The sequence below is a fragment of the Bradyrhizobium sp. WSM4873 genome (genome assembly GCF_055811355.1).
Genome location: NZ_JBVVPS010000002.1, coordinates 304,411 through 394,380 on the forward strand (window position 1 = coordinate 304,411; position 89,970 = coordinate 394,380).

Sequence of the window (89,970 nt, forward strand, 5' to 3'; positions counted from 1 at the left end):
CTCGCCGGTCGTAGCCACGAAATGTGAGACATTGACGGTATATTCGCCGGGAACGATGCCGCGCACCGTGACGATCTCCTCGCGGATCGGCGAGGCAATCTTCTTACCGTTGACCACGATGAAATCGTTGGCTCCGCCGCGGTCGTCGCGGTCGAGCGTGAGGAAACCGGCCTCGCGGTGACGATACCAGGCGATGTTGCCCACGGGATCCTGGACGAACAGGTCGAGATCGTCGGGATGGCTATCGGGCCAGTCCAGCGTGATCATGAACTCGGCCTTGGAATCGATCTTGCCGTCCTTGGCGTCCGGCGAGACCGCGAGCAGCGCGAGGAAGAACAGGAAAGCGATCACCTGGAGCGCCTTGAACAGCATCACGCCCAGGGGATCGAACGGCTCCTCGCGCGGATAGAGACCGAAATCATCCATCATGGCGCGATTCCAGAACCCTTGCGCTCCAGCACCGGCGTCACATAGGTCTCGGTCAGCACCACCGCATCCGAGAACACCTTCTGGGTCGCGGCATCCAGCATGTAATACTGGATGCGGACCAGGATCGAACCGACCAGGCCCGCCAGAGTCGTGTACATCGCGACCGCCATGCCGTCGCTCATCAGCCCCATCGAGGATCGCATCGCGACCTTGTCGGCGGCATCCAGCCCCGCGATCGGCGCCAGCATGATGATGAAGCCGACGATGGTGCCGAGCAGGCCGAGCTTCATCAGCGTGTCCGAGACAAAGGCGCCGAAGCCGTTGGAGCCGCGCAGCCGGTCGGCGAGCGTGCGCAGCAATAGCGTCTGGTCCACCGGGCGATAGTCCTGCGCCGCGGCCTTGGTCACGAGGCTCTCGATGTGGTCTCGCACCAGCCCGCGTGGCAGCGCGGCTGCGCCGGCGTCGAGCGCCCTGCCGCCCTCGGGCGCAGCAAGCACCGCGCGGCAGCGCCGGGCTGCCGCGCCCTCACGGGCAATGGCCCGCGTACGCAGGAAGCAGTGACCGCAAGTTACGACATAGAGCAGCGCGATTACGCTGGAAATGTAGGTCCGGTCCGAGGTCAGCATCAGGCGGATCAGGCCGAACCGCCACAGCAGCACCACGGCGAAGACCGAAAGCCCGGTGAAGATCATCCAGAACAGGAGCGCGCTGCGCTCGGATGGGTCGGCAGCAGGCCCCGCGATCGGCCCAATCGTCATCGAACTCATGCTGCACCGCTCCTGGCCGTGAATTCCGCCCATTAGATCAAAGCCGCCGCGCCCGGTCCAAAGAGCCATGCCCAATCCGGCTTGGGAAATTTGCCCGAGCTGCCATCTTGCCGTGCCTCGCAATTGGCAAGGCGCGGCGGCGTTGTTAGGCTGACCTTACCAAACTTTGGGGTGATCGCATGCGCCTTGTGCTTCAGCTTGTCGCCCGTCTGTTTCTCATCGTCGTGCTCTGCCTTGGCGCGGCGACCATCTGGGCCACGTTCGACGCCTATCGCAGCGTCGACCGGGCGACTGCGGCCTCGGCGCAGCGGGTCGCCCAGGCGCTTCAGGCCCTGTACTGGCACGAATTCTTGTTGCGTAGCAGCAGAACACGCGAGCAGCTTCTGCCGGTTCCGGAGTGGCGCACGCTGGAGACGATGAAGCTGATCTCACCCGGCGTCTGCGTCGAATTCCAACCGGCCATCGCATTCGAAAAGCCGCTGTGCGGCCAGAGCGAGGGGCTAGGCAAGACGCCGCCGCGCTGGTTCGCGTCGATTGTGCCGACCTTCCTTGGCAGCCATGCCGAAGTGATACGGCCCGTCAGTCCCCGCGCGGCGACCGCCGGAACGGTGGTCGCGACGCCGGATGAAACGGCCGCCATCTCGCTCGCCTGGGAGTACATCCTCAACGTGATCGACGTCGCGCTTTTGATGGCGGCAGCGATCGCGCTCCTGGCTTCGCTCGCGATTGCGCATGCGCTGGCGCCGGCGCGCACCATCGTGACCGCCTTGCAACGCATGGCCCGCGGTCAGTATCGCACGAAATTGCCGCGCTTCCGCTCGATGGAACTGGCGATGATCGGCAGCGCCGTCGGCCAGCTCGGCGGCCGGTTGGAGGAAGCGACCGAGCAACGCGCGGCGCTGACGCGGCGCCTGATCGAGATCCGCGACGACGAACGCCGCGCGCTCGCCCGCGAGCTGCACGACGAGTTCGGGCAAAATCTCTCGGCCATCCTCGCCTTCGCGAACACCATCGAGACGGCGAGCACGAAGGCAGACAAGAACAACGATATCGCGCAGGACGCGCGGATGATCTCGCAGGCCACGCATCATCTGATGGCCTCGCTGCGCGACGCGCTGAAGCGCCTGCGCAATCCCCTGCCCGCCGAGCTCGGACTGGAGGCGAGCCTCGTGAATTTGGTGGATAGCTGGCGCTCGCAGAGCTCGGCGCGGCCGACGATTCAGCTCGATCTCAAGGGTGACCTCACCGACATCAGCGGCCCGGCCGCGACCACCGCCTATCGCGTCGCGCAGGAATGCCTGACCAACGCGTTGCGCCACGGCGCGGCACGCGAGATTTCGCTCAGCGTGGAACGGCGCGCGGGCGACGACGATGCATTGCTGATCCGTGTCGACGACGATGGCGGCGGCGACGCAGCACGAGTCAAGCAGTCGGCCGGTTTCGGCCTCACCGGCATCCGCGAGCGCGTCGCAGCGGCCGGCGGCTCATTCTCGATCCTGCCCGCCCGAGGCGGACTCAGCGTCGCCGCCACCATCCCGCTCGCCGCGTGAGGCCGGCATGAACGAGATTACGGCAACAGGCATCTCCGTGCTGCTGGTCGACGACCACCCGATCGTGCGGCAAGGCTATCGGCGCGTGCTGGAAAGCCAGGGTGATCTGCATGTCGTTGCGGAAGCCGACAACGCCGCGGACGCCTACAGCGCCTTCAAGGCGCGCGATCCCGATGTCGTGGTGCTTGATATCTCGATGCCCGGCGCGAGCGGACTGGAAGCCATCCGCAACATCCGCGCGCGCAGCCCGCGGGCGCGGATCCTCGTTTTCACCATGCACAACGAGGCCGTGCTGGTGAAGGCAGCCTTCAATGCGGGCGCCAGCGGCTTCGTCACCAAGAGCAGCGAGCCGTCCGCGGTCGTGTCGGCGATCCGCAGCGTTGCGCGCGGCGAACGCGCCATGAGCGACGACATCGCGCACATCCTGGCCGAGGACAGCCTGTCGGCGGGCTCGGCGCTGGATCAACTGGGCGAACGCGAGATCGAGATCCTGCGCCAGTTCGCCGGCGGCGCCACCACCGAACAGATCGCGGCGCACCTCAATCTCAGCGTCAAGACCGTGCAGAACTATCACTATTTGATCAAGACCAAGACCGGCGCGCGCACGGATGCGCAGCTTGTGCGGTTGGCGGCAACTTGCGGGCTGACCAAGATCTAGAGCCTGACGGCGAGCCGTTTGCTGCGACCAGAATAACTGGTTCCCGACTGGCCACCCCCAACGAAGGTCTCCAAGTCTCTCTCAGGTTGTGCTAGGATCCACCACAGGCACCGCATCCAGCACCAAGCGGCCAATGGATGTGTGTCCGGCCCCGATCTTTCGTCGAGAGCCAATTCGGACGGCTCTCGAGAGCCGCCCTCGTTCCCGTTGTATGTCTTGCACGACAACAGGAGACGCTTTCATGAACATCAGGGACAGTCTTCTTGCAGCACTGATCGCCTTCAGCGTTTTCGCGGCCGGGCTCACCGAAAGCGCGGCAGCTGAGGCGAAAAACCAGATCACGATTCTCTATGACGCCTTCGGCACAGATGAGGCGATGACAAAGGACTGGGGTTTCTCTGCCCTTGTCGAAATCGCGGGAAAACGCATCCTGTTCGATACGGGTAACGATCCCGAAATCTTCGCGGCGAACGTGAAGGCCAAGGGAGTTGATCTCTCGGACCTCGACTTTGTCGTTCTTTCGCACCGCCACTCCGATCACATGGCGGGCTTGTCCTACCTCCTGAGCATCAATCCAACCGTCAAGATCTACGCGCCAAAGGAAGGATTTGGCATCTACGGCTCGTCTCTGCCGTCCGGCTTCTACCGCAAGGACGAGGCCTTGCCGCCTGAGATGCGGTACTATGCAGGCAACCCGCCCGCGACGATGAAGTTCGGCAACGCGTGGGCCCACGCGAACTTCGAACTGATTGATCAGACCACCGAGATTGCTCCCGGTATCACACTCATCTCGCTGATTTCCGACGCACCCGGGACGAGAGAACTCAAAGAGCTGTCCTTGGCCGTCAACACGGCCGACGGCATGGTCCTTCTGGTCGGTTGCTCGCACCCCGGAATCGAGCGCATCGTCGAAGCGGCGACGGCTATCAATCCCAGGATTCATCTCGTCGCGGGAGGATTTCATCTGGTCGTCGCACCTGACGAAGCTATCGCGAAAGTCGTGACCGCCCTGAAGGACAGGTTCAAGGTCGACAGCGTAGCCCCGGGACATTGCACCGGTGAGCCGACTTTTGCCGCGCTCAGGAAGGCGTTCGGCGATAACTATCTCTACGCAGGCCTCGGCACGTCGATTCCGGTTGCGACGGTTGCGGGCGCGAATGTCAGACGCGGGGAAGGTCCGACGCTTGACGACCTTGCGACCTATCGCAAACTCGCGGGGCGCGAAGACCCGTTCGGCATATTGCGCTTGCGCAGCTCGCGGTTGACACCCGCGCTTTAGGGCGCTGGCGCGCGGCTCGCACTTTTAGATAGATCATACTGTGGCCGGGTAGGATTGGAACTGATGCCGTCGCGCCGTGGTTAGTAGCGGAGCGAGGGAGTTGCGCCATGAGTAAGGCTATCCGCGAAGCCATCCATCATCCCCCGATCATCACTGTCGGCGAGCTCATCGATGAACTCTGCCGTCTGCCAGACACAGCGACGATCCAATTCCACTGCCCCGTTCTCGAACAGGAACTTGCGTTCTACCGCCTTCGAAAGCGGTCAAAGGACGTCGTCGAAATTGAAGTCAATACCTATCCGGAAAGCCCGTCGGTCGTGCCATCGGCCAACGCCGCCTTACGTGCGCGAAAAAAGCCCCATCATCCGCGCTCGCTCGGCAATGGCAGCGTTGCCCATAAGGTCTGAGATAGAACCGCGACAGGTCACGTCAGGTGTGACGGCTTTGGAACGCGTGAAGGAAGTTGGCTTACGCCTTCAGCCCGCGTAGCGCAGGCGTCGCATTGAGACGCGCCGAGAGATCGGCGTCCTTCTCGTCAGCGTGGGCCGGATGGTGGTAGCGGACGGTCGCATCGAAGATGGCGCGCGCGGTAGACTTGACGTCGGTCGAGTTCCGTACCCGCGCCGAAGTTCCTCCGGCCGCAATGAAATCCAACCCGAAGCAAATCTCCGCCATCAACTCCGAGCAGATTCAACGTCAAGCGCGGCCACAGCGCGTCTCGCAAAGACCTCCGCTGCTTTCAGGCCCCGCGACTGAAATGAAATCGGAGTGAAGCGACATGCACCAACTGCCAAACGACACTATCGCAGTCACCCTGCCGGACTTCGGTCAATCCATGACCGTGCTCGGAGATCCCGGGTTGGCAACCGACGACTGGGGCGGCAACGATGCGCTGACGGCAGCCATATCGAGTCTCAACTCGAACGTGACGCTCGTTGGGGAAGACCTGGCGGCCATGCATGGCAATTCGCACGGAGGGAACGACAGTCTCGTGGTGAGCGTGGATGGCGGCTGGGATAATGCCGTTGCCGTTGGCGATGCCCAATCCATGGCGGACAACACCCAAGGCGGCAACGACACCCTCAATGTCGATGCCCACAGCTCGCTCTACACCAATGTTTATCTCTATGGCGATGTCCAAGGTGACATGTCGGGCAACGCGGGAGGCGGAAATGACACACTGACGGCGTCGACCGGATGGAGATCGTTCGGATCGCTCAGCGGGGACGCTGGTGGTGCCATGAGCGGCAATGCGCACGGTGGGAATGATACGCTGAGCGCGACGGACTATGGGATAAATGGCGGCGGCGACGCACTCAGCGGCGATGCCACTGGCGCCATGACCGACAACGCGGTCGGCGGAAACGACATCCTGACCTTTGCGGCGAGCAGCGACGCCCAGCTCGGAGGAGGAAGCCTGTCGGGGGATTCGGCAACGTCCATGTCCGACAATGCCCAGGGCGGGAACGATATCCTCACCGCCGTCGTCGATGGCGAGCGAGCTGCTTTCAGCACGACGTTGTACGGCGACGCTCCCACAATGTCGGGCAATGCTCACGGCGGGAACGACAGCCTCACCGGGGGATCGAGCCCCGATCGCCTGGCGGGCGATGCGATGAGCTACGCTCCTTCCTCACCCGGCTCGATCACCGGAGGCACGGATACCCTCAACGGTGGCGGCGGCAATGATCTCCTGTGGGGCGGCCCGAACAACGACACGTTCGTCTTCAACACGGGCTCCGGCCAGAACATCATCAACGACTTCAATCAAGGCAACCAGGCTGTCGGCAGCACCACCACCGAACACGACGTGATCAACCTGCATGACTACGGCTTCGCAGACTGGGCAGCCGTCTCCAGCCTCATCGGCGACAATAGCGCCGGCGATGCCGTGATCCACCTCACCGCCAACGATACGATCACGTTGGACGGCGTGCACACGGCGGCCCTTCACCCAACGGACTTCGTCATCTGACGGCTCACAGCCAAGCAGGATGATGGGATGGTGGTCACGAGAGAATCGTCGAGGCCAGGCCCGTCATCCTGCCAAAGGCATGAGCAGGAGCGGATCAAGGCCCAAGCTGCGATACGCAACCTCACGCCGCCTTCAGCCCGCGCAATACCAGCGCGAGCGTCGCATCGACGCGCGCCGAGAGATCGGGATCCTTCCATTCGTCGGCGTGGGCCGGATGGTGGAAGCGGACGGTGGCATCGAAGATCGCGCGCGCGGTGGCCTTGACGTCGCCCACCTCAAACACGCCCTGCTTCACGCCGTCGGTCAGGATCGCCGCGATCTGGTCGATCATGGTGTCCTTGTGACACTTGACGGCTGCACAGGCCTCGCGCGCCAGGGTCAGATAAGTCTCGAACATCTCGGGATCGTCGAGCACGCGCGAACGCTTGGCGGCGAACAGGGTGCGCAGCCAGCGATCGAGCCGCGCCGGAGCCGGGCCCTGCTCTTCGGCGAGCTGGCGTAAGGGCGCGTCGATGCGGTCCAGCCACCGTTTGGCGACGGCCTCGCGCAGCGAAGCCTTGCTCGGGAAATGGCGGTAGACGCTGCCGTGGCTCACATCGAGCGCACGGGCCACGTCGACCACGGTGGCTTTGGCGAGTCCGTAACGCCGCAGCACGTCCTCGGTGACTTCGAGGATCCGCTCCGGCGTCAAGATAACGGCTTCGTTCATGCCAGCACCATGTTCCCGTTGAGGGCTCAGTTACCCGGCGACGGAGCTGCTTCCGAAGCGCCCGTACCGGTCGTTTCGGAAAGCTCTCGCCTTAATGAGGCAGTTTTGCAGCCTGCGCCGCGATCTGGCGCGCCACCAGTAAATTGAGCCAGTGCCCAATCGTCCCGGTCAAATTGATGATTTCGGTCGTCATTGTCGTAAGTCTCCAATCAATTGGCGGTCCCGATTGTTCAATGCGACCCTCAATCCCCCATTTGTTTGGGACGTCGGGCTCCCGGGATGCCGCCAGACGCCCAACCGGAGCGTCTGAGAACGGATATACAGGTCCCGCTGACAGATTTCAATATCTGTCAGTCAATGATCCGTGATTGACAGTTAATATCTGCGAGCTTCCCCCCTGAGGCCGGCCGCCGATCGCCGCGGCCAGGCCGATGACCCCGCCAGCCCAATCATCCCCCGCTACCTTGCCGGCGCCGTTTGTTTCGCCCTCCCCGCTCTGCTAGATCACGGCGTAAAAAACATTTTGGCAGGTCGCCCCTCCTGGGTCGCCCGCCCACCTTCCTGGAGCAGTCCAATGATCCCCCGCTATACCCGCCCGGAAATGGCCTCGATCTGGGAGCCGCAGACCCGGTTCAAGATCTGGTTCGAGATCGAGGCGCATGCGGCGGACGCCCTTGCCGGGCTCGGCACGATTCCCAAGGAGGCCGCCAAAACGGTCTGGGCCAAGGCCAAGGACGCCACTTTCGACGTCGCCCGCATCGACGAGATCGAGCGCGAGACCAAGCACGACGTCATCGCCTTCCTCACCCACCTTGCCGAGATCGTTGGCCCCGAAGCGCGCTTCGTCCATCAGGGCATGACGTCCTCCGACGTGCTCGACACCTGCCTCAACGTCCAGCTCACCCGCGCCGCCGACCTGCTGCTCGCCGACCTCGACAAGGTGCTGGCGGCGCTGAAGAAGCGCGCCCTCGAGCACAAGATGACGCCGACCATCGGCCGCAGCCACGGCATCCACGCCGAACCTGTGACCTTCGGCCTCAAGCTCGCTTATGCCTATGCGGAGTTCTCGCGCGCTAGGGAGCGACTGATCGCGGCGCGGAAGGAAGTCGCGACCTGCGCCATCTCCGGCGCGGTCGGCACTTTTGCCCAGATCGATCCGCGTGTCGAACAGCATGTTGCCAAGGCCATGGGCCTCGTCCCCGAGCCGATCTCGACGCAGGTCATTCCCCGCGATCGCCACGCGATGTATTTCTCGACGCTCGGCGTGATCGCGTCCTCGGTCGAGCGTTTCGCGGTCGAAATCCGCCACATGCAGCGCACCGAAGTGCTGGAAGCCGAGGAGTTCTTCTCCGAAGGGCAGAAGGGTTCGTCCGCGATGCCGCACAAGCGTAATCCGGTGCTCTCGGAAAACCTCACCGGGCTGTCGCGCATGGTGCGCGCCTATGTGACGCCGGCGCTGGAGAACGTCGTACTCTGGCACGAGCGCGACATCTCGCACTCCTCCGCCGAGCGCATGATGGGCCCGGACGCGACGGTGACGCTCGACTTCGCGCTGGTGCGCCTCGCCGGCCTGATCGACAAGCTGCTGGTGTACCCCGCCAACATGCAGAAGAACCTCGACCGCCTCGGCGGCCTCGTGCATTCGCAGCGCGTGCTGCTGGCGCTGACGCAGAAGGGCGCAAGCCGCGAGGACGCCTACAAGCTCGTGCAGCGCAACGCCATGCCGGTCTGGCGCGGCGAAGGCGACTTCCTCCAGCTCCTGAAGAAGGACGCTGAAGTGAAGAAGTATCTGACCGACGCCGAGATCGAGGAGCAATTCGACCTCGGCTATCATTTCAAGCACGTCGATACGATCTTCAAGCGCGTGTTCGGCGAAAGCTGAACGTCATTCGTAGCCCGGGTGAGCGCAGCGACACCCGGGACTTCCCTCACAAAGATCCCCGATGTCGCTTCGCTCATCCGGGCTACAAATCAAGGCGGATCCTCCCCATGCCCATCGTCAACCGCGTCGCCGCCCTCTCCGACGAAATGGCCGCCTGGCGCCATGACTTCCATGAGAACCCGGAGCTGCAATACGACGTCCACCGCACCGCCGGCATCGTCGCCGATCGCTTGCGGGAGTTCGGCTGCGACGAGGTGGTGACGGGCATCGGCCGCACCGGCGTCGTCGGTGTGATCCGCGGCCGCAAATCCGCCTCGGGCAAAACCATTGGCCTGCGCGCCGACATGGACGCGCTGCCGATCATGGAGACGTCGGGCGTCGCCTACGCCTCCAAGGTCCCCGGCAAGATGCACGCCTGCGGTCATGACGGCCACACGGCCATGCTGCTCGGCGCCGCCAAATATCTCGCCGAGACGCGCAATTTCGACGGCACGGCCGTCGTGATCTTCCAGCCCGCGGAAGAAGGCGGCGGCGGCGGCAAGGCGATGGTCGAGGACGGGCTGATGACGCGCTGGAACATCCAGGAGGTCTATGGCATGCACAATATGCCGGGCCTGCCCGAAGGACATTTCGCGACCACGCCCGGCGCGATGCTCGCCTCCTCCGACAACATCCAGATCACGGTCCACGGCAAGGGCGGCCACGCCGGCGCGGGTCCGCACAAGTCCATCGACAGCGTGCTGATCGGCGCCCAGATCGTCAACGCGCTGCAATCGATCGTCGCGCGCAACGTCGATCCGCTGAAGTCCGCCGTCATCTCGATCACGCAATTCCATTCCGGCACGGCCTTCAACATCATCCCGGAGATCGCCGAGCTCGGCGGCACCGTGCGCACGCTCGACCCTGAAGTGCGCGATCTCGTCGAGCGCCGCATCGGCGAAGTCGCCGACAGCGTCGCCCGCGCCTATGGCGGCTCGGCGGAGACGAAGTACACGCGCATGTACCCGGTGACGATGAACCATGCGCGCGAGGCCGGCCTTGCCGCCGACGTCGCCCGCGACATCGTCGGTGCCGAGCGCGTCAACGACAAGTTCATTCCCATGATGGGCGCCGAGGACTTCTCCTTCATGCTGGAAGCCCGCCCCGGCGCGATGATCCTGGTCGGCATGGGCGACGGCAACGAGTGCCACCACCCGGCCTACGTCTTCAACGACAACATCCTAGGCCACGGCGCGTCTTATTGGGCGCGACTCGTCGAAACGCGGATGCCGGCGGGTTAGCGCAGGTCTCGTACGGTGGGCAAAGCGAAAGCGTGCCCACCACAGCCTTCTTCGCTGCGAATGGTGGGCACGGCGACACCGCTCATCCCTGATATTGCAGCACGTGCATGCCGGCGTTCCAGTCGGAGACGAACATCAGTCCGTCCGGCCGGACATAGGCGTCACAGGTCTTGGCCGCGAGCGCGACGTTCGGGCGGGGATCGATGAGCTTTTTCGGTGTCGGCGGCACCCAATACGCGATCTCCTTCGGTGCGAAGGCGTCCCTGACGTCGAACACCCTGACGCCGGCATTGTTGTAGGTCGCGAAGATCGTCTCCTCGCTCTGGAACGAGCCCGGGCGGTTCTCGTGCAGATTATGTGGCCCGAAGGTGCCGTTCGTGCAGAAATCGCGGTCGCGCGGGGTCGGCAGGGTTGCGATCGGCACCGGATTTCCAGGCGCGCGCACGTCGAGGACGAATGTATGGAACAGGCCCTTGGCGCATTGATCCGCATTGGCTTCGTCCGCGACGATCGCAAGCTGTCGCTTGGGCAGCGGCAGCGGCGTATGCGTGCCGCCAGCGAAGGGCGGCGACCAGTTGATTTGGGACAGCAGCTTTGGATTGGTGGGATCGCTGATGTCATGAATGGTGAAGCCGCCATCGCGCCACGCGGCATAACCGCGATCGCCCGCCGTGATCATGTGATGGAGCGCAAAGCGCTTGCCCTTCGGCGTCGCCGGCTCGCCGGCCGCGCGGTTCATGCCCGGCAGCCACCATTTCGCGACGATCTCCGGCTTGGTGATGGTCTTGAGATCGACCACGCAAAGGATGTGGTCGGTGAAGCCGTCGAGATGCGCCGACACATAGGCATAGCGGCCGCCTGGCCACCACAGCCGGTTGATGCCGAAGCCAGGCATTTCGAGGAACGCGATCTCGCGCATCTCATTCGGTTTCGATATGTCGTGGATCGAGAGGCCGCAGCGGAATTTCTTGGCCCTGGTGATGCTGTCGACCAGCGTGTTCTCGAAATAGCCGCGCATGTTGTCGTAGGACTGCATCGCGACGATGTTGGCGCCGTTCGCAAGCAGCAGAAAATCTTCCGCCACCTGTAAATGGTGGGTGCGGGTGTATTGCCCTGCGGTGAAGAAATTGACCGGCTTCAGCGCACGCGGATCGGATGCGTCTAGGATCGTCACGCCGTCGCTGAACATGTGTCCGACATAGACGTGCTGCCGGTTGAACATCACCTGCACACTGTCGGGCCGTCCGCCGATATCGCTATAGGAGACGTGCTTGATGCCCTTGCCGATGCCCTCGGGAGGAATGTCTACCTCCGAAGCCGATGCGGACCTCGACCACCCGAAAAGCGCTGCGGATCCGAACACGGCCGACAATTGCTGAAGGTGGCCGCGGCGAGAGAATTGTGGCATCGGTTTCCCCCATTTTCTAGGGATGATGCTCGCTCGCGGCAAGGCATGCAAGCTGAGAAGTTCGCGCCCCTGATGAGCGCCGAGGGCATCAGTGCATGCTCACCTTCCCGGCGCGCATTGAATGCGCCGGATGGTCCAAGCACTCGAGCAATCCGCAAGAGCTCGAGACGAGGATGCTGTGCTCAGCGATGCACGACTAATTGCACACTTCCGCTTGTGACATGCCCGCGCTACCCGGCCTCGGATCTCGCACAATGCGACACCCTTTCGCCACCGGCCTGCATCCAGCACTCGTGCAGATTATCTGTCCTGAGGCTTGCGATTTTGGGGCAGCAGATTCCGCTTCTCTCCTATCCGTGTCCCGCCGCTTCGAATCCTCGCGCGTCGCGACCGGCTTCTTCTCTGGCAGTTTCTCGCATTCGTTGTCGTCGCCGACATGATAGCCGGCCCGGCAGGTGATCTTCGCGCATTGATCGCCATCGGCTTTGAAGCCGAAATTGCACACCAGCGGACAGACCCGGCCCGGCTTTGCCTTCAGCGCATCGAGCGCGTCGACACTCGCAAGCTTCGCGTCGAACTGGGTGCCTGCATATTTGTTGAACAGCGTTAGCGAGCGCTGCGACGCGGCGTTCCAGTCGCCGTCGGCGGTAGACGAAAGGCAGCCGACGCGGCGCAGTTCGCTCTGCAAGGATTTCGCGAGATCGCCGGGCGGCGGAGCACTGGGCGGCGGCGCCAGCGCAGCGACCTTCCTGCTCTCGGCGTCAGCCGCCTGCTTGTCCGCTGCCTGCTTCGCTGCCGCCTCAGCTGCCGCCTTCTCCATCGCCCGCTTCTCCGCGAGCGACTTGGCCGCGGCAGCTTCGGCCGCCTTGCGATCTCGTTCGGCCGCCTCCGCCTTGGCTTGCTCGACCTGCTTGGCTTTCTCGGCCGCGATCCGCGCCTCTTCCGCGGCTTTCGCAGCAGCGGCCGCTTTCTCCTGCTCGGCCTTCTGGGCTCGTTCGGTCGCGAGCCTCGTCTTCTCCTGTTCGGCTAGACGCGCCTTCTCCGTCGCCGCCGTGCGATCCTCCTCGGCGGCAATCTTCTTCAACTGCACGCGGGCGAGGTTGGCGTAAAAGCCGTCCGGATAGGTCTGGAGGAATGCTTCCCAGGCCTCGCGCAGGCCGGCCTGAAGGGCAAGCTCGTAGTCTTTGCGCACACTGTCCTGCGGATTTGCCTGCGGACCGGCTGCGGCGGCCGGCCTTGCCGGCACCAGCGGCACATCGCTGCCACCCAGAGAGCCATAGACATACGGCTCCTGCTTGTTGCCGGTTTTCTTCAAGACGTCGTCACGGACAAACCCGAACGCCTTGCGCAAATCGAGCCCAGGCTTCGGCAGATGATCGGTCAACGCGACCGCGAACGGGCTATTGCGGGAGTCGCCATCGGACGCTGTCGATCCCGCCTTGGCCGCAAACGCGATCATCGTGTTCGGACTGGTTGGCTCAACCTTGGCAAGTCCGCCACCAATCGCGCGCGAGGCCAGGGTGCGCTTCATCGTCTTGGCAAAAGGATTGTCACGACAGGCATCGAGGATGACGAGACGGAGTTGTTTGGCCGGTTCGACCGCATACAGCGCGCGATCCAGCGCGACGGTCTCGTCGAGGACGTCGCCGTCGGTTTCCAGCATGGCATCGGTTGGAACGAGGTAGTTGTTGCCGTCCAGCTCGATGCCGTGGCCCGCATAGTAGATCACCGCCATGTCGGCATCGCGCGTCCTGGCCGCGAACTCGCGTAGCGATCGCCGCATTTCGCTGGCATTGAGGTCCAGCCTGATCTCGACCGAATCGAAACCCGCATTCCTGAACATGCCGCCGACCAGCCCGGCGTCGTTCACCGGGTTCGCGAGCCGCGGCGCGTTCTTGTAGGCAGAATTGCCGATCACGAGCGCAACGCGCTTGTCGGCGAGGGCCGGGCTGCAGCTCGCCAGAACAAGAAGAACAAGAACTTTGAGCCCGAGGGCGCAATCTCGGAAGGCAGGCATCGCCATCAGTTACACACCTCACCGGTGATCTTGACGCTGGCGTTGCTAGGATGGGGAACCAACGCGAGCCGACATCCCTTAGCAATCGGCCTGCATCCTGCGTTGTTGCAGATCATCTGCCCGGACGCTTGCGATTTCGGTGCCGCAGATTCTGCGTCCTTCCGGTCTTGGTCGCGCCTTCTCGGCTCGTCGCGGGCGGTAGGCGCTGGCTTCTTCTCCTGAATCTTCTCGCATTCGTTGTCGTCACCGACGCGATAGCCGGCGCGGCATGTAATTTTTACGCATTGATCCCCGTCGGCCTTGGAGCCGAAATTGCAAATGAGCGGGCAGACCCGTCCGGGCTTCGCTTTCAGTGCATCGAGCGCGTCGACGCTTGCCAGCTTGGCGTCGAATTGGGTGCCGGCATATTTGTTGAACAGGGCCAGAGAACGCTGCGATGCGGCGCTCCAGTCGCCGTCGGCGGTGGCGGACAGACAGCCGACGCGGCGCAATTCACTCTGCACGGATTTTGTCAGATCAGCCGCCGACAATGTGGATGCCGGCGCTGGCGCAAGGGCTGCAACTTTCTGCTCGGCCTCAGGCATCTGCCGATCGGCCACAGGCTTGGCGGCCCGCTCCGCCTTCTCGGCGGCCTGCCTGGCAACAAGCTCGGCCTTGGCCTGCTCCGCCGCCTGCTTTTCCGCCTGTGCTTTTGCCGCGGCAGCTTCGGCCAGCTTGCGCTGGTGCTCCGCTGCCTCCGTCCTCGCCTGCTCGATCTGCTTCTGTTTCTCCGCCGCGATCCGGGCCTCTTCGGCCGCCTTCGCCGCCGCGGCCGCCTTGTCCTGCTCGGCCTTCTGGGCGCGTTCGGCAATAAGCCTTGCCTTCTGCTGCTCGGCCGCATTCGCTTTTTGCTCGGCCAACGCGCGCGTCTCCTCGGCGCCAATCTTGTTCAATTGGCCCTTGGCGAGATTCGCATAGAACCCCTCGGGATATTGCGCCAGGAAGGCTTCCCAACCGTCGCGCGTGGCAAGCTGCAGCGCGAGCTCGTAATCCCTGCGAATAGAATCCTGCGGGTTGGCCTGCGGCCCGGTCGCTGCCGGCTTGGTCGCGACCAGCGGCACATCGTCGCCTCCCAGCGAGCCATAGACATAGGGCTCCTGCTTGTAGCCGGTGCTCTTGAGCACGTCATCGCGCACGAAGCCGAACGCCTTGCGCAAATCAAGGCCTGGCTTGGGCAGGTGCTCGACCAAAGCGACGGCAAACGGGCTGTTCCTGGAGTCGCCGTCGGACGCTGTCGAACCGGCCTTTGCCGCGAACGCAATCATGGTGTTGGGGCTGGTCGGCTCGACCTTGGCGAGGCCGCGTCCGATCGCGCGCGAGGCCAGCGTCCGCTTCATAGTCTTGGAAAACGGATTGTCACGGCACGCGTCCAGGATGATCAGGCGCAGCTGCTTGGCCGGCTCCACCGCAAACAGCGCACGCTCGACCGGGATGGTTTCGTCGAGCACGTCGCCATCGGTCTCCAGCGTCGCGTCAATCGGAATGAGATAGTTGGTGCCTTCCAGCTCGATGCCGTGGCCGGCGTAATAGATCACCGCCATATCGGCATCGCGGGTCCTGCCGGCGAACTCACGCAACATGCGCCGCATCTCGCTCGCACTGAGATCCAGCCTGACGTCGACGGAATCAAATCCCGCCTTCTTGAACATGCCGCCGACCAGAGTGGCATCGTTGACGGGGTTGCCGAGCTTGGGCGCGCTCTTGTAGGCGGAATTGCCGATGACAAGCGCAACCCGCCGGTCCGCATGGGCCGGTCCGCAGGCGAGGCCAATGGCCAAAATCAACAAAGCAAATATCCGAAACGGAATCACTTGCGTCCCCCCGGATGCAATTCCACGAGACTATTCGGACCATCGCTCAATTACCAATTCTTCCTATGTGATATTTGTCACATAAGAGGCTCTCTCAGGGGTATGGATAATGCGACGAAGCGTCGCCCTGCTTTCGAGCTGACGCCAAAGCCATCTGTTGAGTCCGTTACATTTGCACCACTTCGTGGCGCATCACGAACGGTGCAAGCAGTGCGTGCACCTCGCTTGCAACCGCCTCGCGCTGGGCCGCCGGCAGCCCGGCCAGCGTCACGGTGGCGATCGAACCGTGGCTGCCGTGAGCGCCGACCCTGACGTTGCAGTCGATGCCGCGCTCGGCAAGCGGTGTCAGCACCTTCGTGAAGACGCGCTCGGCTGCGTCCCAGCGCAGCTGCGGCTTGAACACTTTGCCGACGCCCGTCACCGGCATCGGATCTATCGGGATGACCTGCACCGGGACAGCCGCGCGCTCCGGCGTACGCTCGCGCACCCATGTCTCCAGCTCGCCGGGTTCGACGGTCGCGCCCGGCTTCAGTTGCACATACCCCACCGGCAGCTCGCCGGCATAGGCGTCGGGCTGGCCGACCACCGCGGCGAAGCCGACCGCGGGATGCCGGAACATGATCTCCTCGATCGGCGCCGGATCGATGTTGTGGCCGCCGCGGATCACGAGATCCTTGGCGCGGCCGGTGATCCAGAGATAACCGTCGGCATCGAGCCGGCCAAGATCGCCGGAATTGACCCAGACTTCGTCGACGAAGGCACCCTTGTTGTGCTCGTCGTTCAGATAGCCGCCGAACACGCCTGGGCCCGCCATGATGACGACGCCGATCTCGTCCGGCGCGCAGTCGCGGATCAGCTTGCCCTCGGCATCGAGCTGAACGATGCGGACCCGCGCGTAAGGCATGGGAAGGCCGACCGAACCGAGCCGGATCGGCCGCGACCGGTAGGCCAGCGTGTGCACGCTCGAGGTCTCGGTCATGCCGTAGACCTCGACGACCGGCAGCTTGAGCTTGTCCTGGATCGCAGACCCGACCGCGACCGGGATCGCGGAGCCGCCACCGGCTGCATATTTCAGGCTGGAGATGTCGGCACTGCCAGGCGGCACCGCGAGCGTCGCGGCGAGTACAGTCGGCACGCTCGACAGCGCCTCCGGCTTGAAGCGCTCGACCAGTTGCCAGATGTTCTTCACCGCATTCGGATTGCGCCATCCGCTCGGCGACAGCACGACCAGCGAACCGCCTGCCGACAGCGTCGTCAGCACCTGCGTCAACGAGCCCCCGACGTGAAACAGCGGCATGCCAAACAGCATGTTGGCGCCCGGCTTCGACTTCAGCAGCAGATTGAGTGCCCAGGCCTGATAGACTTGGTTGGCATGCGTGTGCCGCACCAGCTTTGGCGTGCCGGTGGTGCCGCCGGTGTGGAAATAGGCGGCGATGTCGCGGCCCAAAATCTTTCGCCCACTGATCAGGCGGTCCGAAGGCTGCTGCTTGATCAGGTCGCTGAAGGCATAGATGCCGTTCGCCGGATCGCCACCGCCGAACACCTGCACGATCGCCTTGAGGTGCTTGAGTTGCGGCCTGATCTGCTCGACTTTCTGCCAGATGTCGGTGCCCGGCATCGGCCCGAGCGCCACCAGGATTTTCGTATTCGCGGCCTCGAGGATCTCCGCGATCTGGTGCGGCTCCAGCAGCGGATTGACGGGATTGGCGATGCCGGCGGCCTCCGCGCCGAACAGCGTTACAAAGGCGTCCGGCACCAGCGGCAGCATGAAGCTGACGACGTCGCCCTTCTCGACGTCAAGCGCGTGAAACATGTTGGCGGCCTGCGTGACGCGCGCGATGAAGTCGCGGTACGTGACCACGACCGGCGTGTCGGCCGGATCGGCATTTTGCAGGAACTGGATCGCCGGGCCGTCGGGGTTGCGGACCGCACCCAGCCTGATGGCGTCGTAGGTGCTCTCGGCCGCGACGCGATCGGCGTAAGGGACCTGCTCGAAGGCTCGAACCTCGGCGTCCGTCGCCAAGTCCGGATAGTCGCTGCCGATGAGCCGATCGAGCGCATGGATGCCCGCCATGGAACTCCGTCCTCCCTCAGATGCATTTCCCCGCGCCCTGTCTTTTTGACTTTTGGGGTTGGCGAGGCCTCGACCGATTGGCCGGCCGAGCACGGGCAGAATGATGGATGATTTGGCGTTCGTCCATGACCTAACGTCGGCGACAATGGACTCTGGCACAGGCCTTTGAACCTGCGCGCCCGATCCGGGGACCAAGAACTGGCATCGGACTCACATTGCAGCGCCCTTGCCAGCGCCCTGCCGCAACACTCGAGGTGATCATGACTACGCCCCCGCGGGATTGCGCCACCCGGCTGTTCATCGCCTTCGCCGTGACAGCGGAAATCATGACATCGGTGATCGCCCTGCCCCGCGCGGCACTCGCCGAGGACGGCCAGCTCGACAAGATGCGCGCCAAGATCTCGGCCTTCATCAGCGACAAGATGGAGAAGCTCGGCGGGTCACGCATCGTCTACAGGGTAGACACCGATGGCCTGCGTGAGAGCGTCGTCACGGATTTGCGCGACGACGTCTACAAGAACCTGCGCGATGGCAAGATCGCCTTCTCCGGTCTTGCGATCCGCGACGGCGGCGTCGAGTTGAAGATTGCCGACGTCAAGGGCCGCGAGCAACTCGCACGCAAGCTCGCGTCGGCCGCAAAAGGATTGCCGTCGCATGCACTCGCCGTGACCGACGGCAGCGACGGACTGGTCAGGCTCGCGCCGACCAATGCGGCATCCGCCGCGCGGTTGCACGAACTCGTCGAAGATGCCATCGCCATGATCGAGCAGCGTCTGAAGGAGGCCGGCGTCCAGCTCGCCAGCGTCCAGCCCGATGGCACCGACCGCATCCGAATCTTCCTGCCCGGTGTGATGGAGCCCGAGCGCGTCACCGCGGTCTTCGCCCGAAGGGTCAAGGTCGGCTTCCGCCTGATCGACCTCTCCATGCCGCCTGAGCAGGCGCAATCCGGCACGCCCCCGGCAGGCACGGAAGTCCTGCCCGGCTTCAAGGACAAGAGCCTTTATCTGGTCGCCAAGGACAGCGTGCTCGACGGCGACGACATCAGCTATGCGGGCCCGGGGTTTGCGAGCGCCACGAAAGAGCCGATCGCCTCGTTCCGCTTCAACGGCCGCGGCACGCGGCGCTTTGCCCACCTCACCGAGGAGAATATCGCAAAGCCCTTCGCCATCGTGCTCGACGGCAAGGTGATCTCCGCCCCCATAATCCGCGAGCCCATCACCGGCGGCTCGGGCCAGATCTCCGGCAATTTCACTCTGGAGGAAGCAAACAGCGTCGCCATGCTGCTGCGCGCCGGTTCGCTGCCGGGGCATCTCGGCCTGGTCGAGCAGCAGGTCGTGCCGCCCGCCAAGCCCTGAGGCGGGGGATCGCCCCACGCCCTCGCCTGGTCCCGCCCCGTCGGCAGCCGAGATCCACCGCGCCGAGGCTCGGACCCGGTAGCCCCCGAATCGCGGGCGCGCCACGGCCATACGCACCGCCAAACAGGCAATTGCCGAAACGCCCGATCAGGCTAAAATTTGCCCCTTGCGGCACGGCGGCCGAAAGCTTCATTCAAGCGGTCGTCGTACGATTTCGGCTATGGTGTCGAGAATACGACCGTGACTGAAGGCCTTACGCGGGGATAGTACCATGCCGTCCGGCAGCGCAGACATTTCGTCGATCCTCGACCGCATTCTCGAGGCGGCGACGGATAACCTCAGGATCGCGAAGATCCTGGTCCAGATGGGCCTCGATCCGAACAACGTCACCTATGACTCGATCTTCAATCGGATGCTGGAGATCTTCGTCCAGAACATCACGGTGGCCAATATGTTCGCCGCGGTCGGGGCCGGTTTCTTCGTCGCGACTCTTCTGATGCGGACCATGGTGCCGTTGCGCGTCGCCAACATGGTCGGCTGCGCATTCTTCGCCGTCTTCGGCGCGCTCTCCGCCAACGTCTCGACCTTCCTGCTCTATCTCCTGCTGCTACCGATCAACGCCCTGCGCCTGCGGCAGATGCTCAAGCTGGTCAAGAAGGCGCGCCATGCGGCCGAAGGCGACATGTCGATCGAATGGCTCAAGCCGTTCATGACCGAACGCAAATATCGCCGCGGCGACACGCTGTTCAAGCTGCGCGATCCGGCCAACGAGATGTTCCTCACCGTCACCGGCAAGTTCCTGGTCAAAGAGATCAACATCGAGATCCTGCCCGGAACGCTCATGGGCGAGCTCGGCTTCCTCACGCCGGACAACCGGCGCACCGGAACGGTCGAGTGCATCGAGGACGGCCAGGTGCTGACGATCACCTACGACCGGCTGCTCGAGATCTACTTCCAGGATCCGCAGTTCGGCTATTACTTCCTGGTGCTGACCAGCCAGCGCCTGCTGCAAAACATCGAGCGCCTGCAGAAGCAGCTGGCAACAGAAAGGGCCGCCACCACGAACAGGATCGCGTGATCGATCGCCTCACCACTCAGTTCAAGAGCAGCGCCATGCCCGGGTCGCCCTTCTCCATCGCACGCCGATAGCCCGCCCGCGCGCCGATGCGGCCGAGATATTTGACCACGTTGGGACAGCGCGACACGTCATAGGGCTGGAAGTAGCGCATGGTGGTGAGCGAGAAAACTGTCATGATGTCGGCGGTCGTGAAGGCACTGCCCGCAAGGTATTCGGCCTCGCGAAGCCTTGCGTCGAGAAGATCGTAAGCCCGATCGAGACGCCCCTTCATCGCGAGCAGGGTCGGATTGTCCTTGGCGAGATCGAGCCGGCTCAGGATCATCATCCGCCCCATGCCGGGTTGCAGGGTGCCATTGGCGAAATGAAGCCAATACAGAAACTGCGCGAAGGCGGGATCAGTGGGACCGAGCACGAGTCGGCCGTTGCCATATTTCGCAAGGATGTAGTCGACGACGGCGGCGGATTCCGCGAGCACCAGCTCGCCGTCGGTGATCACAGGGGCCGTGCCAGCCGGATGCAGCGCCTTGTACTCGGACGGAGCCAGCATGGTGACAGGATCACGCGTATAGCGCTTCAGCTCGTAGGGAATCCCCAGCTCCTCGCACAGCCAGACGATTCGCTCGGACTGCGACTTGCCGAGATGATGGACGGTGAACATGAGGCCTCCTGAAGACATGAAGCAGAACGTGGGATGCGCCACGAGAACGCATGGGTGTGCTTGCGACTAGGCCTCGTCCGTCACCATCCGCGCCACGACGCGGTCGCGGCGGATGAAATGGTGCCACAGGGCGGCGATCACGTGAATCGCGATCAACGCGAGCAGCACATAGGCAAAGAGGATGTGGCGGTCTTCATAGGCGCCCGCCGCCGCGCGGTCGGGAGCGGTGAATTGCGGCACGTGAAACAGGCCGAAAAAGTCCGAATAATCAGGTGCGTGCGCACCGGAATGCGCCCAGCCGAGCATGGCGACGATGATGACGGCGAGATAGAGCGCGCCGTGACTGACATGGGCCGCGACCTTATGCCAGCGCGAGGTCTCGGCCGGCATGGTCGGCGTCGGGTTGGCGAGGCGCCAGACCAGGCGCAGCACCGTGAGCAGCAGGATCACATAGCCGATATCGGCGTGGATCGAGCGGTAGAAGAAGCGGTCGGGACGCGCCGGGATGTGGTTCATCCACCACCCGAAGCCGATCATGCCGATGATGGTCAGCGCCAGAATCCAGTGCAACCATCGGGAAATGCTGCCCCAGCCGTTGCTGGTATTTCTGATCATGTCGGCTCTCCGGAGTTTTGCGGGCCTGTCCCTCCCCGCACTGCAGTACGGCAGCTGATACCGGGACCATGCGGCAATCGCGAAATTGAATCCATCCAAATTGGCCCTCAACGCCCCTGCCGCAAAACCGCCTCAAAAACCGAATGGTAACCACGTCGGGATAGAGTGTTCACGTGACCAATTCTCCGACGATTCTGGTGTTCGATTCCGGCCTTGGCGGGCTCACGGTTCTGCGTGAGGTCGTGGCTGCGCGCTCCGACGCGCATTACGTCTACGTCGCGGACGACGCCTTCTTCCCCTACGGCCACCACAGCGAGGACGCGATCATCGCCCGCGTGGTGCCGCTGATGGGGGAATTGGTCGGCACGCACGATCCTGACCTCGTCGTCATCGCCTGCAACACGGCGTCCACTTTGGTCCTATCGCATCTGCGCGCCGCTTATTCCCTGCCCTTCGTCGGCACGGTGCCGGCGATCAAGCCGGCCTGCGCGCAGTCGAGGAGCCGGCGGGTGTCGGTGCTCGGCACCAAGGGCACGGTGAAGCGCGAATACACCAAGGCGCTGATCCGCGATTTCGCGCAAGGCTGCGAGGTGACACTGGTCGGCTCGCCCGAGCTGGCCGCGCTGGCTGAAGCCGAGCTCAGCGGCTCTCCCGTCAGCGACGACTCCATCCTCGCCGAGCTCGCCCCGTGTTTCGTCGGCGATGCCGGGGACGCAGGCGCACGCACCGACACGGTGGTGCTCGCCTGCACGCATTATCCGCTGCTGCTCGACCGGCTGAAAAAGCTCGCGCCCTGGCCGGTCGACTGGATCGATCCGGCGCCCGCGATCGCCCGCCGCGTCTCGGAGCTGCTCGGCCCGCACACCGGTGGCATCGCGCAATCCGGTGCCGAGATGATCTTCACTTCGAACCGCGTGCATGACCTTTCGGCCATGCTGACGCCGTTCTTCGGCGGCCGCATTCCGGCCTGACCTTGCGCCTCGATGGCGCGCTGCTAGGCTCCGCCGTCGTCGTTATCGCCAAGATGATCGCAAGGCTCTCCATGTCGCTCCCCGCAACGCCGCTCAATCGTCTCCGCCAGCTCTGGCGCGAGGGTCGTCCCGCCTTCGGCGCGATCGCGACGATCCCGAGCGTGCAGACCGTGCAGATCATGGCGCGCTCCCTCGACTGGATCATCGTCGATCTCGAGCACGGGCCGATTGGACTGACCGAAGCACATGCGATGATCGCGGCCACCACCGGCACACCATGTACACCGCTGGTGCGGATCGCAGCGAACGAGCCATGGCTTGCGAAGGCACCGATGGACATCGGCGCCTTCGGCATCAATTTCCCGATGATCACCAATTGCACTGAAGCCGAGAAAGCGGTGCGCAGCGTGCGCTATCCGCCGCGCGGCGATCGGCTCTGGGGTCCGTTCCATGCACCATTCCGCTGGGGCCAGTCGATGCCGGACTACATGGCCAGCGCCGACGACGAGATGATCTGCATGATCACCATCGAGCACGTCGACGCCGTCAATCGCATCGACGAGATCATGGCCACGCCCGGCATCGACGTCGCCGTAATCGGCCCCGGCGATCTCGCCACCTCCATCAACAAGCGCGGCCAGATGGACGATCCGGAATTGCTGGAGCTGGTGGCGCGGGCCGAGGCCGGCATCCTCAGAAGCGGCGTGCCGATCGGCGGCGTGGCGCGGACCGCAGACCAGGCCAACGCCCTGGTCGACCGCGGCTACCGCGCGATCGCGCTCGGCTTCGACTGGTCGCTCTTCCAGCGCGGCATCATGGCGGCGTTCGATGGGATCAGGCGCTGACGGCAAAGCCGATTGCCACCTTGCCGGGAACTGCTGCACTGCTAGGCTCAGTCGTTCCAGGGAGGAAAAACCATGCTCAAAAAGACTTTGCTCGCTCTCGCCTTCACCGGCCTCGCTGTTGCGGCCTTCGCCCAGCAGCCCGGCATCAAGCGCACCCCGCTCCAGAAGGTTGAATTTCCCGATGGCTACAACACCATCACGGCCATTGCGGAGGTTCCGGCGGGCGGCGCGGCCGGTCGCCATACCCATCCGGGCATCGAGACCGGCTACGTGCTCGAAGGCGAGCTCAATCTCCTCATCGACGGGCAGCCGGAAAAGACGCTGAAAGCCGGCGATTCCTACCAGATCCCGGCAGGCGTCGTGCACGACGCCAAAGCCCACGGCGATAAGGCTATGAAAGTGCTTGGAGTTTACATCGTCGACAAGACCAAGCCGCTGGCCTCGCCGGCACCCTGATGCGGCGAACCGACCGGCCCCACGCGGGTTGGTTCGTGCTAGAGCAGGCGACGAGCGGGAACCCCGTTCGCTGCACAAACTTTAATCAGGGGAAACCAAAGAGCGATGCGCGGGACGCCCAAGACCATTTCGCTGCCGCGTCGCCTGATCATCGACCTCATGCACGCCTCGATGGGCGTGCCTTTCGTGTCCCTTTCCCGATCGCTCGATATTGGCCCCCTGCTGGAGGCCCGCGCGGGCGCGATCGCGCCAGCCGGCTGGGCGGCCATGTTCGTCAAGGCTTTTGCCCTGGTCGCCAGGGACGAGCCGGTCCTGCGTACCGTGCATGTCAAATGGCCCTGGCCATCGCTCTACGAGCTGCCGAAGAGCGTGGCGTCGGTGGCCATTGCCCGGGTCGAGGGCGGCGAGGAATGCGTGATCCCGCAGCGAATCGTTGCTCCCGAGGCCATGACGCTGGCCGCGGTCGATGCCGAGATCCGGCGCGCCAAGACCGCCCCGATCGACGAAATTCCCATGTTCCGCAAGATCATGCGGGTGACCCGCCTGCCGCTGCCACTGCGGCGGCTGTCCTGGGCGATCGGGCTGAATTTCGGCCGGCAGCGCGGCAATTGGTTCGGCAGCTTCGCGCTGAGCTCGGTGGCCGCCTATGGTGGCGGCGAGCTTCACCCCATCACGCCCGGCCCCTTCATCGTCAGCTATGGGGTGGTCGGGCCCGACCAGACCATCCATGTCGTGATCCGCTGGGATCATCGGGTCACCGACGCCGCCCCGATCGCCCGGGTCCTGACCCGGCTGGAACAGGTCCTGAACACTGAAATCGCTGCCGAATTACGTGCGGCCGGGTCGAAGCCGATCCGAGCGGTCGGGACGTGAGTCCGGGCCATTCGCATTGACAGCGAGCCCCAAATCCTCCTAAAAGCCGCTTGCTCGCGGGCCGATTTCGGCCCGCGAAGCGTTTCGCGACCCGTGGTCCTGTCCCTTAAGCTTTGGGATCGGACCTGTCAGTGCCGGGCTAGCCCGTCACACAGGAGGGCGCGTTTCCTCAAACCATGTACCTGAAGAGGACGCGATGACTAAGCGCAGTGAGGCGAAGTACAAGCTCGATCGCCGTATGGGCCAGAACATCTGGGGCCGCCCGAAGAGCCCCGTGAACCGCCGCGAATACGGCCCCGGCCAGCACGGCCAGCGCCGCAAGGGCAAGCTCTCCGACTTCGGCGTGCAGCTGCGCGCCAAGCAGAAGCTGAAGGGTTACTACGCCAACATCTCCGAGCGTCAGTTCCACAGCATCTATGTCGAGGCCAGCCGCCTCAAGGGTGACACCGGCGAGAACCTGATCGGCCTGCTCGAGCGCCGTCTCGACGCGGTCGTGTACCGTGCCAAGTTCGTCTCGACGATCTTCGCCGCGCGCCAGTTCATCAACCACGGCCACGTCAAGGTGAACGGCCGCAAGGTCAACATCTCGAGCTATCTGGTCAAGCTCGGCGATGTGATCGAGGTCAAGGAATCCTCCAAGCAGCTCGCTCACGTCCTCGAAGCCAGCCAGCTCTCCGAGCGTGACACCCCCGACTATCTCGAAGTCGACCATGGCAAGATGACCGCGAAATACATTCGCATCCCGCACCTCTCCGACGTGCCGTTCCCGGTGCAGATGGAGCCGCATCTGGTCGTCGAATTCTATTCGCGCTAAGATCTGAATATCGAAAGGCCCCGGTTCGCCGGGGCCTTTTTGCTTAAAGAGCCACACTTCAGTGGCCGTTTACTTTCAGGAGGCGTCGCATGCTCTACACCCCTCCCCCGATCGATCCCAAAGCGCCGCCAGTGCGCATCAATCTGCTCTCGGACACGCAGACCAAGCCGACACCCGCGATGCGCGAGGCGATGGCGCGGGCGGAGGTCGGCGACGAGCAGGTCGGCGACGATCCGACCGTGAACGCGCTGTGCGAGCGCGTCGCCGAGCTGCTCGGCAAGGAAGCCGCGGTGTACATGCCGTCAGGCACGATGTGCAACGTCACCGCGACGCTGGTGCATTGCCGCTCCGGCGACGAGATCCTCGCGCATGAAAGCGCGCACATCATCGCGCGCGAAGGCGGGGCGCATGCCGCAATCGGCGGCTTTCAGGTCACGCAATTGAAGGGGCCCGACGGCCAGTTCACGCCGGAGACCTTTCGCAGAGCGCTGCATCCGCGCACCCGCTACCAGCCGCCGCAGACGGTGGTCAGCGTCGAGCAGACCGCCAATATCGGCGGCGGCACGATCTGGAAGAAAGCCGCGCTCGACGAGATCGTCGCGATCGCGAAACAACATGGCCTCGTCACCCACATGGACGGCGCACGCCTGCTCAACGCCACTGTCGCGAGCGGCATCTCCCCGCGCGACATGACCGCGGGGTGGGATTCGGCCTGGATCGACTTCTCGAAGGGCTTGGGCGCGCCGATCGGCGGCGTGCTGGCGGGCTCGCGCGCCTTCATCGATGCGGTCTGGCAGTGGAAGCAGCGACTCGGCGGCTCGATGCGACAGGCCGGAATCTGCGCGGCGGCTTGCATCTACGCGCTCGACCATCATGTCGAGCGGCTCGCCGACGATCACGCCAATGCGCGCGCGCTCGCTCGCGGACTGTCGCAGATCGCAGGCGTCGAGGTGCAGGAGCCCGAGACCAATCTGGTGTTCTTCAAGCCCGATGGTGCCGGCATTCCCGGCGACAAGATGGTCGCGGCGCTGCGCCAGCGCGGTGTGACGCTTGCGATGATGGACGGCCGCATCCGCGCCTGCACCCATCTCGACGTCAATGCGAGCCAGGTCGAGGAGACGATCGGATATATCCGCGAGATCGTGCGCGGAGCGTAAGTCCTGTAGCCCCGTAGCCCGGATGGAGCGCAGCGAAATCCGGGGCGACATCGGCAGCGGTCCCGGATTGCGCTTCGCTCCATCCGGACCACGACAGCGGGGCTAGACGAAAAGCTACCGGCCCATCGCCTGGTAGATCAGTGTCTTCAGCGTCAGTTGAATCCGGCCGCGCTGCGTCGGGGTCTGCACCATGAAGATCCCGAACAGATCGTCCTCGGGATCGATGAAGAAAAACGTGCCGCCGACGCCGTCCCAGCGATATTCCCCGAGCGGCCACGCCGTTCCAGGGGGCACCGAGGTGCGCACGGCAAAGCCGAGACCGAAGCCCGAAGACCCGCCCGGATAATAGTTCTGATCGCGCGCGATCTTCGTTTCCGGCCCGATATGATCCGAGGCCATCAGCGCGATGGTTTCTGGCTTGAGATAGCGCCGGCCCTGATAAGTGCCGCCGTTGAGCAGCATCTGGGCGAAGCGGGCATAGTCACCGACCGTGCCGACCATGCCGCCGCCGCCCGATTCCCAGATCGCGGGCCGCCTGATGTCACGGACCTGCGTCGTCGGATTGATGTTCCGATCCTCCGGCATCGGCTCGGCGATGAGCGGGAATTTGGCGGGATCTGCGACGAAGAAAGCCGTCTCGGTCATGCCGAGCGGATCGAGCAGCCGCTCCTTCTCGAATTGCAGCAGCGTCTTTCCGGCAATGATTTCGACAACGCGGCCGAGCACGTCGGTGGAATAGCCGTAATCCCACACCGTGCCGGGCTGCTCGACCAGCGGCAATGTGGCGATCTTGGCGGCGAATTCGGCGTTGGTCAGATTGCTGTTGAAGAGATTGGCGTCCGCGTAGAGCTCGCGGACCATTCCGCCGCCGTAATAGCCGTAAGGCACCCCTGAGGTGTGGCGCAGCAGATCCTTGATCGTGATGGGTCGCTCCAGCGGCTCCAGCGCCAGGGCGACTTTGCCGTCCCCGGCCTTCCTCTCGATGCCGACCTTCATGCCGGCAAAGGCCGGAATGTATTTCGAGACGGGATCGTCGAGCGAAAGCCTGCCCTCCTCAACCAGCATCATCGCCATGACTGAGGTGACCGGCTTCGACATTGAGTAGAGGCGGAAGATTGTGTCGGCGCTCATCGAGAGTTCGGTCGCGACGTCGCGGACGCCGAAATTCTGGTAATACGCCGGCTTGCCGTGCTGCTGAAGCAGCAGGATGGCGCCGGGGATCTTGCCGGTGGCGACCTCGTTGCGGATGTAGTCGGAAACCTTCGTCAGCCCCGCGGGCGAGAGCGGGCGGGCCGCAGGTCTCTCCGAGCCCGCCTTCGCAACGATGCCGCCGGCGAGAAGGACGAGCGCCGCGACCAATGCGCGGCGCCCGAACATGTCAATTCTCCATCGCTTCATAAACCAGCTGCTTCAATGTCCGCTGCACGCGCTGGCGCTCGGTCGGGGTCTGCTCCAGCAGAACGAAGAACATGTCCTGCTTGGGGTCGATCACGAAATAGCAGCCGGAGGCGCCGTCCCATTTCAATTCGCCGAGATCGCCGGGCGGCGGCGGTTTGGCGTTGCCGGGATCGGTGCGGACCGCAAGTCCGAGACCGAAGCCGAAACCATCGCCGGGGAAGTAGAAATAATCGCGATCGACGCCCGATTTGGGGCCGATCTGGTCGGTCACCATCAGCTTGAACGTCTCCGGTTTGAGAATCGTCTTGCCGTCGAGGCTGCCGCCGTTGAGCAGCATCTGCGTAAAGCGCTCATAATCGGCCATGGTCGTGACCATACCGCCGCTGGCGAACTGGATCTTCTTGACGACCGTCGGATCGTTGATCCGCCCGACCCGGAAATCGCTGTCGTTCGGCACCGGCTGCGCCAGCAGCTTCTGCTTCTCGGGATCGGTGACGAAGAAGCCGGTGTCGACCATGCCGAGCGGGTCGAGCAGCTTCTCCCGCTCGATCTCGATCAGCGGCTTGCCGGCCGCGACCTCCATCACCCGCGCCAGGATGTCGGTGGAATGGCCGTATTGCCACAGTGCGCCCGGCTGGTTGTGCAGCGGAAGTTTTGCGATTCGCTCGGCGAATTCCGCGAGGTCGAAATCGCCGGCATAGATGTTGGCCTCGCGATAGGCCTTGCGGACCAGGCTGTCGCCGTAGAAGCCGTAGGTGACGCCCGAGGTGTGCGTCATCAAATCATGCACCGTCATCGGCCGGTTCGGCGGCACGAGCTCGAGCGACTTGGTGCCGTCCTCGGCCTTCTTCTCGACGCCGACTTTCACATTGGCAAAGGACGGAATGTATTTCGAGACGGGATCGTCGAGCTTGATCGTACCTTCCTCGATCAACTTCACTGCGACAACAGAAGCGATCGCCTTGCTCATCGAGAACAGACGGAAGATCGTCTTGTCGGTGATCGGCGCGTTGCTGACCGCGTCCTGCACGCCGAAGACTTGGTGGTACACCGGCTTGCCATGTTGCTTGATGAGCACGTTTGCGCCGGCGATCTTGCCGGTCGCGACCTCGTTCTTGAAGAACTCGGTGATCCTGGCGAGCTTGTCCGGATTGAAATGCGCACCGGCCGGAATCTCGTAGGTGCCCTCCGCCCGCGCGAACGACATCGTACCCAACGACACAAGCGCGGCGCAGACCAGCGCGCGCAGTCCAGATTGTGCAATCATATCCCCTCCCCGGAACATGGCCCGGCGGGAGTGTACCGACCGCGTCATCAGGCACAAGGGCCGCCATACCGCGCCAAAACGTCCGCGTGCAGAGCCGCGCTCTTTTCCGAGAAACAACAAAATATGGCGTCGGCGACCAGCGGCGCGGCCGGCAGGGCTTCAATGGTTGCATGGACCGCAATCTTTGCGGCCTGGTCGGCCGGAAAGCCGTAAACCCCGGTTGAAATTGCGGAGAACGCCACGGAGGTCAGCTGATTGGCCTCACAGAGCTCAAGCGCACGGCGATAGCAGGAGCCCAGCGCCTCTGCCTCACCGCAAGTGCCGCCGTGCCAGACCGGGCCGACGGCATGAATCACATGGCGCGCAGGGAGAAGGTAGCCCGTGGTGATCTTGGCATCGCCGGTCGGGCATCCTCCGAGCTTCCGGCACTCGGCGAGAAGCTCGGGCCCGGCCGCCCGATGAATCGCGCCATCGACGCCGCCCCCGCCCAGGAGCGACGTATTGGCCGCGTTGACGATGGCGTCAACGCTCAGCGTGGTGATGTCAGCAACGACGACCTTGAGCTCCGCGCCGCCGATCCGGCGCGTCAGCTGGGTCACCTATCAGGCCGCGACAGCGACGCCCTTTTCGGAGAAGAGCTGCTGCAATTCACCGGCTTGGAACATCTCGCGGACAATGTCGCAGCCGCCGACGAACTCGCCCTTCACATAGAGCTGCGGAATGGTCGGCCAGTTCGAATAGTCCTTGATGCCGTTGCGCAGTTCGGCGGATTCGAGAACGTTGAGGCCCTTATAGCCGACGCCGATGTGGTCGAGGATCTGGACGACCTGGCCGGAGAACCCGCACTGCGGAAATTGCGGTGTGCCCTTCATGAACAGAACCACGTCGTTCGACTTCACTTCGTTGGCGATGAATTCCTCGATGCTCATATCCGTGTCCTTATGGGGCGGAGCCCACTCCAATCGCTTCGGGCTGGCTCAGCCGATTTAACCCGATCCTTGCCTATATATGTAGCCCAAACCGTTGTGCATCCAAAGTAAAATGGCGGCGAGCGGCCGCTGGGCGGACCTCTCTCGGCACCGCCGGCCCGTTGCATGATGGCACGAATATCATGGTCAGGGAGGACTTTCATACCGTCCCGGAGCCCCTATCTAGGACGAACCCGGCGTTTTGGAACCCGGCAACGCCAACAACGTTCTCTTGTCCTGTCTGGAGAAAAACGTGACGAAACAAGCCTCCGCTACGGCCAGTCCGCCGCTTTCGTCACCGTCGGTCGACCCGAGCAACCTCGCCCGGCGGCTTGAGGATGCCTTTCTCACCGTCCGCAACGAGACCGAGCGCCGTGCCGCGCCGCTCTCGCCGGAGGACCAGCAGATCCAATCCATGCCGGATGCGAGCCCGGCGAAATGGCACCGGGCGCACACCACTTGGTTCTGGGAGCAGTTCGTGCTCCGCGAACATTGCCCCGGCTACCAGCCCTTCCACCCCGATTTTGCCTTCCTGTTCAATTCCTATTACGTCAGCGCAGGGCCCCGTCATGCCCGGAATCACCGCGGCGACATCACCCGTCCCAGTGCAAGCGAGGTCGGCGCCTATCGCAGTTATGTCGATGCTGCGGTCGTGAAGTTCTTCCGCGAGGCCGGCGAGGACAAGCTCCGTGCCCTCGCCCCATTGGTCGAGGTCGGGCTCAATCACGAGCAGCAGCATCAGGAATTGATGTTCACCGATATCCTGCACGCCTTTGCGCAGAACCCGATCTATCCCGCCTACGATCGGGACTGGCGCTTTCCGTCCGCAACGCGCGTCGGCAACGACTGGCTGATTCTCAACGAGGGCATCCACACCGTCGGCCATGTCGAGGACAGCTTCCATTTCGACAACGAGAAGCCGGCCCACCGCGCGCTCGTCGGCCCGGTCAAGATCGCACGCAATCTCGTCACCAATGGCGAATGGCTGGCCTTCATGCGCGATGGCGGCTACGCGAACGCAACACTGTGGCTGATGGACGGCTTTGCCGCCGCCAGCAAGGACGACTGGCAGGCCCCGGGCCATTGGCGCGAGGTCGACGGCCAATGGCAGGTCATGACGCTGGCCGGCCTCAAGGCGGTCGATCCCGACGCGCCCGTCTGCCACGTCAGCTATTACGAGGCCGACGCCTTTGCGCGCTGGGCCGGAAAGCATCTGCCGACCGAGATGGAATGGGAAGTCGCGGCCCGCGCCGGCCAGCTTAACGATGCCTTCGGCGTGGTCTGGCAGTGGACGCGATCGTCCTACTCGCCGTACCCCGGCTATCGCGCGATCGAAGGCGCGCTCGGCGAATACAACGGCAAGTTCATGGTCAACCAGCTGGTGCTGCGCGGCTCTTCGCTTGCAACCCCGGAGGGGCACAGCCGTATCACCTATCGTAACTTCTTTTATCCGCACCACCGCTGGCAATTCACGGGACTGCGGCTCGCCGACTACGAGTAAAATTCTCATCCGACGACAGATGCGCGCCGGACAGCGCGTTCAGGAGAGTATCATGAATGTGCACGCCAGCGCTTTGGCCGAAGCCCATCTTCCCGACGAGCAGACCACCGCCTTTGCCCGCGAGGCCATCGAGGACCTCTCGCAGCAGCCCAAAAAGCTGTCGCCGAAATATTTCTATGATGCGGCCGGATCGGAACTGTTCGAGGCGATCACGCGGCTGCCGGAATATTATCCGACGCGTACGGAGCTGGCGATCCTGAAGGAGCGTGGCAGCGAGATCGCAAAGATCATTCCGGAGCACGCAGCCCTCGTGGAATTCGGCGCCGGCGCGACCACAAAGGTCCGCCTGCTGCTCAATCACTGCAAGTTCGCGGCCTATGTGCCCGTCGACATCTCCGGCGACTTCCTGACGGCGCAGGCAAACGGCCTGAAGCGGGATTTTCCGTCACTCGGCATCTACCCGGTGGCGGCCGACTTCACCACCCCGTTCGAGCTGCCCAAGGCGGTGGCGCCGATGCCCAAGGTCGGGTTCTTCCCGGGCTCGACCATCGGCAATTTCGAGCCGCATGAAGCGCAGGCCTTCCTGAGCAGCGCGCGCGCCATCCTGGGCCGGGGTGCGCAGATGATCATCGGCGCCGACCTTGAGAAGGAGGAGCGCCTGCTCCACGACGCCTATAACGATGCCGCCGGCGTCACCGCACGTTTCAACCTCAATGTACTGGTGCGGATCAATCGCGAGCTCGGCGGCAATTTCGATCTCTCCGCCTTCACCCATCGTGCGATCTACAATCGCGAGCGGCACCGCATCGAGATGCACCTGATCAGCAAGAAGAGCCAGACCGTGCGCCTGCTCGGCACCAGCTTTTCGTTCCGCCCGGGCGAGAGCATTCATACCGAGAACAGCTACAAATACAGCATCGAGCGCTTTGCCGCGCTGGCGCAGGGCGCGGGCTGGCGGGTGCGCGAGAGCTGGACGGATGCCGCGAAGATGTTCTCCGTGCACGCGCTGGAGGCGGCGGAGTAAGCGCTCTGGCGCCGATGGCGCCGGCTCAATGCTCCCCAGCCTCGTCCGGCGCCGACCCCAGCGACACCGACTCCCACACCGCAACGACGATCATGATCACCGTCGCGGCGACCGACAGCCATAGAGGGGACAGCTCGGCAGCGAACCACGACAGCGCCGCGAGCGCGATGATGCCAATCCCGTGCGAGAGCTGGAGGAAGCCGCGGATCGCGTGCTTGAACAGGATGGTGCCAACAAGGAATAGCAAGGGACCGCCGATCGTGCTGACGATGGTCCTGATGTCTGAATGGCCGAGCGGATGCTTCAGCACCAGCTCGTCGGAGACCGCGGTCAGGATGATGCCGGCGACGATCGGCATGTGCAGATAGGTGTAGGCGAGCCGCGCCAACCGGCCGGATTCGGCGGATTTCGAGATGCGCTCGGCGCCGGCCTCGGCGCCCTTGTGGAAATAGACCCACCACATCGCGATGCTGCCGACCAGCGCGGAGACGAAGGCCAGAATGTTGTCCGCGGTCCAGTCCAGTTCGGCAAAGGTCGCGCCGTTGACGACGACGGCCTCGCCAAGCGCGATGATGACGAAGAGCGAGCAGCGCTCGGCCATGTGGCCGCCTTCGACGGCCCAGGCCTCCACCGACGAGAAGCCCAGCTTGGGGACCCAGAAGCGCACCGCCGGCGAGATGTATTCGATCGTCAGTGCCACGATCCAGAACCACAGCCGCGTCTCGTCATGGGCGAGGCCGCCGAGGATCCAGAAGATTGCGGAGACCGAGAGCCACGTCAGGATGCGGATCGCATTGTGCCGGACCGCAGTTCGATGCCGCGGCGTTGCAAACATCCAGAAGGCGGTGCGCCCGACCTGCATGGTTGCGTAGGCGATCGCAAACCACAGGCCCCGCCCCTCGAAGGCGGTCGGGATCGTCGTCGACAGCACGAGGCCGCCCAGCATCATCAGGAAGATCAGGATGCGGACCGGCGTCAGCTCGGGATCGAGCCAGTTGGTGACCCAGGCGGTGTAGACCCACACCCACCATACCGCGAGAAACAGCACCGCGACGTGCACGGCACCGAGCGGGGTGAAATGGTGCAGCAATGTGTGTGAGACCTGCGTGATCGCGAAAACGAAGACCAGGTCGAAGAACAGCTCGGCATTGGTGACGCGGCTGTGCTGGTTCGGCAGGATGACGCGAAACATCGCGCCGCGAGGATTGTCCGCAGCCATCGTCATCCCCCCGTCACGATCAGATCAGGCGCCCGGTACCCCGGTTTGCAGCGCCAGCGCATGCAGCACGCCGCCCATCTGGCCGCGCAGGGACTGATAGACGATCTGGTGCTGCTGGACGCGGGACTTGCCGCGGAAGGTCTCCGAGATCACGGTCGCGGCATAGTGATCGCCGTCCCCGGCGAGGTCACGGATGGTCACCTCGGCATCGGGGATCGCCGCCTTGATCATCGCCTCGATATCGTGGGCGTCCATTGGCATTCGGGTCGTGCTCCTGTCTCGGCTGCAATCAGCCCTGTCGTCGAATCGCTGCCGGGGTCCATATCTGCAAAGCCAAACTTGCCGGCGGGGCCAAACTTAGCGTGAACGGCCTTCTACGTCACGCCTTCCGGCACTATATCGGTGATCCGATCTGGATAAAGCCACGACAAAGTGCCGCGCGCGGCAGAGTGATCGAAAAGGCGTGAAATCATGAAGCTTCCAGGGCCCGACCACCCCATCACCATTACCCCAAATCCCCGGCGCGTCCGCGTCACGGCCGGCGATATCGTGATCGCCGAGACCACCAAGGCGCTGACGCTGAAAGAGGCGAAATATCCGGCGGTGCAATATGTGCCGCGACAGGACGCCAACATGGCGCTGCTGGAGCGCACCGACCGCGTCACCCACTGTCCCTACAAGGGGGATGCGAGCTATTACAGCGTCAAGGCCGACGGCAAGACGCTGGATAACGCGATCTGGACCTATGAGGTGCCCTTCCCCGCGATGACCGAGATTTCCGGTCATCTCGCCTTCTATCCGGACAAGGTGAAGATCGAGGAAGTGGGGTAGCTGCTTGCGTCATGGCCGGGCTCGTCCCGGCCATCCACGTTCTTGGCCAATCGCGGATACAGCGACGTGGATGCCCGGGACAAGCCCGGGCATGACGACTGGGAATGCTGGAGCAGCCCCGCTACGCCCTGAATATCGTGAGCCCCAGGATCAGCAGCACCAGGAAGATCGCGACGAACACGTAGAACAGGAAGCGGGCGATGTCGGCGGAGGCGGCCGAGATGCCGGTGAAGCCGAGCACGCCGGCCACGATCGAGACAAGTAAGAAGATCAGCGCCCATTTCAGGATCGTCATCGCCAGCTCCGAAATTGTACCGCTTGCCGCGGTCCCAAGCCCTTTTGGCGAACGCTAACTTCGTCGCGGGGAACTGGTTCCTAGCGGTCTTGAGACCTGCGGGCGTCCCAAACGACCCTTGCTGAATCCGGTTCCCGGCGGCAAAGTCCGGCCGGGACGGAAAGCGCGACCGGGGCGGCCACGATGACGATGTCACATTCAGCGACGATCGGCGCAGAGGCGCACGCGGTGCCGAAGGCCAAGGCGCGCAATCTGTCGCTCGATCGCGCCCGCACCTTCCTCACGCTGGTGGTGCTGCTGCACCACGCCGTCATTCCCTACACCTATTTCGGGCACACCGATCCGGCGTCCTGGGCCGGTTTCGACGTGATCGTGCTGGCCACCGACAGCTTCTTCATGGCGATGTTCTTCTTTCTGTCGGGACTGTTCACCTGGCCGGGCATCGCGCGCAAGGCGCCGTCAGTTTTTCTCCGCGACCGCCTGTTGCGGCTCGGGCTGCCGTTCGCGATCGCGGCGTTCACCGTCATCCCGCTCGCCTATTACGCAATCGCGCTGCGGCACGATCCCGGGCTGAGCTTCACGGCATTCTGGTGGAAGACGATCACGGTTGGCCCGTGGCCGAGCGGCCCGATCTGGTTCGTGTGGGTGCTGCTGGCGTTCGACCTCACCGCGAGCCTGCTCTACCGGGTCTCCGCGCATCTGGTCGACCCAGGCAACCGCGCGTCGCTGCGCGGATTCGACCAGCCGGCTGTATTCTGGCTGCTGCTCGTCGTCGTCACGACCATCGCCTACGTGCCGGCGCTGCTCTATTTCGGCGGCAGCAAATGGTTCGAGCTCGGGCCGTTCTCGGTGCAGGCAAGCCGCATCCTGCTCTACTTCGCCTATTTCTTCATCGGCGTCAGTGTTGGAGCTGCGAACTTCGACCGCGGCATCCTCAGCGCCGGCGGCCAGTTGCCGAAACAGCGCTGGCTCTGGGTGATCGCCACGCTGATCCCTTACTGCCTGATGTGGGGCATGATCTACATCAAGCGCGAAGTTCTGGGCAATCCAGACCCGCAGCCGCACTGGTACCAGGCCATCTACGGCACGTTCTTCGTGCTGTTCTCAGGTTCGATCCTGCTTGCGATTCTCGCGTTCTTCCTGCACCAGAAATCGCCGGGCCCGAACCTGCTCGACCGCATGCAGGCGGACGCCTACGGCATCTTCCTGGTGCACTATCCGATCGCGTTGTGGATCCAGTACGCGCTGTTCGACTATACGCTGCCTGCGATCGTGAAAGCCACGATCGGCTTCGTGCTCACGGTGATCTTGAGCTGGGGCCTGACGGCGGGCTTGCGGAAGATTCCGGGGGCCACGCACGTATTGTGAGGCCGAGCTCTTTCCATTCGTCATTGCGAGGAGCTCTTGCGACGAAGCAAATCCAGAGTGCCTCGGCGGTGAGGCTCTGGATTGCTTCGCTGCGCTCGCAATGACGGAGTTTGCGGAAGCGCCTTACGCCGCCTTGCCGCCCATATACTCCGGCAGCCAGCGCTCGAACGAGGTTCGCAGCGCCTTGATCGTTACAGGTGCCTCGCCCGCGATCGCGAGGGCGTCGCCGCCGGTGGTGCCGATCCGCACGCAGGGCACCTCGCAGCCGCGCATCTTGGCGAGCACGCGGCCGGCTTCCGTTTCCGGCACGGTAACGAGATAGCGCGCCTGGTCCTCGCCGAACCAATAGGCCTGCGGCACCAGCGCGGTCGGCGCCGCGAGCAGTTTTGCGCCGATGCCGCTCGCCATCGCCATCTCGGCGAGCGCGATCAAAAGGCCACCGTCGGAGAGATCGTGCACGGCGGTCGCGGTGCCCGCATGGATCATGCCGCGCACGCAGTCGCCGTTGCGCTTCTCGGCCGCAAGGTCGACCGGCGGCGGCGCGCCCTCCTCGCGACCGCAGATGTCGCGCAGGTAAACGGACTGGCCGAGCCAGCCATGGGTCTCGCCGATCAGGAGGATCGCCTCGCCCTCGGCCTTGAAGGCAAGCGAGGCCGACTTGGTGAAGTCGTCGAGCAGGCCGACGCCGCCGATCGAGGGCGTCGGCAGGATCGCGCGGCCGTTGGTCTCGTTGTAGAGCGAGACATTGCCGGACACGACCGGGAAGTCGAGCGTGCGGCAGGCTTCCGAGATGCCCTTCAGGCAGCCGACGAACTGGCCCATGATCTCGGGCCGCTCGGGATTGCCGAAATTGAGGTTGTCAGTGATCGCGAGCGGCTTACCGCCGACGGCGGTGATGTTGCGCCAGGCTTCCGCCACCGCCTGCTTGCCCCCTTCAAACGGATCGGCTTCGCAATAGCGCGGCGTCACGTCGACGGTCAGCGCCAGGCCCTTCGGGCCGTCCTGCACCCGCACGACGGCGGCATCGCCGCCCGGACGCTGCATGGTGTTGCCGAGAATGACGTGGTCGTACTGCTCCCAGACCCAGCGCTTGCTGCACATGTCGGGCGTGCCGATCAGCTTTTCGAGCGCGGCACCGAGCCCCATCGGGGCCACCACTTCGCGCGCATGCACGACCGGCAAAGCGGCGGAGGGGACATGCGGGCGGTCATAGAGCGGCGCCTCGTCGCCGAGCTCCTTGATCGGCAAATCGGCCATGACGTCGCCGCCATGCTTGACCACGAAGCGCTTGCTCGGCGTGGTGTAGCCGACCACGGCGAAATCGAGGCCCCACTTCTTGAAGATCGCCTCGGCCTCTTTCTCCTTCTCGGGCTTGAGCACCATGAGCATGCGCTCCTGGCTCTCCGAGAGCATCATCTCGTAGGCGCTCATGCCGATCTCGCGCGTCGGCACCGCATCGAGATCGAGATCGACGCCGAGGTCGCCCTTGGCGCCCATCTCGACCGCCGAACACGTCAGCCCCGCCGCGCCCATGTCCTGGATCGCGATGACGCAGCCCTTCTCCATGATCTCGAGACAAGCCTCTAACAGCAGCTTCTCGGCGAAGGGATCGCCGACCTGCACGGTCGGACGCTTCTCCTCGGACTTGTCGTCGAACTCGGCCGAGGCCATCGAGGCGCCGTGGATGCCGTCGCGGCCGGTCTTGGAGCCGAGATAGACGATCGGCATGTTCACGCCCGAGGCGGCCGCATAGAAGATCTTGTCGGTATCGGCGAGGCCGACCGCCATCGCGTTGACGAGAATGTTGCCGTCATAGCGGGTGTGGAAGCGGACCTGACCACCGACCGTCGGCACGCCGAAGGAATTGCCATAGCCGCCGACCCCGGCGACGACGCCGGAGACAAGATGCCGCGTCCTGGCATGCTCGGGCGAGCCGAAGCTCAGCGCATTGAGGCAGGCGATCGGCCGCGCGCCCATCGTGAAGACGTCGCGCAAGATGCCGCCGACGCCGGTGGTGGCGCCCTGGTACGGCTCGATGTAGCTCGGGTGGTTGTGGCTCTCCATCTTGAAGACCACGGCCTGGCCGTCGCCGATGTCGATCACGCCGGCATTCTCGCCCGGGCCCTGGATCACCCAGGGCGCCTTGGTCGGCAAGCCCTTCAGATGGAGGCGGGAGGACTTGTACGAGCAGTGCTCGTTCCACATCGCCGAGAAGATGCCGAGCTCGGTGAAGGTCGGCTCCCGCCCGATCAGCTTCAGGATGCGCTCATACTCGTCGGGCTTGAGCCCGTGGGCGGCAATCAGCTCGGGGGTGATCTTGGGTTCGTTCTTCATGGAATTTGGGCTTTCGGCAGCAGTTGGCCGTTCTTAGGAACATCGGGCGGCTTGGAAAAGCCCTTTATGGCGCATTTTCCCGCTGTCCCACGTTTTGCGGCCGGGGGCTGCGGGAACAGGAATTGCACAGCGCGGACAGATCGGATTTAAGGGCAAAAGACCCGCAATTGAAGGCCCATTTCCTTGCACGAATTGACCAAAGCGCCGCCGCCTCGCCGCCCCGACCTCCACATCGCCACCGATGGCGAATTCCAGGGCTGGCGAACCTGGATTCGCGACAGTTTTGAGAGCCATATCGGCCCGTTCTGGCACAAGATCGAGGACGACGGCAGCGTCCGCTCGGCGTTCCGGGTCGAGAAAAAGCACCTCAACGGCTCCGGAAACGTCCATGGCGGCTGCTTCATGGCGTTTGCCGACTATTGCCTGTTCGCGATCGCGACTCACGAACTGGATGGGCCGGCCGTGACCACCAATTTCGCCTGCGACTTCCTCGACGCGGCGCGCGAAGGCGAGTTGATCGAATGCGTCGGCGAAGTCTCCCGCGCCGGCGGCTCGCTGATCTTCCTGCGCGGCAAGCTGACATCAGGCGGGCGGCCCCTGTTCACTTTCTCCGGCACGATCAAGCGGGTGAAGCGGAAACCGGCACCGCAGCCAAACGCATAGCTCGCTGCCTTTCCTTTTGGCGCCCCGTCGCCCAGACTTGTATCGAGCGCTGTCGCGCCGGGGAGCAACACCAAGGTGCCGCAGAGCACACCGCCGACGACTCGCGCCACGGCCCCGCAATTGCCGTCCATGCCCGCCGCCGGCGCGCGCAACTGGCGCGACTATGCGCTGCTGGTCGCGCTGGCCTGCTGCTGGAGTTCAACCTATCCGCTGGCCAAGCTCGCGCTGGATACGATCCCGCCCGTGACCTTCATCTCGGCGCGCTCGCTGATCGCGGCCGCCTTCCTGTTCGCGATCCTGTGGATGCGCGGCGTCAGGATCCCGACCGACGCGAAGGCCTGGAAGCTGTTCGCGGTCCAGCAATTGATCAACTCGACCGTTCCGTTCTTGATCATCACCTGGTCGCAGCTCTATGTGCCGGCGTCGAACACGGTGGTGCTGGCCTCGACCACGCCGATCTTCGCCTTCCTGATCACCTCGCTGATCACGCGTCACGAGCCGGCAACGCTGCTGAAGCTGTTGGGTGCGATTCTCGGCCTTGCCGGCACCATCGTCATCGTGGGCTTGGATGCGCTGCGCGGCTTCGGCAGCGAGATTGTGGCGGAGATCGCCATCCTGCTCGCCACCATCTCGTTCGCCTGCGCAACCATCTTCGGGCTGCGGCTGTCCGAATATGATCCCATGGTGGTGGCAGCCGGCTCGCTGCTGTTCGGCGGCCTCGTGCTGCTGCCGCCTTCGCTGATCATCGACCAGCCATGGACGCTGCACCCGACGCCGACCGCGATCATGGCGACCATCGTCATGGGCATCGTCTCCAGCGCCTTGGGGCTGATGCTGTTCTACATGTGCCTCGGCAGGCTCGGCACGCTGACGACGAACGCACAAGGCTATTTACGCATCCCGATCGGCGTCGGCCTCTCCGTAATGCTGCTCGGCGAGAGCGTGCCCTCGAACCTGGCGTTGGGACTGGTGCTGGTCATGGCGGGCGTCGCCGCGATGACGGTGCCGACGGAACGGCTGAAACGGCGCTAGCTATGGCTTGGCGTCGTCCGCCAGCATCTTGCGGTACTTCTCGACGTCGCGCGTCACGAGCTTTTGCAGCACCTCGGGCGTGTGCTCGTCGGCATCGGGGGCCACGGTCGAGAGGTCGGCGAACCGCTTCTTCACCGCGTCGGTTTCGACCGCCGTGCGCGCAGCGGCATTCAGCTTGGCGATGATCGCCGGCGGGGTGCCCTTGGGCGCGAACAGGCCATTCCAGCCCTGCGCTTCGAATTCGGGCAGGCCGGCTTCGGCCGACGTCGGCAGATCCGGCACTGTCGCGAGCCGCACGGTCGAGCCGACCACGAGCCCGCGCGCCAGCTTCTCGTTGATCGACTGCGAGACCGAGGCTGCCGCATCGCAGACGCCGTCGATCTGGCCGCCGATGGCGTCGGTGAGCGCGGGCGCGGCGCCGCGATAGCCGACCAGCGTCGCGTCGATGCCGGCGGCCGTGACGAAGCTCTTGCAGATCAGGTAGTTCGAAGAGCCGACGCCGGCATGGCCGAGATTGATCTTCCCGGGGTTCGCCTTGGCGTAGGCGATGAACTCCTTCAGATCCTTCGCCGGAAAATCCTTGCGCACGGCGATGATGCCGAACGTTTTCGCCACCATGGCAATCGGCACGAAGGAGTCCGGCGTGAACGGCAGTTTGGGATAGATCGTATAGGTCGCGGCGTTGGTGCCGGCATTGCCGATCGCAATGGTGTAGCCGTCAGGCTCGGCGCGGGAGGCGCGCGCCAGTGCGGTCGAGCCGCCGGCGCCGGCGACGTTCTCGATCACGATGGTCTGGCCGAGCGCGATGCCCATCTGCTCGGCAACGGTGCGCGCGATCACGTCGGACGTGCCGCCGGCCGCGAACGGCACGATCATCGTGACAGGACGCTTGGGGAAATCCTGCGCGAACGCGGCCGTCGCGAACGCAACGACGGCGACAGCGGCCGAGAGCCGCTTCAGCACGAACGCAATCACGCGGCTTTTTCCAGATGCGCGGTGAGGCCGGCGAACAGGCCGCGGCCGTCGGTGCAGCCCATGATGTCTTCGACGTGGTTTTCCGGATGCGGCATCATGCCGAGCACGTTGCCCTTGTCGTTGACGATGCCGGCGATGGATTGCGCGGCGCCATTGATGTTGCTGACATCGTCGATCGCGCCGTCGGCCGAGCAATAGCGGTAAAGCACGCGCCCCTCGCCTTCGAGCCGCTTGATGGTCTCCGCGTCCGCCGCATAATTGCCCTCGCCATGCGCGATGGGCACGCGGATCACCTGCCCTGCATTGTAGCCGCGCGTGAACGGCGTGTCGGAGCGCTCGACGCGGAGATGCACGTCGTGGCAGATGAATTTCAGCCGCGCATTGCGCATCAGGACGCCGGGCAAGAGGCCGGATTCGCAGAGGATCTGAAATCCGTTGCAGACGCCGAGCACGAGGCCGCCCTTGGCCGCGTAGTCGCGCACCGCGTCCATCACCGGCGCCCGCGCCGCAATCGCGCCGCAGCGCAGATAATCGCCATAGGAGAAACCGCCGGGCACCACCACGAGGTCGGTGCCATCGGGCAGCGACGTCTCGGCATGCCAGACCATTGTGGGCTCGCTCCCCGAGATCAGCCTCAAGGCACGCGCCATGTCGCGCTCGCGGTTGATTCCGGGAAAGACGAGGATGGCGGCTTTCATGGCAGAGGTTCCGAACGAGGATTGAATGGGCTGGCACGGCTGCCAAATCGGCAGCAGACATAACCATTTGACGGGGATTTTACCAGTGCTAGCCTTGCCCGCGAGCGTTGTGCACAGGCCATAGCCCGCCATTCGGCCGATCGATTCGCCCGGGATTAAAGCCATGAATGTCCCCTCGCTGCCCGCATCCCTCTCCGAGCCGGTGTCCACCGAGGGCGTCATCGCCGCCGGCGCCTATGTCGACGGCCGGCGCGTCGCCAATATCGCCATCAGCGAGGCCTCGAGCTGGCGGGCGAAACCCGGCCACGTGGTCTGGATCGGGCTGCACGAACCCGACATGGCGTTGCTCAGCGCGGTGCAGAAGCAGTTCGACCTGCACGAGCTCGCCATCGAGGACGCCAACCACGCCCATCAGCGACCGAAGATCGAGCAATATGGTGAGGCCCTCTTCATCGTGGCACGGACCGCGCAGCTGATCGAGGGCCGGATCGCCTTCGGCGAGACGCACATCTTCGTCGGCGAAGGCTATCTGGTCTCGGTACGGCACGGCGCTTCGACGTCCTACACGCCGGTGCGCGAACGCTGCGAAAGCTGCCCGCGAGCGCTCGCGCGCGGCGAGGACTACATCCTCTACGCCATCCTCGATTTCATCGTCGATAACTACTCGCCCGTGCTCGAGAGCATTCACGAAGAGGTCGAGAGCATCGAGGATGACGTGCTCTCCAAGGCGATCAGCAAGGCGCAGATCGAACGGCTCTACATGCTGCGCCGCGACCTCTTGCGGCTCCGGACCGCGATCGGCCCTCTGGTCGAGGTCTGCCGCCGGCTCGAGCATGACGAGCTGGCGATGGTGCGCGCGACCATGCAGCCGCTGTTCCGCGACGTCACCGACCACGTCAGGAACATCCAGGAGCGGATCGATTCGATGCGCGAGGTGCTGGCATTCGCCTTCGAAGCAAGCCTGCTGGTCGGCCAGGCCCAGGAGACGGCGGTCTCCAAGAAGCTTGCCTCCTGGCTCGCGATCATCGCGATCCCGACCGCGCTTGCCGGAATCTACGGCATGAACTTCAAGCACATGCCGGAGCTGGACTGGGAGTACGGCTATTACACGCTGCTCGGCGTGATGCTGACGGCGTGCGGCGCGCTGTACTGGCGCTTTCGTCGGGTCGGATGGCTGTGAGCCATCCCGTTCACCCGATCAGCTCGACCCGATAATTCTCGATCACGGTGTTCGCCAAGAGCTTGTCGGCGGCGTCCTTCAACGCCGCCTCCGCCTTCGCCTTGTCGGCGCCGGCGAGCTCGATGTCGAACACCTTGCCCTGGCGGACGCTGGCGACGCCGTCGACGCCGAGCGACTTCAACGCACCCTCGATCGCCTTGCCCTGCGGATCGAGGATGCCCGTTTTCAACGTCACGGTAACACGTGCCTTCACGTCAGATCCCTCTTAGCTCTTCACCAGCACCGGGCCTGAGCCCGCCGGACGCTCGTTCTCCATGAGAATGCCGAGACGCTTGGCGACTTCGGTATAGGCCTCGAGCAGCCCACCGAGATCCCTGCGGAAACGGTCCTTGTCGAGCTTCTCGTTCGACTTGATGTCCCACAGGCGGCAGCTATCCGGCGAGATCTCGTCGGCGACGATGATCCGCATCATGTCGTTCTCGAACAGTCGGCCGCACTCCATCTTGAAGTCGACGAGGCGGATGCCGATGCCGAGGAAGAGACCGGTGAGGAAGTCGTTGACACGGATGGCAAGCGCCATGATGTCGTCGATCTCCTGCGGCGTCGCCCAGCCGAAAGCAGTGATGTGCTCTTCCGACACCATGGGGTCGTTGAGCTGGTCGTTCTTGTAGTAGAACTCGATGATCGAACGGGGCAGCTGCGTGCCCTCCTCGATGCCGAGGCGCTGCGACAGCGAGCCGGCGGCAACGTTCCGCACCACCACTTCCAGCGGCACGATCTCGACTTCGCGAATCAACTGCTCGCGCATGTTGAGGCGGCGGATGAAGTGGGTCGGCACCCCGATGTCGTTGAGGTGCTGAAACAGGTACTCCGAGATCCGGTTGTTGAGGACACCCTTGCCCTCGATCACCTGATGCTTTTTCGCGTTGAACGCGGTGGCGTCATCCTTGAAGTGCTGGATCAGGGTACCGGGCTCCGGACCTTCGTAAAGAACCTTTGCCTTGCCTTCATAAATGCGACGCCGACGGCTCATGGGGATGTACCGTGTTTTGTTGAAATCCATGTATCTGGTGTGCTCCGGTTGACGAGACTACGACCCACAGCGGAGCTGCCGTGAACGGCCCGGAACCCCTAGAAACAGAACGGGAACCCAGCCTGAGGCAACCTATCCGATTGGCTGTCCCAGCACAATCGATCCGGCCGTCCGGCATCAAACTTATACCGTCTTGCCTGCGGCTTAACGGCTCGTTGTTTTGCCGATTCGTGCCCCCTATCTAGGCATGCACCGGGGCTCTCGCAACGAGGGCCAGCCGGGTCCAGTCAGCAGGGAATTGGAAAAGGCATGAGCACGTTGGACAAGCGCGAGGAAGGCTTCGAGAAGAAGTTCGCCCTCGACGAGGAGCAGAAATTCAAGGCGGAAGCCCGCCGCAACCGCCTGCTCGGGCTGTGGGCGGCCGAAAAGCTCGGGATTACCGGCGATGCCGCCACGGCCTATGCCAAGGAGGTGGTCGCGGCCGATTTCGAGGAAGCCGGCGACGCCGACGTCCTGCGCAAGGTCATGGGCGATTTCGCCGCCAAGAACGTCGCCGTCACCGAACACGCGATTCGCGCCAAGATGAACGAGCTGATCGCGGTGGCGGCGGCCGAGGTGAAGGCCGGGAAATAAGGCGAAAGCGTCATTCCGGGGGCACGTCGAGGACGCGCCCCCCGGAGCCAACAAGCTATCCCTCCTTGAACCCGTATTCCGGCACGTTGCCGCTGGCGCCATAATATTTGTACGGCAGGAATTTGCCGCTCATGGTGATCTTGACGCGGTCGCCCTTCGGGTTGGGCAGGCGCTCCATCACCATGTCGAAATCGATCGCCGACATGATGCCGTCGCCGTACTCCTCCTCGATCAGCGCCTTCCAGGCCGGACCGTTGACCATGACCAGCTCGTAGAAACGATAGATCAAGGGATCGGTCGGCGGCATCGGCATGCCGCGCATCGGCGTCTCGTTCAGCATCGTGGTCTCGGCCTTCGTCAGGCCGAAAAGCTCAGCGGCGTTTGCGGCCTGCGGCTTGGTCAATTTCATTTGGCCGAGGATCGCGCCTGTTATCAGCACCTCGGAATAACCGCCGATCTGCTCGCAGATGTATTTCCAGGTCCAGCCCTTCTCGCGCTTGATGTCGAGCAGCTTCTCGGTGAGGTCTTCGCGTTTCATGTCAGGGTCTCCTTTTTCAAGCAGTCAGCCCGGGACTCGTCCCGGGTATCCAGGTCTGTCGTTGCTCGTCGCCACCGGACGCGACGGTCAGTCCGGGCTTGCCGATACGCACCACCGGCACATTGCGCGGATCGTGACCGGGCGTCTCGGCCGCGAAAGTCTTGCTGCGCGTCACCAGGAAATCAACGATGTGGTTGCGCAGCGCGTAGTACAGCGGATGGCGGTGCAAATCGGTGCGGCCGCGATCCCGCGGCAACGGGTTCTCGACCACTTCCGCCAGCACCGCGCCGGGTCCATTGGTCATCAGAAAAATCTTGTCGGCGAGATAGATCGCTTCGTCGACGTCATGGGTGATCATGAACGCGGTCTGCCCGGTCTCCAGACAGATGCGCCGCACCTCGTCCTGCAGCGTGCCGCGCGTCAGCGCGTCGAGTGCCGAGAACGGCTCGTCCATCAGCATCATCTTTGGCGTGATGGAGAGCGCACGCGCGATGCCGACGCGCTGCTTCATGCCGCCGGAAAGCTCGGAAGGTCGCTTGTGTTCCGAACCCGTCAGGCCGACGAGATCGATAAATTTCTGCGCATGCGCCTTCACCTTGGCGCGATCCCAGCTCCGCCATTTCGAGCTCACGGCGTAGGCAACGTTGCCGAGCACGGTGCGCCAGGGCAGCAGCGCATGGCTCTGGAAGATCACGGCGCGATCGAGGCTCGTCCCTGAAATGGCCTGCCCGTCGACGATCACCGCGCCCTCGCTCGGCGCGTCGAGACCGGCAAGGATGTTGAGCACCGTGGTCTTGCCGCAGCCGGAATGGCCGATCACGCAAGCGAACTCGCCGCGCGCCATCGACAGCCACAGATTCTCGAAGACCGCAGTTGTCGCGCCGTCCGCGCCCGGATAGCGCTTTGCGATTGCTTCGATGGAGATGAATTTTTCGGTCAACGGCCCTACTCCGGAAACGTGACCATGCGCGTGAAGCGCGCGAGGATCTGGTCGAGCAGCATGCCGACGATCCCGATCAGCAGGATCGCGATGATGACGTTGGTGATCGACAAATTATTCCACTCGTTCCACACGAAATAGCCGATGCCGGTGCCGCCGACGAGCATTTCGGCCGCGACGATCACGAGCCAGGCGATCCCGATCGAGATGCGCATGCCGGTCAAAATCGTCGGCGCCGCTGCCGGGAGGATCACGGTGAAGGCGCGCCTGATCGTTCCGACCTCAAGCGTTCGCGCGACGTTGATCCATTCCTTGCGTACGCTCGCGACCCCGAACACGGTGTTGAGCAGCATCGGCCAGATCGAGCAGATGAAGATGACGAAGATCGCCGAGATCGAGGAATCCTTGATGGTGTAGAGCGCGAGCGGCATCCACGCCAGTGGCGAGATCGGCTTCAGCACCTGGATGAAGGGATCGAGCGCCTGGCTTAGCAGCGGCGACATGCCGATCAGGAAGCCGAGCGGGATGGCGACGAGCACGGCAAGCAGATAGCCGGTGCCGACGCGCGCGATGGAATAACCGAGCTGGATGCCGAGCCCCTTGTCGTTCGGCCCGTTGTCGTAGAACGGCCGCTTCAAATGCTCCCAGAGCTTTGCGCCGACATCGAACGGCCCGGGCATGGCGGATTTGCCCTGCGTCGCGGTCAGGCCCATCAGCTTGGCGTATTCCGCGCTCATCGTGGCCACCGGTGCCGTCGAGCGCACGGCGAGATGCCAGACGCCGAGGAACGCGACGAGCAGCACGATCGATACCAGGCCGGCGCGGAGACGGAGGGAGGCGGTGGTCATCGCGCAAAACCTCTCCACGCGTCGTCCCGGCGAAGGCCGGGACCCATAACCACCGAGCTGGCTTGTTGTGCGGGATATCCGCCCGCGCGGCCCATCGCGAGAGCACGGCGTATGGGTCCCGGCCTTCGCCGGGACGACGGCGTTGAGAAAGCGCGGCCGCTCACGACGCCTTCCTGATCTTGAAGCCCGCCAGATAATCCTCCGGCTTGGCCGGATCGAAACTCTTGCCCATCACCGCGAACGATTTGTAGCTGCCGGCTGGCGGCGCCAGGCCCATCTCGGTCATCAGCTTCCTGGTGTCGGTGGCGAGATAGACCTGCTCGGCGATCGCCTTGTAGTCGACGTCGCCTTTGATCTGGCCCCAGCGCTTCATCTGCGTCAGCATCCACACCGCGAAGGACTGCCAGGGGAACGGATCGAAATCGACGCGCTTTTCATCCGTCTTCACGCCGCCGAGGCCGTCGGCATAGGTGCCGGTCAAGACCTGCTCCAGCACCGTGACCGGCGCGTTGATGTAGTTCGCCGGCGCGATGGCTTCCGCGATCTGCTTGCGATTCTCCGCCTTCGACGCATAGGCGGTGGCATCGACGATCGCGCGGGTTAGCGCTGCAAAGCTGTTCGGCGCCGTGGTGATGAACTCGCGGCTGGCGGCGAAGCTGCAGCAGGGATGGCCGTCCCAGATTTCCTTGGACAAAAGATGCATGAAGCCGACGCCGTCATAGATCGCGCGCTGGCAGATGTTGTCGGGCGCGAGGAAGCCGTCGATGTTGTCGGCGCGCAGGTTTGCCACCATTTCCGGCGGCGGTACCGAACGCAGTTGCACGTCGGTGTCGGGGTCGATGCCGTGTTCGGCGAGATAGTAGCGCAGCAGATAATTGTGCATGGAATAGTCGAAGGGAATGGCGAACTTCATGCCCTTCCAGTCTTTCGGGTCGCGCTTGTCCTTGTGCTTGCTCGCCAGCACGATGCCCTGCCCGTTGATGTTCTCGATCGCCGGCACGGCAAAAGGAATCGCGTTGGCACCCAAGCCCAGCGAGATCGCGAGCGGCATCGGCGCCAGCATGTGCGCGGCGTCGTATTCCTTGTTGATGGTCTTGTCGCGGATCACGGCCCAGCCGGCGGTCTTGACCACGTCGACGTTGAGGCCGTGCTTGGCATAGAAGCCCAGCGGCGCCGCCATGATGATCGGCGTCGCGCAGGTGATCGGGATGAAGCCGACCTTGAGGTCCTTCTTTTCCGGCGTGCCGGCTTGTGCAAAGACTTCGGTGGCGGTCTGAAGCGGGAAGAACTGCGACAGCGCGGCCAGCGCGGTGGAGGCCCCGACCGACTTCAGGAATGCGCGCCGCGCAACGTCCTGCGGAAACATCGCGCGCATCACGGCAGAGGCGACCACGCCCTCGTAGCGTTTCTCCTCGCTCTCGACGGGATCACAGCGCAACGCGGTGGCCTGCTCATGCTCCGCCGCGGATTGATGCTGACCACAGGCACAGCCGGCTCGCAGGTTGCGATTGGGATCAAACGGATTGTCGAAAATGGACATCGGACCTCCTGCGCGTCATTTGCGAGGAGAATTACGCAAGGAGCATGCCACCATCCTCAGGCCGGCCAGTGCCTTGATGACGCAGCAATTTCGCTCGCACTTGGTCATTACGAAAATTCGTGATAAACGATATTTCGTAGCTGAATGACGAGATTTCGTAATGGCAACGACGCCAATCCTCGCCCACGACGATGTGGCCCCGACCATCGATCCGCGCGTCGCGGCCTTTGAATCCTCGGTCGAAGCGACGCTGCTGGTCGATCCCTTCGGCGACCAGATCGTCGATGCCAATCCCGCCGCCTGCGCCCTGCTCGGCTACGACCGCGCGCTGCTGCGCCAGACCAGGGCGAGCACGCTGCATGCCGGTGAGCTTCCGGCGCTGACCGTGTTCACCCAGGCCGTGCTGCACAAGGGCGCCTACTGGACCACGGCGCTCAACCCGCGCCATGCCACCGGGCAAAATCTCCGGCTCGAATATGCGGGAAGCGTCCTGCCCCATGACGGGCGCACGCTGGTTCAGCTCACCCTGACCGATCTCGAAGCGCGCCGCCGCCGCAATGTCGATGCCGCCGCCGAAGACCACATGCGCAGCGGCATCTCGACCTGGCAGCGGGTCGAGCGCGTGTTCCAGGACATCGAGCGCGAGAACCAGCTGATCCTGCGCGCCGCCGGCGAGGGCATTTACGGCGTCAACGCGGAAGGAAAGACCACCTTCGTGAACCCCGCCGCCGAGCGGATGCTGGGCTGGACGGCCGAGGAGCTGGTCGGCAAGGAAATCCATCCCATCATGCACCACACCCACCATGACGGGCGGCACTATCACAACCACGATTGCCCGATCTACGCGGCGTTCCGCGACGGCGCCGTGCACCAGGTCGACGGCGAGGTGTTCTGGCGCAAGGACGGCTCGCCGGCCTGGGTCGAATACACCTCCACGCCGATCCGCGACCGTGGCGTGGTGGTCGGCGCCGTCGTGGTGTTTCGCGACGTCAGCCAGCGCCGCGAGGCGGACGAGAAGCTGCACGCCGCGCTCGCCGAGGTCGACCGCCTGCGCGAACGGCTCGAGCTCGAAAACGCCTACCTCCAGGAAGAAATCCGCATCGAGACCAATCCGCGCGGCATCATCGGCGGCAGCGAGGCGATCCAGAAGACACTGCGCCAGGTCAAGCTGGTGGCGCCGACCAGCGCGGCGGTGATGATCACCGGAGAATCCGGCACCGGCAAGGAGCTGATCGCACGCGCCATCCACGAGGATTCCACCCGCAGCGACCGGCCGCTGATCCGCGTCAACTGCGCCGCGATCCCGCGCGAATTGTTCGAGAGCGAGTTCTTCGGCCATGTCCGCGGCGCCTTCACCGGCGCCACGCGCGACCGCATCGGCCGGTTCGAGCTCGCCGATGGCGGCACGCTGTTCCTCGACGAGGTCGGCGAGATTCCACTCGAATTGCAAGGCAAGCTGCTGCGCGTGTTGCAGGAGGGCAATTTCGAGCGCGTCGGCCAGGAGCGCACCCGCGCGGTCGATGTCCGCGTCATCGCCGCGACCAACCGCGACCTCAAGCAGGAGGTGCAGCGCGGCCGTTTTCGCGAGGACCTTTATTTCCGCCTCAACGTGTTCCCGATCGAGACGGTGCCCCTGCGCGAACGGCGCGAGGACATTGCGCTGCTCGCCCAGCATTTCCTCACCCGCGAGAGCAAGGCGCTGAAATCGAATCTGCGCCTGTCGGAAGGCGATGCGCGTCGGCTGACCCGCTATGACTGGCCGGGCAATGTCCGCGAACTACAGAACGTGATCGAGCGCGCTGCGATCCTGTCGCAGAACGGCCGTTTGCGGATCGATCTGCCCGACTCCTCCGGCACGCAGGCCCCAGCCGGCGCCGCGCGGCAGAAGGCTGACGCACGGCCCGTTGTGATGACGTCATCCGAAATGCGCGACCACGAGCGCGCCAACATCCTGGCCGCGCTCGAGGGCTGCGCCGGAAAAGTGTTCGGCCCCGGTGGCGCGGCCGAGATGCTGGATATCAAGCCGACCACGCTGGCCTCGCGGATCAAGGCGCTGGGAATCGCGCCCCGTCCGCGGGCCGGCGGCTAGCAGCGATCACGCCGCCTTGATCGTGACCTCCGATGCGATCGGCAATCCCTGCTCGATCGGCAGTGACGGATCGCGCGACCATTCGTTCCAGGAGCCGAAATACATCCGCACGTCCTTCACGCCGGCGTTCTTGAGCGCCAGGAACGTGTTCGAGGCGCGCGCCCCCTTGAAGCAATAGAGGTAGACCGGTGTGGACGGCGAGATGCCGACAGTGGCGCATTCCGCCAAAATCTCGTCCTTGGACTTGAAGCGCGGTCCCTCGGCGGTCGGCTTCATCATGCGGTACCATTCCAGCCACACCGCGCCGGGGATGCGGCCCTTGCGCGGGCAGAAATCCTTCCCGTAGGGAGACGAGCTGTCGCCGATCCATTCGTCGACGTCGCGCACGTCGAGAATGGCGACGCCGGGCTTGCCGACTGCGCCAAGCATGGTCTTGGCGTCGATCAGGATATCGCCCGCTTCAGGCACGATTCCGAACGACGCCTTCGCCGGCGCCGGCACATCCTTCGTGACCGGAAGACCCGCGGCCGCCCAGGCATCGAAGCCGCCATGCAGCACCTTGATCTTGGGATAGCCGAGCATGGTGAGCAGGTAATAGCCGCGGCAGGACTGGCCGAAGCCGGAGTTCATCGACTGCTCGTAGATCACGGCCGTCTCCTTGCCGGACAGGCCCGCGTCGCCAAAGGCGTCGGCGAATTTTGTCTTCAGCTCGCTCATGCCTTCCGGCGTCGATGTCGCAAGAAACGTGAATATCTCATGCACGTTCACGGCGTTGGGCAGGTGCCCGGCGCCATAGGCGTCGGGGTTGCGGGTGTCGATCACGACACAGGGCTCGGTCTTCAAGAGATCGGCAAGTTCGCTGGCAGAGATCAGAACGTCCGTCATTGGCAGCCTCTCCGTTGAGGTTGGATGGTGGGTGGGCTCGTAGAACTCAGGAATCGGCGAGCATCTTGCGCAGCTGCTTGGTGGCAGGCGTGACGATCGCGACGAAATAGGCCTCGCGCAGGCGGCGCTGCGCGCGGTGGGACTTGAGGTAGCCGCGCGCGCCACAATGCAGCATCGCCGCATGCGCCGCCGCGACGCTGGCCTCGCCGGCACGAAGCCTGAGCGCGATCACCTTGCGCCAATAGGTCTCCTCTTCATTGTAGGGATCGCGCGCCAGCGTCATGGTCTCGGTCTCGAGTTCGGCGGCGAGATCGCGGAAATGCACCGGCTGTTGCGGCAAATAGCGGTTGATGTGGCCGAGGGGATTGTCGACCTCGTCCATGATGTTGATGCAGTCCTTGATGAGCCCGAGCGCCATGCCGGCCTGCAGCAGGATGAACCCGGCGCGGATCTTCTTCACGAAGGGGCCGGCGGGATCGGCCAGGATCAGCTCGTCCGGCACGAAGGCGTCGCGGAATTGCACGCCGTAAGTGCCGGTGCCGTCCATGGCGAGAAACGGCTTGCATGGCGCCAGCGAGATCGCGGGGTCCGAACAGTCCGCGAGGAACATGACAGTGCCCGGCTCGTCCTCGCGTTCGAAGATGGTGCCGAAATAATGGTCGGGGCCGAGATTGGAGACCCACGGCAGCGCGCCGCGCACGATGTAGCCGCCTTCGACCTTGCGCCCTTTCAGCTTCAGCTTCTCGATGCCGAAAAAGCTCTTCATCGGATTGGAGAGCCCGGTGCCGCCGAGCACGCGACCGGTCGAGAACCCATCGCCGAAGCGCTTGGCCAGCTTCATGTTGGTGGAGTTGGCGGCGTACCAGACCAGCGTGTTTTGGCACCACGCCATAAAGGCGGTGCTGCCGCAGACCTCGCCGATCGCCGCCATCGCGTGGATCGCACAGCGCAGATCGGCAGGCCCTTCGTGCGGCACGTGACTGCCCCAGGCGCCGACGTCGCCGAATTGGCGCAACACCGCGGCAGGATACATCGTGCCGGCATCGATGCCGGCGGCGAGCGGCGCGAGCTGCTCCCGCGCAATTCGCGCCACCTCGCCTGCAATGGACGGTGCGGGCTGATCCAAAACCTCGGTCCGTGATAAAGCCAGTGAACCCATGATCGTCTCCCGCACCTTGTCCTGTTGCCGTCAGCTCAGATGCCGACCTCGAGATTGACCGGGCGGGTGAAGGTGTTGGCGACGGGCGACCATTGCTTGACATGGGCGACCAGCGCATTGATCTCGTCCGGCGAGATCCCCTCACATTCCATGTCGACCTTAACGCGCACGTCGGTGAAGCCGACCGGCTTGTCGGAGACATCGCCGGTGCCCCAGACCGCGGTGATGTTGAGATCGCCCTCGAGTTCGAGCTCGAGCTTGTTGACGATCCAGCCGCGATGCACGGCGTTGGCGTGCAGGCCGACGGCAAGGCAGGAGCCGAGCGCGGCGAGCGAGGCCTCGGACGGATTCGGCGCAGTGTCGTCACCCAAAAGGCCCGGCGGCTCGTCGACGATGTAGGGCGGCAGACTGCGGATGTAGTTGGCGTGACGGAATTTTCCTTCCGCGACCGTCTTGCACTTCAAGGTCTTGATGACCTTCGGATTGGCCTTGCCGTTGGCGATCAGTTGCTCGAGGCCATTCTTGTTGATGGGCGCGAGGCAACCCGTCAGCACTGTCTTTTGAACGACGGCAGTCATCATCTTCTCCCTGGCAGAAGTGGAAATCGGTAGGATACCGAACGGTCTGTTTCCTTGCATGGAGCGTGCCAGAGCCGGACAAAATCAAAAGGCGAAGCATTGGAGCCGCTTAGCGAACGCTGCCTGCGGATTGATCAGCGGCCGTCTGCTCAAAGGCGATGCAGACGGGCTTTCCCGTGCGAATCTTTTCAGCGCGAACAGATGCGGCTTGCTGATGCGGCGCGGCTGCGGGTAAGTTTGGACTCATGGCCAAGCCCTCACTGAACAAGACGTCAAGGAAGAAGTCTCATTCGCCGCACGGCGGCACCAGCGAGGACGAGTCCGCGCGCGGGCGCCTGCTCAACGCCGCCACGCATCTGTTCTGCAAGAACGGCATCAACGCCACCGGCATCGACGCGATCATCGCGGAAGCCGGCACCGCGAAGACCACGCTCTATAAATTGTTCGGCTCCAAGACCAATCTCGTCAACGCGGTGCTGGAGAGCGAAGGCAAGCAGTGGCGCGAATGGTTCATCGGGGCCATGGAAGAAGGCGGCGGCGACGCGCAAGCCAAACTCACGCGCATCTTCCCGGCCCTCAAGAGCTGGTTTGCGGAAGAGCGCTTCTACGGATGCCCCTTCATCAACGCCGTCGGAGAGCACGACAAGGACGCCAAGCAGTTCCGCAACATTGCGATGAAGCACAAGAAGATCGTGCTCGGCCACATCGAGAAGCTCGTCGGCGAGCTCGGATCGAACGAGCCCGTCGTGCTCGCACATCAGCTCGGCCTGTTGATCGACGGCGCGATCGTCGCCGCGATGGTGTCGCGCGATCCGGGCGTGGCGGATACGGCAGCGCTGACGGCAGGTCCCCTGCTCAGCCAGTCCAAGGCAAAGAAGAAGCGCGCGGCGGATCAACTCGAGGCGGTGTAGGTCGCCGACCTCGTAGATCTCGTAGGGTGGGCAAAGGCGCAAAGCGCCGTGCCCACCAAACTCCCTCGGCCTTATTGATAGAGATGGTGGGCACGCTTCGCTTTGCCCACCCTACGAATTGCGTCCCCGCAGATCAGCGGTAAACCGCCTGATCGCCGCCAGCACCGGTCCCTGATCACCTGCAAAGAACCAGTGATCATTGCCGTCGAGCTCGACGAATTGCGCACCTTCGATCCGGCTCGCCACATCGCGGCCGGCCGCAATCCGTACGGCCTTGTCGTCCCGACGATGCAGCACCAGTGTCGGCATGGCAATCCGCGGCAAAAGCTGCCGCACGTCGGCGTCGCGAAACGCCTCGAGCACCGCCGAGATGCCGCCGGGACTGGAGGCCGCGCGTAATAGCCCGGCCCACCAGGCGCGAGCCTGGGGATCGCCGGCAAGGCTGGGCGCGAAGGTTTCAATCTCCACCGGACCTCCCCATTGCGCAATGAGGCGCTTGCTCCAGGCGTCGTACTGGCTGGCGCGCAACGCGTGCGGATAGTCCGGCGACCAGCAGCCCTTGGCCAATGCACCGAACAGGATGAGTCCGGCCACGAGACGCGGTTCATCGACCGCAAATTTGATGCAGGCTGGCCCGCACTCGGATGCGCCGAACAGCACGACGCGGCGCGAGCCGGTCGCGCAGAGCACCGTGCCGATATCCTGCGCGGTGACGTCGATGCCGGGCGCAGATCCAACCCGGTCGGACAACCCGATGCCGCGACGATCGAACACGATCAGGCGCCCAAGCTTCATCAGTGAGGCCAGAAACGTCCGGCTCGCGGGATGCTCCCAGGCGCGTTCCACATGCGACACGAAGCCGGGCATGACCAGGATATCGAGCGGACCGCTGCCATAGGTCTGATACGCCAGATGCACACCGGCGCCCTTGACATAGCGCGTCGCTGGAACGTCGGCTGCCGCCGCAGGACTCATTAGCGCCTCGGTATCCGCTTCGGGCGTAACACCGAGTTCGTCACGCAGCCGCTGCGTCAGCGCGGCGTGGTGCCGCTCTGCCGCGCTGCGGTCACCCGCCAGCAGCAGGCTGCGGATCAGATGCCGGCCGTAGACCTCGCTCAAAGGATCGAGCTCGACCAGACGGGTCGCATGCGTGGCCGCGGAAAAGTAGTCGCCGGCGGCGGTTTTGTCCTGCACCAGGCGCTCCAGCGCGTGCATCAGCCGTCCCCGCAGCGCCTCGCGGCGAAAGAACGCCCAATCGTCGAATTCCGGACAATCCTCCGGCGAGAAGCCTGCGAGGAAATCTCCCCGATAAATCCGGCAGGCCTCGTCAAAGTCACCGCGATCGCAGGCGCTCTCGAACAGATGTGCATCGACGCTCAAGGCGACTGCCGGAGACCATCGCAGACTGGTCCGATCGGTCTCGAACACCTGCTGACCGAGCGTCAGCTCGATGCGGTGAAGCAGCCGCCGCAATCGCGCAAGCCCAGTCTCGCGGTCAGTTTCAGGCCACAGCAGCGTGGCCACGATTTCGCGGGCCACGGCGCTCTTGGCCTCCGCGAGATAGACCAGCAGCGCGAGTCCCTTGCGTAGGGCCAATTTGATCGGGTGGCCGTCGGCGTGGACCTCAGGGAACCCGAACGTCCCCAGCGAGAAAGCCGTCATGAAAGTCCTCCCTCCCCTCGCGGCGCCCCCGGGGGACGCACAGGGGACGGTCCAGCAATAGCAATCGGGGCAGATCGAGCCTGCTCGCCGGCGAGCCATTCAGACTCCTGCATGCGGCACGGCTGCATCAGGCACAATAGGAAAAAACATGATCTCGCGCCTCCTGATCCTGCTCTACGCCATCGTGAGCTACGTCATCTTCACGGTCTCCTTTCTCTATGCGCTCGGTTTCGTCGGCAATTATGTCGTGCCCAAATCGATAGATATGTCGATTGATAAGTCGATCGACATGCCGATCGGCGTCGGCAGCCCGACGGACCTGAGCGTGGCCATCGTCGTCAACCTGCTGCTGATGAGCCTGTTTGCAATCCAGCACAGCGTCATGGCGCGGCCGGCTTTCAAACGATGGTCGGCCAAATTCCTTCCCCTCGCCTGCCAGCGCAGCACCTACGTGCTGCTCTCCAGCCTGATTCTGCTGCTGCTGTTCTGGCAGTGGCGCCCGATTCCGACGCCGGTCTGGCAAACGAGCGGGATAGCGGCCTGGTTGCTGATCGGCGTGCATTGGCTTGGCTGGGTGATCGCGTTCGCCTCGACCCACATGATCGATCATTTCGATCTGTTCGGCCTCCGCCAGGCCTTCATCGCGTTCCGCGGGAGCGAGATACCAGGTCAATCGTTCAGGACGCCGCTGCTCTACAAGCTCGTGCGCCATCCCATCATGCTCGGTTTTCTGCTCGCGTTCTGGGCCACGCCCGAGATGACCGTTGGCCACCTTCTGTTTGCGCTCGCCAACACCGCCTACATCCTGGCCGCACTTCAGTTCGAGGAGCGCGACCTGATCGCCGAGTTCGGCGCGACCTACCAGGACTATCGCCGACGCGTTCCCATGCTGCTGCCGCGTCTTTTCGGAGCGCCCCGATGAAAGCGATTCTATGCAGCTCGTTCACCGGACCTGGCGATTTGCGCCTCGGCGAGATCGACGAGCCGAAACCGGCCGGCGACGAGGTTCTGATCGAAGTCCATGCGGCTTCGGTCAGTTTCATGGACCAGTTGGTGGTCTCGGGCCTCTACCAGATGCGGCCGCCGACGCCCTTCGTGCCCGGCACGGAAGCATCCGGTGTCGTCGTCGCAATCGGTGACGAGGTCACGGCATTCCGGCCGGGCGACCGCGTGGCGTGCACCGCCTGGACCGGCGGCTACGCCGAACGGATGATAGCGAAGGACTCGAAGTGCGTGCGTCTGCCTGAAAGCGTCGCGTTCGAAGCCGCGGCGACGGTCCTGCACAATTACGGCACGGCCTATTATGCGCTGGTCGAGCGCGCCGGGGCGCAGCGCGGCGAAACGCTGTTCGTCACCGGCGCTGCTGGCGGAGTTGGCCTTGCCGTGGTCGATCTCGGCCGCCATCTGGGCCTGCGCGTCGTCGCCGGTATCGGCTCCGACGACAAGGCGGCCTTGGTGGAGAGTTATGGCGCTAGCGAAATCGTCAACTATCGCAGCGAAGATCTGCGCGGCCGGATCAAGGCGATCACCGGCGGCGAAGGCATCGACATCGGCTTCGACAATGTCGGTGGCGCGATATTCGAGCAGATGGCCCGCTCGATGAAGTGGGGCGGACGGCTGATGCCGATCGGCTTCACCAGCGGCGAGATTCCCCAGCTCCCGATGAACCTGCCGCTGTTGAAGAACTATTCCATCCTCGGCATCTTCGTCGGCGCCTGGGCGGAGAAATTTTCCGCGGAAGCCGCGCGTATGAACGCCACGCTGATGCAATTGCTGGCCGGCGGAAAAATCCGCCCGCACATTGATCGCGTCCTCCCTTTGGAGGAGGCCGGCGAAGCCATGCGTGCCGTGGCCAACCGAACGGTTCAGGGGCGAATTGTCCTCAAGATCAGGTAAAGTGCACGGGGAAAAGAGAACAAAACCGATGACACAGATCATCATCGACAAACGCTTTTGCGGTCCTCCGAACTCCGGCAACGGCGGCTATGTCTGCGGCCGGTTGGCCCGCCACATTCCCGGCGCCGCGGAGATCACGCTGCGCGCACCGCCGCCGCTGGACACGCCGCTCGATGCGGTCGCGACGAACGACGGTACATGGGAGCTTCGCGACGGCGGCAAGATCGTCGCGACCGGGCGGCCGGCAAGCGTCGAGCTTGCGCGCGTGGAAACAGCCAGCGTCGAGGAGGCGTGCGCGGCCGAATTGTTGACGCCGGTGAAGCCGCACGAGCATCCGCTGCCGACATGTTTCGTCTGCGGTCCCGCGAGGGCGAAGAGAGACGGCCTGCGCATTTTTGCCGGCTCGCTCCGTGGTCACAACGCCGTTCTCGCAGCGAGCTGGACGCCCGATCCAAATCTCGCCGCCGAAGACGGTCTCGTCGCCCCCGAATTCCTCTGGTCCGCGCTCGATTGTCCCACCGGCTTTGCCTGCAATTGCGATCAGCAGACCGGCAGCTTCGACCGGACGCCGCTGCTGCTGGGCCGCATGTCGGTTCGGATCGAAGCCCGCCCGCGTGCCGGCGACCGCTGCGTCATCACGGCCTGGCCCACGGGCCGCGACGGCCGCAAACGCACCGCCGAAGCAGCCGCGCACGATGAAGCCGGGAGGTTGCTGGCGGTCGCGAAGGCGACGTGGATCGCGGTCGACCGCGACGTGCAGCGCGGGCGTGGATGACGGTCTCGTAGGTGGGCAAAGGCGCGTAGCGCCGTGCCCACCACTCCTGTCTCAGCTCTCGAGCACATGGTGGTGGGCACGCTTCGCTTTGCCCACGCTACGAGAGCTACACGCTTTGCTCGATCATCCCCTGCAGCCGCACCAGCTCCGCCTCAAGATCCCGCTCCACATCCGCCGCCCGCATCTCGATCACCCGATAATCCCGCGCCTCGAGCCACATCCGCCGTCCCGCACGGTCCGCCGCGATGGTCTCCCCCTCCCCCGCGTTCACCAGCTCGATCGCGATCCGGTGCGGGAACGAAACGAAGTCCGGGATGTGCCGCCCCACAGGGGTCTGGCGCTTGAACCCGCCTGCGAAGCGGCGATCACGGGTTAGGGCCTGCCACAGCAGGCGCTCGGCATCGGTCGGGTTGCGGCGGAGCAGGCGGGCGAGGCCGCGTACGGTGGAGCCACTGTCGGGCACGCCGCCGCCCTGCCCGTGCTCGGCCAAAAGCGCACGCAGCCGCGTGGCCTGCTCGCCGTCGAGCACGCCGCCCTTGGCCGGGCCTTTCCGTCCTTCTGCGATCGCCATCACCACCCCGTGGAGAGTGTGCATGTCCTGCTTGGTCGGCTCCATCCGGCTGAAGATGTTGCGCAGGTTCACCAGCATGGTGTCGCGCTTCTCGGCCGGGCGCAGAAATTCGACGCGATCGAGCTCGCGGATCAGATTGTCGAAGAACGCCTGCATCTGGTGCTGCGAGGCGCGCTCGGAGCGCTCCGGCATGGCGTGCGGCAGCTCGCCGGAGGTCGCCCGCTTGAACCATTCGTAGCCGACCAAGAGCACGGCCTGGGCGAGGTTGAGCGAGGCAAAGCCCGGATTGACCGGGAAGGTGATGATGCGGTTGGCGAGCCCGACCTCCTCGTTGGTGAGGCCCCAGCGCTCCCGGCCGAACAGGATACCGGCCTTGCCGCCCGCCGCGACGTGCCCTGAAATCTCGCTAGCTGCGGCTTCCGGCCCCACCACCGGCTTGGCCTGGTCGTGGGGGCGCGCCGTGGTGGCGAACAGCAGGTCGAGGTCGGCGACGGCCTCACCGACCGTGTCGAACAATTCGACCTTTTCCAGAATATGGTCGGCGCCCGCGGCCGCGCGCTGGGCGGCGATGTTCGGCCAGCCGTCGCGGGGGTTGACGATGCGCAGCGCGGAAAGTGCAAGATTGCCCATGGCGCGCGCGGCCATGCCGATGTTTTCGCCAAGCTGCGGCTCGACCAGGATGACGATGGGACCGTCGAGGGAAAGGCCCGCCTTGCTCTTGTCAGTCCCCGACATCTCGCTTCGCTTTCACACTGGTTCTCAAGGCCTTGGACAGGCGCTCTTAGGATTTGATTCAAGGCCGGTCCTGACCTGGTCTCGACCCGGTCTTGACCTGCTCTCGGGCCGGCTGCCCGTTCGCCTGTCGTTTGCCTGTCCTGACGAAATTCTCAAGAGAAATAACGGGTTGGATTCGACTTTTGAATCTCGCGTGAAACTTCACCCCGGCCCCCGCGGCGCGGCTGCTCCCGCCCCCCATCTGCGGAGGCTGGATGAGCTAAAAGTGCATAATCCCTTGGCTTTCGCCGGCCGCGTCCCGGTGCTAAGAGGCGGCGGATATTCCCGTGGCGCGCCAAAAGCGCCGTTCACAAGAGGCTTCCCCGATCATGGCAAAAATCAAGGTGTCCAACCCCGTCGTCGAACTCGATGGCGACGAGATGACTCGGATCATCTGGCAGTACATCAAGGACAAGCTGATCAACCCGTTCCTGGATGTCGAGCTGCAATATTTCGACCTGGGAATGGAGTACCGCGACCACACCAACGATCAGGTGACGATCGACGCCGCCGAGGCCATCAAGAAGGTCGGCGTCGGCGTCAAGTGCGCCACCATCACTCCGGACGAGGCCCGGGTGAAGGAGTTCAATCTCAAGCAGATGTGGAAGTCGCCGAACGGCACCATCCGCAACATCCTCGGCGGCGTGATCTTCCGCGAGCCGATCATCTGCAAGAACGTGCCGCGCCTGGTTCCCGGCTGGACCAAGCCGATCATCATCGGCCGCCACGCCTATGGCGACCAGTATCGCGCCACCGACATCAAGTTCCCGGGCAAGGGTACGCTGACGATGAAGTTCGTCGGCGAGGACGGCACCGTGATCGAGCGTGAAGTGTTCAAGACCCCGGGCGCCGGCGTCGCGATGCAGATGTACAATCTCGACGATTCCATCATCGACTTCGCCCGCGCGTCGTTGAACTACGGCCTGCTGCGCAACTACCCGGTCTATCTCTCGACCAAGAACACGATCATGAAGATCTATGACGGTCGCTTCAAGGACATCTTCCAGGACATCTACGAGCGCGAGTTCAAGAAGGAATTCGACGCCAAGGGCCTGACCTACGAGCACCGCCTGATCGACGACATGGTCGCATCGGCGCTGAAATGGTCCGGCGGCTACGTCTGGGCCTGCAAGAACTACGACGGCGACGTGCAGTCCGACACGGTGGCGCAGGGCTACGGCTCGCTCGGCCTGATGACCTCGGTTCTCCTCACCCCCGACGGCAAGACGGTGGAAGCCGAAGCCGCCCACGGCACGGTGACCCGCCACTATCGCGAGCACCAGAAGGGCAAGGAGACCTCGACCAACTCGATCGCGTCGATCTTCGCCTGGACCCGCGGCCTGTCGCACCGCGCCAAGCTCGACAACAATGCCGAGCTCGCCAAGTTCGCGAACACCCTGGAGAAGGTCTGCGTCGACACCGTCGAGGAAGGCTACATGACCAAGGACCTCGCGCTTCTGGTCGGCGCCGACCAGCGCTGGCTCTCGACCACCGGCTTCCTCGACAAGGTCGCCGAGAATCTGGGCAAGGCGCTGGCGGCGTAAGCCGTCCGCAATTTCGCCCGACTGGGCCGGACATCATCAGGGGCCGCGCCGCAAGCGCGGCCCGTTCTTTTTGGGGCCTTTCGCGGAGATGCGACCATGTCGATGAAGCTTGCCGTCCCCTGCCTGTTGCTGCTCGCTGCGATGGCAGCACCCGCCGCAGCTGCAGAGCCCGAAGCGGCCGAGGCCCCACGCGGACAACTGAAGCTCAGCCTGCCGGAGACCATCCGAGCTCCGGGCGAGCAACTCGTCACGGTCCTGAACGCTGAAGGTGCTCAGGTCTATGAATGCAAGGCGGCCGCCGACGGTAAGCTGGCCTGGACCTTTCGCGAGCCGATCGCGACGCTTCTGTCCGAAGGCAAGACGGTCGGTCGCCACTATGCCGGGCCGAACTGGGAATATGCCGACGGCAGCGCCGTCGTCGGAAAGGCGATCGGCAACGCGCCGGGTGCCACCGCGGCCGACATCCCTTGGCTGAAGCTGGAGGTGACAGCGCATCGCGGCAGTGGCGTTCTCACGCCCGTCACAACGGTCCAGCGCATCAGCACCAACGGCGGCAAGCTCGACGGCGCCTGCGAGAAGGCTGGCGAGTTCAAGAGCGCACCCTACTCGGCGGTGTACGTCTTTCTGAAGAAAGGCTGAGCCCTCAGCGGTCGGTGCCGTCGCGCTCCGCCTGCGCCAGCTCCGCCACCGCAAGATCGCCGCTCCCCTCCAGCCGCGCCTTCGCCGTCTTGTGGACGTGCGCGGCGAGCGTCGGCATGCGTTCGATCAGGGCGTGAAAATCCTGGGCGTCGAGCACCAGCAGCCGGGTCTTGCGCGTCGCCGTCACCGTGCCGCTGCGTTTTGTTTTGTGCAGCAGCGCGATCTCGCCGAAGAAGGTGCCATCCGCGAGCCGCACCTGCTGGTTCGGCAGCGCGATCTCGACCTCGCCGGCGGTGATGAAGTACATCGACGAAGCCGCATCGCCCCGCCGCACCAATATTTCGCCCTGCTCGATCGTGCGCGCCCGCAGCAGCCGCATGATGTCGGCGATCTCGGATGCGCTGAGATGCGAGAACAGCGGCACGCGCGCCAGCATGCTCCAGGTGACCACGAAGTCGCGCCGCTTCACCTCTTCCGCAAAGGCCGTCGAGATGATCGCGACCGGCAGCGCGATCATGGCAAATCCGCTGATGATGGTGAAGACGGAGATGAACTTTCCGAGCGCCGTCACCGGCACGACGTCGCCGTAACCGACGGTGCCGAGCGTCACGATCGCCCACCACATCGCCTGCGGGATGGTGCCGAGCTTGTCCGGCTGCACGTCGCGCTCGATGGCGTAGAGTAGCGAGGCAAACGTCAGCACCGCGCCGATCAGGATGACGATGCAGCCGATCAGCGCCCGCCGCTCCGCGTGCACGGCCGCGAGCAGCGAGCGCATCGCGGGCGAATAGCGCACCAGCTTGAAGAACGGCAGCACGCCGAGCGCTGCCAGCGTCGCGTGCCGGCCCGTGGCCAGCACGACCGCGGCAGGCAGGAACGCGAGGAGATCGATGATGCCGAGTGCGGAGAAGACATAGCTGAGCCGGTCGGACAGCGCGGACGCCGTGCGCTGGGTATGGCCCGCCACCGTCCACAGCCGCCCGGCATATTCCAGCGCGAACACGATCACGGAGAGGATGGAGATGCCCGCGAACAGCGCGCCGAATTGCGCATCCAGCTCCGGCACCGAGGCAAGGATCATCGCGGCGACGTCGAGCACGATGACGCCGATGATCAGCTGGATGAAGCGCGATCCGACCGAGTAGGCCAGCGGATCGTGCTCCAACAATTCGTAGAGGCGATCCCTCAGATCGGGATCGGTTGAGCCACGTCCTCGCGGAACGGGGCGCACCTGCCTACGCGCCGGTCGATTTTTGTTCAGTCATGGCTTTTTCGATCGCCGTGAGCGCCGCGGCCGCATTCGCACCATCAGGGCCGCCGGCCTGGGCCATGTCGGGACGGCCGCCGCCGCCCTTGCCGCCGAGCGCCTCGGAGGCGACCTTCACCAGATTAACTGCATTGAAACGCGAGGTGAGGTCCGCGGTGACGCCAACCACGACGCCGGCCTTGCCATCCTCGGTGACGCCGACGATGGCGACGACGCCGGAGCCGATCTGCTTCTTGCCGTCGTCGGCAAGGCTCTTGAGATCCTTCATCTCGATGCCCTCGACCGCGCGCGCCATCAGCTTGACGTCGCCAACCTCGCGCACGCCGGAGGCTGCGCCGTTGCTCGAAGCTGCACCGCCGCCCATCGCCAGCTTCTTGCGGGCGTCGGAGAGCTCGCGCTCGAGCTTCTTGCGCTCCTCCATCAGCGCGGCAATGCGCGCCGGGACGTCGTCGATCGAGGTGCGCAGTTCGTGGGCCGCGGTCTTCGCCAGCGCCATGGTGTCGTTGGCATGTTTGCGCGCGTAGTTGCCGGTCAGCGCCTCGATCCGGCGCACGCCCGAAGCCACCGCGCTCTCGCCCGTCAGCGTGATCAGCCCGATGTCGCCGGTGCGCCTGACATGGGTGCCGCCGCACAGTTCGACCGACCAGCCGAGCGCGTTGGCGCCGCGCTCGCGCGCGGTCCGGCCCATCGAGACGACGCGAACCTCGTCGCCATATTTCTCGCCGAACAGCGCACGCGCGCCGGCCTCGCGGGCCTCGTCCACACCCATGACGCGGGTCGAGACCTCGTCATTCTCCAGCACCACGTCGTTGGCGATGTCCTCGACGCGCGCGAGTTCTTCAGCCGTGATCGGCTTCGGATGCACGAAGTCGAAACGCAAACGGTCCGGCGCGACCATCGAGCCGCGCTGGGCAATGTGGTCGCCGAGCACCTGGCGCAGCGCCTCGTGGATGAGATGGGTCGCCGAGTGATGCGCGCGGATCGAAAAGCGCCTGCCGTGGTCCACTTCGAGCTGCAGCGCGGTGCCGAGCTTCAGCTCGCCGCTCTCGACCGTGCCGACGTGAACAAAGAAATCGCCGAGCTTCTTCTGCGTATCGGTGACGCGGAACTTGATGCCCCCCTCGCCGGTCAATACGCCGGTGTCGCCGACCTGGCCGCCGGACTCCGCGTAGAACGGCGTCTGGTTCAGCACGATCGCGCCGGTGTCGCCGGCCTTGAGGCTCGCGACTTCCTTGCCGTCCTTGACCAGCGCGGTCACCACGCCTTCGGCGCTCTCGGTCTCGTAACCCAGGAATTCGGTTGCGCCGAGCTTCTCACGCAGCGGGAACCAGATCGCCTCGGAAGCAGCTTCGCCAGACCCCTTCCAGGATTCGCGCGCCTTGGCCTTCTGACGCTCCATCGCATCGGTGAACGAGGCCTGGTCGACGCTGATGCCGCGCGACTTCAGCGCGTCCTGCGTCAAATCGAGCGGGAAGCCGTAGGTGTCGTACAGCGTGAAGGCGACGTCGCCGTCGAACATGTCGCCCTTTTTCAAGGAAGCACTCTTCTCGTCGAGAATGGCGAGGCCGCGCGTCAGCGTCTTGCGGAAGCGCGTCTCTTCCAGCCGCAGCGTTTCCTCGATCAGATTTTCCGCGCGCATCAAATCCGGATAGGCCTGGCCCATCTCGCGCACCAGCGCCCAGACCAGGCGATGCATCAGCGGCTCTTTGGCACCGAGCAGCTGCGCATGGCGCATCGCACGGCGCATGATCCGGCGCAGCACATAGCCGCGGCCCTCGTTCGAGGGCAGCACGCCGTCGGCGACGAGGAAGGCCGACGAACGCAGATGGTCGGCGATGACGCGGAACGAGGCCACGGTCTTCTCGTCCGGTCCGCTTCCGAGAGCCGACGCGGTCGCGTCGATCAAATGACGGAACAGATCGGTCTCGAACACGCTGTCGACGCCCTGCATGATGCAGGCCATGCGCTCAAGGCCCATGCCGGTGTCGATCGAGGGACGCGGCAGATCCACGCGCTCCTCCTTCGTCACCTGCTCGTACTGCATGAACACCAGATTCCAGAATTCGAGGAAGCGGTCGCCATCCTCCTCCGGGGAGCCCGGAGGGCCGCCCCAGATGTGCTCGCCGCGATCGATGAAGATCTCCGAGCACGGACCGCACGGGCCGGTGTCGCCCATCGCCCAGAAATTGTCCGAGGTCGGGATGCGGATGATGCGGTCCTCGGAAAAGCCCGCGATCTTCTTCCACAGCCCGGCCGCCTCGTCGTCGGTGTGGTAGACAGTGACGAGCAGCTTGTCCTTCTTGAGCCCGAACTCCTTCGTGATCAGCGTCCAGGCCAGCTCGATCGCGCGCTCCTTGAAATAGTCGCCGAACGAGAAGTTGCCGAGCATCTCGAAGAAGGTGAGATGGCGCGCGGTGTAACCGACATTATCGAGGTCGTTGTGCTTGCCGCCGGCGCGAACGCATTTCTGCGACGTGGTGGCGCGCTGATAGGGCCGCTTCTCGACGCCGGTGAAGACGTTCTTGAACTGCACCATGCCGGCATTGGTGAACATCAACGTCGGATCGTTGCGCGGCACCAATGGCGAGGACGACACGATCTCGTGGCCGTTCTCGGCAAAGAAGTTCAGAAAGGTCGACCTGATCTCGTTGACGCCGCTCATGTTCATCCAATCGGGTGTGCTTGCACCCGCCTTCCAGCCATCCAAACCGCGAGTTTGGGCTGATATCTGCGGGTCAAAGCGCTTTTAGACAAGGCCAGCTTCGCTGTCCAGAAACTGTGCAGCCAGATCAAGGCGTTGCCGCAGTCGCGTAATCCGTTGGAAAGCCGCCGATGCCGCGTTGACAGGCTTGGCCGGCCTGTGGTCTTTACCCATCTGTATCGTACGGCCACGTCGGGAGAGACCGGCACTGGTACCGGCGCCGAAGGAGCAACCGCCCCGGAAACTCTCAGGCAAAAGGACCGCGTGGCTTTGACAGCATCTGGAAAGAGGCGCCGACGGGTTTAGATCCGGACAGCGTCCGCCGACGGGATAATACTCTCAGGCACAGCGACAGATGGGGCTTCGACTGGTGTCCACGGGAAATCGTTCCCGGGGAACCGCCGAGGGCCCCCCGATGCTTGCACGTGACGACAAAGACTCCCTGAAACGCACCCCCCTTTACGACCTGCATGTTTCGCTCGGCGGCAAGATGGTGCCGTTCGCGGGCTATGACATGCCCGTGCAATATCCGGCCGGAGTCCTGAAGGAGCACCTTCATACCCGCAACGCAGCCGGCCTGTTCGACGTCTCCCACATGGGCCAGATCGCGCTCCGGCCGAAATCCGGCAAGGTCGAGGACGCCGCCCGCGCGCTGGAACGGCTGGTGCCGCAGGATATTTTGGCGATCGCGCCGGGCCGGCAGCGCTACGCCCAGTTCACCAATGCCGAAGGCGGGATTCTGGACGATCTGATGGTCGCCAATTTCGGCGATCACCTCTTCCTGGTCGTCAATGCCGCCTGCAAGGCCGAGGACGAGGCGCATCTGCGCGCGAATCTTTCGGACGACTGCATCATCGAGCAGCTCTCCGACCGCGCGCTGATCGCGCTGCAGGGGCCGAAGGCGGAATCGGCGCTGGCGAAATTATGTGCAGAGGCACCCGCCATGAAGTTCATGGATTCCGGCCCGCACAAGGTCGCCGGCCTCGACTGCTTCGTCTCGCGCTCCGGCTACACGGGCGAGGATGGATTCGAGATTTCGGTTCCTGCGGAGGATGCCGAACGGCTCGCCAAGGCGCTGCTGGACAATGCTGACGTCATGCCGATCGGGCTCGGCGCCCGTGACAGCCTGCGGCTCGAGGGCGGGCTTTGTCTTTACGGCCATGACATCGATACCGCGACCACGCCGGTCGAGGCGGCACTGGAATGGTCGGTGCAGAAGAGCCGCCGCACCGGCGGCGCGCGTGCCGGCGGCTTCCCCGGCGCGGAAAAGATTCTCGCTCATTTCGATCACGGCGCATCCCGCCGCCGTGTCGGCCTGCGCACCGAGGGCCGCGCGCCGGTGCGCGAGGGCGCGCTGCTGTTTGCGAATGCGACCTCCGCCGAGCCGATCGGAAAGGTCACCTCGGGCGGTTTCGGCCCGAGCCTGAATGCGCCGGTCGCGATGGGCTATGTGCCCACCGCATCGAGCGCGATCGACACAAAACTCTTCGCCGAAGTGCGCGGCCAACGCCTGGCCGTGCAAATCGCCGCCATGCCCTTCGTGAAAAACACCTACAAACGCTGAGGACTGAGAAAATGACCACGACGCTCTACACCTCCGACCACGAATGGCTCGCGATCGACGGCGATGTCGCCACCGTCGGGATCACCGACTACGCGCAGTCGCAGCTCGGCGACGTCGTGTTCGTCGAATTGCCCAAGCTCGGCCGCACGCTGAAGAAGGCCGAACCCGCCGCCGTCGTCGAATCGGTGAAGGCCGCATCGGACGTCTACGCGCCTGTTAGCGGTGAGGTGCTCGAGACCAACCCCGAGCTTGCGAGCGAGCCGGCGCTGGTAAACTCTGACGCGCAAGGCAAGGCCTGGTTCTTCAAGATCAAGATGGCCGACAAGAGCGAGCTCGGCGGTCTCATGGACGAAGCGGCGTACAAGGCCCACACGGCGTGAGATGATGCAGACCCAACCGATCGTCATGCCCCGCGAAGGCGGGGCATCCAGTAGCCACCGGCAGCACGGATTGAACCGAGAAGCCGCGGCGTACTGGACCGTCCGCCTTCGCGGACGATGACGACGACGACAGATGACCTAAAGCGAGGACCCATGATGACCGCGCACCGCAAATCCAACGGCGACACCACCGGCTTCGTTCGCCGCCACATCGGCCCTTCCGCCCGCGACGTCACCGCGATGCTCGAGGCGGTCGGCGCGAACAGCGTCGACGCGCTGATGGCGCAGACGCTGCCGGCCTCGATCCGGCAGACGACTCCGCTCGATCTCGGCAAGCCGCTCAGCGAGACCGAGGCGATCGCGCATATGGGCGAGCTCGCCGCCCAGAACCAGGTCTTCACCTCGCTGATCGGCCAGGGCTATTCCGGCACGATCCTGCCTGCGGTGATCCAGCGCAACGTTCTGGAGAACCCGGCCTGGTACACCGCGTACACGCCCTACCAGCCCGAGATCAGCCAGGGCCGGCTGGAGGCGCTGCTCAACTTCCAGACCATGATCTGCGATCTCACCGGGCTCGACGTCGCCAACGCCTCGCTGCTCGACGAGGCAACCGCGGCCGCCGAAGCGATGGCGCTCGCCGAGCGACACTCGCGGGTCGAAGCAAAGGCCTTCTTCGTCGACAAGGACGTGCATCCGCAGACGCTCGCCGTGATGCGCACCCGCGCGGAGCCCCTGGGCTGGACCCTGGTCGTCGGCGATCCCCTCACCGATCTCGACAAGACCGACGTGCTTGGCGCGCTGCTGCAATACCCGGGCTCGTCAGGCGCCGTGCGCGACCTCAGGCCCGCGATCACCAGCCTGAAGGCCAAGGGCGCGCTCGCGGTCATCGCCGCCGATCTGCTGGCGCTGACACTGCTCGCCTCGCCCGGCGAGCTCGGCGCCGACATCGCCATCGGCTCTGCCCAGCGCTTCGGCGTGCCGATAGGTTATGGCGGCCCGCACGCGGCCTATATGGCGGTGCGCGATGCGCTGAAGCGTTCGCTGCCCGGCCGCATCGTCGGCCTCTCCGTGGACTCGCGCGGGATGCCGGCCTACCGTCTCGCACTGCAGACCCGCGAGCAGCACATCCGCCGCGAGAAGGCGACCTCCAACATCTGCACCGCGCAGGTGCTGCTCGCCGTGATCGCCTCGATGTATGCGGTCTATCACGGTCCCGAAGGCTTGACGCAGATCGCGCGCAATGTGCATCGCCGCACGGCGGTGCTGGCCGCAGGCCTGCGCAAGCTCGGCTTTGCGCTACAGTCCGACAGCTTCTTCGACACGCTCAACGTGGTTACAGGCGCGAAGCGTGCCGAGATCGTCGCGCGCGCGGCCGCCGAGAAGATCAATCTCGGCGTTGGGGAAGACAGCTTGCGGATCGCGCTCGACGAGACCACCACGCCCGCGGCGGTGGAAGCGGTCTGGCGCGCCTTCGGCGGCCAGCTTGCCTACGCCGAGATCGACGCGACCACGCGCGAGGCGCTGCCGGAGGCGCTGAAGCGCGCGACCTCCTTCCTCACCCATCCGGTGTTCCATGCGCATCGCTCGGAGACCGAGATGCTGCGCTACATGCGCAAGCTCAGCGACCGCGACCTCGCGCTCGACCGCGCGATGATCCCGCTCGGCTCGTGCACCATGAAACTGAACGCGACCACCGAGATGATGCCGCTGACCTGGCCCGAGTTCGGCTCGTTGCATCCTTTCGCCCCGCGCGAGCAGGCACGTGGCTATCACGCGTTGTTCGCGCGCCTGGAGAAATGGCTGTGCGATATCACCGGCTATGACGCGATCTCGCTGCAGCCGAATTCCGGCGCGCAAGGAGAATATGCCGGGCTTCTGGCCATCCGCGGTTATCACGCGGCGCGTGGCGAGACGCATCGCAAGATCTGCCTGATCCCTTCCTCCGCCCACGGCACCAACCCGGCTTCCGCCGCGATGGTTGGCATGGACGTGGTGGTTGTTGCCTGCGAGAAAAATGGCGACGTCGATGTCAACGACCTCCGCGCCAAGGCCGAGAAGCATTCGAACGACCTTGCCGCCGTCATGATCACCTATCCTTCGACCCATGGCGTGTTCGAGGAGCACATTCGCGAGATCTGCGACATCGTGCACGGCCATGGTGGCCAGGTCTATCTCGACGGCGCCAACCTCAACGCGCAGGTCGGCTTGTCCCGGCCCGGCGATTACGGCGCCGATGTCAGCCATCTCAATCTGCACAAGACCTTCTGCATCCCGCATGGCGGCGGCGGCCCCGGCATGGGCCCGATCGGCGTCAAGGCGCACCTCGCGCCGTTCCTCCCCGGCCATCCCGCGACGGATGGGAACGCGCCTGTGGGGCCGGTCTCGGCGGCGCCGTTCGGCTCGGCTTCGATCCTCACCATCTCCTACATCTACATTCTGATGATGGGCGGCGAAGGCCTCAAGCGCGCCACCGAGATCGCGATCCTCAACGCCAACTACGTCGCAGCCAGGCTCGATGCGCACTTCCCGGTGCTCTACAAGAACGAGAAGGGCCGCGTCGCGCATGAATGCATCGTCGACCCCCGCGCGCTGAAGACGACCTCAGGTGTCACCGTCGACGACATCGCAAAGCGCCTGATCGATTACGGCTTCCACGCGCCGACCATGAGCTTCCCGGTGCCGGGCACGCTGATGATCGAGCCGACCGAGTCGGAATCCAAGGCGGAGCTCGATCGCTTCTGCGACGCCATGATCGCGATCCGCAAGGAAATCGCCGAGGTCGAGACCGGTCGCTTCAAGATCGAGGCCTCGCCCTTGCGCCACGCCCCGCACACGGTGCATGACATCGCGGACGACGATTGGAAGCGCGCCTACACCCGCGTCGAGGGCTGCTTCCCCGCGGGCACCTCGCGCACGGACAAATATTGGTCCCCGGTCGGGCGCGTCGACAACGTCTATGGCGACCGCAATCTGGTGTGCTCGTGCCCGCCGGTGAGCGATTACGCGGAAGCCGCGGAGTGACGGATCGTAGGGTGGGTTACCTGGCGGCTGCGCAAAGCGCAGTCGCTGGCGTAACCCACCACTTCTGTCTCCGAGGAAATGGAAGAGGTGGGTTACGCTTCGCCAACCCACCTTACGGCACGGAACACGCATTTAGGGCGCGATCAACGAGCGCGTCTCGGGGTCCCACCGCCAGAGACGCTCGTTGGTCAGGTGAGTGCCGCCCCACCAGCGATCAATCCGGTTGTGCCGGCGAAAATTCTGGTCGCCTCCCAGCACCGCCTTGCCGAACTCGGTCAGCGACAATTGCGACCGCTTGTACCGATCGAAGCGACTTGAATCGTCGTGCATCTCTAGTGAAAACGGACCTTCATCCAGTCCCGCCACGGCCGGCCTCTCGCAGCGCGCAAGACCGTCAAGCATCGCTCCAACTTCCCAATAACCATACACATCCGGCTCGTTGCACTTCTGATGGCCCGGGAAGACATCGAAAGGCTGCATGCCGCCTCGCGCGATGAGCTGGAGTATCCGCGCTTCCGTGGCTCCAAGGCCTGAGGCAGGGCGCGGAAGTTCGTTGAGCAGAGCCCTCACGTGAGGGCCGAGTTGTGGCAACCAGCTCAAATCCGTCTTGAAGAGATCCGGCCACCTTTGCGGGGTCGGCGCACGATAGGCCCGCCATGCACGGCGGGCCGATTTGAGTTGACGAGCTGTGATCGCGACAGCCGGCGGGTAGAGTTCGCTTCGCGGTGGGTCGACATCCCTGACACCCAAGAACAGGGAGCGCACGACAAAGCCAGGATTTGCATCGTGTCGGCGGCCCCAATGATCGAGCAGCCAGAGCAGGATCAATTGCGCATTTGGCTCCGGCCCTCGCCAAAACTCGACCGTGTCATATTCCGCGAGCAGTTCGATCAGTCCTCGATCCTTCGCGCTTGATCCGTCGAGACGCCAGGACGGCGTATCGTCGAGCCAATGAAGCCCGCGAGGCTGCGTCCTACGCGGCGCAAAGAACGCGTCCAGCTCTGCATCGGTCGGCAGCGGTCCCCAGACCAGCCGGCGCTCGATCGCAATCACGAGGTCGGCAACGCCCGCCTGTTGAATGGCGCCGGCGATGGACGAGTCGGTTGTGACAATTAGCCGGGTCATGCCGTGGTCTCAAGGCTTCGTCAAAACATGGCCGTAACGCCACAGCCGATCGTTGGTCAGGTGCGTGCCGCCCCACCAGCGGTCGATCCGGTTGTGGCGACTGAAATCTTCCTGATGAGCCAGGACGGCCTCCCCGAACTCGGTCAGTGACAGTCGGCTGCGGACATATGCGGCATGCCGATCCCTGTGATTCTCGCGGTCGATCGTGCGCAGTTCGTCGTCCAATCCGGCCACTGCGGGCCTGGGGCCGAGCGCGAGCCCGTCGAGCAACCGACCCAACTCAGTCTCTCCAAACACGAACGTGCGCCGATGCGAGCGCAGGTGAAACAACGCACCCGTGTTCGCAAACGCTCTGGCAAGCATCTCCAAGAACCGCATCTCCGTCGCACCGAGTCCCGTCGAAGGCGACGGGAGTTCTGCTAGGAGATCGAGCAAGGCCGGGCGCAGCATCAGCAATGCACTGAGATCCTGGTGAAGGAGATCGACGCAGGCCTCAGGGGTCGTCGCGCGGTAGGCCGACCACGCCAACCGGGCAGTCTCGAACTCCTGGGCCCTAACAGGCACGACATGAATGTGCGGCTCGGACGCAGCGAGATCTTCACCGCGTTCCGCCGTTAGCTCGGATGCCACAAGTCGAAGTTTAAGCTTTGGCACCAGCGAGGAGCAGGAGCTGAGGTGGTCCAGCAGGCAGACGAGCTGCAATTGATCCCGGGGAGCTGGGTCGAACCAAAGTTCAACCACGTCATATTGCTCGCAGAAGTCCGCAAGGGACAAGTCTTTGCGGTCCTTGATGCCCTTGGGCCACCGGATGCCCCAGTCAGACCAATGATCACCTGGCCCGAGATTCGCCGAACGCGCCGCGAAAAAGGCTGCGAGCTTCTCGGGCGAGGGCAGCGGTCCCCACTCAAAGTGAAACGAGGATGAAATGACAAGCTCCGCCAAACCCGATCGGGCGAGCCCGCTTCCGGACGAACTGGTCAGGATCACATTCTTCATGGCCCCGCTCACCCCACGCAAAACGAAACAGGCGCCGAAGACGTCGGCAACTCAACGTCCTCAGCGCCCGCTCCTCGCGAAAAACTCTACTGTTGAAGCTTACTCGTCCCCCGGCTCCTCGCCGTCGGCGTCACGCTCGGGGCTGCCGGCGAGAATCTGCTCGGCGATCAGGCCGGAGTTCTGGCGGATCGAGGTCTCGATCTTGGCGGTGATGTCGGGGTTGGCCTTCAGGAACGCTTTCGAATTCTCGCGGCCCTGGCCAAGACGCTGGCTGTCATAGGAGAACCATGCGCCGGATTTCTCGACGATGCCGGCCTTGACACCGAGATCGAGGATCTCGCCCATCTTGGAGACGCCCTCGCCGTACATGATGTCGAACTCGACCTGCTTGAACGGCGGCGCCAGCTTGTTCTTGACGACCTTGACGCGCGTGGTGTTGCCGACCACTTCGTCGCGCTCCTTGATCGCGCCGATGCGGCGGATGTCGAGGCGGACGGAGGCATAGAATTTCAGCGCATTGCCGCCGGTGGTGGTCTCCGGCGAGCCGTACATCACACCGATCTTCATGCGGATCTGGTTGATGAAGATCACCATGGTATTGGACTTGTTGATGGACGCCGTCAGCTTGCGCAGCGCCTGGCTCATCAGGCGGGCCTGCAGACCCGGCAGCGCATCGCCCATCTCGCCCTCGAGTTCGGCCTTCGGCACCAGCGCCGCGACCGAATCGATCACCAGCACGTCGACCGCGCCGGAGCGCACCAGCGTGTCGCAGATTTCCAGCGCCTGCTCGCCGGTGTCCGGCTGCGAGATCAGCAGTTCGTCGATATTGACGCCCAGCTTGCGCGCATAGACCGGGTCGAGCGCGTGCTCGGCGTCGATGAAGGCGCAGATGCCGCCCTTCTTCTGCCCTTCCGCAACCGTGTGCAGCGCCAGCGTGGTCTTGCCCGAGGATTCCGGCCCGTAGATCTCCACGACGCGTCCCTTCGGCAGGCCGCCGATCCCGAGCGCGATATCGAGCCCGAGCGAGCCCGAGGAGACCGCCTCGACATCCATCGAACGGTCGTTCTTGCCGAGCTTCATCACCGAGCCCTTGCCGAACTGCCGCTCGATCTGGGAGAGCGCGGCGGCCAGAGCTTTACTCTTGTCCATGGAAGATCCTTCGACGATACGCAGGGCAGTGGTGGACATTGGGTCGTGCTCCTTATGGCGAGGATTCGCTAGAGGGACAAACGGCTGGCGAGGCGGCGCGGCGATAAAATCAATGTACCCTATTTGTTCTAGGTTCGCAATATGTTCTTTTGCCAAAGCGGCCGCCCACTGAGGCGGCCTTACTTAGGATCCCACGTCAGGTGCCCGTTTCGACATTCAGCAATTGTGAACATCCGACCTGTCCTCGGATCGGCAATCTCTGTGATCCTCACGATCTCAGCGTCGCATCGAGTGCACTTCCCATGCTTCGTTGCATGATCCCGATCCGGTTTCATTGTGGCTCCGTTGCCAGATTGAACGAACAATCCGTACGCGGAGAAACGACCGGAGCACCTGATATGGATCAAACCAGGCCGCTGCCAAATTCAACTTAGGCCACTGGGGCTTAGGACAGGCCACTACCCGGATCTTGGCGCTCTCTGACACGCATCAAAGACGGATGCCCTGCGCGCCGTCAGAATTCCGCAATCCTGCGGCACCGAACCTTTCGCGGTCTGCGGTCTTCTCTTGGATGGGACCGTAACTCTGGGGACTTCAGTCATGACGGACAACACGCATCACGATACGATCCGGCGCATTCCGCTGCTGGAGGCGGCGCGGGAGGAGATGAGCAAGTTCGAGCGCAAGGAAAACGAGTTCCGCAAGAAGGACCGCGACGAGCGTGCCGCCGAACTCCTTTTGCCGCTGGACGCGATCAAGGTTCACTAAGGCCGTCGGGACGAGGGCGTAGGAGCCGAGGCCAGCCGGCCGACGCGTCAGGCGTGGCGATGTTCGCCAGCGGCAACGCGCTGGCGACAGTGCCGGAGCGGCCGCCCGTTGATCTCAGGGAATCGGCACAGGAATCGAGATTCGGATCGCCATGGAGGCGAGTCCGAGCCGATATGGTATCCAAATACCACAAGTAAGCCATTGATTGAACGAGGGAATTTGTAGGCGGGCTACTGTGCATGGGGTTATTTTCGTGTTTTTGAAAGGCGCGCATGGGCCTTTCCACCCCGGAGCCGTCTCCCGCAGCCAACACCGCCTACAGCAGAACCAGCAACCCGATCCCGATCACCAGCACGACGAAGCCAGCCGCCGTCGCGGCGGCGAATGACCGCTCTACGTTGTCCATGATGCCACCCCGTTGCCGGCACGCCACGTTTCCCCATGGCAGCACCGTCATTGCGAAATCTCGCCTGCGGTTGTGTCCTGAGTTGTGCGAACGGATGTCGAAATTGGGACCGGTGCGGGGCCAGTGTGCGGCCCCCGCGCTCTTGGCTTTCGCTGCCGCCGGCGGGCCTTGTCAGGCTGTCGTAAGCTGAGCCGGCTAGGGTCGCCTGGCTATGGTGTTGCAGCCCAGCACCTCAGCCTCCAATAACCTTCTCCCCGCTTGGTTCTCCAAGCGGGGTTTTTTCATGCCGATTTTCATGCCGCCTTTCATGCCGGCCGGCCGGTTTGCGAACCGCCCTCCTCCCGCGTCAGGCGCAGCGAGAAGGCGCGGATCGCCGGCGCCGCGAGCAGCACGATCGGCAGCATCGCCGCCCATGCGATCAGCCACGACACCATCCAGTGCGCGAGGAAGTCCAGCGCGTTCCCTACAGGAAGGCTGGCGATGCCCGCGGCGACCAGCGAGGTCAGTCCGGACTGGATGATTCCGAACACGAAATGAGAATAGCGGCGGGGAATGCCCGGCATGACGCGCCCATGTTGCTGACCGTCATCGAACCAAGCAAGGCACATGCCGCCGCGTTCCGGAAGGCGCCCTTACCCATCCCAGGAACTCTGTTCTTGGCCGGAGAACCACGGGAGAGGCCTCGCGCCGCCGCTGGGCGGCAGTGCGTGCGTTTGCGGGATAGCCGTGAGGTATCCGGGGCCTACCGACAGATTGAGCTTTCGCTGGAATATTATGCCGCCCAGCATGTTCTCAGTGATGGAAGTGAATCGTGGGAGATCGCCATGAATCACAGGGGCGTCGAGTTCACCGTCACCAAGACGGCAATTCCCGGGATCTGGCGGTGGCAGTTCCGGATCGGCGAGCAGATCAAGACCGGCAGGACCGAGACCAAGATCGATCTGTTGGCGATCCGGCGGGTGCAGCTGAGGATCGATCGGGAGCTGAAGGCGATCGGGCGCAAAACCGCCTGAACGGCCGCACCGAGATCGTCGGCGGCATGGCTTGCAGGGCGCTCGCCGCGCCCACGGGGCTATTCCGTAGCCGCCCGGAATTGATCTGCCGATGGTTTGGGATTGGACTGCCGCGATTATGGCCGTGGGGACGGAGCCATCAGGCGCGATCGGTACGAACCATGCCGCTCTACTTTTTTCGAATCCGGAACGGCAGCTATTCCGGCTGTGCCGACCAGGCGTCGGAATTTGCCGATCGCGATTTGGCCTGGAAGGAGATGACCAGCGTCTGCGCCGACATGGCCGCCGGCATCGCCCGCAAGCTCCAGGAAAATTCCGAATGGAACATGGAGCTGCTGGACGAGGCCAAGGAGCCCGTGTTCCGGATCCGCATCACATCCGAAACGTTCGAATAGGGGCCAGGCCTAATCCGCGCTGGGCAGCCGCCGCATCGTGAATTCGATGTCGCCGCCGGGCAGCTCGCGCCAGGTCTCGACCGCGCTCATATAGCCGGCCTTGGGGTAGCGGGCGAAGAAAGCCTGCGCCCTCTCCCGCGCCGCCGCGCGCGGCAGCGTGAAGGTCTCGCGCAGATAGCCGTCGCCGGCCCTCGTGCCGGGCTTGCCGCCCATCTTGCGCCGGCGCGCCATCCGCTCGGCGAGATCCCGCGGACGATCGGCCATGTTCTGCTCTCCTCGACGCAATACGCTCCCGCGCAATGTAGGAAGCAGGCCGATCAAAGAGGAGTCCCGGCCGGAGGCATCAACCGCCTCCGATCGGGCAGACGGTCAATTGGCGGTCGTGCCGGATTTCTTCTTCGGCGCACCGGTCGCGGCCGACGCCTTTGGCGCCGCCGCCTGCTTCGGCGGGTCGGAGCGCATGCCGCCCCAGGGATCGTTGGAGGCCTTGGAATCCGGAATCTTCTTCAGCGTCTCCTTGTAGGCCCTGTCACGCTCGGCTTCCGCGGCCTTCTCCTCGGGGGTCTTGCCAGGCCCCTCCTGCAGCAAATTGAGATTGGGCATTTGCGCATAGGCCGGTCCCGCCAGCACGGTCGGTCCCGCCAGAACAGCCAGCACCGCGGCCATACGGAAAAGCTTCATCATGTACTCCTTGATCATCCATGGCGGCGCGGGTCGCCCGTGCCTTGTCACCCCTGTCACAACCGCAGGGGCCGCTCGGCCCGCTAGAGCCGGTCCGATCTGCACGATTTCGGCGCATGGAGCCAGTCGTCCCAGATCGGGCCGCACTTGGTGCACCCGTTCAGCAACAGGCCGAGCCCGGCCAGACAAAACACGAGGACATACCGACGCAACATCACCCACCCATACCCACTCCGTGGCATCATACCGGGCGAAGTCAGGCATTTTCAAGCCGACGGGCCCGTAGCAGACCGGTGACTTTGCCGCGCCGGTCCGCTCGGAATGCCGAACATGCGACAATACGGAGGGAACGACAGCAATGCCATCGCAGCCAGAAGCCGAGTTCGGCATCTCTGAGGCCCGACGCATCCTCGGCGAAGTCTTTGCCCCCTGGGTCCAGGATCTCAATCTGTCGGTCGAGCGCATCGAGCACCTGCCGCCGCCGAACGTGCCGGACTGGCAGCCGGCAGCGCTCCTGCGCATGCCGTTCTCGGAACGGCTGTGCCGCAACGGCGGCGTGGTCTGCGGCCAGGCGCTGATGGCACTCGCCGACACCGCGATGGTGATCGCAAACCTCGCCGCCAACCGCGGCTATCGTCCGATGACCACCGTCGACCAGACCACGCATTTCATGCGCGCAGTCTCCTCGTCGGACGTGCTGGCCGACGCCCGCGTGGTGCGACTCGGGCGCACCATGAGCTTTGGCCGGGTCACGCTGCTCTCGGCCACCGACAACAAGCCGGTGGCGATGGTGTCGAGCGCGTTCGCGATGCTGCCGGGGTGAGCATCAAAGAAGAAAGCCGCGTGAGCGCACAGCGCACCGCGGCTCTCGATGGCGTCATGTCGAGACAGGAAGCGCGATCGCGCGTCGCGCCGTCACGGCAGAAGCTACTTGCCGAGCACTTCGTCAGCCGCGGTGACGATGCTGACGTTCGGATTTTTTCCGCAATAGCTGCCGAACTGCTTGGCGTTCTCGACGAACACGTCGGTGTCGATGATCGCGTTCTCTTCATCGCCCTTGTACCAGCCGTCCATCCAGGTCAGCACCATCTTGATGGTATCGTCGCCGCTCTCCAGGAACTGCTTGCAGCTCATGGTCGCGAGATCGAGCTTGGCGGCGTGGGCGGGCATGGACGAGAGCGAGAGCGCTGCGGCGAACAGAAGCGAAAACGTGGTCTTCATCAATATCTCCATCGGCGCGTAGCGCCACAAAGGAACGGCTTGGGGGAAAATCGGCGGAGTGACTTCCGCTTCGACGTCGTAAACGAAATCTGAAGCACTGTGCAAGTAGCGCCAGTATTGAGTTTAGTTCAACGTAATTTCTATGCACTACTTCACAAATATCATTATGGATTAACGCGGATGATCGAGAAGCGTGCAGCGCAGCGTTACCGTGTTTTCAAGGGTGGAACGATCACCTTTGAAAATTGCGGCATCACGTGCACGGTGCGAAATATGTCGGCGGACGGCGCCGCAATCGACCTCGATGCCCTCGTCACATTGCCGCAATCGTTCACACTCGCGATCGCGCGCGACAATTTCGTGCGCAAATGCCGCCCCGTCTGGCGCCACGAAAGGCGCATCGGCCTCGCTTTCGTACAGTAGTGCACATGATGTGAATGATCGTTCGCATCGCGCGCGCGATGCCGCGTCATGTTCGCGCGCTACGTCGCCGGCGCCGCGAGCGCAGGCTTGCGACAACGAGCGCGACAATCGCGAGCGCGATCACCGATGATGCCGCAAAAAATCGTCCACCGGGGCGATCGATGGTACGCGACCACAGCGACGGCCCCTCGCCCGGCCGTGCCAGGCGAAACGCAACGACGCTGTCGCCGATCGAGGTGCCTGCCTCGGAGTGGCCACCGGCGCCGATCGCGACATACTGCTCGCCCTTCCAGAGATAGGTCATGGGATTGGCGACGCCGGGCACGGGCAGCCGACCCTGCCACAGCTCCCTGCCGCTGCGCGCATCGAAGGCGCGCAAATAGGCGTCCATCGCTCCGGTGAAGACGAGCCCGCCTGCCGTGACCGCGAGCCCGTTGACGAGCGGCGCACCCCACGGCAGCGGCACGCCGAGCGGGGCGAGATCCTCGGTGGTGCCGACCGTCGAACGCCAGAGGATCTTGCCGGCCTTCAGATCGACCGCGACCATCTCGCCCCAGGGCGGCTTGTTGCAAAGAAACCCGAGCGGCGACATTACGACCGCACGCGACATCGCAAACGGCGCACCATTCTGCTGGCCGAAATCATGACCGGGCGGAGGATCGAATCCGGTCGCCTCCGCCCGCGGAATCAGCTTGATGAGATGAACGGCCCGGCTGGTATTGGCATAGAGGACCTGGTTGAGGGGATCGAAGGCTGCGCTGCCCCAGTTGACGCCGCCGCCGGTGAAAGGGAACTCCAGCGTGCCTTGCGTTGAGGGTGGCGTGTACAGGCCCTCGTTGCGTGCCTCCGCGAACTGCTTCTCGCAAGCTGAGCGGCGCAGGCCAGGAACGAGCGAGAGCGCATCCTCAGTCGAGATTTTTTGCGACATCAGCGGTGGCACATGCGTTGGGAATGGCTGCGTGGGCGACAGCCGTTCGCCTTCCGCGGCCCCCTGCGGGACGCTGCGCTCCTCGACCGGCCATACCGGCTTGCCGGTGTCGCGATCGAGCACGAAGACAAAGCCCTGCTTGGTCGGCTGGATCACGACGTCGCGCTGACCTTCGTCGGTGTCGATGCGCGTGAGTGTCGGCTGCGCCGGCAGATCGTAATCCCAGACGTCGTGATGCACGGTCTGGAATCCCCATACGAGCTCGCCGGTCTCGATGCGCAGCGCGACCACCGAATTGGCATGCTCGTTGTTGCCCGGCCGCTTGCCGCCCCAAAAATCCGGCGACGGCGAGGACGTCGGCAGGAATACCAGTCCGCGCGCCGCGTCGACCGACATCGGCGCCCAGACATTGGCGTGACCGGCTTCGATGCCGTCGCGCTTGAGCGGCTCGAAGGTCCAGCGCGGCTGACCGCTGCGCGCATCGAACGCGCGCACCATACCGCTCGGCGCGTCGACGCGGCGGTTGTCGCCGATCGCGGAGCCGACCACGACGACCCCGCGCCCGACCGCCGGCGGCGAGGTGATCTGGAATTCGCCGGGCCATTCCAGCTTCATGCCGATATCGGGCCTGACCTCACCACCCCTGCCGAATCCGCCACAGGGGATTCCCGTCTTCGCATCGAGCGCGATCAGACGAACATCGTTGGTGCCCATGAAGATGCGCGATCGACATGCGGCATCTACAGGCGCCTCGTCGTCGATCCAGTAAGTGACGCCGCGGCAGACGTAACGATTGGCGGGACGCTGGTTGATCGCGATCTTGGGATCGTAGCGCCATTTCTGCGCGCCCGTGCCGGGATCGAGCGCGATCACCTCGTTGAAGGGCGAGCAGAAGACCAGGCTGTCCTCGACGAACAGCGGCGTCGCCTGGAATTTGGTTCGCCGCATCACCCCGGGCGGCCGCGCCGCGAGATCGCCCGTGTGGAATTCGAAGGCCCGCACCAGGTTGCCGACATTGCCGGGCGTGATCTCTCGCAATAGCGAGAAGCGCGAGCCACCGGGATCGCCACCCCAGCTCTCCCAAGCGATGCCTGGCCACGACGAAAACAAGAGGAGCGTGACGAGAGCGGCCGAATAGCACGGGCGGCTCGCCAACGCCCGCCTCACCTATTTCGGCTTCTTGGCAGGTTCAGGCGGCCGCGCCCCGCTCCACGGATCGTACTTCTCCTTGGACTCGGGAATGCGCTCGAGTGCGGCCTTGTAGGCCTTCTCGTCGACCTTGGGCTTGTTGTCCGCCTTCTGGCCGCCCTCGTTAGGCTGACGCCTGCCGCCTCCCATCTGCGCCTGCGCGGAGGCAACCGCCAGCGCCAGCACGGCGGCCGCTATGATCAAAATCCTCATGGGCGCAATCCCCCTCGTCTAGGGTACAAACTAGCCGGCAATTATCGAATAGCCAATGCTGCGGGCTCCGGAGCTTGAGCAAATCCTGACTTCAGGAAATCCCGGCTTCAGCAAATCTTGATCGGCCGGGTCTTCGTCGGATCGCATTCGTGCCTATGTTTTGGCCCGCAGGGGACCTTCACGGATGTTACGGATTATTGCTCATGCCGCGCTGATCGCCAGCGCGCTCGCGCTCGGGGCCTGCGGCTTTGCGGACAGCCGCGCACCGGTGCCCGAGTTCATGCGCATGAAGGAGGCCGAGCAGCCTCCGCCCGAATCCCCCCCCGACGTCAAACGCGTCGTGCGCGAGCAGATCGAATTCGTCTTCCTCAGCACGTCCTATCCGCGCGAGGTGCATGTCGCCACACCCCATCGAGAGGTGCGGGGATCGGGTTGGACAGCTTGCGTCCGAGCCCACCTCACCTCGGCGACCGGCTCGCCGCTCGGGCCACAGACCTACATCGTGACCATATCAAGCGGAAAGGTGGTCGATCGCCGCCGCGCCGAAGCGGACGACATCTGCGGGTCGGAAAGCTACGAGCCGATCTAGGGAACGGATCAAGCCGACATCCGATCCGGTTCCGGGAAAAACCTGTAATTTTGCCGGAACGATCACGGCCTCCCCTTCTTGTTACCGCCGAGGGCAGTTTCGAGGAGGACATGATGAGGACATTCACGATTGCGTTGCTGACTGGTGTCGGAGCCTTGGCAGCGGTGAGCGGCGCGAAGGCCGCCGACGTTTACACGAGCAGCGAATACACCAGCCCCGATCTCGTCCAGCAAGTGCGACTGGTCTGCGATGATTCCGGCAATTGCTATCGCGCCCGCGGCGGCTCGCGCGTGATCGTGCGCGACTCCTACGCGACCATGCCGCGCGACCGCTACTATGAGCGCCGCACCTATCGCGACTGGGACGACGGTCCGCGCGGCGGCGTCGGCATCCGCGCGCCCGGCGTCAGTGTGGGCGTCGGTGTCGGCGGCGACCGCTGGTAATCGATGAAGCCACGACAGGCGGGACCCGACGAGACAACTCGCCCGGTCCCGCCTCTGCAATTCGCATCGCAGACGTCAGGCGGCAAGCGTCTGCTGCTGGAACTGCTCGTAGGCCGCGATCGCATCCGCGGCATACATCAGCGATGGCCCACCACCCATATAGACGGCCATGCCGAGCGTTTCCTCGACCTCCTCGCGCGTTGCACCGAGCTTGACCAGGGCTTCGGTATGGAAGCCGATACAGCCGTCGCAATGCGCGGCAACGCCGAGCGCGAGCGCAATCATTTCCTTGGTCTTCTTGTCCAGCGCGCCGTCGCGCGTGGCGGCCTGGGCAAGCGCGGCAAATCCTTTCATGGTGTCCGGAATGTCACTGCGCAGCTTGCGCAGGTTGGCGGAGATTTGGCGGGTAATTCTTGTCCATGACTTACTCTCTGCGTTTACTCTAGGTGTCGAACGGGTCGGCCGGCGTGATGAAGCGCGTCAACGACGGCAGGTGAGCGATGAAACGGGCGAGCACCATGCCGGCACTCATTGCAGCGACGAAGATGACGGCGGACACGGAGCCAAATCCAAGCGCGGTCAGCGCCGGCCCCGGACAGAAGCCCGCCAGTCCCCAACCCACCCCGAAGATCGCGGGGCCTGCGATGATCCTGGGGTCGATGTCGCTTCGCGTTGGAAGATAAAATCGTTCGGCGAAGTAGGGACGCGCGAGCTTCAGGACCCGTTTGAAGCCGGTGAAAGTCACGGCCACCGCGCCGGCCATCACGAAGGCAAGGCTCGCATCCCACGTCCCCGCAGGAATGCCGCCGACGTCGAGGAAGTTCAGGACCTTCGCCGGATTCGCCATGCCCGAGACGATCAGGCCGAGGCCGAAGATCACGCCGATCAAGAATTGAACCGGTATAGCCATCGCCATCAGGTCCCGTGCCGCATCACGAGGACCGTCGCCATGCCGGTCGCCATGAAAGTCATGGTCGCGACCAGCGAGCGCGCCGAGAGCCGCGACAGGCCGCAGACGCCGTGGCCGGAGGTGCAGCCACTGCCCCAGACCGAACCGAAACCCGTGAGCAAGCCGCCGACAATCAAAACGACCGGCTGCGCCTCGATCGTCTGCGCCGGCAGGCTTCCGGTGACGAGCAGCACCAGCACGGGCGCGGCGACGAGGCCCGCGACGAAGGCAAGCCGGCCAGGAAATTGGCGGTCCTCGTAAGGGGGAAACAGTCGCGCTGCGATGCCGCTGACGCCGGCGATTCGCCCCGTCGCCCACATCAGCAGAACGGCAGACAAGCCGATCAGCGCACCGCCAACAAGAGAGGCGATTGGCGTAAATGATGTCGAGACCATGCGACCTCCGGATCGAGAGCACGCCCGGCGCGGGCACCGGATACCATTACTTTAGCGCTTTCGTATTTTCGAATATACTAATATACATGTAGGCCATGAAACGCAAGGTCCGCAATCAAGAGTTGGTCGCGCTTGAGGAGAAGGCCGAGGAGGCTTCCCGCCTCCTCACGGCCATGGGCAATCCGAAGCGGCTGCTGGTCCTCTGCAACATGCTGGACGGCGAGAAGTCGGTCGGCGAGCTCGCCGACATCGCAGGCCTGTCGTCGGCCGCACTATCTCAGCATCTCGGCAAGATGCGCGCATTGAGCCTGGTCAAACCCAGAAGGGATGGTCAGACGGTATACTACAGCATCGCGAGCCAGGAAGTCCGCTCGTTGCTGGAGACGCTGTACCGCCTCTTCTGCACTCCCGGATAGGCGCTCGCCCGCGCTAGACGCGAGGAACGCAGGATGACCGACGACACCATCATCGAAGGCCCGCTCTACGAGAAGCGGAAGAAGGTCTATCCGCAATCGGTCCACGGGCCGTTCCGCCGCATCAAATGGGCGATCCTCTGCGTCACGCTCGGGACCTATTATCTGCTGCCCTTCATTCGCTGGAACCGCGGACCCGGCCTGCCGGACCAGGCTGTCCTGGTCGACTTGCCGCATCGCCGCTTCTATTTCTTCTTCATCGAGCTGTGGCCGCAGGAAGTCTATTACTTCACGGGCCTGCTCATCATTGCCGCCATGGCGCTGTTCCTGATGAACGCGGTGGCCGGTCGTATCTGGTGCGGCTACATGTGCCCGCAGACGTTATGGACCGATTTGTTCTATGCAGTGGAACGCTGGGTCGAGGGCGACCGGCGCGAGCGCATGCTGGGCGACAAGCGCTACTGGACCTTTGGTCACATCCGAAAGGTCGCAACCAAGCACTTTCTCTGGATCATGATCGCCTGGTGGACCGGCGGCGCCTGGGTGCTCTATTTCGCTGACGCGCCGACGCTGGTGAAGGAGCTCGCCACTTTCCAGGCCCCCTTCATCGCCTATCTCTGGATCGGCATCCTGACCGCAACGACCTACGTCTTTGCAGGCCACGCCCGCGAGCAGATGTGCATCTACATGTGTCCCTGGCCGCGCATCCAGGCGGCGCTGACCGACGAATGGGCACTCAACGTCACGTATCGCCGCGACCGTGGCGAGCCACGCATGTCGGTGAAGAAGGCGCACGTCGCCCGCACCCAGGGCGACATCGCGGGCGACTGCATCGACTGCCAGCAGTGCATCAATGTCTGCCCGACCGGCGTCGACATTCGTCACGGCATCCAGCTCGGCTGCATCCAATGCGGCCTGTGCATCGATGCCTGCGACAACGTCATGCGCGAGATCGGCCGGCCCGCCGGCCTGATCGGCTATGATACCGACATCAACATGCAGCGCCGGAGCGAGGGCAAGGCGCCGATTTACCGCATCATCCGCGCGCGCACCCTGATCTATACCGCGGCCATTGCCATCGTTGGCGGCATCATGCTCTACGCGCTCGCCACGCGCGCGACGATGGACGTCAATGTGCTGCACGAGCGCAATCCACTCTTCGTTCAGCTCGCCGACGGCGGCGTTCGCAACGACTACACCGTGCGCATTCTCAACAAGGGCGCGCAGCGGTCGTTTGCGCTCGAGGTCTCCGGCCCGGGCGCGACAATTCGCGTCGCCGGCATCGAGACCGGAGCTGACGGCAAGCCCGTCGTCGAGGTCGGGCAGGATCAAACCCGCGAGGTCCGGCTGTCGGTGCAGGTCGGCCCGACCCAGTTGCCGCAGACCTCGCGCGACATCGACATCAGGATCACCGACAGCGCCGGCGGCGGACGTGCAAGCGCCCGCGACCATTTCGTACCGGGTGACCGCTAGGCACCGTCTCCCGCGGTATCCGGCGGCTCGCGGCCGGATGCTCAACGAGACGTTAATATTACCACTCGAATTGAAGCGGCGTCCCAACGGTATTTTCCAATCTTTGCGCTAAGCATGGCCTCCTGAACGGGGACGACGGGACGTGGTCGACATCGCGCACCAGGATGCGATCAAGCCGGCATCGGCAAAGCATGCCGCGGCGGCGCGTGCGCGCGTCCCGCTCACGGCGATCGAACCCGGCCAGTGGCGCGCACTCGCGCAGCGCGCGATCGAGCCGAACGGATATTACCTGCCGGGCTGGGAACTCGCTGTCAGCGCAACCGCGCGCGACCGCACCGATGCCTCGGCGCTTCCGGCATGCAATGGATCGCGGCTGATCGGGTTGATGCCGGTGGTCTCGCTCTGGCGCGCATGGAAGATCCCCCTGCCCGCGCTGGTGAGCGCGCATCCCTACGGCACGCTGTGCAGCCCCCTGATCGACCGCGATGCCCCGATCGAGGCAGCGGCGCGGCTGTTGGAGCAGGCCCGCGCGGCCGGAGCGCATGCGCTCGTGCTGAACGACGTCGCGCTCGATGGGGCGGCAATGACTGCCCTCAAAGAGATTCTGAATCGCGACGGCTTGAAGCCGCGCCTCCTGAACTCCTACGTCCGCGCCAGTCTCGACGCGACGCAAGACTGTGAGACGCTGCTACGCGACGCGCTCGGCACCAAGAAGCTCAAGGAGCTACGCCGCCAACGGCATCGCCTCGAAGATCACGGCGCCGTCGTGTTCGACGTCGCGCGCAGCCCCGATGAGATCGGGCCGGCGCTCGAGACATTCCTGCAGCTCGAAGCCAGTGGCTGGAAAGGCAAGCGAGGCACCGCACTGGTCCAGCATGCCGGCGATGCAACCTTCATCCGCCGCGCCGTTCCCGCGCTGGCAGAAACCGCGCAATGCGAGATCATCACCCTTCGCGCCGGCGCCACGCCGGTGGCCGCCGGTATCGTGCTGCACCATCAGGATCGCGCTTTCTTCTTCAAGCTCGGTATCGACGAGCGCTTTGCCAGATATTCGCCCGGCGTGCAGCTCACGCTCGAGCTCACCCGCCGCCTTTGCGCCGATCCCGCCATCGCCAGCGCGGATTCCACCGCAAGCGCCGATCATCCCATGATCAACCCGATATGGCGCGGGCGCTTCGCCGTCGGCGACGTGCTGATACCGTTGCGGCGGAACGACCCGATCGTGGCGCTCGTTCACGGAGCGCTCGCGGCGCACGGCATCGCCTACGCGGCGGCGCGCCGCGCAGTTCGCCTGCTTCGTAAATAGGATAACTCCTACTCCGCCGCCTGGGCGTTGATCTCCGCCGAGACCTCGCGGATGGCGCGCGCGAGCATGTTGGGATCCTGCGCGCCGGAGACGGCGTATTTTTGCGCGAACACGTAGGTCGGCACGCCGGAGATGCCTTTCTCGGCGGCTTCCTGCGCGTCCGCCGATACGCGCGCGACGTCCTCGTCGGTCACAAGGCGCTTGCGCACGTCGTCGGCATCGAGGCCGACATCGGCAGCCGCCTGCACAAGCACGTTCAAATCGGTGAGGTCGCCGCCGTCGCGGAAGTAGAGCTCCATCAGGCGCTGCTTCATCTCGGGCGCCTTGCCGATCGCCTCGGCCCAGAGGATCAGGCGGTGGCAGTCGGTGGTGTTGGGCTGACGCGCGACAAGCTCGGGCCGATAGACGAGCCCCTCTTCGCCCGCGGCCGCAACGACGCGTCCGGCAATGCCCTTATAGGCCTCGACCGAGCCGAACTTCTTGGTGAGATACTCTTCCCGGCTGATGCCCTCGGACGGCACCCACGGATTGAGGAAGAAGGGACGGAAATTGAGCTTGACCGGAACATCGGGCACCAGCGCCAGCGCGCTCTCGATCCGGTGCTTGCCGATATAGCACCAGGGGCACACCACGTCGGAAACGACGTCGATCTGGAGCGGCTTTAGGGTGCTCATGAGCGCCTCCTTCGGGCGTTGCGGGTTTGTGGCCAAAGATAAGCCGAACCCGTTCCGAGGCAAGGCCGCTAGCTCATGGCTGCTGCCATTTGTCGGAGCCGCTCGGCAGTGCGCTCGTCGGCCGGGAAGAAGGTTTCCAGAGCCAGCTCCGACAGCGTGATATCGACGGGCGTACCGAACACCATGGTGGTGGAGAAGAAACTTAGTATCTCCCCGTCGTGTCGCAGCTTGAAAGGGATCGCGACATTGTCGCTCGACAGCGGCGCCGCGCGCGCCGGGATCGGATAGCGCTTTAGGTCGTTGTACAGCTTGATCAGCTCGGGATCGGCGGTCGCCTCGCATTGCCGGTGCAGCCGCTCCAGCAGATGTCCGCACCATTCCGCGAGATTGACCGTGCGCGGCGCCAGCGCCTCGGGATGGAAGGCGAGCCTCAGCACGTTGAAGGGCTGACCGAGCAGCCGCTGCGGAATGCCGGCGAGCAGCGGCGCCAGCATGCGGTTGGCCGAAACCAGATTCCAGTGCCGGTCATAGGCCAGCGCCGGATTGGGCTCATGCGCCCTGAGGACGAGGTCGATCGCCTGGCGGGCTGATTTCAAGGCGGGATCCTCCAGCGGGCGCTGTGGAAAGGCGGGGGCATAGCCGGCGGCGACCAGCAGCACGTTGCGTTCGCGCAACGGCACGTCGAGGCGCTCGGCGAGTCTGAGCACCATGTCGCGCGAGGGTGCGGCACGGCCGGTCTCGACGAAGCTCAAATGCCGCGCCGAGATGTCGGCCTCGCCGGCGAGATCGAGCTGGCTCATGCGGCGGCGCTGCCGCCATTCGCGCAAATGGTCGCCGATATGGACCGGCTGGCTGCGTTCGGCCTGTGCCGTGGATGCATGTGCGTTCATGGTCGAAAACCTAGCACGCAGATTTCGGCCCTTCCATTACGTCGGAGGTAATCGAATTGGGCCTTGGGTCGGCGCATCTTGGGTCGCACCAGGAGACGACCATGATCGCACTGCTGCTCTACCGGACCATCACAGACCACCTTGTTCCCTGGGCCATGGCGCTCGCAACCCGGATGCTGGCGCGCAGCCTCAACATGCCGGAGCCGCTGGTGCATTCGACCGGCGACTATGTCGTCGCGCAGGTCACAGCCTTCGAGCACAGCGTCGGCAGGAGCCTCTGCCCGTTCCGCCTTGCCCGCCTGCTCCGCGCCTGGTGGCGCGGATGGCACTGAGTTTCACCTCGAGCCCACCCTAACCATGGAGACCCACGATGATCGACGCATCCACCTTCCTTCGCCGCGCACTTCTTGCCGACGCCATCTTCAGCGGCGTCGCCGCTCTCGGTTTCACTTTCGGCGCCAGCGCGTTCGCGTCGCTGTTCAACCTGCCCGACGCGCTGCTGCGTGAGACCGGCCTGTTCCTGATCGCCTACACCGCACTCGTCGGCTGGCTGGCCTCACGCGCCTCCGTGGCAAAGCCGCTCGTGCTGCTGGTCGTGGTCGGCAACGCAGCCTGGACGCTCGGCAGCATCGCGCTGCTGCTCTCGGGCGCGGTGTCGCCGAACCTTGCCGGCGAGCTCATGGTCGTGGCGCAGGCAATCGCGACCGGCGTGTTTGCCGAACTGCAATATGTGGGATTGCGCAAGAGCGGGAGTGTGCTGGCCGCGTGAGGCCACAATCACTCGCTGTCGTGGGGGGGGGGGGGGGGGGGGGGGCGGGGAGAAGAAAGAGGGGGGGGGGGGGGGGGGGGGGGGGGGGTGGGGCCGGGGGGGCGGGGGGGGGGGGGCGGGGGCGGGGCCCGGGCGGGGGAGGGGGGGGGGGTTGGTGGGGGG

General features: G+C 64.3%; 92 protein-coding genes and 1 riboswitch (1 of these 93 only partly in view). Of the genes, 45 read left to right on the plus strand and 47 right to left on the minus strand.

The genetic code is table 11. The features are described from left to right. Together AC0L21_RS05560 and AC0L21_RS05565 are read right to left on the minus strand one after the other, a co-directional pair. A protein-coding gene (locus AC0L21_RS05560) for a hypothetical protein (RefSeq protein WP_007612052.1) crosses the window boundary here: on the minus strand, window positions 1-429 show its 5' portion. 258 nt of this gene lie to the left of the window's left edge; only the first 429 of its 687 coding nucleotides appear in the window; it begins with the start codon at window positions 427-429; its stop codon lies off the left edge, out of view. Then, window positions 426-1,196: a MotA/TolQ/ExbB proton channel family protein gene (locus AC0L21_RS05565; protein WP_473259022.1), complete on the minus strand. Its 771-nt coding sequence runs from the start codon at window positions 1,194-1,196 to the stop codon at window positions 426-428. The genes AC0L21_RS05560 and AC0L21_RS05565 overlap by 4 nt, the downstream gene beginning before the upstream one ends. A 179-nt stretch (window positions 1,197-1,375) precedes the next feature. Between AC0L21_RS05565 and AC0L21_RS05570 the strand changes: the two genes are divergently transcribed. From AC0L21_RS05570 to AC0L21_RS05585, 4 genes are all read left to right on the plus strand, one after another. After that, window positions 1,376-2,746 (plus strand): sensor histidine kinase, encoded by a 1,371-nt coding sequence (locus AC0L21_RS05570; RefSeq protein WP_473259024.1) that lies wholly within the window; start codon window positions 1,376-1,378, stop codon window positions 2,744-2,746. Window positions 2,747-2,753: 7 nt separating this feature from the next. Next, complete coding sequence (locus AC0L21_RS05575) at window positions 2,754-3,404, plus strand: response regulator (RefSeq protein ID WP_473259026.1); 651 nt, start codon at window positions 2,754-2,756, stop codon at window positions 3,402-3,404. Between the two features lie 241 nt (window positions 3,405-3,645). Then, on the plus strand, window positions 3,646-4,683 hold the full coding sequence (locus AC0L21_RS05580; RefSeq protein WP_473259028.1) for an MBL fold metallo-hydrolase: 1,038 nt from the start codon (window positions 3,646-3,648) through the stop codon (window positions 4,681-4,683). A 107-nt stretch (window positions 4,684-4,790) separates the two neighbouring features. After that, window positions 4,791-5,090, plus strand: a complete 300-nt coding sequence (locus AC0L21_RS05585) for a hypothetical protein (protein ID WP_473259030.1) — start codon at window positions 4,791-4,793, stop codon at window positions 5,088-5,090. A gap of 61 nt (window positions 5,091-5,151) precedes the next feature. On the opposite strand, the gene AC0L21_RS05590 is transcribed toward AC0L21_RS05585, so the two are convergent. Then, the gene (locus AC0L21_RS05590; RefSeq protein ID WP_473259032.1) at window positions 5,152-5,358 is read right to left on the minus strand and encodes a hypothetical protein; all 207 of its coding nucleotides are present in this window, start codon (window positions 5,356-5,358) and stop codon (window positions 5,152-5,154) included. A 103-nt stretch (window positions 5,359-5,461) separates the two neighbouring features. Between AC0L21_RS05590 and AC0L21_RS05595 the strand changes: the two genes are divergently transcribed. Beyond that, a complete protein-coding gene (locus AC0L21_RS05595; protein WP_473259033.1) occupies window positions 5,462-6,658 on the plus strand; it encodes a hypothetical protein in 1,197 nt (398 codons plus the stop codon). 121 nt (window positions 6,659-6,779) lie between these two features. Here the strand turns inward: AC0L21_RS05595 and AC0L21_RS05600 are convergent, their stop codons facing one another. After that, window positions 6,780-7,367: a TetR/AcrR family transcriptional regulator gene (locus tag AC0L21_RS05600; RefSeq protein WP_473259035.1), complete on the minus strand. Its 588-nt coding sequence runs from the start codon at window positions 7,365-7,367 to the stop codon at window positions 6,780-6,782. Between the two features lie 574 nt (window positions 7,368-7,941). Between AC0L21_RS05600 and purB the strand changes: the two genes are divergently transcribed. After that, window positions 7,942-9,249, plus strand: a complete 1,308-nt coding sequence (purB, locus tag AC0L21_RS05605; protein WP_473259037.1) for an adenylosuccinate lyase — start codon at window positions 7,942-7,944, stop codon at window positions 9,247-9,249. Window positions 9,250-9,356: 107 nt separating this feature from the next. Continuing rightward, window positions 9,357-10,529 (plus strand): M20 aminoacylase family protein, encoded by a 1,173-nt coding sequence (locus AC0L21_RS05610; protein WP_007612084.1) that lies wholly within the window; start codon window positions 9,357-9,359, stop codon window positions 10,527-10,529. Window positions 10,530-10,611: 82 nt separating this feature from the next. Here AC0L21_RS05610 and AC0L21_RS05615 read toward each other — a convergent pair whose 3' ends face one another. The 4 genes from AC0L21_RS05615 to AC0L21_RS05630 all read right to left on the minus strand — a co-directional run bounded on the left by AC0L21_RS05615 (window position 10,612) and on the right by AC0L21_RS05630 (window position 17,878). Continuing rightward, the gene (locus AC0L21_RS05615) at window positions 10,612-11,937 is read right to left on the minus strand and encodes an LVIVD repeat-containing protein (protein WP_473259049.1); all 1,326 of its coding nucleotides are present in this window, start codon (window positions 11,935-11,937) and stop codon (window positions 10,612-10,614) included. A gap of 196 nt (window positions 11,938-12,133) precedes the next feature. Next, window positions 12,134-13,954 (minus strand): caspase family protein, encoded by a 1,821-nt coding sequence (locus AC0L21_RS05620; RefSeq protein ID WP_473259439.1) that lies wholly within the window; start codon window positions 13,952-13,954, stop codon window positions 12,134-12,136. Window positions 13,955-13,959: 5 nt separating this feature from the next. Continuing rightward, window positions 13,960-15,804 carry a caspase family protein gene (locus AC0L21_RS05625; RefSeq protein ID WP_473259051.1) on the minus strand — a complete coding sequence of 615 codons (1,845 nt, stop codon included), beginning with the start codon at window positions 15,802-15,804 and terminating at the stop codon, window positions 13,960-13,962. A gap of 166 nt (window positions 15,805-15,970) precedes the next feature. Next, window positions 15,971-17,878 carry an acyl-CoA synthetase gene (locus AC0L21_RS05630; RefSeq protein ID WP_473259053.1) on the minus strand — a complete coding sequence of 636 codons (1,908 nt, stop codon included), beginning with the start codon at window positions 17,876-17,878 and terminating at the stop codon, window positions 15,971-15,973. Between the two features lie 260 nt (window positions 17,879-18,138). Here AC0L21_RS05630 and AC0L21_RS05635 point away from each other — a divergent pair, with 260 nt between their 5' ends. Next, window positions 18,139-19,233 (plus strand): SecDF P1 head subdomain-containing protein, encoded by a 1,095-nt coding sequence (locus AC0L21_RS05635; protein ID WP_473259056.1) that lies wholly within the window; start codon window positions 18,139-18,141, stop codon window positions 19,231-19,233. Between the two features lie 271 nt (window positions 19,234-19,504). Further along, window positions 19,505-20,311: a Crp/Fnr family transcriptional regulator gene (locus AC0L21_RS05640; RefSeq protein ID WP_473259058.1), complete on the plus strand. Its 807-nt coding sequence runs from the start codon at window positions 19,505-19,507 to the stop codon at window positions 20,309-20,311. 16 nt (window positions 20,312-20,327) lie between these two features. Here the strand turns inward: AC0L21_RS05640 and AC0L21_RS05645 are convergent, their stop codons facing one another. Continuing rightward, complete coding sequence (locus tag AC0L21_RS05645; RefSeq protein WP_473259061.1) at window positions 20,328-20,969, minus strand: glutathione S-transferase family protein; 642 nt, start codon at window positions 20,967-20,969, stop codon at window positions 20,328-20,330. A 66-nt stretch (window positions 20,970-21,035) separates the two neighbouring features. Beyond that, window positions 21,036-21,584, minus strand: coding sequence for a cytochrome b (locus AC0L21_RS05650; protein WP_473259063.1), 549 nt, complete (start codon window positions 21,582-21,584; stop codon window positions 21,036-21,038). A 173-nt stretch (window positions 21,585-21,757) separates the two neighbouring features. Here AC0L21_RS05650 and murI point away from each other — a divergent pair, with 173 nt between their 5' ends. The 6 genes from murI to AC0L21_RS05680 all read left to right on the plus strand — a co-directional run bounded on the left by murI (window position 21,758) and on the right by AC0L21_RS05680 (window position 26,700). Further along, a complete protein-coding gene (gene murI / locus AC0L21_RS05655) occupies window positions 21,758-22,555 on the plus strand; it encodes a glutamate racemase (protein ID WP_473259065.1) in 798 nt (265 codons plus the stop codon). A 71-nt stretch (window positions 22,556-22,626) separates the two neighbouring features. After that, on the plus strand, window positions 22,627-23,400 hold the full coding sequence (locus AC0L21_RS05660) for an HpcH/HpaI aldolase family protein (protein WP_473259068.1): 774 nt from the start codon (window positions 22,627-22,629) through the stop codon (window positions 23,398-23,400). A 72-nt stretch (window positions 23,401-23,472) separates the two neighbouring features. Beyond that, entirely contained in the window at window positions 23,473-23,856 is a 384-nt protein-coding gene (locus AC0L21_RS05665; protein WP_247362425.1) for a cupin domain-containing protein, read from the plus strand. A gap of 105 nt (window positions 23,857-23,961) precedes the next feature. Beyond that, a complete protein-coding gene (locus AC0L21_RS05670) occupies window positions 23,962-24,729 on the plus strand; it encodes an acyltransferase (RefSeq protein WP_473259072.1) in 768 nt (255 codons plus the stop codon). 196 nt (window positions 24,730-24,925) lie between these two features. Then, window positions 24,926-25,543 carry a 30S ribosomal protein S4 gene (gene rpsD / locus AC0L21_RS05675; RefSeq protein WP_007602315.1) on the plus strand — a complete coding sequence of 206 codons (618 nt, stop codon included), beginning with the start codon at window positions 24,926-24,928 and terminating at the stop codon, window positions 25,541-25,543. An 89-nt stretch (window positions 25,544-25,632) separates the two neighbouring features. Beyond that, window positions 25,633-26,700 (plus strand): threonine aldolase family protein, encoded by a 1,068-nt coding sequence (locus tag AC0L21_RS05680; protein WP_473259074.1) that lies wholly within the window; start codon window positions 25,633-25,635, stop codon window positions 26,698-26,700. 114 nt (window positions 26,701-26,814) lie between these two features. Here the strand turns inward: AC0L21_RS05680 and AC0L21_RS05685 are convergent, their stop codons facing one another. From AC0L21_RS05685 to grxD, 4 genes are read right to left on the minus strand one after another with little or no spacing between them, the layout of a single operon-like run. After that, window positions 26,815-28,077: a serine hydrolase domain-containing protein gene (locus AC0L21_RS05685; RefSeq protein WP_473259078.1), complete on the minus strand. Its 1,263-nt coding sequence runs from the start codon at window positions 28,075-28,077 to the stop codon at window positions 26,815-26,817. Between the two features lies 1 nt (window position 28,078). Next, window positions 28,079-29,365, minus strand: coding sequence for a serine hydrolase domain-containing protein (locus tag AC0L21_RS05690; RefSeq protein WP_473259080.1), 1,287 nt, complete (start codon window positions 29,363-29,365; stop codon window positions 28,079-28,081). A 47-nt stretch (window positions 29,366-29,412) separates the two neighbouring features. After that, window positions 29,413-29,964, minus strand: a complete 552-nt coding sequence (locus AC0L21_RS05695; protein ID WP_473259082.1) for an O-acetyl-ADP-ribose deacetylase — start codon at window positions 29,962-29,964, stop codon at window positions 29,413-29,415. A 3-nt stretch (window positions 29,965-29,967) separates the two neighbouring features. Beyond that, a complete protein-coding gene (grxD, locus tag AC0L21_RS05700; RefSeq protein ID WP_007602294.1) occupies window positions 29,968-30,294 on the minus strand; it encodes a Grx4 family monothiol glutaredoxin in 327 nt (108 codons plus the stop codon). A gap of 241 nt (window positions 30,295-30,535) precedes the next feature. Here grxD and egtB point away from each other — a divergent pair, with 241 nt between their 5' ends. Both egtB and egtD read left to right on the plus strand, forming a co-directional pair. After that, a complete protein-coding gene (gene egtB / locus AC0L21_RS05705) occupies window positions 30,536-31,834 on the plus strand; it encodes an ergothioneine biosynthesis protein EgtB (RefSeq protein ID WP_473259085.1) in 1,299 nt (432 codons plus the stop codon). 52 nt (window positions 31,835-31,886) lie between these two features. Further along, entirely contained in the window at window positions 31,887-32,858 is a 972-nt protein-coding gene (gene egtD, locus AC0L21_RS05710; protein WP_473259087.1) for an L-histidine N(alpha)-methyltransferase, read from the plus strand. Between the two features lie 25 nt (window positions 32,859-32,883). Here egtD and AC0L21_RS05715 read toward each other — a convergent pair whose 3' ends face one another. Together AC0L21_RS05715 and AC0L21_RS05720 are read right to left on the minus strand one after the other, a co-directional pair. Further along, window positions 32,884-34,077 carry a low temperature requirement protein A gene (locus tag AC0L21_RS05715; protein WP_473259089.1) on the minus strand — a complete coding sequence of 398 codons (1,194 nt, stop codon included), beginning with the start codon at window positions 34,075-34,077 and terminating at the stop codon, window positions 32,884-32,886. Window positions 34,078-34,101: 24 nt separating this feature from the next. Further along, the gene (locus AC0L21_RS05720; protein WP_007602284.1) at window positions 34,102-34,338 is read right to left on the minus strand and encodes a BolA/IbaG family iron-sulfur metabolism protein; all 237 of its coding nucleotides are present in this window, start codon (window positions 34,336-34,338) and stop codon (window positions 34,102-34,104) included. A 210-nt stretch (window positions 34,339-34,548) separates the two neighbouring features. On the opposite strand from AC0L21_RS05720, the gene AC0L21_RS05725 reads away from it, so the two are divergent. After that, entirely contained in the window at window positions 34,549-34,908 is a 360-nt protein-coding gene (locus AC0L21_RS05725; RefSeq protein ID WP_473259091.1) for a DUF427 domain-containing protein, read from the plus strand. A gap of 121 nt (window positions 34,909-35,029) precedes the next feature. On the opposite strand, the gene AC0L21_RS05730 is transcribed toward AC0L21_RS05725, so the two are convergent. Then, window positions 35,030-35,203: a DUF1328 domain-containing protein gene (locus tag AC0L21_RS05730; protein WP_007602280.1), complete on the minus strand. Its 174-nt coding sequence runs from the start codon at window positions 35,201-35,203 to the stop codon at window positions 35,030-35,032. Between the two features lie 189 nt (window positions 35,204-35,392). Between AC0L21_RS05730 and AC0L21_RS05735 the strand changes: the two genes are divergently transcribed. Then, window positions 35,393-36,571 (plus strand): acyltransferase family protein, encoded by a 1,179-nt coding sequence (locus AC0L21_RS05735; RefSeq protein WP_473259441.1) that lies wholly within the window; start codon window positions 35,393-35,395, stop codon window positions 36,569-36,571. 123 nt (window positions 36,572-36,694) lie between these two features. Here AC0L21_RS05735 and purL read toward each other — a convergent pair whose 3' ends face one another. Then, the gene (purL, locus tag AC0L21_RS05740; protein ID WP_473259094.1) at window positions 36,695-38,905 is read right to left on the minus strand and encodes a phosphoribosylformylglycinamidine synthase subunit PurL; all 2,211 of its coding nucleotides are present in this window, start codon (window positions 38,903-38,905) and stop codon (window positions 36,695-36,697) included. 183 nt (window positions 38,906-39,088) lie between these two features. On the opposite strand from purL, the gene AC0L21_RS05745 reads away from it, so the two are divergent. Together AC0L21_RS05745 and AC0L21_RS05750 are read left to right on the plus strand one after the other, a co-directional pair. Then, entirely contained in the window at window positions 39,089-39,568 is a 480-nt protein-coding gene (locus AC0L21_RS05745) for a PaaI family thioesterase (RefSeq protein ID WP_473259096.1), read from the plus strand. 75 nt (window positions 39,569-39,643) lie between these two features. Further along, window positions 39,644-40,600, plus strand: coding sequence for a DMT family transporter (locus AC0L21_RS05750; protein WP_473259099.1), 957 nt, complete (start codon window positions 39,644-39,646; stop codon window positions 40,598-40,600). Here AC0L21_RS05750 and AC0L21_RS05755 read toward each other — a convergent pair whose 3' ends face one another. Both AC0L21_RS05755 and purQ read right to left on the minus strand, forming a co-directional pair. After that, window positions 40,601-41,575, minus strand: coding sequence for a tripartite tricarboxylate transporter substrate binding protein BugD (locus AC0L21_RS05755; protein ID WP_473259101.1), 975 nt, complete (start codon window positions 41,573-41,575; stop codon window positions 40,601-40,603). Next, window positions 41,572-42,273 carry a phosphoribosylformylglycinamidine synthase subunit PurQ gene (gene purQ, locus AC0L21_RS05760; protein ID WP_473259103.1) on the minus strand — a complete coding sequence of 234 codons (702 nt, stop codon included), beginning with the start codon at window positions 42,271-42,273 and terminating at the stop codon, window positions 41,572-41,574. The genes AC0L21_RS05755 and purQ overlap by 4 nt, the downstream gene beginning before the upstream one ends. A gap of 163 nt (window positions 42,274-42,436) precedes the next feature. Here purQ and AC0L21_RS05765 point away from each other — a divergent pair, with 163 nt between their 5' ends. Further along, window positions 42,437-43,453 (plus strand): magnesium and cobalt transport protein CorA, encoded by a 1,017-nt coding sequence (locus AC0L21_RS05765; protein WP_018455523.1) that lies wholly within the window; start codon window positions 42,437-42,439, stop codon window positions 43,451-43,453. Window positions 43,454-43,463: 10 nt separating this feature from the next. On the opposite strand, the gene purS is transcribed toward AC0L21_RS05765, so the two are convergent. Both purS and purC read right to left on the minus strand, forming a co-directional pair. Continuing rightward, complete coding sequence (gene purS / locus AC0L21_RS05770; RefSeq protein ID WP_007602264.1) at window positions 43,464-43,706, minus strand: phosphoribosylformylglycinamidine synthase subunit PurS; 243 nt, start codon at window positions 43,704-43,706, stop codon at window positions 43,464-43,466. 12 nt (window positions 43,707-43,718) lie between these two features. Further along, on the minus strand, window positions 43,719-44,486 hold the full coding sequence (purC, locus tag AC0L21_RS05775; protein WP_171944915.1) for a phosphoribosylaminoimidazolesuccinocarboxamide synthase: 768 nt from the start codon (window positions 44,484-44,486) through the stop codon (window positions 43,719-43,721). 309 nt (window positions 44,487-44,795) lie between these two features. On the opposite strand from purC, the gene AC0L21_RS05780 reads away from it, so the two are divergent. Beyond that, window positions 44,796-45,119 carry a DUF1476 domain-containing protein gene (locus AC0L21_RS05780; RefSeq protein WP_473259107.1) on the plus strand — a complete coding sequence of 108 codons (324 nt, stop codon included), beginning with the start codon at window positions 44,796-44,798 and terminating at the stop codon, window positions 45,117-45,119. Window positions 45,120-45,174: 55 nt separating this feature from the next. Here the strand turns inward: AC0L21_RS05780 and cynS are convergent, their stop codons facing one another. The 4 genes from cynS to AC0L21_RS05800 form a co-directional block, all read right to left on the minus strand. Next, a complete protein-coding gene (cynS, locus tag AC0L21_RS05785) occupies window positions 45,175-45,657 on the minus strand; it encodes a cyanase (protein WP_007612142.1) in 483 nt (160 codons plus the stop codon). 16 nt (window positions 45,658-45,673) lie between these two features. Continuing rightward, complete coding sequence (locus AC0L21_RS05790) at window positions 45,674-46,597, minus strand: ABC transporter ATP-binding protein (protein WP_473259110.1); 924 nt, start codon at window positions 46,595-46,597, stop codon at window positions 45,674-45,676. Window positions 46,598-46,602: 5 nt separating this feature from the next. Continuing rightward, window positions 46,603-47,445, minus strand: coding sequence for a nitrate ABC transporter permease (gene ntrB, locus AC0L21_RS05795; RefSeq protein WP_473259112.1), 843 nt, complete (start codon window positions 47,443-47,445; stop codon window positions 46,603-46,605). Between the two features lie 160 nt (window positions 47,446-47,605). Further along, on the minus strand, window positions 47,606-48,985 hold the full coding sequence (locus AC0L21_RS05800) for a CmpA/NrtA family ABC transporter substrate-binding protein (RefSeq protein ID WP_473259114.1): 1,380 nt from the start codon (window positions 48,983-48,985) through the stop codon (window positions 47,606-47,608). A 160-nt stretch (window positions 48,986-49,145) separates the two neighbouring features. Here AC0L21_RS05800 and AC0L21_RS05805 point away from each other — a divergent pair, with 160 nt between their 5' ends. Continuing rightward, window positions 49,146-51,074, plus strand: a complete 1,929-nt coding sequence (locus tag AC0L21_RS05805; protein ID WP_473259118.1) for a sigma-54 interaction domain-containing protein — start codon at window positions 49,146-49,148, stop codon at window positions 51,072-51,074. 6 nt (window positions 51,075-51,080) lie between these two features. On the opposite strand, the gene AC0L21_RS05810 is transcribed toward AC0L21_RS05805, so the two are convergent. From AC0L21_RS05810 to AC0L21_RS05820, 3 genes are read right to left on the minus strand one after another with little or no spacing between them, the layout of a single operon-like run. Then, the gene (locus tag AC0L21_RS05810) at window positions 51,081-51,959 is read right to left on the minus strand and encodes a sulfurtransferase (protein ID WP_473259120.1); all 879 of its coding nucleotides are present in this window, start codon (window positions 51,957-51,959) and stop codon (window positions 51,081-51,083) included. Window positions 51,960-52,005: 46 nt separating this feature from the next. Then, window positions 52,006-53,118, minus strand: coding sequence for an acyl-CoA dehydrogenase family protein (locus AC0L21_RS05815; protein ID WP_473259122.1), 1,113 nt, complete (start codon window positions 53,116-53,118; stop codon window positions 52,006-52,008). 35 nt (window positions 53,119-53,153) lie between these two features. Beyond that, window positions 53,154-53,696, minus strand: coding sequence for an OsmC family protein (locus AC0L21_RS05820; protein ID WP_473259125.1), 543 nt, complete (start codon window positions 53,694-53,696; stop codon window positions 53,154-53,156). A 245-nt stretch (window positions 53,697-53,941) separates the two neighbouring features. Between AC0L21_RS05820 and AC0L21_RS05825 the strand changes: the two genes are divergently transcribed. Then, window positions 53,942-54,607: a TetR/AcrR family transcriptional regulator gene (locus AC0L21_RS05825; RefSeq protein WP_473259128.1), complete on the plus strand. Its 666-nt coding sequence runs from the start codon at window positions 53,942-53,944 to the stop codon at window positions 54,605-54,607. 111 nt (window positions 54,608-54,718) lie between these two features. Here AC0L21_RS05825 and AC0L21_RS05830 read toward each other — a convergent pair whose 3' ends face one another. After that, on the minus strand, window positions 54,719-56,269 hold the full coding sequence (locus AC0L21_RS05830; protein WP_473259130.1) for a bifunctional AfsR/SARP family transcriptional regulator/alpha/beta hydrolase: 1,551 nt from the start codon (window positions 56,267-56,269) through the stop codon (window positions 54,719-54,721). A 148-nt stretch (window positions 56,270-56,417) separates the two neighbouring features. Between AC0L21_RS05830 and mddA the strand changes: the two genes are divergently transcribed. From mddA to AC0L21_RS05845, 3 genes are read left to right on the plus strand one after another with little or no spacing between them, the layout of a single operon-like run. Further along, on the plus strand, window positions 56,418-57,191 hold the full coding sequence (gene mddA, locus AC0L21_RS05835) for a methanethiol S-methyltransferase (protein WP_473259133.1): 774 nt from the start codon (window positions 56,418-56,420) through the stop codon (window positions 57,189-57,191). Further along, window positions 57,188-58,165: an NADPH:quinone oxidoreductase family protein gene (locus tag AC0L21_RS05840; RefSeq protein ID WP_473259136.1), complete on the plus strand. Its 978-nt coding sequence runs from the start codon at window positions 57,188-57,190 to the stop codon at window positions 58,163-58,165. Before mddA ends, AC0L21_RS05840 begins: the two co-directional genes overlap by 4 nt. A gap of 28 nt (window positions 58,166-58,193) precedes the next feature. Next, complete coding sequence (locus tag AC0L21_RS05845; RefSeq protein ID WP_473259138.1) at window positions 58,194-58,940, plus strand: hotdog family protein; 747 nt, start codon at window positions 58,194-58,196, stop codon at window positions 58,938-58,940. A 106-nt stretch (window positions 58,941-59,046) separates the two neighbouring features. On the opposite strand, the gene AC0L21_RS05850 is transcribed toward AC0L21_RS05845, so the two are convergent. Beyond that, the gene (locus AC0L21_RS05850; protein ID WP_473259140.1) at window positions 59,047-60,246 is read right to left on the minus strand and encodes a TrmJ/YjtD family RNA methyltransferase; all 1,200 of its coding nucleotides are present in this window, start codon (window positions 60,244-60,246) and stop codon (window positions 59,047-59,049) included. 368 nt (window positions 60,247-60,614) lie between these two features. On the opposite strand from AC0L21_RS05850, the gene AC0L21_RS05855 reads away from it, so the two are divergent. Both AC0L21_RS05855 and AC0L21_RS05860 read left to right on the plus strand, forming a co-directional pair. Further along, entirely contained in the window at window positions 60,615-61,829 is a 1,215-nt protein-coding gene (locus AC0L21_RS05855; protein ID WP_473259142.1) for an NADP-dependent isocitrate dehydrogenase, read from the plus strand. Between the two features lie 96 nt (window positions 61,830-61,925). After that, entirely contained in the window at window positions 61,926-62,468 is a 543-nt protein-coding gene (locus AC0L21_RS05860; RefSeq protein WP_473259144.1) for a DUF3455 domain-containing protein, read from the plus strand. Between the two features lie 4 nt (window positions 62,469-62,472). Here AC0L21_RS05860 and AC0L21_RS05865 read toward each other — a convergent pair whose 3' ends face one another. Both AC0L21_RS05865 and alaS read right to left on the minus strand, forming a co-directional pair. Further along, window positions 62,473-63,699 carry a cyclic nucleotide-gated ion channel gene (locus AC0L21_RS05865; protein WP_473259146.1) on the minus strand — a complete coding sequence of 409 codons (1,227 nt, stop codon included), beginning with the start codon at window positions 63,697-63,699 and terminating at the stop codon, window positions 62,473-62,475. A gap of 4 nt (window positions 63,700-63,703) precedes the next feature. Next, window positions 63,704-66,397 carry an alanine--tRNA ligase gene (gene alaS / locus AC0L21_RS05870; protein WP_473259148.1) on the minus strand — a complete coding sequence of 898 codons (2,694 nt, stop codon included), beginning with the start codon at window positions 66,395-66,397 and terminating at the stop codon, window positions 63,704-63,706. 222 nt (window positions 66,398-66,619) lie between these two features. Then, window positions 66,620-66,708: riboswitch (glycine riboswitch) on the plus strand. A 143-nt stretch (window positions 66,709-66,851) separates the two neighbouring features. Here alaS and gcvT point away from each other — a divergent pair. The 3 genes from gcvT (at window position 66,852) to gcvP (ending at window position 71,401) form a co-directional block, all read left to right on the plus strand. Further along, on the plus strand, window positions 66,852-68,000 hold the full coding sequence (gcvT, locus tag AC0L21_RS05875; protein WP_473259150.1) for a glycine cleavage system aminomethyltransferase GcvT: 1,149 nt from the start codon (window positions 66,852-66,854) through the stop codon (window positions 67,998-68,000). An 11-nt stretch (window positions 68,001-68,011) separates the two neighbouring features. Continuing rightward, window positions 68,012-68,380, plus strand: a complete 369-nt coding sequence (gene gcvH, locus AC0L21_RS05880; protein ID WP_247328286.1) for a glycine cleavage system protein GcvH — start codon at window positions 68,012-68,014, stop codon at window positions 68,378-68,380. Window positions 68,381-68,536: 156 nt separating this feature from the next. After that, entirely contained in the window at window positions 68,537-71,401 is a 2,865-nt protein-coding gene (gcvP, locus tag AC0L21_RS05885; protein ID WP_473259443.1) for an aminomethyl-transferring glycine dehydrogenase, read from the plus strand. A gap of 132 nt (window positions 71,402-71,533) precedes the next feature. On the opposite strand, the gene AC0L21_RS05890 is transcribed toward gcvP, so the two are convergent. The 3 genes from AC0L21_RS05890 to recA all read right to left on the minus strand — a co-directional run bounded on the left by AC0L21_RS05890 (window position 71,534) and on the right by recA (window position 74,710). Further along, window positions 71,534-72,526 (minus strand): hypothetical protein, encoded by a 993-nt coding sequence (locus AC0L21_RS05890; RefSeq protein ID WP_473259152.1) that lies wholly within the window; start codon window positions 72,524-72,526, stop codon window positions 71,534-71,536. Between the two features lie 9 nt (window positions 72,527-72,535). Beyond that, entirely contained in the window at window positions 72,536-73,522 is a 987-nt protein-coding gene (locus tag AC0L21_RS05895; RefSeq protein ID WP_473259154.1) for a hypothetical protein, read from the minus strand. Window positions 73,523-73,621: 99 nt separating this feature from the next. Next, window positions 73,622-74,710 (minus strand): recombinase RecA, encoded by a 1,089-nt coding sequence (recA, locus tag AC0L21_RS05900; protein ID WP_007602214.1) that lies wholly within the window; start codon window positions 74,708-74,710, stop codon window positions 73,622-73,624. A 561-nt stretch (window positions 74,711-75,271) separates the two neighbouring features. Between recA and AC0L21_RS05905 the strand changes: the two genes are divergently transcribed. Then, complete coding sequence (locus AC0L21_RS05905) at window positions 75,272-75,439, plus strand: hypothetical protein (RefSeq protein ID WP_473259156.1); 168 nt, start codon at window positions 75,272-75,274, stop codon at window positions 75,437-75,439. A gap of 711 nt (window positions 75,440-76,150) precedes the next feature. Here AC0L21_RS05905 and AC0L21_RS05910 read toward each other — a convergent pair. Beyond that, the gene (locus AC0L21_RS05910) at window positions 76,151-76,408 is read right to left on the minus strand and encodes a DUF2798 domain-containing protein (protein WP_473259159.1); all 258 of its coding nucleotides are present in this window, start codon (window positions 76,406-76,408) and stop codon (window positions 76,151-76,153) included. A gap of 261 nt (window positions 76,409-76,669) precedes the next feature. On the opposite strand from AC0L21_RS05910, the gene AC0L21_RS05915 reads away from it, so the two are divergent. Both AC0L21_RS05915 and AC0L21_RS05920 read left to right on the plus strand, forming a co-directional pair. Next, the gene (locus tag AC0L21_RS05915; RefSeq protein ID WP_473259163.1) at window positions 76,670-76,858 is read left to right on the plus strand and encodes a hypothetical protein; all 189 of its coding nucleotides are present in this window, start codon (window positions 76,670-76,672) and stop codon (window positions 76,856-76,858) included. Between the two features lie 161 nt (window positions 76,859-77,019). Next, on the plus strand, window positions 77,020-77,253 hold the full coding sequence (locus tag AC0L21_RS05920; protein ID WP_027518878.1) for a DUF6894 family protein: 234 nt from the start codon (window positions 77,020-77,022) through the stop codon (window positions 77,251-77,253). Between the two features lie 9 nt (window positions 77,254-77,262). Here AC0L21_RS05920 and AC0L21_RS05925 read toward each other — a convergent pair whose 3' ends face one another. Next, window positions 77,263-77,517 carry a hypothetical protein gene (locus tag AC0L21_RS05925; protein ID WP_473259167.1) on the minus strand — a complete coding sequence of 85 codons (255 nt, stop codon included), beginning with the start codon at window positions 77,515-77,517 and terminating at the stop codon, window positions 77,263-77,265. A gap of 105 nt (window positions 77,518-77,622) precedes the next feature. Continuing rightward, entirely contained in the window at window positions 77,623-77,934 is a 312-nt protein-coding gene (locus AC0L21_RS05930; RefSeq protein ID WP_473259169.1) for a hypothetical protein, read from the minus strand. Window positions 77,935-78,292: 358 nt separating this feature from the next. Here AC0L21_RS05930 and AC0L21_RS05935 point away from each other — a divergent pair, with 358 nt between their 5' ends. Further along, window positions 78,293-78,757: a PaaI family thioesterase gene (locus AC0L21_RS05935; protein WP_473259171.1), complete on the plus strand. Its 465-nt coding sequence runs from the start codon at window positions 78,293-78,295 to the stop codon at window positions 78,755-78,757. 104 nt (window positions 78,758-78,861) lie between these two features. Here AC0L21_RS05935 and AC0L21_RS05940 read toward each other — a convergent pair whose 3' ends face one another. Further along, window positions 78,862-79,155 carry an HdeA/HdeB family chaperone gene (locus AC0L21_RS05940; protein WP_377789346.1) on the minus strand — a complete coding sequence of 98 codons (294 nt, stop codon included), beginning with the start codon at window positions 79,153-79,155 and terminating at the stop codon, window positions 78,862-78,864. A 180-nt stretch (window positions 79,156-79,335) separates the two neighbouring features. On the opposite strand from AC0L21_RS05940, the gene AC0L21_RS05945 reads away from it, so the two are divergent. Continuing rightward, window positions 79,336-79,578: a PilZ domain-containing protein gene (locus tag AC0L21_RS05945; protein ID WP_473259174.1), complete on the plus strand. Its 243-nt coding sequence runs from the start codon at window positions 79,336-79,338 to the stop codon at window positions 79,576-79,578. A 46-nt stretch (window positions 79,579-79,624) separates the two neighbouring features. Here the strand turns inward: AC0L21_RS05945 and AC0L21_RS05950 are convergent, their stop codons facing one another. Together AC0L21_RS05950 and AC0L21_RS05955 are read right to left on the minus strand one after the other, a co-directional pair. Beyond that, entirely contained in the window at window positions 79,625-81,661 is a 2,037-nt protein-coding gene (locus AC0L21_RS05950; RefSeq protein ID WP_473259176.1) for a pyrroloquinoline quinone-dependent dehydrogenase, read from the minus strand. 12 nt (window positions 81,662-81,673) lie between these two features. Next, on the minus strand, window positions 81,674-81,907 hold the full coding sequence (locus AC0L21_RS05955; protein WP_247400416.1) for a hypothetical protein: 234 nt from the start codon (window positions 81,905-81,907) through the stop codon (window positions 81,674-81,676). 184 nt (window positions 81,908-82,091) lie between these two features. Here AC0L21_RS05955 and AC0L21_RS05960 point away from each other — a divergent pair, with 184 nt between their 5' ends. Beyond that, a complete protein-coding gene (locus tag AC0L21_RS05960) occupies window positions 82,092-82,496 on the plus strand; it encodes a hypothetical protein (protein ID WP_473259180.1) in 405 nt (134 codons plus the stop codon). A 110-nt stretch (window positions 82,497-82,606) separates the two neighbouring features. Then, entirely contained in the window at window positions 82,607-82,939 is a 333-nt protein-coding gene (locus AC0L21_RS05965; RefSeq protein WP_473259182.1) for a hypothetical protein, read from the plus strand. Window positions 82,940-83,014: 75 nt separating this feature from the next. On the opposite strand, the gene AC0L21_RS05970 is transcribed toward AC0L21_RS05965, so the two are convergent. The 3 genes from AC0L21_RS05970 to AC0L21_RS05980 are packed head-to-tail and all read right to left on the minus strand — an operon-like array spanning window position 83,015 to window position 84,283. Next, window positions 83,015-83,350, minus strand: a complete 336-nt coding sequence (locus AC0L21_RS05970; RefSeq protein ID WP_473259447.1) for a carboxymuconolactone decarboxylase family protein — start codon at window positions 83,348-83,350, stop codon at window positions 83,015-83,017. 31 nt (window positions 83,351-83,381) lie between these two features. Continuing rightward, window positions 83,382-83,849, minus strand: a complete 468-nt coding sequence (locus AC0L21_RS05975) for a DUF6691 family protein (protein ID WP_473259185.1) — start codon at window positions 83,847-83,849, stop codon at window positions 83,382-83,384. Between the two features lie 5 nt (window positions 83,850-83,854). Next, on the minus strand, window positions 83,855-84,283 hold the full coding sequence (locus AC0L21_RS05980) for a YeeE/YedE family protein (protein ID WP_473259187.1): 429 nt from the start codon (window positions 84,281-84,283) through the stop codon (window positions 83,855-83,857). Between the two features lie 95 nt (window positions 84,284-84,378). Between AC0L21_RS05980 and AC0L21_RS05985 the strand changes: the two genes are divergently transcribed. The 3 genes from AC0L21_RS05985 to AC0L21_RS05995 all read left to right on the plus strand — a co-directional run bounded on the left by AC0L21_RS05985 (window position 84,379) and on the right by AC0L21_RS05995 (window position 87,475). Next, window positions 84,379-84,699, plus strand: coding sequence for an ArsR/SmtB family transcription factor (locus AC0L21_RS05985; protein WP_473259190.1), 321 nt, complete (start codon window positions 84,379-84,381; stop codon window positions 84,697-84,699). Between the two features lie 33 nt (window positions 84,700-84,732). Then, a complete protein-coding gene (ccoG, locus tag AC0L21_RS05990; protein WP_473259192.1) occupies window positions 84,733-86,169 on the plus strand; it encodes a cytochrome c oxidase accessory protein CcoG in 1,437 nt (478 codons plus the stop codon). A gap of 142 nt (window positions 86,170-86,311) precedes the next feature. Then, the gene (locus tag AC0L21_RS05995; RefSeq protein WP_473259194.1) at window positions 86,312-87,475 is read left to right on the plus strand and encodes a GNAT family N-acetyltransferase; all 1,164 of its coding nucleotides are present in this window, start codon (window positions 86,312-86,314) and stop codon (window positions 87,473-87,475) included. 8 nt (window positions 87,476-87,483) lie between these two features. On the opposite strand, the gene AC0L21_RS06000 is transcribed toward AC0L21_RS05995, so the two are convergent. Then, window positions 87,484-88,149: a DsbA family oxidoreductase gene (locus AC0L21_RS06000; RefSeq protein ID WP_219685022.1), complete on the minus strand. Its 666-nt coding sequence runs from the start codon at window positions 88,147-88,149 to the stop codon at window positions 87,484-87,486. 68 nt (window positions 88,150-88,217) lie between these two features. Next, window positions 88,218-89,039, minus strand: coding sequence for a helix-turn-helix domain-containing protein (locus tag AC0L21_RS06005; RefSeq protein ID WP_473259197.1), 822 nt, complete (start codon window positions 89,037-89,039; stop codon window positions 88,218-88,220). 101 nt (window positions 89,040-89,140) lie between these two features. Between AC0L21_RS06005 and AC0L21_RS06010 the strand changes: the two genes are divergently transcribed. Further along, complete coding sequence (locus AC0L21_RS06010; protein ID WP_007612230.1) at window positions 89,141-89,371, plus strand: hypothetical protein; 231 nt, start codon at window positions 89,141-89,143, stop codon at window positions 89,369-89,371. 38 nt (window positions 89,372-89,409) lie between these two features. After that, window positions 89,410-89,808, plus strand: coding sequence for a hypothetical protein (locus tag AC0L21_RS06015; RefSeq protein WP_473259200.1), 399 nt, complete (start codon window positions 89,410-89,412; stop codon window positions 89,806-89,808). The last annotated feature ends 162 nt before the right edge of the window (window positions 89,809-89,970 follow it).

What these genes read in the sequence shown, in the direction of transcription:
- AC0L21_RS05620 (WP_473259439.1), bottom strand. Translation starts at nt 13,954, where the DNA reads ATGCCTGCCTTCCGAGATTGCGCCCTCGGGCTCAAAGTTCTTGTTCTT.
- AC0L21_RS05930 (WP_473259169.1), bottom strand. Translation starts at nt 77,934, where the DNA reads ATGAAGCTTTTCCGTATGGCCGCGGTGCTGGCTGTTCTGGCGGGACCG.
- AC0L21_RS05595 (WP_473259033.1), top strand. Translation starts at nt 5,462, where the DNA reads ATGCACCAACTGCCAAACGACACTATCGCAGTCACCCTGCCGGACTTC.
- AC0L21_RS05825 (WP_473259128.1), top strand. Translation starts at nt 53,942, where the DNA reads ATGGCCAAGCCCTCACTGAACAAGACGTCAAGGAAGAAGTCTCATTCG.
- AC0L21_RS05660 (WP_473259068.1), top strand. Translation starts at nt 22,627, where the DNA reads ATGTCGCTCCCCGCAACGCCGCTCAATCGTCTCCGCCAGCTCTGGCGC.
- AC0L21_RS06010 (WP_007612230.1), top strand. Translation starts at nt 89,141, where the DNA reads ATGATCGCACTGCTGCTCTACCGGACCATCACAGACCACCTTGTTCCC.
- AC0L21_RS05845 (WP_473259138.1), top strand. Translation starts at nt 58,194, where the DNA reads ATGACACAGATCATCATCGACAAACGCTTTTGCGGTCCTCCGAACTCC.
- AC0L21_RS05925 (WP_473259167.1), bottom strand. Translation starts at nt 77,517, where the DNA reads ATGGCCGATCGTCCGCGGGATCTCGCCGAGCGGATGGCGCGCCGGCGC.
- AC0L21_RS05905 (WP_473259156.1), top strand. Translation starts at nt 75,272, where the DNA reads ATGACGGACAACACGCATCACGATACGATCCGGCGCATTCCGCTGCTG.
- gcvT (WP_473259150.1), top strand. Translation starts at nt 66,852, where the DNA reads ATGCTTGCACGTGACGACAAAGACTCCCTGAAACGCACCCCCCTTTAC.
- AC0L21_RS05850 (WP_473259140.1), bottom strand. Translation starts at nt 60,246, where the DNA reads ATGTCGGGGACTGACAAGAGCAAGGCGGGCCTTTCCCTCGACGGTCCC.
- AC0L21_RS05580 (WP_473259028.1), top strand. Translation starts at nt 3,646, where the DNA reads ATGAACATCAGGGACAGTCTTCTTGCAGCACTGATCGCCTTCAGCGTT.
- gcvH (WP_247328286.1), top strand. Translation starts at nt 68,012, where the DNA reads ATGACCACGACGCTCTACACCTCCGACCACGAATGGCTCGCGATCGAC.
- cynS (WP_007612142.1), bottom strand. Translation starts at nt 45,657, where the DNA reads ATGAAACGCGAAGACCTCACCGAGAAGCTGCTCGACATCAAGCGCGAG.
- AC0L21_RS05955 (WP_247400416.1), bottom strand. Translation starts at nt 81,907, where the DNA reads ATGAGGATTTTGATCATAGCGGCCGCCGTGCTGGCGCTGGCGGTTGCC.
- mddA (WP_473259133.1), top strand. Translation starts at nt 56,418, where the DNA reads ATGATCTCGCGCCTCCTGATCCTGCTCTACGCCATCGTGAGCTACGTC.
- AC0L21_RS05645 (WP_473259061.1), bottom strand. Translation starts at nt 20,969, where the DNA reads ATGTTCACCGTCCATCATCTCGGCAAGTCGCAGTCCGAGCGAATCGTC.
- AC0L21_RS05895 (WP_473259154.1), bottom strand. Translation starts at nt 73,522, where the DNA reads ATGAAGAATGTGATCCTGACCAGTTCGTCCGGAAGCGGGCTCGCCCGA.
- rpsD (WP_007602315.1), top strand. Translation starts at nt 24,926, where the DNA reads ATGACTAAGCGCAGTGAGGCGAAGTACAAGCTCGATCGCCGTATGGGC.
- AC0L21_RS05935 (WP_473259171.1), top strand. Translation starts at nt 78,293, where the DNA reads ATGCCATCGCAGCCAGAAGCCGAGTTCGGCATCTCTGAGGCCCGACGC.
- AC0L21_RS05680 (WP_473259074.1), top strand. Translation starts at nt 25,633, where the DNA reads ATGCTCTACACCCCTCCCCCGATCGATCCCAAAGCGCCGCCAGTGCGC.
- AC0L21_RS05855 (WP_473259142.1), top strand. Translation starts at nt 60,615, where the DNA reads ATGGCAAAAATCAAGGTGTCCAACCCCGTCGTCGAACTCGATGGCGAC.
- AC0L21_RS05810 (WP_473259120.1), bottom strand. Translation starts at nt 51,959, where the DNA reads ATGACGGACGTTCTGATCTCTGCCAGCGAACTTGCCGATCTCTTGAAG.
- AC0L21_RS05815 (WP_473259122.1), bottom strand. Translation starts at nt 53,118, where the DNA reads ATGGGTTCACTGGCTTTATCACGGACCGAGGTTTTGGATCAGCCCGCA.
- AC0L21_RS05965 (WP_473259182.1), top strand. Translation starts at nt 82,607, where the DNA reads ATGATGAGGACATTCACGATTGCGTTGCTGACTGGTGTCGGAGCCTTG.
- AC0L21_RS05940 (WP_377789346.1), bottom strand. Translation starts at nt 79,155, where the DNA reads ATGAAGACCACGTTTTCGCTTCTGTTCGCCGCAGCGCTCTCGCTCTCG.
- AC0L21_RS05565 (WP_473259022.1), bottom strand. Translation starts at nt 1,196, where the DNA reads ATGAGTTCGATGACGATTGGGCCGATCGCGGGGCCTGCTGCCGACCCA.
- AC0L21_RS05840 (WP_473259136.1), top strand. Translation starts at nt 57,188, where the DNA reads ATGAAAGCGATTCTATGCAGCTCGTTCACCGGACCTGGCGATTTGCGC.
- AC0L21_RS05590 (WP_473259032.1), bottom strand. Translation starts at nt 5,358, where the DNA reads ATGGCGGAGATTTGCTTCGGGTTGGATTTCATTGCGGCCGGAGGAACT.
- AC0L21_RS05805 (WP_473259118.1), top strand. Translation starts at nt 49,146, where the DNA reads ATGGCAACGACGCCAATCCTCGCCCACGACGATGTGGCCCCGACCATC.
- gcvP (WP_473259443.1), top strand. Translation starts at nt 68,537, where the DNA reads ATGACCGCGCACCGCAAATCCAACGGCGACACCACCGGCTTCGTTCGC.
- ccoG (WP_473259192.1), top strand. Translation starts at nt 84,733, where the DNA reads ATGACCGACGACACCATCATCGAAGGCCCGCTCTACGAGAAGCGGAAG.
- AC0L21_RS05820 (WP_473259125.1), bottom strand. Translation starts at nt 53,696, where the DNA reads ATGACTGCCGTCGTTCAAAAGACAGTGCTGACGGGTTGCCTCGCGCCC.
- AC0L21_RS05985 (WP_473259190.1), top strand. Translation starts at nt 84,379, where the DNA reads ATGAAACGCAAGGTCCGCAATCAAGAGTTGGTCGCGCTTGAGGAGAAG.
- AC0L21_RS05615 (WP_473259049.1), bottom strand. Translation starts at nt 11,937, where the DNA reads ATGCCACAATTCTCTCGCCGCGGCCACCTTCAGCAATTGTCGGCCGTG.
- AC0L21_RS05720 (WP_007602284.1), bottom strand. Translation starts at nt 34,338, where the DNA reads ATGCCAATGGACGCCCACGATATCGAGGCGATGATCAAGGCGGCGATC.
- AC0L21_RS06015 (WP_473259200.1), top strand. Translation starts at nt 89,410, where the DNA reads ATGATCGACGCATCCACCTTCCTTCGCCGCGCACTTCTTGCCGACGCC.
- egtD (WP_473259087.1), top strand. Translation starts at nt 31,887, where the DNA reads ATGAATGTGCACGCCAGCGCTTTGGCCGAAGCCCATCTTCCCGACGAG.
- AC0L21_RS05685 (WP_473259078.1), bottom strand. Translation starts at nt 28,077, where the DNA reads ATGTTCGGGCGCCGCGCATTGGTCGCGGCGCTCGTCCTTCTCGCCGGC.
- AC0L21_RS05800 (WP_473259114.1), bottom strand. Translation starts at nt 48,985, where the DNA reads ATGTCCATTTTCGACAATCCGTTTGATCCCAATCGCAACCTGCGAGCC.
- AC0L21_RS05635 (WP_473259056.1), top strand. Translation starts at nt 18,139, where the DNA reads ATGACTACGCCCCCGCGGGATTGCGCCACCCGGCTGTTCATCGCCTTC.
- AC0L21_RS05960 (WP_473259180.1), top strand. Translation starts at nt 82,092, where the DNA reads ATGTTACGGATTATTGCTCATGCCGCGCTGATCGCCAGCGCGCTCGCG.
- purQ (WP_473259103.1), bottom strand. Translation starts at nt 42,273, where the DNA reads ATGAAAGCCGCCATCCTCGTCTTTCCCGGAATCAACCGCGAGCGCGAC.
- AC0L21_RS05860 (WP_473259144.1), top strand. Translation starts at nt 61,926, where the DNA reads ATGTCGATGAAGCTTGCCGTCCCCTGCCTGTTGCTGCTCGCTGCGATG.
- AC0L21_RS05610 (WP_007612084.1), top strand. Translation starts at nt 9,357, where the DNA reads ATGCCCATCGTCAACCGCGTCGCCGCCCTCTCCGACGAAATGGCCGCC.
- AC0L21_RS05920 (WP_027518878.1), top strand. Translation starts at nt 77,020, where the DNA reads ATGCCGCTCTACTTTTTTCGAATCCGGAACGGCAGCTATTCCGGCTGT.
- AC0L21_RS05575 (WP_473259026.1), top strand. Translation starts at nt 2,754, where the DNA reads ATGAACGAGATTACGGCAACAGGCATCTCCGTGCTGCTGGTCGACGAC.
- purL (WP_473259094.1), bottom strand. Translation starts at nt 38,905, where the DNA reads ATGAAGAACGAACCCAAGATCACCCCCGAGCTGATTGCCGCCCACGGG.
- AC0L21_RS05665 (WP_247362425.1), top strand. Translation starts at nt 23,473, where the DNA reads ATGCTCAAAAAGACTTTGCTCGCTCTCGCCTTCACCGGCCTCGCTGTT.
- AC0L21_RS05570 (WP_473259024.1), top strand. Translation starts at nt 1,376, where the DNA reads ATGCGCCTTGTGCTTCAGCTTGTCGCCCGTCTGTTTCTCATCGTCGTG.
- AC0L21_RS05915 (WP_473259163.1), top strand. Translation starts at nt 76,670, where the DNA reads ATGAATCACAGGGGCGTCGAGTTCACCGTCACCAAGACGGCAATTCCC.
- AC0L21_RS05730 (WP_007602280.1), bottom strand. Translation starts at nt 35,203, where the DNA reads ATGACGATCCTGAAATGGGCGCTGATCTTCTTACTTGTCTCGATCGTG.
- AC0L21_RS06000 (WP_219685022.1), bottom strand. Translation starts at nt 88,149, where the DNA reads ATGAGCACCCTAAAGCCGCTCCAGATCGACGTCGTTTCCGACGTGGTG.
- AC0L21_RS06005 (WP_473259197.1), bottom strand. Translation starts at nt 89,039, where the DNA reads ATGAACGCACATGCATCCACGGCACAGGCCGAACGCAGCCAGCCGGTC.
- AC0L21_RS05780 (WP_473259107.1), top strand. Translation starts at nt 44,796, where the DNA reads ATGAGCACGTTGGACAAGCGCGAGGAAGGCTTCGAGAAGAAGTTCGCC.
- alaS (WP_473259148.1), bottom strand. Translation starts at nt 66,397, where the DNA reads ATGAGCGGCGTCAACGAGATCAGGTCGACCTTTCTGAACTTCTTTGCC.
- ntrB (WP_473259112.1), bottom strand. Translation starts at nt 47,445, where the DNA reads ATGACCACCGCCTCCCTCCGTCTCCGCGCCGGCCTGGTATCGATCGTG.
- AC0L21_RS05585 (WP_473259030.1), top strand. Translation starts at nt 4,791, where the DNA reads ATGAGTAAGGCTATCCGCGAAGCCATCCATCATCCCCCGATCATCACT.
- recA (WP_007602214.1), bottom strand. Translation starts at nt 74,710, where the DNA reads ATGTCCACCACTGCCCTGCGTATCGTCGAAGGATCTTCCATGGACAAG.
- AC0L21_RS05640 (WP_473259058.1), top strand. Translation starts at nt 19,505, where the DNA reads ATGCCGTCCGGCAGCGCAGACATTTCGTCGATCCTCGACCGCATTCTC.
- AC0L21_RS05945 (WP_473259174.1), top strand. Translation starts at nt 79,336, where the DNA reads ATGATCGAGAAGCGTGCAGCGCAGCGTTACCGTGTTTTCAAGGGTGGA.
- AC0L21_RS05650 (WP_473259063.1), bottom strand. Translation starts at nt 21,584, where the DNA reads ATGATCAGAAATACCAGCAACGGCTGGGGCAGCATTTCCCGATGGTTG.
- AC0L21_RS05735 (WP_473259441.1), top strand. Translation starts at nt 35,393, where the DNA reads ATGTCACATTCAGCGACGATCGGCGCAGAGGCGCACGCGGTGCCGAAG.
- AC0L21_RS05670 (WP_473259072.1), top strand. Translation starts at nt 23,962, where the DNA reads ATGCGCGGGACGCCCAAGACCATTTCGCTGCCGCGTCGCCTGATCATC.
- AC0L21_RS05975 (WP_473259185.1), bottom strand. Translation starts at nt 83,849, where the DNA reads ATGGCTATACCGGTTCAATTCTTGATCGGCGTGATCTTCGGCCTCGGC.
- AC0L21_RS05630 (WP_473259053.1), bottom strand. Translation starts at nt 17,878, where the DNA reads ATGGCGGGCATCCATGCGCTCGATCGGCTCATCGGCAGCGACTATCCG.
- AC0L21_RS05715 (WP_473259089.1), bottom strand. Translation starts at nt 34,077, where the DNA reads ATGGCTGCGGACAATCCTCGCGGCGCGATGTTTCGCGTCATCCTGCCG.
- purB (WP_473259037.1), top strand. Translation starts at nt 7,942, where the DNA reads ATGATCCCCCGCTATACCCGCCCGGAAATGGCCTCGATCTGGGAGCCG.
- AC0L21_RS05690 (WP_473259080.1), bottom strand. Translation starts at nt 29,365, where the DNA reads ATGATTGCACAATCTGGACTGCGCGCGCTGGTCTGCGCCGCGCTTGTG.
- AC0L21_RS05830 (WP_473259130.1), bottom strand. Translation starts at nt 56,269, where the DNA reads ATGACGGCTTTCTCGCTGGGGACGTTCGGGTTCCCTGAGGTCCACGCC.
- purC (WP_171944915.1), bottom strand. Translation starts at nt 44,486, where the DNA reads ATGAGCCGTCGGCGTCGCATTTATGAAGGCAAGGCAAAGGTTCTTTAC.
- AC0L21_RS05890 (WP_473259152.1), bottom strand. Translation starts at nt 72,526, where the DNA reads ATGACCCGGCTAATTGTCACAACCGACTCGTCCATCGCCGGCGCCATT.
- AC0L21_RS05725 (WP_473259091.1), top strand. Translation starts at nt 34,549, where the DNA reads ATGAAGCTTCCAGGGCCCGACCACCCCATCACCATTACCCCAAATCCC.
- AC0L21_RS05980 (WP_473259187.1), bottom strand. Translation starts at nt 84,283, where the DNA reads ATGGTCTCGACATCATTTACGCCAATCGCCTCTCTTGTTGGCGGTGCG.
- AC0L21_RS05910 (WP_473259159.1), bottom strand. Translation starts at nt 76,408, where the DNA reads ATGCCGGGCATTCCCCGCCGCTATTCTCATTTCGTGTTCGGAATCATC.
- grxD (WP_007602294.1), bottom strand. Translation starts at nt 30,294, where the DNA reads ATGAGCATCGAGGAATTCATCGCCAACGAAGTGAAGTCGAACGACGTG.
- AC0L21_RS05600 (WP_473259035.1), bottom strand. Translation starts at nt 7,367, where the DNA reads ATGAACGAAGCCGTTATCTTGACGCCGGAGCGGATCCTCGAAGTCACC.
- AC0L21_RS05765 (WP_018455523.1), top strand. Translation starts at nt 42,437, where the DNA reads ATGAATGTCCCCTCGCTGCCCGCATCCCTCTCCGAGCCGGTGTCCACC.